Below are 85,383 nucleotides of genomic sequence, written 5' to 3' on the forward strand. Positions count from 1 at the left end.
CGGTCGCAGCACCCGGACTGGCGGCAATTCCGGTGGTCAGGATGTCCCGTTCCGCATCAGGGTGAACCTGTCGGTGCAACAGCTCGTTCAGGGAATGCGGATCCACCCGCATCACCGCCTCTTGCGGCGGGATGATCCCGTCTTCCGCAAGCCGCACGGCGATGCGCATCGCGGCCCGGGCACTGCGTTGCACCCGTACACCGTCCAAAATGTGAACGTGGCCGTTTTCGATCACGAACTCGACCTGCATTTCCTCGCGCAGCTTGACCCGCATCAGCGCTGCATGCGTCTTGAGGTCCGCAAAAGCCTCGGGCGCGACATCTTCCAAAGACACTCCGCGCGGGTCCTTTTCGAGGTACAGCGCCGCGACGCCTTCCCCTAGCGCATCCCGTCCCTGACTTTGGCTCAGATACCGACCGGTGATCTGAGGCAATCCAGTGGTCGGATCAATCAGTTGCAGCACACCCGATCCGCACTCGCCCTGCCCGACGCCGGGGATCATCTCTTGGATCACCAAACCCAGACCCGCGTCCGCCGGCGCACCCTTGGCCTGACGCAACAATCGGGCCGAGGTGCCCTCCCATGCCCGGGCCATCGAACGCAGCACGGCAATCAGCTGCTCTCCGCGATCCTGTGGAAAGGCTTCGTCCGTCTCGTCCTCGTAAGCCCGCAGAGATTCCTGCAGACCTTCACGGCCATCTGCATCGATCTCGTCAAACACATCGGGGTCCAGCCGCGCAACATGAACGGCATAGCTTTGGACAAAGCGCAGATACAGCGCTGCGGCGGCCTCGACCCCCATCGAATCCGACAGGTCGACATAGCGCGCGTCATTCATGCCGATGTTCAGGATGGCACCCGGGCCGCCCCAATCGGGATCTTCGGAACTGGGCCGGACACACAGCAGCGCAGTCTGATCAAACTGCTCAAGAACAGCAGCTAAATCCGGCACCTGTCCGTCTGATATCTGATGCACCGCATCAAACGACAACGCGACCGTTCGTGGAACCGGCAGTTCCAGACGAACCAGACGTTGCAAACATTTCGCGCGCCCGCCATGCGTGTTGGCGGCAACGGGCGCTTCGGACGTGATAAGCGTAGTATGCGGATTATTCTGCACTGCGGCACCTTTTGGTTTCACCGCAGCATAAGCCCCTGCACCAATGGCGCAAGGGCGTTCTGGATCAGCCGTCGATGCGGCTCAGATCGGCAACACTGGAACAGACCTGACGGATCTGGCTTAGCAGGTTCAGACGGTTACGGCGCAGGATGTCGTTGTCGGTATTGACCTGAACATCCTCAAAGAACGCATCCACCGGGCCGCGCAGATCGGCCATGGCCGACATGGCGGCGGGGAAATCCTCGGCCTTCAGCGCCGGGTCTATCTTGGCCTGTGCAGCTTCCAACGCGCCGAACAGAGCTTTTTCACTGTCGGTCTCTGCAAACTTGATATCCGCACCATAGGAGTACTCGACCCCGTCCTTCTCCTCGGCCTGGGTCAGAATATTGTTGGCGCGCTTGAACCCCTGCACGAGGTTCTCGCCATCCTCTGTCGCGATCACGGCATTCAGCGCGCGGGCGCGTTTGACCAGCAGGTTGAGGTCGTCATTTCCCTCCATCGCGATACATGCGTCGATGATGTCGTGGCGGATGCCCTCGTCCCGGAGGAAGGTTTTGAGGCGGTCATGGAAGAAGGAGAGGAGATCGTCGGACGCGTCCGGGACTTTCTTCTCCAACCCCAGAAATTCAGCGGTCGGCTTGTCGCCGAGATTGTCTTTGACCGCTTTGAAGGCTGCACCGAAGACGCCGTGATCCGCGATTTCTTCCAGCAGGTCCTCGACATCTGATTTCGGCAACGCGTCATTGATGGCACCCTCTGCCCGAACCAACTGGCTATCAAAGAACCGATCCAATCTTAGACGCAAATCGTTTTCGAGTATCAATCGCGTCACGCCCAACGCCGCGCGGCGTAGGGCAAACGGGTCTTTCGATCCCGTGGGCTTTTCCTCAATCGCCCAGAACCCGGTCAGCGTGTCCAACTTGTCGGCCAGCGCCACAGTTACTGACAACGGCGCGGTGGGCACATCATCCGACGGCCCCAACGGCGAGTAATGTTCCTGCGCCACGGCGGCCACGGCGGCGTCCTCGCCGGCGGCTTCGACGTAATAACGACCCATAAGCCCTTGAAGTTCCGGGAATTCATAGACCATCTCGGAGCTCAAATCGGCCTTGGCCAGACGAGCGGCTTTCTCGGCCTGATCGGCATCCGCGCCCGTCACCGGGGCCAATTCGCGGGCAAGCGCCGCGATGCGGTCGATCCGCTCGACTTGAGTTCCCAGCTTGTTGTGGAAGGTCACATTCTCCAGCGCGCGGGTCCATTGGGCGATGTCCGATTTGGCAACGCGCAGATCGTTCTCCCAAAAGAACTTGGCATCCGCCAGACGAGCCGACAGCACCTTTTGGTTCCCTGCCAGAATGGTCGTGCCATTATCAGTGGTTTCACGGTTCGCAACAGTGATGAAGCGTTCAATCCGGCCCGTCTTGGGGTTTTTCACGGAAAAGAACTTCTGATGCTCTTTCATCGAGGTCTGCAGAACCTCGGGAGGCAGTTCCAGAAACTCATCATCGATCTGCCCCATCAGGACAACTGGCCATTCGACCAGACCTGCGACCTCTGCCAGCAGGCCCTTGTCGTCAACGACCTCAAGCCCCGCCGCAAAGGCAAGGTTCTGGGCGTCGTTCCAGATGTGCTCTGCGCGTTCCGCAGGCGACAGCACCACAAACGCGCGCTTCAGTTTTGCGGCGTAATCCTCAAAGGACGAGACCGCAAAGCGACCCGGCGCCATGAAACGGTGACCTTCGGTGGTGTCGCCGGACTTGATGCCGTCGATCTCCATTGGCACAACCTGCGCGCCGGTCTCGTCGGTCAGAATGCACAGGATCGAGTGCAGCGGGCGCACCCAGCGCAGACCGCCACTGCCCCAGCGCATCGATTTCGGCCAGGGGAAATTGCGGATTGTCGCCTCAAGCACTTCGGCCACGATCTCGGCCGCAGGACGGCCGGGCTTTTCGATGGTGGCGAAATAGACCGAGCCTTTTGGAGTTTCACGCTCTTCCAACTGATCGCGTGTCAGGCCTGCGCCCCGCAGGAAACCTTCGATGGCTTTGTCCGGCGCGCCAACTTTCGGACCCTTGCGTTCTTCGCGGATCATCGGGCTTTCCGCCAGCAACCCTTCAATCGCCAGTGTCAGACGGCGCGGCGTCGTCAGAGAGGCAGCAGAGGCATAGGTCAAACCGGCCTCGACCAAACCATCGGTGATCCGCTTTTTCAGGTCATCGCCGGCACGGGTTTGCATGCGCGCGGGGATTTCCTCGGAAAACAATTCGATCAGCAGGTCGGGCATTTTCTGTCCTTAGAAATTGACGATCGTCTGAATGACGATGGCATTAGCGATATCCACAAAGAATGCGGATACAAGGGGCAGCACGATAAAGGCAATAGGCGAAGGACCATATCGCTTGGTAACGGCGGTCATATTTGCGATTGCGGTCGGGGTCGCGCCCAGGGCGAAGCCCCCGAAACCGGCGGCCAGTACAGCGGCGCGATAGTTTGAGCCCATGACGGGAAATAGAACCCAAATCACGAAGGCGATGGCAAACAGTGTCTGGGCGGACATGATGACCACGATTGCCAGACCCAGTTCCGCGATGGTCCACAACTGCAGGCTCATCAACGACATCGCCAAAAACGCACCCAGCGAGAATTCCGAGATCAGCGCCAGTGAGGGTGTACGTTCAATCGGTGGACGGTTGGGGAAAAACGTTGCACGCAGATTTGCGATAACGATGCCCATGATCAGACAGGGCACAAACAGGGGCAGCTTCAGACCAGCGGCGGTGATCACCTCTCCCAAGAAATACCCCGCGATAATCGCCAGATTGAGAAACAACAAGACCCGCATGATTGTGACATGGTCGATCTTTACCGCCGTTTCGTCGGGATCCATCGGCAGGCCAACAGTGTGGTCCTCATCCGGGCGCGCGGGGCTGAGGTTGCGACCCTCAACCAAAAGCCTTGCGATCGGTCCGCCAATCAAAGCGGCCAGAACCAGCCCGAGAGTAGCAACGGCAACCCCCAACTCGGTCGCGCCGTCCAGACCGGTGGCTTCGGCCACCTCGGGTGCCCAGGCGATTGCGGTTCCGTGGCCGCCGATCAGGGATGCCGAACCGAACAGAACACCGGCCTGCGCCGGATAGCCGAACATAGACGCCCCAATTGCCCCGATCCCGTTTTGTGCAACAATCGTCGCCAAGGTCAAGATCAGTAGTAAAAACAGAGGCTTGCCGCCTGAAACTAGGTCAGAGAGCCGCGCATTCAATCCGATGCCCGCAAAGAACACCACCAACAGAAAATCCCGTGTGGCAAGATCAAAGGACAGCTCAAGATCGAAGGCCAGATACAACAACAGCACAACCAGTGAGGCCAGCAAGCCACCCGTGACAGGTTCGGGAATGTTAAACTGCCGTAATCCGGCTACGCGCGCATTGATTTCGACCCCCAAAAGATACACCGCAAACCCCAATGTAGCGGTCAGGAAATCAGGTATCTGCAGGGTCTCGGCGGTCATCATATCCTCAATTCTGTGGCCGGTCCGGGCATTCTTCGCCAATCACGGTGCCGTCATAGGCCTTTTCGCCGCAATTGTTCAGGGCGTGCCAGACATAGCCTTTGCCGCCATTTGTAACGGCAACAATTCGGTCAACGCCAAAGTGGATGTTTTTTGCACCCAGAAAGGCCTTGGCCTCGCCTGATTTCAGAGCATCCGCAACCGCTACGGCATCAAAACAATCGAACCATCCGGGCGCGGTCAACGGCTCTGCATTCTCGACCGCGACATAGTTTTCCTCAATCTGCGCAAGCGTCATATCCGTTTCGAAACAGGCACGGTAGCGGATGGGTGAGCTGTCCGCGTCAATCGCCTGAAACGCGCTGTAGGACATAGGCGTGGGCGCCTCGGCCCCTTCCGTCATCAACATGACGTCCTTTCCGGGCTTGGATTCCACGTCATAGTAAAATCCGTAGATCTGCAGGTAATACATCCCAAAACCGGCTACTGCCGCCGAGATCAGCACTATGATCGCAAGCACTTTTCCTGTCATTGTCTTTTCCTTTTGCTCACGATGCCTCTTTCACGATCGGTAAAAATAGGACAGGTTCCAATTGATTACAGGCCGGAAAGAGACTTTTGAAATGGACAGCACCCTTGCCGTAGGATTCTTCGGAGCGCTTTTTGCGATCATGAATCCAATCACGAACCTGCCAGTATTCCTTAGCGTCACCGACGGCCTTGCCCCGGCTGAGCAACGCAAAGTGGCGACAAAGACGGCGCTCTACTGCCTGATCCTCGGCGCATCGTTTGCGGCTGTAGGAAGTCAAACGCTCAGCCTGTTCGGCATCAGCGTCGATGACCTGCGTGTCGCGGGTGGTCTGGTCGTTCTGATGATTGGCCTGAACATGCTGAACGGAAAGCCCAGCACGTCGCATCACGGAACCGAGGGTGAAAGGCAATCCTATCCTGAACCGGACACGGTTGCCTTTTATCCGCTGGCATTTCCGATCCTTGTCGGGCCGGGCACAATTACCACGTTGATCCTGTATGCGAGCCACATCCACAAACCGGTAGATGCCATTGTTTACGCTGGCGTTTTCCTGGCCGTTCTGCTGTTGCTGTTCGTGACATTCTGGAACGCCGCAGCCATTGCCAAACGTCTGTCTGACAATGCTCGTGTTATCATGAGCCGGTTCATGGGCATGATCCTGTCGGCCATCGCAATCAGCATGATCGCTGCTGGCCTTAAGGTCTTGCTGCCCGGACTGGCCTGAGCGGCGCATTAGGCCTGGAACCCGGCGGCCTCGGTCAGCAGGAATGCGTCTGCGCATTGCTTCGCCAAAGCCCGCACGCGGCCGATATAGGCCTGCCGCTCGGTTACCGAGATCACGCCCCGCGCGTCCAGCAGGTTGAACACGTGACTGGCCTTGATGCACTGATCATATGCCGGGTGCGCCATGATGATGCGCTTGCCAGTTTTTGGGTCGTCATGCTCTTGTGCCAGAATGGCGGCGCACTCAGCTTCGGCCTCCTCGAAGTGGCGCAACAACACTTCGGTGTTGGCCACGTCAAAGTTCCAGCGGGCGTATTCTTCTTCGGTCTGCTTGAAGATGTCGCCATAGGAAAGCGGGCTTGGTGACTGCGGATCGTTGAATGGCATGTCCATCACGTGGTCGATGCCCAATACATACATCGCCAGACGCTCCAGACCATAGGTCAGCTCGCCCGAGACCGGTGCGCAATCATGGCCACCGACCTGCTGGAAATACGTGAACTGGCTGACTTCCATGCCGTCGCACCAGACTTCCCAACCCAAACCCCAGGCACCCAGAGTGGGGCTTTCCCAGTCGTCTTCGACAAACCGGATGTCATGCAGGTTCATGTCGATGCCGATGGCTTCGAGGCTGCCGAGATACAGGTCCTGCAAATCCGGCGGGCTGGGTTTGATCAGCACCTGATACTGATAATAGTGCTGCAACCGGTTGGGGTTCTCGCCGTAGCGTCCGTCCGTCGGACGGCGCGAAGGCTGCACATAAGCTGCGGCCCAGGTTTTCGACCCCAACGCGCGCAAGGTGGTCGCCGGGTGGAACGTGCCTGCACCAACCTCCATGTCATAGGGCTGCAGAATAGCGCAGCCTTTCGAGGCCCAATAGGTCTGAAGCCGCAAGATAATCTCTTGAAAAGAACGTGGTGCGCTGGACTGGTCGGTCATGACATTCCCTTTGGACGCCACTGCGCCCGGTTCCGTTGGGTTTTGCCCTTCCTATGCAAGGGGCCGTTGGGCGTCAACGGGCGGCAAAGCCTATGCTGTCACTGCGCAGCCACACTGTAAATTCCCCGTATTCCGGGCATGGCTTTCGGTACGTGAGTTCGCGTAGGGTCCGGCAAAGATAAAACACTGCGGACACGGGCAGACAATGACTCGCATATTTACGGCAATTTTGTTTCTTTTTCTCATCGGCGCGCGCGCTGTTTTTGCACAGCAGGACGCAGGCGTCTGGGTGCAGGTCGAAGCGCAGCCCTCGCTGCGCGAAGCGCAGGAACGCGCGCGGGCCTATGCCAGCACCCTACCGGACGTAAACGGGTTTCGCTTGAACTCTGGTTGGTATGCCATTGTTATCGGGCCCTATTTGCGTAGCGACGCGGAACAGGTTCTAAGCGTTTACCGCGCCGAGGGGCAAATCCCTGCGGACAGCTACATCGCTTTTTCCAGCGCATTGGGACAGCAATTCTGGCCGGTTGGAGAGAACATTCTGGACCGGGGCGTCGTGACGCCACCAGTTGAATCCCAGCCTGAACAGCCTGCTGTTGGCGTAACCCCGCAGGCCTCGGACGAGACACGCTCACAAGCGCTGCAAAGCGAACGTCTTCTAAGCACTCAGGAACGCATGAATTTGCAAACCGCTTTGCAGGCCGCGGGTTTTTACAATTCAACGATCGATGGCGCATTTGGCCAAGGCACGCGCCGCTCCATGGGCGACTGGCAGCGGTTCAATGGCTTTGAGGCTACCGGCGTTCTGACGACCGCACAGCGCAAGGCGTTGATTGACGACTTTAACGCCCCCCTTCTGAGCGTTGGAATGGAGCGTTATTCCGACCCGCAGGCCGGTATCGATGTGGATCTGCCGATGGGTGTCATCGCATTCGACCGTTATGAGGTCCCGTTTGTTCACTTCAAAAGCACAACCGATCTGAACGCCAAGGCCCTGTTGATCAGTCAGAAGGGCGACAAGGCCACGCTGCGCGCCCTTTATGAAGTGCTGCAATCGCTGGAAATCGTTCCACTCGACGGCCCACGACAACTGCGCGGCGACAGCTTTACGCTGGAAGGGCGTGGTAATGGGATCGTGACCTATAGCGAAGCACGGTTGGACGATGGCCAGATCAAAGGCTTTACACTGGTTTGGCCAGAGGATGACGATGCCCGGCGCGCCAGAGTGCTGGCCGCAATGAAGACCGGCTTTACTGCAACTGGCGCAGTACTGGACGCAGCAGCAGGTGCCAATGCCGAGCAGCGGATTGATCTGGTGTCCGGGCTGCAGGTGCGCACACCGCGTCTGTCCCGTTCCGGTTTCTTCGCTGATGCAAGCGGCACGGTTCTGACCGTTTTTGAGGCCGCTGACAGCTGCACACGCATTACGTTGGATGACGATCAAGAGCTTCAGCTCGCCTCGTCTGATGCCGATCTGGGTGTGGCGGTTCTGCGCCCCAACCGCAATCTGGTTCCGGTCAACGTGGCAGAGTTCAGTGCCGATGCACCGCGCATTCAATCTGAGATCGCGGTGTCGGGTTTCTCGTATGAGGGCGCTTTGGGCGCACCGACGCTTACCTTTGGCCAAATCGCTGATGTGCGCGGCCTGAACGGAGAAGACGGCGTGAAACGCCTGGCGTTGGCAGCCCAGCCCGGCGATGCGGGCGGGCCAGTGTTTGACGGCAATGGCCAGGTTGTTGGCATGCTGCTGCCGACCCCGACCGAAGGACGCACCCTGCCCGCGTCCGTCAGCCTCGCTGCAACGGCCAACAGCCTGAGTGAGGTTCTAGCCAAGGCGGGTGTATCCGGTCAATCGGGTCAGCCGACGGCACAAATCTCGCCCAATGAACTCAGCCGCCGGGCGACCGGAATGACCGTATTGGTTCATTGCTGGGATTGATCTCTGCGCCAAATCGCACAAAGCGCCGCTCGTCCGAGCGGCGCTTTTTTGTTGGCTAAAGGATATCCGGCGTGACACGGATCAGTGTCGGGACCGGGGCCGTAAAGGCGGCTCGGACCGCCTCCTGCATCTCGGGTAAGCTGGAGGGCGCAGACGACAACGCGCCGAAGGCCTCGGCCAGTTTGCAGAAATCCGGGTTGCGCGCGACAACCGCATTCGGTGCGATCTGACCTCTGACCATGCTGTCCTCGATCTCTTTGAGTTTTCCATTGTCCCAAAGGATGATCGGCAGAGACAGGCCCAATTCGACCGCTGCCCCAAGCTCTTGCATCGTATAGTGAAAACCGTAATCGCCAGCGATCACCGCTGTAGGCTTACCTCGACGCGCCACGGCGCCGCCAATTCCGGCCGGCAGCGCATAGCCAAGTGTACCGAACCCGGTCGGATGGTGCCAGTGATAGGGATAGACCATATCCCAAACTTCTTTGGCGACATAAGCGAACTGGGTCATGTCAGAATAGATCATGGTGTCGCCGGGCATCGCCGCGCGAAGGGCATCCAGCACCGGGACGATGCCCGGTCGTTCCGCATCCACTTCGGCCCGCCAACGTCGGCGGGCGTCGGCTACTTCTTCCGCTGTCCAGCCCGTTGCAGGTTTGACATGATCAATGGCTGCCCAAAGCGCATGGGCAAAGCTTTCCCCGTCAGCTTGCAGCTTGACCGCTGCGCGATGCTGATCCGACAGCACCTTCGGGTCCAGATCTATACGCACCAGATTGGCCGTGTGGCCCAATGTGCTTCGCCACAAGTCGACCTCGCCCAATTCCGCGCCCACGACGACCACAAGATCGGCCGAGGCGATAACATCAGCGCTGCCCGGTCGTGGCAACATGGCTCCATAGTCCAAGGCATAGCCCAACCCCGCCATTCCGCGCCCGGCATACGTGGTGAAACAGGCCGCGCCCAACTGCGTCAGGATTTGCCGCCACAGATTCGACCGCGCGCCCCCACCCAGAATAAACAACGGGCGCCGTGCGATGTTCAGCATGGACATTACCGGAGCCAAATCCGGCGGCAAAACTTTTGAGCGCAAACCAGGTTGGTGGGGAAACGGTGCAGGATCAGCATCGGCCTCAAGCTGTGCAATCGGCACTTGGATGTGTTTTGGGCGTGGGCGGTTGAGTTCGAACTCCTCAAAAGCACGCTCGACCAGATTGTAGGCTGCCTGCGCCGTATTGGCCTGATGCGACCAGTCCGTCACGGTTTCAGCCGCAGCACGCTGGTCTTTCATCTGGTGCAATTGCCCGTGCACCCCTTGCGTTTCATCAAGGCACGAGGACATCACCAGCATCGGGACCGAGTCCGTATAGGCCTGCCCCATCGGTGTCATGATATTGCACAACCCCGGTCCGGTGATGACATATGCAACACCCGGCTTGCCGGTCGCACGGGCATAGCCGTCGGCCATGAACCCTGCCCCCTGCTCGTGCCGGGCCAGCACATGGGTGATTCCGGCCTCTTCGATCCCGCGATACATTTCCTGATTGTGCACGCCGGGAATACCAAAGATCACATCCACTCCGCGATCCCGCAGCATATGCGAAATCTGCGCACCAAGGGGTCTTTTCATCAATTCCTCCAGAACTGGACAGTGAAGAGTGCATAAACGGCCAAAAGCTCAAGCCGCCCTACCAGCATTCCGATTGAAAGCAGCCATTTCGCGGTGTCGCTGAGCCCTGCAAAGTTGCCAGCCGGTCCGATTTGATCCCCCAGCCCCGGCCCTACATTGGCCAGCGCTGTGGCTGCACCGGAGACGGCAGTTATGAAATCCAATCCCGTCAGTGCCAGCGCCCAGGCCAGCACGCCCAACGAGAGCACGAAAAACATAAAGAAGCTCATAACCGAGGTCAGTACGTCTGGACCAATCGACCGGCCATCATATTGCGGCTTGAAAACACCATGAGGTGAGCGGATGCGGCGGATCTGGGTTTTGATCGAAGCAAACAGCAGTTGATACCGGAAGATCTTGATAGAACAGGCGGTTGAACCCGCGCAGCCGCCAATCAGACCGATCAGAAAGAACATCATGATCGGGAAACTGCCCCAGCCCATGTAATCGACGCTGGCATACCCGGTACCCGAAATGATCGAGGTGATATTGAACAGGGATTCCCGAACAGCCTGTTCCCAATGATGCGGGAAAACGGAGGTCAGAAAGACCGCCATAATGACCACCAGCACCAGAATGGTCGCCAGAAAGGTCCGTATCTGGCTGTCGCGGAAAATGGACCTCGCATTGCCATTGGCGAATTGGACGTAGCGCACGAAAGGCAGTGCAGCGAGGATCATGAAGACAGCGGCCGCATATTCTGCCGGGCCGGAAAACGTGCCAAAGGACGCGTCATAATTTGAAAACCCGCCCGTTGAGATCGTCGTCAGGGCGTGCACCACGGCATCAAAAAAGCCCATCCCCAGACCTGCATAGACCAGCGCGCAAACAATCGTCAGAAAGACGTAGATCAGGGAAATCTGGCCCGCGATCTCTTGCGCACGCGGCAGAATTTTCCCCATGGTTTCAAATCCTTCCGAGCGGAAGATTTGCATCCCCCCGACGCGAAGCTCGGGCAAGAAAACCATGGCCACGACGATGATGCCGATGCCGCCCAACCATTGCAGAAGCCCACGCCAAAGCAGCAACCCCTGTGGCAGGTTATCGAGGCCGGAAATCACTGTCGAGCCTGTCGTCGTCAGGCCCGACATCGCCTCGAAATACGCGTCGACAAAGCGCAGTTCGGTCTCGCCCAAAAGAAACGGAATGGCGCCAAAAAATGGCAGTGCGACCCAGACCCCTGTGGTCAGTAAAAAGGTCTGACGGATCGTTAGACCTTCGCCTACTCCGTTCGAGCAACTCATCGCCAGAACGACGCCGGTCAGAATCGTGATGACGCCGCTTTCGAGAAAAACGTGCCACTCGCCTCGGCCTTCGATGAAGTCCGCAAGCATAGGCAGCAGCATGGTCGCCCCAAGAATGGCGACCAATAGGCCAATCACATATCCAACCGGGCGCATATCCGTCATGAGGCGCAGCGTTGGCGCGCCTGCACGACTGTGTCAAGCCAGTGTCGGGTTTTACCCGTCCGTTTTGCGGGCCGTTGTTGGCATCGCGGGCGGATTAGACGGGGCGCGCGGGCGACGCGCCGGAGTTGCCTGTACCCCTTCGGGCTTTGCGGCAACGGCTTTTGCAGGCGCAGGCTGCGCCGCGACCGGCTTGGCGGGTGCAGGTTTCGCCGCGACCGGCTTGGGTGCGGCTGGTTTGGCCGGGGTCTTTGGCGCAGTGGTGTTCGCTGCCACAGGTTTCGGCTTGGCAACCGCTGCCGGTTTTGGCGCAGGTGTTTTTCTAGCAACGGCAGGCTTTGGTTTGGCTGCCGCTGCGGGTTTGGCCGATGGCTGCCCTTTGGCGACCGCAGGCTTGGCGGCAGGCTTTTCTGCAACTTCGGTCGATTTGGCCGCCACCGGGGTGGGTTTGGTCACTTCAGCCACCGTTTTGGACGCGGTCGGCTTTGGTGATTCGACCTTGGGCCTTGCAGCAGCTTTCTTGCGGGCCACAGGCTTGGGTTTGGCCACCACCGCAGGTATTGCCTTGGCGACCGGTTTGGCCTTGGGCGCGGGTTTTGCCGAGGGTGCAGCCGGGGCCGGAGCAGCAGCCGACGCGTGCAAGGCACTAACCGACACAAACGGCAGCTCCATCGCCGAACGAGTCAAAATCTGCATAATTTTCATTTGGTTGCTAACCGCATAGCCGGCCATTCTGATGGCCGCAGCCTGAAATTCCAGCGGTTGGGAAATTGGATTCATACTTTAGTTCTCCTCTGAAAGCGATGCAGCCTGCAAAAGAGTGAATTGAGCTGCCCGTCCCGATTTTCGGGCGGATCAAGAAGTCACGAAGTCCTGAGCGTCGCACGTCTCAGCTTCCCTTCAGAGTGGCAGACGCACGAACAGAAATTCGCCTGCCACGGCTGCATTCCACACCAGTGTTACTTGAAGGATCGTGCAAATGCAGCACGAATTGCCGCGCTGCGGCGGAAAACCGCTCTTAGTCTAAAAATGATACTTTATTGATCCACCCTGCCCCGTCACCCGACGTGGAACAGGGTGGTGAACAGCCGCGGGTCCAGGCTGGGTGACACAAAGGTCGGACCTTCGGTCAGAACCGACACCGCATCGTGGCTGTGCAGGCTTTCCTGGTGGCTTGCGACCACGCGGAAATCGCCGATATGGTGATCGGCCAGCAATTCGGCACAGAACAAACGGGCAGCGTCTTCGACAAAGATCGGATTGGCCGCATTAAGCTCGGCAAAGGCCTGTTCATCCTCGCGTTTGACCATCACCTGCGTTTCTGTCGGAACGGCACGGCGGCACAAGGCAATCAGATCCTCGAACCACAGGCAATCCGTGTCGCAGTCGACCACAACAGATATCCGCGCCACTGAACGTTGCGAATGCGGTGTGGCCAGCTGTCCACGTGTTGCGCGTGCGTGCTCGCTGAGTTCCAGCGAACAGGGACATGTTGAGGAATAGACATAGTCCAGATGCATGATCTTCTGGCGCACTCCGCCCTGTTCAACCAGCTCAAGTGCGATGTCGTAATACTGGTACCCTTCCAAACCGGACCGCAGGCTTTGCACACGGTCGGGATAGGAAAACCGCATCTGGATACGGGCGTCAAAGCTGTCCAGATCGGTCATATAGTCATCCAGCGCGGCCTCCATGACTTCAAAGCTGAACGTACGCTCGGCGTGTTTGTAAAACGAGCGCATGATCCGGGACATGTTGATGCCCTTCTTTTCGGCATCCAGACTGACAGTCCCGGTCACCGAGGTCTCTAGCGTCAGATCATCGCCGCGCTTGCGATGAAACCGGATCGGCAGGCGGAAATTCGAGATACCAACATGCTGGATTTGCTGTTTTGCACCCCGGATCAGACTGGACGGGCCATTCTGCAGATCCGGCAAGGTCGCGCGATACGCACTGTCGACCGCGAACCCCTCGGGGTATTCGCGCGACAGGGACGGATAGTTTATGGGCACCAGACCAGGCACCAGACGCGCAATTGCCGGGTCGAGCTGGCTGATCTCGGTCTCGGTTGCTGACTCGGCCCATTTGCGCAGTGTCTTCAGAGCGGCTGCGGCTTCGTCATTGTCGGGCATATCCTCAATGTCGCGGGGGTGCACGTTCATCGATCGGGTTCCTCGGTTGGTCGCCGGACCATATTCGTGTTCGGCTTGCGTTCCAGTGTAGCTTTATACGCTGAAAAACACAGCCCGGATCGAAATTCGGCGAAAATCGCATGACTTACGTCATTTTCACCTAGTTTCGACCCGGTTGTCAGTAAACCGCAGCCGTCAGTTAACGTTGCGACACATCCAGCGCGTGTTTGATGTCTGCAAGCAGATCGCCCGCGTCCTCCAACCCGACGGAAAAGCGGATCAGGCCGGGCGTGATGCCCAATTCATCCTTCTGATCGTCGCTCAGACGCTGGTGCGTGGTCGTTGCGGGGTGTGTCGCGATTGATTTGGCATCGCCCAGATTGTTCGAAATGACAGGGATCGTCAGCGCGTTCAGGAATGCAAACGCTGCGTCCTTGCCGCCCTTGATGTCCAGTGACAGAACTGTTCCGCCTTTGCCACCCAATTGAGCTTGGACCAATGCGTTTTGCGCATGGGTTTTCAGACCCGGATAAAGCGTCCGTTCCAGCGCCGGATGCCCCTCAAGCGCTTCGGCAATGGTCTGTGCCGTCTCGGCCTGAGCGTTAACGCGCAGCGCCATCGTTTCCAGACCCTTCAGCATGACCCAGGCGTTAAACGGGCTCAGCGCTCCACCGGTGTGCTTCAGATAGGGCTCGACCGTTCCCCGGATGAAATCCTTGGTGCCAATGATGACGCCGCCCAAAGCACGCCCCTGCCCGTCGATATGTTTGGTCGCGGAATAGACCACGACATCCGCCCCCTGTTCGATTGCGCGCGAGAAGACAGGCGTGGAAAAGACGTTATCCACGATGACAAGCGCGCCAACCACATGGGCCAGTTTGGCAACCGCCTCGATATCAATGACCTCAAGCGTCGGGTTTGACATGGATTCGAAGAAAACCGCCTTGGTCTCAGGGCGGATCGCCGCTTTCCAGGCGTCCAGATCGGTGCCGTCAACAAAGGTGACGTCCACGCCATAACGGGAAAGGATGTTTTCGAGGATATACAGACAGGACCCGAACAATGCCTTGGCCGACACCACATGGTCGCCCGCCTGTAACATCGAGGTCAGCGCCGCGTTCACTGCAGCCATGCCGGATGCTGTGGCAAACGCGTCCTCGCCACCTTCCAGCGCCGCGATGCGCTGTTCGAACATCGAAACGGTCGGGTTGCCATAGCGGGCATAAATAAACTCATCCGGGCCGGATTCGATAAACCGCGCCTCGGCTTGTTCGGCTGTCTCATAGACGAAGCCCTGTGTCAGAAAAATTGCTTCACTGACTTCGTTGTATTGGCTGCGACGGATGCCGCCATGGACGGCTTGGGTGCGTTTGTTCCAGCTCTCGCTCATCTCATTCCTCTCGACCCTTGTCTGGCAAGGGCATCAAAAAAACCCCAGACGCGGTCAAGCGAAAGGGGCCTTTCATCCTGACCTTTTAGCGGTGTTGTTTAGCGTGGCCCGCAATCCGGTAACAAATCGCCACGTAGCTTCTGCGATGCAAATACGCCGCGCATTCTTGGCCGTCAAGCCCGGTTGCCCTGTGTCACGCTTTCGTAACCGCCTCTTGCTGATTGCGCAGAATACCGCATGATCGCTTCAACCTGAGGAGGCACCATGATCGATCTGTATTTCTGGCCCACGCCGAATGGCTGGAAGGCGTCCATCGCTTTGGAAGAGATGGACCTTCCCTACACCACTCACCTGATCAATATCGGCAAGGGTGATCAGTTCGACCCCGAGTTCCTTAAAATCGCGCCTAACAACCGGATGCCTGCCATCGTTGACCCGGACGGCCCGGATGGCGCACCTATCTCGGTGTTCGAAAGCGGCGCGATCCTGATGTATCTCGCCCGCAAGACCGGGCGCTTTTATGGCAAAACCGAACGTGCACGAATCGCCGTCGAGGAATGGCTGATGTGGCAAATGGGCGGCGTCGGCCCAATGGCCGGTCAGGCGCATCACTTCCTGAAATACGCGCCAAACCTCGAGCCGCCGCAGGACCTGCCCTATGCCAAGGACCGCTACCGCGCCGAGGTCGGGCGGCTGTACGGAGTATTGGACCGACAGTTGGCCGAAAACGAGTACGTTGCGGGCGATTTCTATTCCATCGCAGACATGTCGATCTGGGGCTGGGCCAGCCTATGGGAAGGCCAGCAGCAGGTGCTCGAGGACAAACCCCACTTCGCCCGCTGGCTGGAAACGGTCAGCGCCCGCCCCGGCGTTCAGGCCGGGCGCGCGCTGCATGCGGAGTTACGTGGAGACCATCGGGACAAGCAGGCACAGGGGGTGTTGTTCAAGCGGTGATGCATTCAAAAACCACATTGGACCCACAATGACCTTCCGTCGTTAATGCTTTGGTTACGGCTAGGTTCGTTAGCGAAACTGGAATTCAGGCTCCGCATGGAAAGGCGTAGGCCTGCCCTTCCAGAGTCCACTGCGCAGCGCCGCAACATTCCTGCCGTCAACGCGCATCCGGGCCGTTAGGACAAAAGTCGCTTTCCTTTGTTTTGTGCTTGCTTTCTGAACTGGGTCTACTGGTCGCTCCGCCGTATCGAAAGGCAAGCCATGCGGTTTTTTCGACCGCACGGAGCGAAAGTTTGGAACTGGATGCTGCTTTCGGCCTGTTTCTTCCACCGACCGCGACAATTCGATGCCCTTTAGTTGCTGCAATTTAGAGAGGTATTTTTTTGCGGTCCCAAAGTGCCTACGTTCTAAGGAGTAAGCGCTCAATGCCTCCTCGATCATTCTGGCAGTGTGTACATATCCCTTTGAGCGCGTGAACTCCCGGAGCTCAGCAAGTTGATAGGAGATCTGGCTCTCATCCCGCAAGGCGGCCTTTTTGAGCGATCTATGTCGTGTTACGTTGGGCATCCGGGCTGTCGCTTAGAAGACGTTGAGTAGTGCGCAATCAAGTCTAAGTTCTGTCAAAGACCGACGCGCAATGACGCTTGCCAGTACCCGCCCGGGAGCGGAGAGTCGACCAACCGGCGTCAAAGTGGCGGAAAAGCGCTTAGACTTGGGGGGGGCTTAAGAGCCATAGCGGCGCTCCTCGGAACGTGAGTTTCGCGGTCGCAAAGCAGTGGCAAGGTTTCGCGTTATCGGTAGACAGACCCACCCTCCTCCCTCACCAGCACATCCAGCATGCCCGAGATATCCTCGACCTCTTCCGCGATCACATCGGTCATCGAATGCGCCCGCTGAATGTTGATTTGAGCTCGGGCAACCGGGGCAAGCAAGCGCAGTTTGTTCAAGCGATAAGGATTTTCTGCTATACTCTGGCTTTGCACAGGAAAAGGATAATACAAAGCCCCGCCCTATCTTTACTTCGCGCAGACGTACCAAGACCGGTCATGATACAATCGGTCCGAGCTGACAAGGGAACGAGTTATTTTATGCGAGTATTGGCCCCTCTGTTTGTATTATACGCAGGTATGGCAAGTGCCACGCCGGATTGCGAAGAACCTGCGCAGGCTCAAGCGCATGAGCTTGTGGCGTATGAACCGTCCACTGAACTGGACGTTCTCTTGGAGGAAGACACCGCACCTGTTCCCCCTAAGCAAGAACTGACTGTTTCCCCCAGACCGCGGCTGCGGCCCTGCAAGTTTCGTCAGATCGAAGTCGGCCGCGAAAGGATGCGCGAACGTGGTGCAGTGTGTGGCGACTGGACTATTCTCGGCGAAAAGCGAAAACCCTTTAGAGGAAAGTACCAGGGATGCGGCATTGCTGATCCGGTGCGCATCCGCATGGTATCTGACGTCCTTCTCAGCCAATTGGCGTTGATGGATTGCGAAACCGCCGTCACACTCAAAACATGGTTGGAGAACACAGCCAAACCGGCCTTTGCGAATCTGGGCGGCGGCCTGAAAGGATTGCGTCTGGCTGGTCATTATGCGTGCAAGACGCAGAACAATCAGCCACGCGCGCGGATTTCGGAACATGCCCGTGGCCGCGCAATCGACATTTCATCCTTCATACTTTTAGATGGCACCGTGATCACTGTGCGCGACGGATGGGCAGCCGAAGATACAAGCGATGTTATGCACGAACTGCACGCAGGCGCCTGCGGTCTGTTTGGCACCGTGCTGGGTCCTGACGCCGATCGCTATCACAAAGGGCACTTCCATTTTGACACAGCGCGCCGCCGTAGTGGACCCGTTTGCCGCTGACGGACTACCCCTCCCCCCGCACCAGCACATCCAGCATGCCCGAGATATCCTCGACCTCTTCCGCGATCACATGGGTCACCGAATGCGCCCGCTGCATCCGGCCCGTGACCCGCAGCAGCCGCCCCGAGATCACCGCCCGGCGGAAACGTTCATAGATCTTGCGCCAGACCACCACGTTCACGATGCCGGTCTCATCCTCGAGCGTGACAAAGATCACCCCCTTGGCCGTCCCGGGCCGCTGCCGCAAGATCACCAGCCCCGCGACCGCCACCAGCGCGCCCTCGGGCGGGTCGTTCAACCGATTGGCGGGCAGACACGCGGGCGGCCGCGGCCAGTTCCGGTTCGTAGATATAGGGCGGGTAGGCAACACAATCATGAGAACAAAAATAGAACATACGCAAGGAAAGTCCATAGACGGCGTGACGAGTCGCAAATGAGGCTGGAAAGACCTAAATGCCTTCACTATGGAAGAATTCGACAAGCGAAAGAGGAAGACGCACGCAATGGCAAAGATTACCTATGTCGAGCACGGCGGTACCGAACATACAGTCGAAGTCGCCAGCGGCCTGACCGTCATGGAAGGGGCCCGTGACAACAATATCCCCGGCATCGAGGCCGATTGCGGCGGCGCCTGCGCCTGTTCGACCTGCCATGTCTATATCCACCCCGACTGGGTCGAGAAGGTTCCGGCCAAGGACGACATGGAAGAGGACATGCTGGATTTCGCCTTTGAACCCGACCCGGCCCGCTCGCGCTTGACCTGCCAGATCAAGGTCACTGACGAATTGGACGGGCTGGTTGTTCAAATGCCCGAAAAGCAGATCTGATGCTTTTCAAAGCGATCGCGGCTGCCGCGATCGCAATTGGAATCTTTCCGAGCCAGACAAGATCTCAGCAGCCATGGCAGTATGAGCCGCTGGGTTCGGCAGAGTACTCCGAACCCACTGCGCGATACCCGCACGGGGTACTCGGTGATCAGATTGAATACGGCGCCCTGATCCTGCAATATGCGCCGGAATGGGCGAAATACACAATCCGGCTGCCAAAAGAGCGCGTTTTCGAAGATATCCGACCGCGCCTGATTGATATTGACAACGATGGCCGTCGCGAAGCTCTGGTGGTTGAAAGCCATCGTGACAAAGGTGCACGGCTTGCAATCTACAATGGCGGCGGCCTGATCGCCGCTACGCCCTACATCGGAACCCGCTTTCGCTGGCTCGCTCCGGTCGGTGCCGCCGACCTGGATGGCGACGGCAACGTCGAGATCGCCTATGTTGATCGCCCTCACTTGGCCAAAACCCTGCGCATATGGCGATTTACAGACGGCGAATTGATCGAAATCGCATCGCTGCCCAATCTCACCAATCACCGCATTGGAGAAGATTTCATCTCCGGCGGTCTGCGCGATTGCGGCGGCACTCCGGAACTGATCCTTGCCAACGGCAACTGGACCCGCGTCATCAGCGTCACTTACGAAAACGACTGGACCACCCACGACCTCGGCGCGTTTACCCGCCACAAAAGCCTGAACAACGCACTCAAGTGCTGATCCGCCTCTTCATCTGGCTAAAAATTTCCTGTGAGTGAGGCGATAGGCCGAAGGGGCAAAGCCCCCTGACCTAGCGACTGTTCAAAGAGCCCGCCAGCCGATGTCGCGGCGGTAAAAGCCTTCGGGCCAATCCACACCCTCAACCATCGCATATGCCCGGTCCCGCGCCTCTTGCAGTGTATTCCCGCGCGAGGTCACATTCAGCACGCGCCCGCCTGCGGCTTGCACTTGCCCATCAACGGCCTTGGTGCCCGCGTGGAAGATCATGTTGCTGCTGTCTTCAGGAAGCGCATCCAACCCCTTGATCGCAGGTCCTTTTACGTAGGAACCCGGATACCCCTGTGCCGCCATCACAACAGTGATCGCATGATCGTCGGCCCAGTTTACCTGCGTCTCGCTCAAACGGCCCTCGGCCGCGGCATGAAGTAGGTCCAGAACCTGGGCACCAAGCCGCATCATCAGAACCTGGCATTCCGGGTCACCAAAGCGGACGTTGTATTCGACCAACCTCGGTTGGCCGTCCTTGATCATCAGGCCAGCATACAAAACGCCCTGAAACGGCATGCCTCGGCGCTTCATCTCGGCCATAGTCGGACGCACGATCTCTTCCATCGCCCGCGCCTCGATCTCGGCACTCAGGACCGGCGCTGGGGAATAGGCTCCCATACCGCCCGTGTTCGGGCCCGTATCACCTTCTCCCACGCGCTTGTGGTCCTGAGCCGTGCCAATGGACAGGATGTCCTCTCCATCACACAAGACGAAGAGAGACGCCTCTTCGCCCTCCATGAACTCCTCAATCACCACCTCGGCCCCTGCGCCACCAAAAGCGCCGCCGAACATGTCGTCGATGCCCTCCAGCGCGGTCTGTTCGTCCATCGCGACGATCACACCCTTGCCTGCCGCCAAACCATCGGCTTTGACCACGATCGGCGCGCCCTGTTCGCGGATATAGGCTTTGGCAGGCTCGGCCTCGGTGAACCTTGCATAAGCTGCGGTCGGAGCGTTCGCCGCGTCACAGATTTCTTTGGTAAAACTCTTCGAGGCTTCCAGCTGCGCTGCATCGGCCGACGGTCCAAAGACCAGCACACCCGCTTCACGCAGACGATCTGCGACGCCAGCGGCCAATGGGGCCTCGGGGCCAACAATCACGAAATCAATCGCGTTCTCTTCAGCAAAGCTGACAACCGCGCCGCCGTTTTCAGTATCGAGCGCTGCGCACTCAGCGATCTGCGCAATTCCGGCATTTCCCGGGGCAACGATCAGACGGTCACATTTGGGGTTTTGCATCACCGCCCAGGCGAGGCTGTGTTCGCGCCCGCCGCTGCCGAGAATAAGGATGTTCATGAAGGTCTCCGATCTGCTTGGCCTCGCCTTCCGGGCGTTCTAAGCTGGCCGGGCATTTGACACAAGGCGCTGAAATGTCCGACCTGCTTGATGACCCGATCCCGGGCCAAAACACACCAGAATATACCGTTTCGGACATCTCGGGTGAGGTGAAACGCACGCTGGAAGGCACGTTCGGGCGAATCCGTGTGCGTGGTGAGGTCGGCCGCGTGTTCACGGCGCGGTCGGGCCACCTGTACTATGACATCAAGGATGACCGGAACGTGTTGGCCTGCACAACATGGAAAGGTCAGGTTTCCGGCCTATCGGTGGTGCCGGAAGAAGGTCTTGAGGTCGTGGTCACCGGTCGCCTGACGGCTTTTGGCGCGCAGTCGAAATACAACCTGAACGTCGATGAGGTCGCGGTCGCCGGGCAAGGCGCTTTGATGGCGCTGCTGGAAAAGCGCAAGAAACAGCTTGAGGCTGAAGGTTTGTTCGCACCCGAACGTAAAATGCCTCTGCCCTACCTGCCCCAGATTATTGGCGTGGTGACATCACCATCTGGCGCTGTGATCCGGGACATCCTGCACCGCCTGCGGGATCGCTTCCCGCGCAAGGTGCTGATCTGGCCCGTCGCTGTACAGGGCTCCAACTGCGCACCAGAAGTTGCGCGGGCCATCGACGGTTTCAACAAACTGACGCCGGGCGGCTCACTGCCTCGACCCGACCTGATTATCGTCGCCCGTGGCGGCGGTTCGATTGAAGACCTTTGGGGGTTCAACGAAGAAATTGTCGCGCGTGCGACGGCCGCTTCGGACATTCCGCTGATTTCGGCCGTTGGTCACGAAACAGATACGACGCTGATCGACTTTGTATCAGACCGCCGCGCGCCAACGCCGACCGCCGCGGCCGAGCTTGCCGTGCCGGTTCGAATGGAACTACTGGCTTGGACGGGTGAGCAAGGCGCGCGTTTGTCTCGTGCCGCGACGGACGCGGTTCAAAGGCGGTCTCAACGGCTTCGCGACCTGTCCCGCGCGTTGCCGCGCCCGGAAAGCCTGTTGAACACCCCACGCCAACGACTTGATTTGATTGCAGATCGACTTGCGCCCGCACTGAATCGCGGCGTGCAAAACCGACGTCTGCAGGTTGTCGAGCTGTCCGCACATCTGCGCCCGTCGACGTTGCGCAATCTCGTTTCGTCCAGAAACGAGGCCTTGCGCAACCTGTCATCCCGGCTTTCCCTGCGCCCAATCCGGCGCGAAATCGAACAACAACAACAAAATATCAACAGGTTGGCAGAACGAATGAACACGGCGCAGGCCACGCGACTGGATCGGATGCGGCAACAGCTGGACGCCGCCGACCGCCTGCGTGAAACACTAAGCTACAAAGCTACACTGCAACGTGGTTATGCTGTGGTCCGGGCCGAGGGAGAGGTTCTTACGACCAAGAAACAGGCCTCGAAACACAGCACGTTCGAGATCGAATTCGCGGATGGCCTCCTAAATACTGGTCAGCCCACGGCTTCGCGGGCGGCACCAAAAAAACCGGCCAAGAAAGATGCACCTGATCAGGGCTCTCTGTTCTAGCGACCTTCAGACGCCAATCTCGGGGCCGAGACAGACCATCTCTTCATTGATATCTTCGGCCTCGTACAGCTCGGTGGCTTCCGAGTTGCCTTCGAACAAGGCGGTCAACCCCCTGTCGGTCTTGGAAAAGACCCAGCATTGCGGATCAATCCTGTCTTCATAGATGAAGCAGATCTGCCCTCCTTGTTCGTACCAAACGCCCTCTTTGCAATTGCCATCCAGAAACGACCAGATCACGCGTTTATTGGGCAAATAGCGTTCGACGCCGTAAACCGTTCCCTGAAACCCATAGAACATGGTTTTTCCGCGCGTATAACTGTCAAACTCAGACCCGGACAAGGCCGGCTGGGCAACGGCCGCCTGCGCAGTGAGTGTCATAAGAATCGCAAGACGCGTCAGCATGAGATCATTTTGGCAGATGCAGTTCGGCATCGCCAATAAACAATTCCCCACAAACGGCTGCCTTCACGTCACCGCTTGAGTTGTAATGGCGATCCCGGTGATGCTGCCAAAAAAAGCCAAATGGGGGACATTTGATGACAACCGCTTTTTTCTGGATCGCTGCCGCGAGCGCGCTGGCCTATTTGCCGATGTCACCGCGCCCGGCCAGCCCCCTGCGATCCCTCTTCAAGACGGCCTCTGTCGCGCTACTGGCGCTGGTTGCTGTCTTAAGTGGCGCCCCCATGCTACTGACCCTTGCGCTAGTCCTGTGCGCCTTGGGCGACGCGCTGTTATCACGCGAGACGGACTCGACCTTCATGGCAGGGATCGGTGCATTTGCAGCAGGCCACCTGGCCTATATCGCTCTGTTCCTCAGCCACCCATCCAGCGACACCGCTCTGATCTTCGACAAGCCCGGCATCTTTTGGTCGCTGATCATCCTCGGGATCGTTGCTGCAACCCTGCTCGCCCCCCGCGCCGGTGACCTCAAGGTACCGGTTCTGGGCTATATCCCGATCATCCTTGGCATGGGCATTACGGTCCTCGCCTTGCCCGAGGCGGGCGCGTTACGCTGGGCCCTGCCCGCCGCACTGGCCTTCATCGCGTCGGACCTGATACTGGCGACTGAAAAGTTTCTGCTGCCTGACGGCCATCCGGCGCTACGCATCACGCCCTTTATGATCTGGATCCTATACTGGGGCGCGCAAGCGGGGCTGTTAATTGCGTTTTTGTGACCCTTTGCAACTGCCGCAAATCCGCATTAGGTGAGAGGAACACCTGCGGAGACTAAAAATGGCGTTTTTCTCAAAGCTCAAGGACAAGCTGTTCAAATCCTCGTCCCGCCTCGAACAGGGGCTGGATGCCATCGTCGAAGACGGTGGCGAGGAAACGACCGCCCCCGATCCAGTTATCCCCGAGCCTGAGCCGCAGCCGGAACCGGTTCCCGAAGTTCCACAGCCGGTGCCAGAGACACCTGAACCCGCCCCTGTGCCACAGCCGGTCGAAACACCTGAACCCGCACCGGTCGACCCAACCCCTGCTCCGCCCCCGCCCGAGGCCGCGCCATCCAAAGGGGTGTTGGGACGCCTGTTTGGCCGGAACGAAGCCAAGGCCGTCATCCGTCGTACGTTGGACGACGATATGCTTGAGCAGCTAGAGGAACTGCTGATCGCCTCGGATATGGGCGTCGACACCGCTTTGCGGGTCACATCCAACATGGCCGAGGGGCGATTGGGCCGGAAACTCTCCACGCAAGAGATCAAGCAATTGCTCGCCCAGGAAGTCGCCCGTGTGATGGAACCGGTTGCCAAGCCTCTGCCCATCTACCCCGAGCGCCCGCAGGTCGTGCTGGTCGTTGGCGTCAACGGGTCCGGCAAAACCACGACCATCGGCAAGCTGGCCAGCCAGTTCAAAGCCGCCGGCAAGAAGGTCGTCATCGCCGCCGGGGACACCTTCCGCGCCGCCGCCGTCGAACAGCTCCAGGTCTGGGGCGACCGCGCCGGCGTGCCGGTGCTGACCGCACCCGAAGGGTCTGACCCGGCCTCATTGGCTTTCGACGCTCTGACCCGCGCGCAGCAAGACGGCGCAGACCTGCTGATGATCGACACGGCCGGTCGCCTGCAAAACCGGGCGGACCTGATGGAGGAACTGGCCAAGATCGTCCGCGTAATCCGCAAAATCGACGAGACCGCCCCGCACAACACGCTGCTGGTGCTGGATGCCACCACGGGCCAGAACGCGCTGAGCCAGGTCCGGACATTCCGCGACCTCGCTGACGTGTCAGGGCTGGTGATGACCAAACTCGACGGCACCGCCAAAGGTGGCGTATTGGTTGCACTGGCTGACAAGTTCGGCCTGCCAATCCATGCCATCGGCGTCGGAGAACAGATCGACGACCTCGCCCCCTTCGACCCCGAAGAGTTCGCCGCCGCCCTCACTGGCCTGGACCAAACCTGATCCCCCCTCTATCTGGCCCCAAATATCCTCCTGGGGTCTGGGGGTGGAAAACCCCCCGACCTCTCCTCCCAGCGAAAAGACTGACATTTGAGCGACTGGCTGATTTCTCTCGAAGGCACAGAAGCGGGCCATCAGCTGGCTCTTGGCCTCGCTCTGATGGCCGCCTTCCTGCATGCTGTATTTGGCGCGCTGCAGAAGGGCCGCCACGATCCCTGGCTGTCCCGTGGAGCAATCGACGCCTGCTATTGCCTGATGGCCGCCCCTTTTGCCTTTTTCGTGGTGCCGTGGCCTGAACCCTACATGTGGTCCATCTTCGCCGTGGTCTGGGTGATCCACATCGCCTACAAGGTCCTTCAGGCCATGGCCTATACAAAGGGTTCATACACTGTCGTCTACCCTGTCGTACGCGGCACTGGCCCCCTATTCACGGTCATCGGCGCCTATCTGCTCTTTGGCGAGACCTTTACCGGGATTCAATGGTTTGGCGTTTTGGTCCTGCTGGCCGGTATATTCGGCCTGGCCGCCTATAATTTGCGTTTTCTGGAAACCAACCGGGAAACGTTGGGCATAGCGCTGGTACTGGCCATCGCAACTGGCCTGTTCGTCGCGCTCTACACCACTTATGACGCCTATGGCATCCGGGCCACCGCCGACCCGTTCACCTTTCTGGCGTGGTTTTTTATGATCGACGGGTTTGCGATGCCGATTTACGCATTCCTCAGATGGCGCGCCATGATCAACCGCCCTGCCGTTGGCCCATTGATGTTGCGGGGCTTGGCCGGAGGCATCATCGCCCCTATGTCCTTCGGAGCAATCATGCTGGCCACCCGTCTGGACAAGGTCGGCGAAGCCGCCGTTCTGCGAGAAACCTCGACAGTCTTCGCGGCGCTTATCGGGTGGCTGGTGTTAAAAGAAACTGTGGGGCCAAGACGGGTCGCGCTGATGGCATTGATTGCATTGGGCGCCGTAATAGTTGAAATGGGTGGGTAAAAATCAGGAAACAGACATGCCAGGCAAAAAAGAAATCAATCCATTTCTGAAACAAGCGTTAGAGCTTGGGCCGCCACTGGCCTTTTTCTTCATCTACCTACGTCTGCGTGACGACAGTTTCCTGATCGGAGGCATTGAATATTCAGGCTTTATCATTGCGACGATCATCTTCGTCCCGCTGATGCTGGCCGCCATGGGCATCCTCTGGGTCCTGACCGGCAAACTGAGCCGGATGCAGATATTCACCGCCTTCATGGTCATCTTCTTTGGCGGCCTGACCGCTTGGTTCAATGATGAGCGGTTCTTCAAGATGAAAACCACGCTGGTTTACGGTTTTTTCTCGGTCATCCTTGGAATTGGCCTTCTGCAAGGGAAATCTTACCTGGCCTATGTCCTCGAAGATATGCTGCCGATGCGCCATGAGGGCTGGATGATCCTGACCCGCCGGTTGTGCGGCTGCTTTGCGGTTCTGGCCGTTGCCAATGAATTTGTCTGGCGAACAATGTCGACGGACCTGTGGGTCAAAATTGAAACTTTCGCCTTTCCGATCGCGCTGATGGCGTTTCTGATGCTTCAGTTCAGTCTGTTGCAACGCTACATGGATGACCCCGACCACCAATAGGCGAACACTTATAATCGGCGCGCAGCTTAAGCGTTTGCTTTCATATTGAGCCATCGCACAGCGCGCAATCAGACAAACCAATAAAAACCTTGGAATAATAGCCCGGCTGTGGAACATTGGGGCACCACTCAACACCAGCAGCCGGAGACCCCTCAACCACATGAAGGCACTCCCAAACAGCGGATTCCTGTCCGAGGCATCAGACCGACTCAGGGCTATGCTTTCGGCACTCGCGACCGAGATTTCCTTGGATCAAGGCCAGGTGCTGTTTGAGCAGGGGGACGAAGGCGATGCGCTCTATGTGATTTCTGAGGGCACGCTTGAGGTTTCATTCCTTGCGATGAGCGGGCGCAAGCTGTCTTTGACCCTTATGAAGCCGGGCGAAGTGTTTGGCGAAATTGCGTTGTTCGACAGCGGGCCGCGGACCGCCACGATAGCAGCGGCCGAGCCATCTAGCGTGCTGCGCGTGCGCCGCAGAGACGTGATGGACCAGATCCGCCAGCATCCTGACCTTGCCGTCGACATGATCCGTCTGGCGGGCCTGCGCATGCGCTGGATGGGGTCACAGCTGAACGAACAGGTATTCCTGCCGATGCCCATTCGTCTGGCGCGCAAATTGCTGCATCTGTCTGCCCTTCAGGACGACCCCGCCATGCGGATCACCTTGTCCCAAAGCGAATTGGCCGAGTTCGTCGGTGCCACGCGCGAGGCTGTATCCAAGACGATTTCCACCTGGAAACGCGACAATGTTGTCGAGGCATCCCGCGGCGGGTTGATGATCCAGGACTTCAACGCCCTGAAAGAACTCGCCGAATCCGACTTAATCTGACCTTGTGACCTCCTTCACATACGATGTGTGCCGAAATGGCTATCGTCGTAGCTGTTACCGTAGGGGGCCAGAGAATCATCCCCGATATCTGTCCACTGGCCTCTCCCTGTACCAGAGCCATGCGCCTCCCCGGCGTGTGGCTCACTTACTTTCAGCGCAACGTAGAACGGAAAAGGCCGAGGCATTGCCCCGGCCTTGTCATCACGTTTGATGTGGTGCGTTACTCGCCCAAGCTCAGCGCCACAAAGCGGGGGTCGCCACCGCGTCGTACAAGCAACAACAGCGATTTACGCCCGGCCTCACGCGCTTCTTCCATGCGTGCTTCCAGGTCTTCAATCGACGTCACCTTTTGCTGTCCAGCCTCGGTGATCAGATCGCCGGCGCGCAACCCTTTGGAGAACGCCTCAGAGGCTTCATCCACTTCGGTCACAACCAGCCCATCGGCGTCTTCTTCCAGACCAAGATCCGTGCGTAGCGTGTCCGTCAGCGGCGAAATAGTCAGACCAAGAATGTCAGCATTCTCTTCCGTTGGAGCCTCAGACGTTTCCTCGTCGCCCTGATCAGCCCGTTCGGCATCCTCACGACGCCCCAGAGTAACCAGGACGGTCTGTGTTCCGCCATCGCGATGCACGACAACACGCACGGCTTTGCCCACGGTTGTCTCGCCGACCTGACGCACAAGGCCGCGTGTATCTTCGACCTCGACCCCATCAAAACTGAGGATCACGTCACCAGCCAGCAGACCAGCATCTTTCGCCGGCCCATCCGGAACATCGCTGATCAGCGCACCGCCCGGCTTGGCCAACCCCATTGCCTCGGCCATGTCCTCGGTCACATCCTGAATGCGAACGCCCAGCCAACCGCGGCGGGTTTCGCCGAATTCGCGCAGTTGGTCGACCACCTTGACCACAACGTTGGACGCCATCGAAAAGCCGATCCCGATCGAGCCGCCGTTGGGCGACAAAATCGCTGTATTCACACCAATCACTTCGCCATTCATGTTGAACAGCGGACCGCCCGAGTTGCCTCGGTTGATGGCCGCGTCGGTCTGGATGTAGTCGTCATACGAGCCGCTCAGCGCCCTGTTGCGGGCCGAAACGATCCCGGCCGAAACCGAGAAGCCCTGCCCCAACGGGTTGCCCATGGCAATAACCCAATCACCGACCCGGGCGACGTCACTGTCGCCAAACTGCACGTATTGCAGCGGGCCCGGGGCCTCGACCTTCAGCAGCGCAATATCGGTTTTCTCGTCTGTGCCGATCACCTTGGCGGGTAGTTCTTCTGGCGGCTGCCCATCACCGGGGAAGAACTCCACCAGGATTTCATCGGCTTCGGCGATCACGTGATTGTTGGTGACGATGTAGCCGTCCTCGGAAATCACGAACCCCGAACCCAGCGCGTTGCTGCGGCGTGGGCGATTTTCATCATCACCGTTCCGGTCCTGAAAATCGCGGAAGAAATCCTCGAACGGCGATCCTTCGGGCACAATGCCCTGCGGGCCGGTCTGGCCTTCGATCAACGTCGAGGTGGTAATGTTGACCACGGCCGGGCTGATCTTTTCTGCCAGCGGCGCCAGGCTTTCGCTCCGCGCCTGTGCTGCGACGGATTGGGCCAAAACAAGAATCATCCCCGCAATGGCCAGCCACATCAGCCGCATGAAACCAACACCCTCGTCCTGCCGGACTGAAATACTGCGTGCTTGTGCCTGCACTTGGGAACTCCTTGTCAACAAGTCTTGAAATACTGCCCTCGGGCAAATCTTCTCAGGAACCAATGTAGTCGGTTTGTCCTTGCCCGCAACTCGGGATCTCGGGGAAATCACCTGCAAGTGAGGTCACCGCATCAAAACCCGACCTGATAAGCCCCCCAAAGCAGGATAAACCCACTGACCAAGCTCAGCAAACCGGCCAGCCGCCGCGCCTGCTCGGGCAGTGACCGCAATGCCTCTAACATGCGCTCAATAAGCGAAGGGGCCAGCGCATAGGCCAGCCCCTCTACAATCAATACCAGCCCGAAAGCCAGAAGGATCAGCCCCATTATTCGGAGGCCGCAGCAGCCGGAGCTTGCCGTCCGGTTGGCGAACCGAGGTAGTTGAAGAACTCGGAATCCGGGCTCAGAACCAACGAGCTATTGCCGCCCTGCAACGCATTCTCATACGCGGTCAGCGAACGGTAGAATTCAAAGAACTCCGGGTCCGCGCCATAGGCTTCCGCAAAGATCGCGTTACGTTCGGCGTCCGCTACACCACGGGTGATCTCGGCCTCACGACGTGCATCTGAAACTAGTTCGACCACCGTCCGGTCAGCTTGCGCACGCACACGCTGCGCCGCCTCGTTACCACGGGCACGTTCGTCTGTTGCTTCACGCTCCCGCTCGGCCTTCATGCGATCGAAGGTCGCCTCAAGGTTGGCCTGTGGCAAGTCGGTCGCCTTCAATCGCACGTCGATTACAGTCACGCCCAGCGCCTGAGCTTCGGCAATCGCGCTGTTTCGGATGCGCAGCATCAGTGCCGCACGGTCCGAGCTCAGGATGTCACGGGACGAAACCGAGCCCAGAACTTCGCGGGTTTCGGCCCGCAAAATACGATCCAGACGATCCTCGGCAACCGGGATACCACCGACACCAACGGCCTGACGGAACTGGTTCAGATCTGAAATCCGGTAACGTGCGAATGCATCGACAACCAGACGCCGATCGTCCAGAGGGGTCACCTCAAGGGGCTGTACGTCAATAGACAGGATACGGTCGTCATAGCGGACAACTTCTTGAATCACCGGGATTTTGAACGCCAAACCGGGGTCTTCCTTGACCGCGACGACACGACCAAATTGCAGGACCAGCGCGCGTTCACGTTCATCCACGATGAAGATCGAAGACAGGCCAACGACGCCAAGGATCACGACAAGAATGAGGATAATGGGTGATTTACGCATCAGTTGCTCTCCCCGGCTGGGCTACGACGCAGCTCGTTCAGCGGCAGATAGGGCACAACACCCTGCCCTTGCCCGGATGAGTTCTGGTCCAGAATGATTTTGTCAACGTCACCCAGAATCTGCTCCATACGCTCCAGATACAGACGCTTACGCGTCACATCGGGTGCTTTGGAGTATTCTTCCAGAACTGCGCTAAAGCGGCTGGCTTCACCCCGCGCACTGTTGATCTGTTGGGCACGATATCCTTCTGCCTCTTCCAGAACCTGCGCAGCTTCGCCGCGCGCTTCTGCCAACACCTTGTTCGCATAGGCATCGGCTACGTTCTGCAACCGGTCCCGTTCCTGCGCAGCAGCTTGAACGTCGCGGAAGGCGGCGATCACATCCTGAGGCGGGTCGGCTTTGTCAAAGTTCACGCGGACAATGTTGATCCCTGAATCATAGCTGTCCATTGTGGACTGGATCAGTTCCTGCAAGCGATCCGCGATAACACCACGATCCCGGTTCAGGATCGGTGCAAGCTCGCTTTGAGCGATAATCTCGCGCATCGCTGATTCCGACACCGCACGGATCGTTTGGCGCGGATCACGCAAGTTGAACAGGAACTTCGCAGGGTCGTTGATGTTCCAGACGACTTGATAGTCGATATCGACCACGTTTTCGTCGCCGGTCAGCATCAAGCCATCATCGCTGCCGCGCGCGCCGCCCATATCTTCGTTCTGTTCGCGGGTGACCGGGATGACCTCGGCGGTAACGAAAGGCCACGGCGCAAAGTTCAGACCCGGATTTCCGACGGCCGAGAATTCGCCGAGGAACAACTCAACCGACTGTTCTTCAGGCTTGACTGTGTAAAAACTGGCCGCCCCCCACAATACCGCCGCGACGACGACACCAATAAGAACCGTACCTTTTGTGAAGATAGGGCCACCGCCGCCAGAGCCCTGACCGTTGCCACCGCGGCCTGAACCACCGCGGCCGCCCATCAGGACGCGCAGCTGTTCCTGGCCTTTCTTCATCAATTCATCAATCTCGGGGATCTGCGGACCATCGCCTTCGGGGGGCTTGCGCCCATCACCGTTATCACCCCGATTTCCTCCGCCGCCCGAAGAGCCTCCGCCCCCCCAGGGGCCGCCGCTATTGCCCGCCATATGTATCTATTCCCTTGTGTTGGACCGTGTGATCACGGGTTCCCTTGTAACTTGTGTGCGCGCGGTTGCAAATCAAGCAGTGCGCACAGGTTGCCGCATTGTTACCAATTCCTCTGCCATCACCGGATGAACGGCAACCGTGCGGTCGAAATCTTCCTTGGTTGCGCCCATTTTAACGGCGATGCCAGCCAGCTGGATCATCTCACCCGCGCCCGGCGCGACGATGTGGCAACCCAGAACCTTACGGGTCGCCTGGCTGACAATCAGCTTCATCAACACGCGCTGCGTTCCACCGGCAAAGGCCTTTTGCATCGGCTTGAACGATGTCGCGTAAACCTCAATCGGTTCCTGTGCCGCGCCTTCTTCTTCGCTTAAGCCCACAGTGCCGAATTCCGGTTGGGTGAAGATCGCGGTCGGGATCAGTTCATGATCCACCGGAGTCGGGTTGCCTTTGAAAACGGTCTCTACAAACGCCATGCCTTCACGGATCGCAACCGGCGTCAGATTTACGCGGTCGGTAACATCGCCAATGGCATAGATCGAGGGCACGCCTGTCTGGCTGTACTCATCGACTACAATCTCACCTTTGCGGCCACGTTCCACGCCCAGCGCCTCAAGGCCCAGGTTGTCTGCATTCGGCGCACGCCCTGTGGCGTACATGACCACGTCGAACTGATCCTCGGTGCCATCGGTGGCCTTAACGCGGATCTTGTCGCCTTCCTTGGTCATTTCCAGCACGTTGGTGCCCAGACGAACATCAATGCCGTTCTGGCGCATCTCTTCGCAGATCAGGCCACGTGCTTCTTCGTCGAAGCCACGCAGGATTTGCGCACCGCGATAGAACTGAGTGGTCTGGACTCCCAACCCGTTCATGATTCCGGCAAACTCGCTGGCAATGTAGCCGCCACCGACGATCAGAATGCTTTGGGGCAGTTTTTCAAGGTGAAAGATCTCGTTCGACGTAATCGCCAAGTCCGATCCCGGGAACTCGGGCACGACCGGACGACCACCTGTGGCGATCAGGATGTGCTTGGCTGTCTTGCGTGTCCCATCCGCCAATTCGACCGTATGTGGATCGACTACGGTTGCACGTTGATCAAAGCTTTCGACGCCGTTGTTTTTCAGGATATTGCGGTAGATGCCTTCAAGCCGGTCCAGTTCGGTCACCAGCTTGCCGTGAAAGGTATCCCAATTCAAAGCACCGGTCTGAATGTCCCAGCCATAGGCCTGCGCATCACCGACCATGCCCGAGAATTCACTGGCGAAGACCATCAGCTTCTTGGGCACACAGCCCCGGATGACACAGGTTCCGCCATAGCGATCCTCTTCGGCCAGCGCCACTTTGGCACCGTTTTCGCCAGCTGCCACACGCGCCGCACGGACCCCGCCTGAGCCTCCGCCGATAACGAACAGATCATAGTCAAAGCTCATTTGTCCTGCCTCTTTCAAATTTCCGCAAGCGCCCGCAGGCCTTGCATGAGGTGTACTCTATCTCGCGCTGCTGTCCAGAGTGATCGCCGGGACTCCAGCCTCTCCGAGTTCTCGAACTTGCGCAGGGAACCGCTGCAGCGTTGTGATCAAACGCCCAGATATGGTTGCATTTGTTTTATTCAACGGCAGCCTCTGCATCTTGGAGTAGTCACGCCAAGTGTCCAATAAAACGTGTCCCAAATCGTTCGTGGTTACGACTTCACTTAAGTCAATGCATCGCCCACAAATAACGAGTGACCTAGAGCGATCTGTGTCTGTTCCGCTTAATCCGCCAGATCCGAAAACAGGTTTTCACCACCATCGACCAAATGATCCAAGTCGATCACTCCATCGTTGATATCGCGCAGCTCGACCCGACCATCGCCGTGGCCGATCACAACTTTGTCACAGATGTCGATGAATAAACCATTTTCGACCACACCCGGCACCTGATTCAGCACCAGCGCCAGTTGCCTGGCATTTCCGATGCGCTGAAGGTGAAGGTCCAGAATGTGATTGCCCTCGTCCGTGACAAACGGTGCTTCGCCGTTCATACGCAACACCGCCGAAGTGCCAAGAACGTCCATCGTATCGAGCGCTTCTTGAATCAGAGTTCGCGTGGTCTGCCAGCCAAAAGGGATCACCTCAACCGGCAACGGGAATGCGCCCAGCGTTTCGACCTCTTTCCCGGCATCTGCAATAACGATCATCTGATCGCTGGCCGTGGCTACAATCTTTTCCTGCAGATGCGCGCCGCCTCCACCTTTGATCAGGTTCAGATCGCCGTCGAATTCATCCGCGCCGTCGATGGTCAGGTCCAGCCAACCCGCCTGATCCAGCGAGACAACCTCGATCCCCAACTCACGGGCCAGTTGCGCGGTACGGGTTGAGGTCGGAACAGCCTTGATCCGCAAACCTTCCTGTTGCACCCGCTCTCCCAGACGGCGGACCATCCAGGCGGCCGTTGATCCGGTGCCCAGCCCAACACGCATCCCGTCCTGAACTATATCGGCGGCCCGTCGCGCCGCGACAAATTTGGCTTTGTCTATGGGTGACAAATCTCCGGTCATTGTTGCATTCCCCCTTGGTATTGCGGAATTTATACGGAATGTCCGACGCAACTGCGAGCGCCAATTCGCCGATCCAACAGGCCAACTTGTCGCGAAACTACGCGTTTCCTATTGGAAACGTCGCAATCGAGACGTTCGACATCCCTGCTGGTGTATAGATACAGCCCATGAACGCGCCCTATAGATTGCACTTTGCCCCCGACAATGCCTCTCTGGTGATCAGACTGGTGCTGGAAGAGATGGGCCTGCCTTATGAGACGGCTTTGGTGGATCGTCGGCAAAACGCACAGGATGGCGCGGCTTACAGAGGGTTGAATCCGAACGGCCTGATCCCGGTTCTTGAAACGCCACAAGGTCCGATCTTTGAAACAGCCGCCATCCTTTTGTGGCTGGCAGATACGCATGCGCAACTGGCTCCCGCCCCTGACAACCCGGATCGGGCTGCGTTCCTGAAATGGCTCTTTTTCGCATCGAACACTTTACATGCCGATCTGCGCATCCTGTTCTATGCCGAAAAATACATCGACACGGCACAGGCCGAAACCTTGCGCAACGGTATCCGCCCGCGCCTGCGCCAACATCTTCGGGTTCTGGATGACGTGGCAAAAACTGCGCCCAACTGGTTGAACGCGGATCAGCCCTCGGTTCTTACATACTACCTTGCCTGCCAGATGCGGTGGATGGCCCTTTACCCGGAGCGCGCTGATCGCAGTTGGTATCAACTGGCGGATACGCCTTACCTGCAATCCATTCTGATGCGCCTGGAAAGCCGTCCCGCAACCCGGGCTGCCATCGCGGCCGAGGGGTTGGGGGTTACCCCCTTCACCAGTCCATCTTATGCTCACCCTCCAGAAGGCTCTGCTACCTGATATGTTCTTGTCTGTTTTTGATATGTTCAAAGTGGGCATCGGCCCGTCCTCGTCACACACAATGGGGCCGATGGTTGCCGCCGCTCGGTTTCTGGACCTGATGCGCGCCTCACCGTTTGAATTCGCCGGTCTTCGCGGATCGCTGCACGGATCGCTGGCCTTTACCGGTGTGGGCCACGCGACCGACCGGGCTACGATCCTTGGGCTGGCCGGGTTTGTTCCCGACACCTATGACAACGACAAGGCCGAGGCCGCGCTGGCTGCTATTGCTGAAACGCACTCAGTCACGCCCGCGGGGTTGCCGACCCTGCGATTCGATCCAAAGGCCGATCTGATCTTTGACTACGACCACAACCTGCCCGGCCATGCTAATGGGATGATCCTGATGGCCACCGATGCGCAAGGCGACGTGATCCTGCGGCAGGTCTATTATTCCGTAGGCGGCGGTTTTGTCCTGACCGAGGAAGAACTGGCCGAAGGCAAAGCCACCAATGACGGCCCTGCCGTGCCTTTCCCGTTCCACTCGGCGGCCGAAATGCTGGAGATGGCAAACGCCAGCGGCAAAAGCATCGCCCAGATGAAGCGCGAAAACGAAATCGCGCGTGGCTGTGCGGACAGTTTCGCCAAAGGCACCGCCCGGCTTTGGGAAGTCATGAACAACTGTATCGAACGTGGACTGAAGACGGATGGCATTCTGCCCGGCGGCCTGAAAGTGCGCCGCCGCGCCAAGGGCATCCACGACGCGTTGTTGGCTGAACGGGGTATGAACTTGAACGCGCCGCACACCATCAACGACTGGATGAGCGTCTATGCGATGGCGATAAACGAGGAAAACGCGGCTGGCGGGCAAGTTGTCACTGCGCCCACAAACGGGGCAGCTGGTACGATGCCTGCCGTACTGCGCTATTACCTCGATCACGTTCCGGGTGCCTCGGAAAGCCATATCGAGGACTTCCTCCTTACGGCAGCGGCCATTGGCGGGTTGGTCAAATACAACGCCTCGATCTCGGGTGCAGAAGCCGGTTGTCAGGCCGAAGTTGGCAGCGCCTCGGCAATGGCTGCAGCGGGCCTCTGCGCCGTGATGGGTGGTACGCCCGAGCAGGTCGAAAACGCCGCCGAAATTGCATTGGAGCATCATCTGGGCATGACCTGCGACCCGGTCGCTGGTCTGGTGCAAGTTCCTTGCATCGAACGCAACGGGTTGGCGGCCATCAAAGCCGTCTCGGCTGCTTCACTTGCGCTACGTGGCGATGGGAAACACTTCGTGCCGCTGGATTCGGTGATCGAAACCATGCGTCAGACCGGGCATGATATGCATGAGAAGTACAAGGAAACGTCTCTGGGCGGTTTGGCTGTGAACGTGCCAAACTGCTGACAGTGACAGCAATGGAGGTCAACGATGCAAGGACATTGCCTGTGCGGCACCGTTCGGTACGAGATTGATCCTCCGGTCCTGTCTTGCGTGAGCTGCCATTGCGATAGTTGCCGCAGGCAATGCGCCGCGCCAATGACGACCTATTTTGGCGTGCGCGACGGGCAATGGCGCTGGACTGGTGAGCCGCCGAAAACCTTTAATTCTTCGCCCGGTGTCGAGCGCAGCTTTTGTCCCAATTGCGGCACGCCGATCTCGTTTCGATCGCAAGCCATGTCGGACGTGCTGCATTTGTATGTCGCCACGTTAGAGGATCCCAACCAATTGCAGCCCACACTGCACGTGGCCCATGAAGAACGGTTGGATTGGCTGAAACTGGACGACGACCTGCCCGTCTGCATCGGACCGGACTACACAAAGGTCCAGCCGATTTCATAGACGCTTTCACCCGGGCACCAAAACCCGTAGCGTCGCCGCATGACCCAGGATCGTCCCGTCTTTGGCATCTTCTTGATGCTGTGTTTTTGCGTGATTGCACCGATGGGCGATTCCATCGCCAAGCTGTTGGGTGGGACGACACCGGTCGGCGTTTTGGTGTTCATCCGCTTTGCCGTTCAGTCGTTGATCCTGATACCCTTGGTGGCCCTGACCGGTCGGCACTGGCGCATGCGCGGACATCTTGTCTGGCTGGCGCTTATCCGAACAGTTCTGCACATCATTGCTATCGCGGCAATGTTCAGCGCACTGCAGTACCTGCCGCTGGCGGACGCGGTCGCCATCGCCTTTGTCATGCCCTTCATCATGCTGTTGCTGGGCAAGTGCGTGCTGGGTGAAGAGGTTGGTATGCGCCGCCTGATCGCCTGCGGTGTCGGGTTCGCGGGCACTCTGCTGGTCATCCAGCCCAGCTTTGTTCAGGTTGGCGCCGCAGCTCTGTTGCCCTTGGTCGTTGCGGTGGCCTTTGCCCTTTTCATGCTGGTGACACGACAGATTGCCAAGGACACCGATCCGATTGCCTTGCAGGCTGTATCTGGAGTGATGGCGACGGTTCTGCTGCTGCCGGTACTGGCGCTGGGAACACTCGGCAATATTTGGGAGCTGTCCTTCATTGTTCCCGAGCGCGAAAGCCACCTGCTGCTGATCGGGGTCGGTGTCTTGGGCACAGTCGCGCATCTGTTCATGACTTGGTCGTTGCGCTACGCGCCGTCCGCCACGCTGGCCCCCATGCAATATCTTGAGATCCCAGTGGCCACGTTCTTTGGCTGGTTGATCTTCCATGACCTTCCGGACAGCATGGCCGCCGTCGGCATCGGCATCACCGTCGCCGCGGGCCTGTATGTCATTCTGCGCGAGCGGGCCAGCGCCCGGTCTGCCCCGACACAAACGCCTGCATAACCTGATCCAGCGCGTATCTTGGCACCATCACCAGCAATCCCGGCGCATCCACCGTCAGTTCAACATCCGCCAGCGCGCGGTTGGATGTGCCTACCTGCCCGCCTGGTTCCATCACCAGATCGTCGATTGCCCATTCAAGGCCTTTGCTGGCACCGGTTACCCGTTGGAACGGAAACAGTGAAACGACATCGCCGGGTGTGATACTAAGGGAAACCCGCGGCGGCGCGTGAAAGACGACTTCAGTCTCACCCAATAAGACGCAGGGGCGATCCTGCCTCTGGACCAATGTGTTAAGAACAGCAAGCTGATGATCCAGCCGCCCGCCCAGGAACCCGGCCCCCAACACGACAGGCGCTTCGATGCTGCGCAGAGCCTTGTCAAAATCCGTGCTGTTTTGTTCCCGTATAGGATACAACCGGTCCACCGGAATTTGGTCTTTGTGCCGGCTGTCCAGCGAATCGAAATCGCCAATCACGGCATCCGGAATGCGACCTGATTCTACCAAAGGGGCGGCCCCACCATCGGCCGCCACAACCGTCTTGGCGCGAATCAGCATCACATTTAGGTCGTCAGGGCCGATTTCCCCGCCTCCGACCAGTGCGATTGGCTCAAATGACCGCACAATTGGGCGATTTTTACTTAGATTGATCATTTTTCCCGGATTTGGACACATTGAGACCACAAAATGATAGGTTCATGCAGAGAGTTCAGAGCCAATGGGTGTGCCTGCATAAGGTGGTTGGCTCTCGTAGTTTGTAGAGGACGTGCGTCTGATGGTACAGAACAACAAGGTATTGACCGTTTCTTATGGAACCTTCTCCTGCACTTTGGAAGGATTCGACGATTCATTCGAAACGATGAAGGCAATCGCTGAATACTTCCGCGATCTTTCTGCCGATGATCGGTATTTTGGTTCTGAACCCCCGCAACCTGACGCAGAAATGCTGACCCGGATCGCACGGCGCGACGCCGCAAAACATGTAGAAGCCAGCCAGAGCGATTCCGGCCTGTTGCTGCGTGCAACCCAGCAGGCTGCAAAGCCAGCCCCTGCTGCGGTTCCAACCGCTGCGCAAGCAGACCCCCATGTGATGAGCCACAGTGCCCCCCCCCCTGCACAACGGGCCGACTCGTTTTTCGCTGACGCCGTGCCGGTCGAAAGCGCGCCTGCCCCGGCTGCGGACAGCATTGCCGCCAAACTGCAGCGCATCCGCGCCGTCGTTACGCATTCCGAAGAAAACTCGGTGATTTATACAGAAGACGAGGACGCAAGCCTGGGTAGTCAGCCAGCTGCACCGATGGATGCGATCGCCGCCGCGTTTGAGGCAGGCTCGCTCGACGCATCGGACCTTTCGGAAACGGACAAGCCCGACGCAGCTGTTGAACCGATGGCGCCGGCTTTTGAAGCAGAAGAAATCGCGGATACCCCCGCCGTGGCAGCGCCAGCGGCAGAGGCCGAAGCAACGGAAGAACCGGTAGAATCCGTGCAGCCATTCTCGATGCAGCAGGACGCAGATTATGAAGACGAGGAAGAGGCGCCTGCACCCTCGGCGCTGTTCACCGATCTTGAGGAAACGACCGAAACTGATGAGCCCGTCAATATCCTGAGCGAAGAGACCGAAGAGGATCTGATAGATGAAGTCGCAGAGACCCAAGAGGGTTATCTGACCGCCGAGGATGAGGCCAATGTTCTAAGCGAGATCTCGAAGGTTGAGGCCGCAATGGGTGGTCAATCACCGAACGAAACGGCCCTGGATCAGGATTTGTCCCGCCTGATGGACAAGGCGGACAGCCAGATGGATGACCCGGCGACCAGCACGCAGCGCGAAACATATTCACATCTGCGCACGGCAGTCGCTGCGACCGAAGCTGAGCGCGGGAACCAGCCGCGGGACGAAGACTCCGAAGAAAGCGGATATCGTGGCGATCTGACGTCGGTCGTAAGCCCGCGCCGCCCCGAGATTCAAGTCACCAGCATGCGCCCGCAATCCGACACTTCATCCCCCTTGAAGCTGGTTGCAGAACAGCGGGTTGACACAAATGAACAGGACGCCGGCCCCGTGACCCCCCGCCGCGTCACGTCCAAATCAGAAGACGAAGCCGACGATTCCAACGAAGAAGGTGGTTTTGCCCTTTTTGCACAGGAACAAGGTGCACAATCTCTGCCTGACCTGTTAGAGGCTGCCGCCGCTTACCTGTCGTTCATCGAAGGTCAGGAACAATTCTCGCGCCCGCAGCTGATGAATAAGATCCGCTCACTCAAGCAGGACGACTTCAACCGCGAAGAAAGCCTGCGCTCGTTCGGTCAATTGCTTCGGGACGGCAAGATCGAAAAAGCCGGTGGTGGTCGTTTTGCCGCCTCAACACAGATCGGGTTCCGCCCCGATGACGAGCGCGCTGCAGGCTGAACTTAAGAAAATCAAAAGAAACGGGGCCGATGCAATCATCGGCCCTTTTTTGTACGGGAAATGAATCGCCCTCTCAGTCTTGCGACTGATCCGGGTCTGCTTGCCCAACGCCTTTGAACACGAATTTGAAAGGCAAGGCCCACACGATGCCCAGACCGATATAGACTAGCAGCTCAAGCCAGAGCGGCGGGCGGTCTAGCCAATTCACAACCGTCACGACCGCCACAATATAAAGAGGCAACCCAACCAGCAGCAGCACTAGTGACCAGCGACGGCGCGCTTTATAGCTGAGGCCTCGTTTCTGTTCCTCTGCCATCAGTCTGCAAACGGGTCAGTCACCAAAATGGTGTCATCCCGCTCCGGGCTGGTGGACAAAAGGGCGACAGGGCAATCGATCAGCTCTTCGACCCGGCGCACGTATTTGATGGCATTGGCCGGCAGATCCGCCCAGCTGCGCGCCCCTTCGGTGGATTCGCTCCAACCCGGCATCTCTTCGTAAATCGGTTTGCAGCGCGCCTGTTGATCCGCGGCCGTCGGAAGGTAGTCCAGACGTTCGCCGTCCAGCTCATACCCAACGCAGATTTTCAGGGTCTCGAAACCGTCCAGAACATCCAGCTTGGTCAGCGAGATGCCGTTCACACCGCTGGTCGCACAGGTCTGGCGCACAAGGCAGGCGTCAAACCACCCACAACGGCGCTTACGGCCCGTGGTGGTCCCGAACTCGTGCCCGCGCTCACCAAGCCGCTGACCATCGTCGTCGTCCAACTCGGTTGGGAACGGGCCCTCACCCACGCGGGTTGTATAGGCTTTGACAATGCCCAGAACGAAGTCAATCGAACCGGGACCGATGCCGACGCCTGTTGATGCCTGACCGGCAATGACGTTGGACGAGGTTACAAACGGATATGTACCGAAGTCGATATCCAGCAGCGCCCCCTGTGCGCCCTCGAACAGGATGCGTTTGCCAGCCTTGCGCTTTTCGTTCAGCACTTTCCAAACCGGCGCGGCAAAGGGTAGGATTTTTGGCGCGATCTCTTTCAGCTGGGCAATCAGTGCATTTCGGTCAATTGGCTCCAGTCCAAGCCCGTTTCGCAGCGCATTGTGGTGAACCAGAGCGCGATCAACTCGCAATGCCAGCGTTGCATCGTCAGCCAGATCAGCCACACGGATCACGCGGCGACCAACCTTGTCTTCGTAACAAGGACCAATTCCGCGACCGGTCGTCCCGATTTTCGCAACCGAGTTTTGACTTTCACGTGCCCGATCCAGTTCCCCGTGGAAGGGCAGGATCAACGGTGTGTTTTCCGCAATCATCAGGTTTTCAGGGGTGATTTCAACGCCCTGCGCCTGGATGGTTCCGATCTCTTTGATTAGGTGCCATGGGTCCAGAACGACACCGTTGCCGATGACACTCAACTTGCCGCCACGCACAACACCCGACGGCAGCGCGTGCAGCTTGTATACTTCTCCGTCGATGACCAGCGTGTGCCCGGCGTTATGTCCGCCCTGAAAGCGTGCAATCACGTCTGCACGCTCGCTGAGCCAGTCGACGATCTTGCCTTTTCCTTCGTCACCCCACTGGGCGCCGACAACAACCACATTGGCCATATCCGGTCCTTTTGCGCTGAGTTATCAAACTCGGCTCGTATAACGGGGGGAAAGCGACAGGGAAACCGGTAATTCGACGCATGCAGAGATCGTGCTGCGCACGATGCCTCCGGCGGGGATATTTTTGGCCAGGTGAAGAAACGGATCCCCCGCTTCATCTGGCTGAAGATACCCCCGGGGGAAGTGCCCGGCACGGGCAACGAGTGCAGAGCCCCCTACCCCTTGGCCAACCGCACCGGCTGTCCATGAGAGGTGGTCAAATAAGCCTCTTCCCACTTGTCGCGAAATTGGACCACTTCATCTGGAGCTGCGACACCTTGCTCGGCCAAAAACGCCTCGAGCGTTTCCAGCCAGGCAAAAAAGTAGTCATCCCCACCATTCAGTTCACGATCCAAACCGTTCCGCTTCAAGGTGGCCGAAAAGCGCGCCGCCCAATCCGGCCAGTCGAACCGTCCGGCCTCGTTTAGAGCAACCGTCACAGCAAAGACCTGAGCGTGCCAGGGCTCTGCGAAGGCTGGCTCGGGGGCAGTATGAGTTATGCAGTCGCTCATGCGGGATCCAGATAGCTTTGCCAAAGATCCAAAACAACTTCATCCTGCGAGTGTTCGGGATTGGCCCAAAGCTCGGATGCCGGAAAGACCACGGCGTAAAGCGGCTCGGGTGCATCCCCCAACCTATGAGCACTAGAGTCCGGCAGCACATGCGTTCCGTGCATCATAAGGATGCGCCCTTTTGCCCCGGTGGCGTACATGGGCAAACGCGTATGCCCGCCGTCGACAAGGCGGTTCGCGGCTTGACGGGCGGTCACAACTTTTTGCCCCGGTTCAAATTTCACCCGCACATTTGAAGGGCGATCCGCAGGCCCGCCGCTGGCCAACACTTTCGCAACCGCGTCAGACTTCAGCACGCGGCTTGCCAGGGGGTGATTGTCGCCGTCTGTCTCGCCGCGCAGATCCTCATCTGTCAGCACGCCTGTTTCGACGAGAAGGTCCGCAAGCCCCGAAATCCATTTCTCATAATAAGAATAACGGGCGTAGTCCTTAGGCGACAATCTCTCGCGCGCATGCCGGGATACGTCGATGTTCCACTGCCCAAGCGATCCCGCTGCCAGTGTTACGGCCAATGCCCTTGCATGCCAGTCTTCGGCAAAGACCGGGGCATCTTCGGGTTCAGGGAGCACAGGCCCATCGCCAAAGCGCCCGCCCATATCGTGAACTCGGGTCATGATGGCACCTTTGGCAAACCGGTTCCGATCATGCTGTCGCGTGTGACAAGCGCCGCCAACTCGTCTTCTGTTAAGCCATCCGTGTCTTCTGGCCGCATCGGAAGCACAAGGTACCGCACCTCGGCCGTCGAATCCCAAACGCGAACTGAGGAAGTTTCGGGCAGGGTCACACCAAATTCCGCCAGAACCTTGCGCGGCTCACGCACAGCCCGCGCCCGATACGCATCGGATTTGTACCAACCCGGCGGAATACCAAGCAGCGGCCACGGGTAACAGCTGCACAGGGTGCATACGACCATGTTGTGCTGTTCATGGGTATTTGCGACGACAACCATGTGTTCGCCCTGACGCCCGTAATAACCCAGATCGGCGACAACCGATGTGGCATCTTTCAGTAATGCGGCTTTGAAGTCCGGGTCGGTCCAGGCTTTTGCAACGACCCGCGCGCCATTCTGCGGACCTATCTTGTTCTGATAGGTATCAATAATTTCATCCAGCGCCGCCGGATCGATCAGACCTTTACGAGTCAGAATCGTTTCCAGCGCCTTTACCCGCAGCGCAGGATCAGGTGGCAAAAGGGTGTGCGGGTGGTCGTGATCATCATGTGGCATGGCCGCAGCCTGCGCGAGGTGCGGCCATGCTGTCCAGTCCCTTTGCCGTGATCCGGAACATCACCGATCTTGATGCCAACTCCTCACTTGCCCCCGCTGGCAAACTTGCATAAGTACCACGCGATACACGCCACGCTGTACAGGAACACCATGGAAAACGTCGTTCTCATCATCCACCTCCTCCTGGCCCTTGGCCTGATTGCCGTTGTTCTGATGCAGCGGTCCGAAGGCGGTGGCCTTGGCATGGGCGGCGGGGGCGGCGGCGCCATGACCGGACGCGCCGCAGCGACTGCTTTGGGCAAGGTGACGTGGATCCTGGCCGCTTGTTTCATCGTGACTTCAATCACGCTGACCATTCTGGCCGCTCAGAAATCCTCGGGCAGTTCGGTGATCGACCGTTTGGGCGTTCCGGCACCAGCACCGACCGAGGAAAGCACACCTGCGGTTCCGTCGGCTGACGATCTGCTGCCTCCGGCAGATGGCGACAACGCGCCGCTGATCCCACAAGCCAACTGATCCACAAAACCTAGAAACTTGAAAGAGAACTGCAACAGCATCTTGCGGTTCTCTTGCGCTATCGGCGCGAATCCTTTATATGTGAAGTCCCGTGGTGCAGCGGTTTTTCGGAACCGTCGGGCAGCTGATTTTGACGTCTCACGGGAGCAGCCGAAAACATGGCGCGTTTTATTTTCATCACTGGTGGTGTGGTTTCGTCTTTGGGTAAAGGACTGGCTTCGGCGGCTTTGGGCGCGCTGTTGCAGGCCCGAGGGTATTCGGTACGTCTGCGCAAGCTGGACCCCTATCTCAACGTTGACCCCGGCACGATGTCACCGTTCGAGCATGGCGAAGTGTTCGTGACCGATGACGGAGCCGAAACCGACCTGGATCTTGGTCACTACGAACGTTTCACCGGTGTGGCAGCGCGCAAAACCGACTCGGTCAGTTCGGGTCGGATTTATTCCAACGTACTCGAGAAAGAGCGCCGCGGCGACTATCTGGGCAAGACCATTCAGGTGATTCCGCACGTCACCAACGAGATCAAAGACTTTATCTCGATCGGTGAGGATGAGGTCGATTTCATGCTGTGCGAGATTGGCGGCACAGTCGGCGATATCGAAGGCCTACCCTTCTTCGAAGCCATCCGTCAGTTCAGCCAGGATAAGCCACGCGGCCAATGCCTGTTCATGCACTTGACCTTGCTACCTTACATCAAGGCCTCGGGCGAATTGAAAACCAAGCCGACGCAGCACTCGGTGAAAGAGCTGCGCTCGATCGGTCTGGCCCCTGACATTCTGGTCTGTCGCTCCGAGGGTCCCATCCCGGTCAAAGAACGCGAAAAGTTGGCGTTGTTCTGTAACGTGCGCCCCGACAGCGTGATCGCGGCACAGGATCTGTCGACCATTTATGACGCCCCACTGGCCTATCACCGCGAAGGACTGGATCAGGCGGTTCTGGATGCGTTCCAGATCAGCCCTGCCCCCAAGCCCGATCTGACAAAATGGGAAGATGTCAGCGACCGCATCCACAATGCTGAAGGCGAAGTCAAAGTCGCCATCGTCGGCAAATACACGCAGCTTGAAGATGCCTATAAGTCGATTGCCGAGGCCCTGACCCATGGCGGTATGGCCAACCGGGTTCGCGTAAAGGTCGAGTGGGTCGATGCCGAGGTATTTGATACCGAAGACGCAGCCCCGCATCTGGAAGGCTTCCACGCGATCCTCGTTCCCGGTGGATTTGGCGAACGCGGCACTGAAGGCAAGATCAAAGCCGCGCAATACGCGCGCGAACACAAAGTGCCCTACCTGGGAATCTGCCTTGGTATGCAGATGGCTGTAATCGAAGCAGCCCGCAACGCCGCTGGCATCACAGAGGCGGGCTCAGAAGAGTTCGACCACGAAGCGGGCAAAAAACGTTTTGAGCCTGTTGTTTATCACCTGAAAGAATGGGTGCAGGGCAATCACAAGGTCGAACGCAAGGTCGGTGACGATAAAGGCGGTACCATGCGTTTGGGCGCCTATGACGCGGTACTGGCCGATGGCTCGAAAGTGGCAGAGGTATACGGCGGCACCAATATCGAAGAACGCCACCGGCACCGTTATGAGGTGGACATCAAGTACCGCGACAAGCTGGAAAAAGCTGGCTTGAACTTCTCGGGGATGTCGCCCGATGGCCGTCTGCCGGAAATCGTAGAATGGTCAGACCATCCGTGGTTCATCGGCGTACAGTACCATCCGGAACTGAAGTCCAAGCCATTTGATCCACACCCCCTGTTCCGCGACTTTGTGCGCGCAGCGAAAGACACCTCGCGCCTCGTTTAAGTGGTGTCTGTGTCGGACTGTCACCCCGCATTGTTTTGTGGGGTGTAACCTCCTAACTATTTGAACAAGCAGGTCCACCTGCCGTGCACCATGGATGCAGTTCAAAGATTTAGGAGTTTTCAGATGAGCAATGCGACAACGATAACAAACCTCCAACAAGCGCTTCACATGGAAATGACCGCAGCGCATCAATACCAGCTGCATTCGCATGTACTGAACGATTGGGGTTTGGACATCCTGGCCGAGAAGATGCGAGGCGAGATGCAGGAAGAGTTGGGGCATTCTGATGCCTATATCGAACGCATTCTTTTCCTTGGCGCAAAGCCAGAGCTTGAGCTTCAGAAAAACCCAAAGGCGGCGGACGACCTGGAAGAGATGTTTACCGCGGACCTGAAGGATGAAATGGAAGCCATCGACTTCTACACCCAAGCTGCGGCACAGGCGGCTGAGGCCGGTGACGTGGGAACCCGAACCCTGTTTGAGCGAATTCTGCTGGAAGAAGAAGGTCACAAGGCGTGGCTGGAGACCGAATTGTCGCTGCTCAAACGATTGGGTGAGCCGGCGTTCAGCGCTCGATACGTGTCGAGCACAGCCGGCGAAGACTGACTCCTCAGCAACTGATCTCACCATGTCGAAGGATTCGGGCCAACAAATGTTGGCCCATTTTCGTTCGTCACCGCAAAGTGACGGTGTGCGGCCAAAAAACACTACTCGGGCACGGTTCCAAGTGGTTACTGTTAAGTAAATGATGACAGGAGAGGCCCAAATGACCGATCAAATCCAAAACGCAGAAACCTTTGCGGCCCTGCACAAAAAGGGCGATCCGGTCATCCTTTTTAACATCTGGGACGCTGGCAGCGCCGGTGCCGTGCGGGATGCAGGCGCCATGGCATTGGCGACCGGCAGCGCACCCGTTGCAATGGCGCAGGGGTTTGGCGACGGCCAGAACATCCCGCTGGATGTCGCTTTGGACAACGCCGGCCGAATCGTCAGCGCCGTAGACCTTCCTGTTTCTTTGGATTTCGAGGGGGCCTATGCCGAGGACGCGGTGGGAATCATCGCCAATGTCCAAAGTGCACTTGAAACAGGTGTCGTCGGCTTCAACTTCGAAGACCAGATTGTCGGCACCAAGGACCTATACGACATCGAAACCCAAGCCGCCCGCGTTGGTGCGATGCGCGAAGGGTGTGACGTCGCTGGCGTCCCTGCTTTTATCAACGCCAGAACGGACATCTTCCTGAAGGCTGCGCCGGAAACGCATGACGAGGCGATGCTCGACGATGCGATGGCCCGCGCCAAAGCCTATGCCGACGCGGGTGCCAACGGATTCTTTGCACCCGGCCTCAAGGATGAGGACATGATCGCCCGGCTTTGCGAATCGACTGATCTACCTGTGAATATCATTGCCCTGCCCGGGACGCCGGATACCGCGACGCTTGCGTCGCTGGGCGTCGCCCGGATCAGTTATGGGCCTGTGCCGTATCGGAAGATGCTCGGCTGGCTGCAGGAACAAGCGAAACAGGCGCTGCAGTCAGGCGCCTAGCCAGAGGGTAGATACCGATACAAGCGGATACCGGCAAAGTTGTGACCATTCAGGGCTATGACGGGTAGTCAGCGCTTGGCGGGCCACAAAATATGGAATAACCTCGCGGCATGTTGAAAAAATTCCTTCAGGCGTTTCGCCCGCCACAGCACGACCATTTGCCCGATCCTGACGCCGAACTGGCTTTGGGTGCTTTGATGGTGCGCGTGGCGCAGGCGGATCGGGATTACAAACTGGAAGAAATCAGCCTGATCGACCGCATTCTTGCGCGGCTCTATCAGCACAACGCGATCGAGGCCGCCAAGGTCCGCGCCACCTGCGAAAAATTGCACGCCGCCGCGCCAGACACCGATACATTCGGCAAGTTGATCCGCGAAACAACCGACCTGCAGGAACGTCTGGCCGCGCTGGACGCTTTGTGGGAGGTCGTTCTGGCCGATGGCAATTCGGACGAAGGCGAAATGAAGATCGTCGAAGAAGCCCGCATCGCCATGGGCCTGAGCTTTAAAGACAGCCAAGAAGCGCATGAACGGGTACAAACGCGCTTGGAACAGAAGTAGTCCGCTTCTATAACCAATTCATGTTCAGCGATTTTCTGTCCCGGCTCACGCAGCCGCAGCCCGACCCACTTGCCGATAACGACGCCCGTTTGGCCCTTACGGCCCTTCTGGTTCGCATCGCCAGATCCGACAACGACTATGCCGACACGGAAATGGCCCGAATCGACCGGATTTCGACGGAACGCTATGGCCTGTCCCCTTTTGAGGCCGCAGCCCTTCGCGCTAGCGCCGAGGATCTAGAAGCCGAAGCCCCCGATACCGTCCGCTTTACCCGCGCGATCAAAGAGGCTGTCGCTTACGATGACCGATTGGCCGTGGTTCAGGCGATGTGGTCGGTCGCACTGGCCGATGGGCATCGGACCGGCGAAGAAGATTCGCTACTGCGTCTGGTTGTCAGCCTGCTGGGTGTCAGCGACGTCGATTCCGCCGTGGCCCGGCAAAAGGCAGCCAAATCGTGATTGCAATGCTGGGCATGTATGACATGCCCGCGCTGCAACCAGTCAATGATCGTTTCTGGTCGTTGATTCGGGCGCATCTTGGTTTTGGCCCCACGCACCTGACACGTGGCGCCGACGTTTGGGATATCTGGCATAGCCCCGACCTTGTTTTCTCCCAAACCTGCGGCATGCCTTACCGCACCCTATTGCACGGTAAAGTTCAGCTTGTTGGTACGCCGGACTACGGTTTGGCAGGCTGTCCGCCAGGGTACTACCGGTCTGTAATCGTGGCCCGAAAAGACGATACCCGCGATCTGGACCAGCTTGCCAACGGCACCTTTGCATACAATGAGGCGCTGTCTCAGTCCGGTTGGGCTGCGCCCATGGTTCATCTGTCACATCACAGCCGCCTTCCAAGTTCTGTGTTGGAAACTGGCGGTCATGCCCTTTCGGCAGCCGCTGTTGCAGAAGACCGCGCGGATTATGCCGCGCTGGATGCGCTGACGTGGGAATTGCTCAAGGAACACACGAATTTGGGCCCTGAGCTTCGCGAAGTCGCAGCAACGGAACCTTCGCCTGCCCTGCCCTACATCACGGCCAACGGTCAGGATGCGCCCCAGATTGCAAAGGCGGTTCGTGCAGCCATCAACGATCTTTCCCCCGCCGACCAAAAGATGCTGCACTTGCGTGGTCTGATCGACATTCCAGCCGAGCATTACCTTGCCGTTCCCGACCCGTCCCCTGAGGCTGCCAAAATGATCGATCCGTGACCACTTTGGTCAGAACGTCTGATCAATTTGACAGTTTGTGGCCCGTTCCGTGTCATTTGCGCATTGCATTGCTCTGAAATTTCAGCCCTAGTACCGCACCAACACCAATAGTAGCTGGACCACCCGTGACAGATTCCACTCCGGTCATCGAGATCAAGAACCTACACAAGAGCTTTGGCAATCTTGAGGTATTAAAAGGGGTGGATATCACCGCCAGACGCGGTGATGTCGTCTCACTCATCGGTTCGTCCGGTTCTGGCAAATCGACGCTTCTGCGCTGCTGCAACCTGTTGGAAGACAGCCAAGAGGGCGAGATTCTGTTCAAGGGCGAACCTGTCCGCTGGACTGGCAACGCACATAACCGCCGTCCGGCCGATCCCAAACAGGTCCTGCGTATTCGCACAAACCTGTCGATGGTGTTTCAGCAGTTCAATCTGTGGGCCCATATGACCATCCTGCAAAACGTGATGGAGGCCCCCGTGACCGTCATGGGCCGCGACAAGGCCGAGGTTGAGGACAGCGCCCGTAAGTATCTGGAAAAGGTCGGCATCGGCGACAAATGCGACGCGTACCCTGCGCAACTTTCAGGCGGTCAGCAGCAACGCGCCGCGATTGCGCGCGGCCTGTGCATGGAGCCTCAGGCCCTGCTGTTCGACGAGCCCACATCGGCGCTGGACCCCGAACTGGAACAGGAAGTGATCAAAGTGATCAAGGATCTGGCCGCCGAAGGCCGCACCATGATCATCGTGACACACGATATGAAAATGGCTGCCGATATCTCGAGCCATGTGGTGTTCCTGCATCAAGGCCTCATCGAAGAAGAAGGCCTGCCGGAAGACATCTTTACGACCCCTGAATCCACGCGACTTCAGGGTTTTCTCTCCGCCACCATGGCGGCATAAATTCAGGACAGAACCAAAAAGGGGAGTAACAATGAAAAACCTGATTCTGACCACAGCAGCACTGGCGCTGAGCGCCGGTATGGCCATGGCCGATACGGTCCGCATGGGCACCGAGGGTGCCTACCCTCCGTGGAACTTCATCAATGACGCTGGCGAGATCGACGGTTTTGAGCGTGAGCTGGGTGACGAGCTGTGCAAGCGCGCAAATCTGGAATGCGAATGGGTCAAGAACGACTGGGATTCGATCATTCCGAACCTGGTGTCGGGCAACTATGATGTCATCATCGCGGGCATGTCGATCACTGACGAGCGCGACGAAGTGATTGATTTCACTCAGAACTACACACCACCTGATCCGTCGGCTTATGTCGCGACCTCTGACGACGTTGACGTCGCGAACGGCGTGATTGCGGCGCAGACCGGTACCATTCAGGCCGGTTATATTGCCGAATCCGGTGCAACTCTGGTCGAGTTCGCCAGCCCCGAGGAAACCATCGCAGCCGTGCGCAATGGTGAAGCTGACGCCGTTCTGGCCGACAAGTCTTTCCTTGCACCGATTGCAGATGAAGACGCGGACCTGCGCTTTGTCGCCGAAGATGTCCCGCTGGGCGGTGGTGTCGGCATCGGTGTGCGCGAGTCGGACGGTGATCTGAAAGAAAAGCTCAACACTGCCATCCAGTCCATGAAGGATGACGGCAGCCTGAACGAGCTGATCACCAAATGGGAAGTGTCCTCGACCTTCTGATCTGAATCAGGTTGCGCGCCCCAATACCGGGGCGGGCTGCCCCTGCGCCTTAGCACCTCAAGAGGCCCGCCATTTTCTCGTTTTGCACTGATCCCGATACGCTGGGCACGTTCCGCTGGTTTTCCTGCTATCTGACCAACGGCGTACACTGGTCGTTCTACCTGTCGTTCCTGAAGGTCCTGCTGTTGCTGGCCGTCACAGCGCCCGTAGCGTTGAGTTTCGGGTTCGTTGGTGCCATGGCCGCCCGCTCGCATATCCCCCCCGTCAGCTGGCTGGGCAAGGGCTATATCGCGATTGTACGGGGTGTGCCGGACATCGCCTTCTTCATGTTCTTCGTGATCGCCTTGGATCAGGCTTTTGAATGGACGCGCCATAAGATCCTTTGCCCCGATTGGCCGGACCCGATCCGCCAGGGCAACGACTTCATCGTTTGCCAGTCGGCAAAACTACCGCTCAGCACCGCGCCGGAATTTGTGCATGAGACCTATGGGTTCTTCCTCGCAGTCATCACATTCTCGATCGTTTTCGGTGCTTTTGCGGCCAACGTGCTGTTTGGCGGCATGCGGGCGGTTCCCCATGCGCAGCTGGAAACAGCAGCCGCTTATGGCCTGTCCCCAAGCCAGACATTCTGGCGCATCCTCGTGCCGCAAATGTGGGTTTACGCCCTGCCCGGCCTGTCGAACCTGTGGATGGTGCTGATCAAAGCCACTCCATTGCTGTTCCTGCTTGGTATCGAAGACATCGTCTATTGGGCCCGCGAATTGGGCGGCACGAAAACCACAAAATTCACGCAATACCCCCACGGCGATTGGCGCATGTGGTACTTCCTGGCTCTGCTGATCTTCTACCTCGGCATGACCCGCGTCTCGGAAATCGGGCTTGAAAAGCTGATGCGCCGCCTGTCCCACGGCCAGGCCACGTCGGGCGGAGAGCTTCTGCGCAAGGAGACCACCGCATGAGCTGCATCCAGACCATTCAGGACTACGGCCTGCGTTCCCTGGGCCTTGGTGAGCGGCTACTGCCGCGCAACGATTTTACCCTGTGTGAGCAATTCACCCTGATCGGTTCAGGTATGATCTGGAATATCTATTTCGGCATCATGGCACTGGTCACCGGGTTCTTTCTGGCAACCGCCGTGGCAATGGGTAAAGCATCTACCAACAAGTGGCTGCGCAAACCCTCCGAGTGGTTCATCTTTATCTTCCGCGGCTCACCGCTGTTCATCCAGTTCTTCTTTGCCTATTTCTTCTTCCTGTCGCTGAAGAAATCTTACCCGATGTTCGACGCCCTGACATCGGCATGGCTGGGGGCGTTGATCGTTCTGTTCCTGAACACCGCCGCCTATACCGGTGAGATCTTCTATGGCGCGCTGCGCTCGATCCCCAAGGGCGATATCGAGGCCGCTGATGCCTATGGTATGTCGGGTTGGTCGCGGTTCCGCCGGATCGTTTGGCCCACCATGCTACGTCTGGCGTGGCCTGCGTACACGAACGAAGCAATCTTCTTGTTTCACGCCACAACGCTGGTCTTCTTCTCGGCCTTCCCCGCCTGGCAGCAACGTGGCGACGCGCTTTACTACGCCAGCTATTTCGCCGACAAGACGTTCAACCCGTTCATCCCCTACCCGATCCTGGCCTTCTACTTCATCCTGCTGACGCTAGTGGTGGTCGGAGTGTTCGGGCTGATCAACAAACGACTGAATCGCCACCTGCCGGCCGCCAGAAAGGCCAAGATGAGGTTTCGTTTGAATCTGGCGCGCTAATTCAAACAATCCAACACTGTAACAACCGGGCTTGTTTTAAGCCCGGTTTTTTCTCGTCAAAACTTCCTAGGAACGTTCTGCGGAGGCTTGCGTATCAGGGGAAGATGGTACCGCCTCCCTGGCTTGAACAGGGGACCTCTGGATCCACAATCCAGCGCTCTAACCAACTGAGCTAAGGCGGCACTCGTGAGGGGCGATGTACCGAACGCGCACACGGATTGCAAGAGGATTAAAGACGAAATTCCCAGCTTTGTTCGACAAGATCGCGGCCAAAGGAATGAACCTTTTTGCTGCCGGTCAATTGCCACCCCGACGCCTTGTAAAGGGCGCAGGCCGCCCGATGGCTTTCATGGGTCCATAAGGCCATATCACGATAACCAGCGCTGCGCGCGAACCCCATGCATGTGTTGAGCATACGTTTGCCCAAGCCCTTCCCACGAGCCTCTGGCAGCAGCAAAAACAATCGCAATTTTGCGGTGTGGTCGTCTAGTGCGACGCAAAAGATACTGCCCATGCGCGCGCCACCCAGCTCCGCGATCCAACCCCTCTCGCGCGCTGGATCGTGTGACGTGACGAAGTCGGCCAGAATGCTTTCGACAAGGGGCGCGAACGTGTCATCAAACCCGTTGTCCCGCTGATAGAGGCGGCCGTGCTGTTCGACCAACCAGGGCGCATCATCTGGGCGGAAAGCTCTGATCAGAATATCTTCCATGCTTTACCTGACCTCAAAGGCGGCTTGATTCTCAACCCTTTGCGCGCTAGCAGGAACGCTCAGTCCCGGAGGCGCAAATGGGCATTAACACCGAACGTGACATTCAGGCGAACCTTCAGATCGGCCCGACCGACCATGGCATGGTGCGCCTGTTCATCGAGGCCGACGGCGTCGAAATTCCAATGGACTTCGAACCTGAAGAAGCGGAAGAAATCGCTGACGAAATCCTCGCCGCTGTGCAAGCTGCCCGGATCGTAAAAGACTGACAGTTCAAATTCTTGGATCACGCAATGCCTGCAATCTGCGGGCTGTGTCTGTTGCAAACTTCTGAATCATCTTCTTGCGCCGCGCTGGCGCCAGCTTATCTTCCGGTGCCATTCGGATGATTTCGGCGTCATAGGCATCTGCGATGATCAGACCGGTCTCTACTGGCAACAAGTCTGTCGGGAAATCGGTGTCCACCGCCCAGAAAAAGCGATCACACCAATCCAGATACCCCTGCCATTTAGAATCCGTCAGATAATCTGCGCGGCTGGATTTGCACTCGATCACCCACAGTTCCCCCTTGGGACCCAATCCCATGACGTCGACTCGCAGACCGCGGGTGGGGACAAATTCCTCAACAGATACAAAGCCATGAGCCAATAAATGGCGCGAAACCCCACGGGCCAGTTTTTGTCCGGGCTGTAAATCCAGTGTCATTCCCGAAATGTGAACAATTCGTGAACAAAAATCAAGCGCCTGAAAGACTCTTGACGTGATACCATTTGGTATCCCATAAACTACAATACCAAATGGTATCACTATTGAGGTGACGAATGCAGACGCAAATTCAAAACGCGTTCCGCGCCCTTGCGGACCCGACCCGACGGGAGATCGTCCAGATCCTTGCCTCTGGCGACATGACGATCGCGCAGCTGACCGATCAGTTCGATATGACCCGTGCAGCGGTCAAAAAGCACCTGACTGTTCTTTCCGATGGCGGCCTCATCACCGTCGAGGCACGTGGACGTGAGCGCATTAACCGGCTGGAGCCGAATGGAATGGCCCCCATCCTCGACTGGTTCAGCTATTTTGACCAGTTCTGGGATGATCGCCTGAATAATCTGAAGGAAGCTATTGAAAGGAATAAAAAATGACGAATGCAGTTCTGCAAAAACAGATTTTCCTGAGGGCCACGCCGGAAACCGTATGGGCCTATTTGACCGAACCCGCCCGCTTGGCAGAGTGGTTTCACAAACCAGAGCGTCCGTTGGCCACCGGTCAGAAACTTGAGATGTTCGGGACTAGCAGTGGCGATCTTCTGATCTGGGGTGAGGTACGCGCTGCCCGTCCGCCCGAGTATCTGGAGTATACATTCACCATCAAACCCATGGGAGACGCTGTTAGTGTCGTAAAATGGACGCTGGACCCTGTACCGGGCGGTACCCGGCTGGGCTTGGTTCACGAAGGGCTGCCGCAAGGCGCAGAGGCATTTGGCCTGATCCTTGCACTCGATGACGGTTGGGACGAACATTTGGGCAAGATGCGCAATGCGCTGCACGAAACTGTTGACGCCTGACCCCTTGTGCAAACCCGCCGCAACCCCTACTTAGGCCCGTGGCGGGTTCTGCCCTTCTTGTGATTGGTAGCATTCTGGTGGCCTTAAGCAATTCCGAGGGGGCTGGCTCTGTTCAGGTCCTGGCCTGATTACCTGGCGCCCACCTGTACATACAGGTCCTCGGGAATCACACCGCACGGTTGACTGGCGGTCCCGCCACATAAACTTATCTCTCGCCCGGTCTGGGAGAGTCTTCATTTTCCGAAATAGGTTGGCTCAGCCCTTGTCCACCGCAACGCGGGCGGGTTCGAACTTGGCCGCAACGGGTGTACCGCGCCTGGGGCCTGTTGGCTTTTCCGCCAAGCTCATGATCGCGTAGGCGAACTGAACACCGGCGAACACGATGCCGTTCATGAACCAGATCATTGCCAGAGCGATCAACCCGATCTCGGATCCGAAAATCAGGCCGCGCAAGTTGGCCACGTTCAGGGCCAGCAGCACCCCGACAAACAGGGCCGAGATGACAAATCCCCATGCAACTTGCGTGATGTAAAGGCGGATCAGTTTGGGCACGACAAAGCTCCTTGTCTGATACCGTGATGATAGCGCATGGTCGTGCTGAGTAAACCGCGGCCTCAACGGGTGCGACACTATATTCGGAGTCTCTATGAATGCCCTCAGCCTGTTCACGCTTGATCTTCTCGAAGAGCTGTCATTGCGCCATGATGATCAGGAACGGTGGGAGTTCACGTTAGACCGTCTGAATGAGATCGGGTTTAACGCCCTGAACATGCTTTGCTTCACACCCGAGACTGGCGCCATTCATTGGGTTCGAAGTTCAATGTCCAAAGGTTGGCTAAACCGCTATGACAGCCAAGGTTATGCCGAAGCGGATCCGATGCTGGCGCAGGTTCAAAATGGCAAGGAAAGCCTCTACGTGCAGGCCGCAAGCCTCCGGTCCGCGGACGGCCATTCCTCCAAGGCGTTGGGTCTGAACCACGATCTGGAAAAGGCCGGATATATTCACCTTTACTCCCTGGTGGCTCCCTGCCCCGACAACGAGGCCAAGCTTGTGGTTCTGTCATCGGACAGACCGGACGCTCAGGTTCAGATGACTGAACGGCAGCGCGAAATGCGTGTCCTGGCAACCGTGCTGGCCACCAATCTGGGATCGGATATCCCCAGCAATCACGGTCGTGTGTACGACATCACAAGCATTGCTCCAACCACTCCGGACCTGACGCCACGAGAGCTGCAGGTCCTGAACCTTTTGGCTCTTGGGCACCGAAACGATAGAATCGCCGAACTATTGAACCTTTCGGAAATAACGGTACGAACCCATTTGAAGAATGCGCGCGAAAAATTGAGAGCCCCGACCCGAGAATCCGCACTGGTCCGTGCGATGCAACTTGGCCTGATCAATCCGCCGGGCTATCGGAATCGATAGGTGGCACGCCGGCTACGTTCCGGTAAAATGTTGGTGTCTTTGGAAAAAACTGTGAGTGGTGGAGGCCGAAGACTTGTTTGAACAAGCGTATTATTAGATTTCAGGCGCAGCGCTTTGTGTGGCTGCGCCTTATTCATCTGGACTAAGGCTTAACTCAAAACGCCTCTGGCTGTGCTTCGCGGGCCATGTGATCCAAAACTGCGTTGACGAATTTCGGTTCTTTACCTTCCGGGAAGAACGCGCGCGCCACATCAACGAACTCGGTGATGACGACCTTTGGTGGCGTATCGCCTTGGGTCAGTTCGGCCCCGGCTGCACGGAAGGTGGCGCGCAGGGTCGGGTCAATGCGCGCGATGGGCCATTTGGCGACCAAAGCGCGGTCGGTCATCTGGTCAATCGGTGCCTGAAAATTCACTGCGTCTTCAACCAACTTGCGGAACACGCGGATATCGCCGTCCAGCATTTCCTCGCCCTCATAGACAGCGCCAAACCGATGATCCAAAAACTCGTTCACGACCGCTTCCGTCGTTTGGCCCGACTGCTCCATCTGGAACAGCGCCTGCACGGCATAAAGCCGGGCGGCGGATTTCATCAGGCGTTTCTGGTTGGCCGGTTTCGGCGCGTCTGTCTGGGTCATGCTGTTGTGGGTCCGTTGTTGTCGCCCGCCACAAGGATGGACTCGGACGGCGGCTTGAACCCGACGCCCTTTTTGGAAGAGCCCCACTTACGGCTGAGTGCAATCAGATGCAAGGCCGCAGCGGCAGCGCCGCCACCTTTATTCATCTTTCCCGGATTTGCGCGGACTTCGGCCTGATCGTCATTTTCGACCGTAAGGATGCCGTTGCCGATGCACAGGCCTTGCAGGCCCATCAACTGGATCGCTCGGCTGGAATCGTTGCACACCGTTTCATAATGCGTGGTTTCACCCCGGATGACACAGCCTAGCGCCACGTAGCCATCATAGTTGCACTGGCGATCCGCCATGGCGATGGCGGTCGGGATTTCCAGCGCGCCCGGAACCTCAACAACTTCGCAGGTACCGCCAGCGGCTTCGATCTCGGCCTTTGCACCAGAAACCAGATTGTCGGCAATGGCGCGATAGAACGGCGCCACCACAATCAAAAGTTTCACAGGCTTGTCGAATGTCGGCGTTGGCAGTACGCCGTGTTTGTCTTGTTCAGCCACGATCAATCATCCTTGAGAATGGAACGGGTTCCGACGATGGAGATTCCAAACGCGTCGAGACCCAGATATTTCGTTTCCGGTGTATCGGTCAGCAGCACCAGTTCCTGGATGCCCAGTTTGGACAAGATCTGCGCCCCAAGACCTGTTTGTTTGATGGTGCGCGGGCCTTCGTCATCAGTTGCGTAAAGCGCATTGCGCGGTTCACGAAACAGGCAAACTACGCCACGTCCTTCGGCGGCGATCTTTTCCATAGCACGCGGCAGTTCCTGTGGCGATTTCGGCCCCAGGCCCAGAACATCAGGCGCTTCATGCAGTGCATGGGTTCGGGTCAAAACCGGCTCGGGCGTGGTGATGTCACCCTTGATCATGACGACGTGTTCGATGCCATGTGTCTGATCCGTGAACAGGCGCATTTCCCATTCGCCGCCATATTCTGACGCCACCGTCCTGCGCGAGGTTTCGACAACCAGATTGTCGTTGCGCGAGCGATATGTGATCAGGTCGCTGATCGTGCCGATCTTCATGTCATGTTCTTTAGCGAACGTGACCAGATCAGGCAGGCGCGCCATGGTGCCGTCGGGCTTCATGATCTCGCAGATCACCCCTGAGGGGTTCAACCCGGCCAGCCGAGAGATATCGACCGCCGCCTCTGTATGACCGGCGCGCACCAGCACCCCGCCCCGCTTGGCGCGCAGCGGAAAGATATGGCCCGGTGTCGCGATGTGCGCCATCGTATTTTGCTCGTTGATCGCCGTTTCAACGGTCAGAGCGCGATCTGCTGCCGAGATGCCGGTCGACACGCCTTCGCGCGCCTCGATGGACACGGTGAATGCGGTTTCGTGACGGGATGAGTTGTTCACGGCCATCATCGGCAGGCCAAGGGCTTCGACGCGCTCTGCTGTCATCGGCAGGCAGATCAGCCCGCGCCCGTGGGTGGCCATAAAGTTGATCGCCTCGGCATCCGCAAACTCGGCCGCAATGACCAGATCACCCTCGTTCTCGCGATCTTCATGATCGACCAGAATATACATCCGGCCCTTGCGCGCCTCTTCGATGATATCTTCAATCGGGCTGATCGCGTCGCGCAGCTGGGCCTCGACGGGACCGGGGGTTTCAAAGCTCATGGGGCAGCCTTTCACAAGAGCGTGTCTGGACGGCTGGATAGACCACCAAGCGCTCAAATACCAGAGCGCTTGCTGCTACACTCCGCCGAAACGCGACGTCTCAAACTGTGGTTCAGGACATCTCAGCCAAGCGGGCGACGTAGCGGGCCAGCGTGTCGATCTCAAGGTTTACCTGATCTCCGACCGAGACATCGCCCCAGGTCGTCACTTCTTTGGTGTGGGGGATGAAATTGATCCCGAAATCGCAACCGTCGACATCATTTACCGTCAGCGAGGTTCCGTTCAGCGCAACTGATCCTTTAGGCGCGACAAAGCGGGCCAATTCCTTGGGCGCGCGCAACGTTACACGGGTGCTGTCGCCTTCGTCCTGCAGGGCAACAACCTCGGCCACGCCGTCGATATGACCGGAAACGATGTGCCCACCCAGTTCGTCCCCAACCTTGAGGGCGCGTTCAAGGTTCACGCGCTTGCCAACTTGCCATGTGTTCAGATTGGTTTTCGACACCGTCTCGGCGCTGATCTGCACATCGTACCAATCATCCCCAATGGCGATCACGGTCAGACAGACGCCGTCACTGGCGATGGATGCGCCAATATCAATACCCACAGTGTCATAGCCCGTTTTGATCCGGGCACGCAGATCCCCTTGCTGGTCCAACTCGGTAACAATTCCGATATCGGTGACGATCCCTGTGAACATTGCTTTCACCCTTAGCTTATAACCTGTGCGTATGTGTAACCGCCGAGGTAAGCCCAAGAAACGCTGCGGGCAAGCCCTGCCTTGCCCGGATTGATGTATACAGGCATAATTTTGGTACCAAACGATAAAGAGCAGTCCCGGATGCATCCACTCACCTCGCGCTCGCATCGCCGTGTATTCCTGTTTTTGCAGGGACCGCATGGCCCTTTCTTTAGCGCACTGGCACGCGCTTTGCGCGCCGCCGGGGCTGATGTTTTGCGCGTGGGGTTTAATGCGGGCGATCAGGCGTTCTGGTTTGACCGCAGCACCTACATCCCGTTTTTGGACAATTCCGAGCAATGGCCCGAAACCCTTAGGGAACTGATCCGGTCACAGTCGGTCACAGATATCGTCCTATACGGCGACACCCGTCCGGTTCATGCCAATGCTGTGGATATTGCGCGCGAAATGGGAGTGACTGTCCATGTTTTCGAAGAGGGGTATCTGCGCCCGTGGTGGGTCACTTACGAACGGAACGGATCAAATGGACACTCACGACTGATGTCTTTGGACGTCGCGCAGATGCAGGATGCGCTTGACCAGTCCGAGGCGCTGGTTCCACCGCCACCATCCCATTGGGGCGATATGCGGCAACACATATTCTACGGCGCGCTTTATCACTGGTTTGTCCTGTTCCTTAACCGGAGGTACTCCAACTTCAAGACGCACCGGGAATTGCCTGTTTCAAAAGAGTTTCGCCTGTACTTCAAACGACTTGCACTGATGCCTTTCCACAGGATTAGGCGTCGCTGGGCCACCATGCGCGTTCGGCAAAACGGTGCACCCTATCACTTGGCCCTGTTGCAACTGGGTCATGACAGTTCGGTGCAGGCCCATTCAAACTATACCTGCATGTCGGATTTTCTGAAGCATGTCATATCAGGTTTCGCCAAAGGCGCTCCGGCCCATCACCTTCTGGTTCTGAAGGAACATCCGCTCGAAAACCACCGCGAGCCGCTGCGCCGCAAGGCGCGCGAAATAGCCCGCGCGCACCAAGTGGCGGATCGCGTGCACTACGTTCCCGGCGGCAAACTGGCCGGATTGCTGGATGACGCGAACACAGCAGTGACGATCAATTCCACAGCCGGTCAACAAGTTTTGTGGCGCGGAATCCCGTTGCGCAGTTTTGGAAAGTCCGTCTACGACAAACCCGAGTTTGTCTCGCAACAACCCATTGCCCAGTTCTTTGCCGACCCGGACGTACCAGACCACGAATCCTACCAAGCTTACCGGAAATTTCTATTGAAAACCAGCCAGTTACCCGGCGGCTTTTATTCGCTGCGTGGGCGACGGCAACTGCTGCGCCGCGCCACCGACATGCTGCTGCAGGCGCATGACCCCTATCAGTCCGTTCTGTCCGACAACGAGGCGTCGACGCCACAGTTGAAACTCGTCGATTAAGCCGGGTTGGTTGGCGCTGGATGTTGGACCCCGAACAAGTTAACTTGACGCAAACAAAAGACGACTGAGGATAATCGGCAGTGCAGTGCTTTCCAATTCGCTGGGTGCGAGGGGCCGCCCTTGTGGCTGTATGTGGCGTACTGGCCGCGTGCCAGCTCCCTAAATCTGGCCCCAACAAATCCGAGATTCTGGCCGGTTCAGTGGAAAATGGTGGCAATGCCTTCGTCGTTGAGGTGGATGACAGAATCGCGCGAGCGACATCAAAAATCCCCCAATTCGGTTTTTCGTCCTCCTTCACCAGCGCGCAGAGCCTGACGGCGGATACCGTTCGCCCTGGCGACGTGTTGGGATTGACGATCTGGGAAAATGTCGATGATGGTCTGCTGTCAGGTGACGTCAGCTCTGCCACATCACTCAATGAGGTTCAGGTTGACGCCGATGGCTTCATCTTTGTGCCCTATGCAGGGCGTGTGCGCGCCTCTGGAAACACGCCCGAGCAACTGCGTCAAATAATTACTGAAAAATTGCAGGATCAGACGCCTGACCCTCAAGTTGAAGTCCGCCGGGCTGCGGGAGATGGTGCGACCGTTTCACTAACAGGAAGCATTGGGTCGGCGGGGATCTATCCAATTGAACTTCCTACCCGTACCCTCTCAGGCATGCTGTCACGTGCGGGTGGCGTATCCGTTGGTTCCGACATAGCGCTTGTGACGCTGCTCAGGGGCAACCAAAAAGGGACAGTCTGGTACGACGATCTGTTCAGCAACCCCAAGCTGGATGTCGCACTGCGTGGCGGGGATCGCATTCTGGTTGAAGCCGACAGCCGGTCGTACATTGCACTTGGCGCAACCGGTGGTCAGTCTCGGGTTGCATTTGACACTCAGGACCTTTCGGCGCTCGAAGCCTTGGCGCAGGTTGGCGGATTGCTGCCCCTGTCCTCGGATCCGACCGGCATTTTCGTGTTGCGAAAGGAACGTCAGGACATTGCTCGTTCAGTGATGGGGCGTTCGGACCTGCAGGGCGATCAGCGCATGATTTACCTGCTGAACCTGACGGCCCCCAACGGGCTTTTCATTGCACGGGATTTCGTGATCCGTGACGATGACACAATCTATGTGACCGAAGCACCATATGCGCAGTGGACAAAGTCTATTTCCCTGATCTCCGGCGGCCTTACTCCGCTGGCCAATGTCGCCACGCTGACAGGCAACTGATGTCGCCTGAAACAACAGCCGGGTCTGAACGTACCCGGCTGCTTGTCTACAATGGTGGTTTCCTGACATCCCGCCGAATTCGCCGAATATTGTCCCTGTCCGGTTACGACATCCGGATTGGCCTGCCAAAAGGCGGTGATGCCGTCGGGGTTTGGGGCAATAGCCCGACGGCCCATCGCGGCCTTGCTGTCGCGGATCGGCACAATGCCCCGGTGCTGCGCGTTGAAGACGCCTTTCTTCGGTCTTTGCATCCAGGTCGCAGCGGAGAGCCGCCTCTTGGCCTGTTGCTTGATCGGTCCGGACTGCATTTCGACGCGGCCCAGACGTCCGATCTGGAAACATTATTGGCCACTCATCCGTTGGATGACACCGCCCTGCTAAACCGCGCACGAGGCGGGATCGAACGGATGCGCGAGCTGCATCTTAGCAAATACTCGGCCTTTGATCTGACCGCTCCGCCCCCTGACCCTGGCTATGTACTGGTGGTTGATCAGGTCCGCGACGACGCGGCTGTGACGGCCAGCGCCGGGGATGAGGCCCGGTTTCGCGAAATGCTGGTCATGGCGCAGGAAGAGAATCCCGGCGCCAAAGTTCTGATCAAGACACATCCCGACACCATCGCCGGGCATCGTTCAGGTTATTTCTCCACCGCTGACCAATCCGATCGCGTCTCGGTCATCAGCACACCGGTCAGCCCGTGGTCTTTGTTGGAAGGTGCGGTTGGCGTTTACACCCTATCCTCACAGATGGGGTTCGAGGCAATTTTGGCCGGGCATAAACCGCGTGTTTTCGGCCAGCCCTTCTATGCAGGCTGGGGGCTGACGCAGGATGAAGCACACCTGCCACGCCGCCAACGCAACCTGACGCGCGCGCAATTGTTTGCTGCAGCGATGATCCTCTATCCAACCTGGTACGATCCATACCGGGACCAGCTGTGCGAGTTGGAAACCATTCTGGACACGCTTGAGGCGAGAACCCGCGCCTGGCGGCAGGATCACAAGGGATGGACCGCCTCGGGTATGCGCCTGTGGAAACGCAAACACCTGCAACGGATGTTTGGGCGCGAGAAAACGGTCCTCTTCACTGACGATCGACCAGCGCAATCAGATCGCCCTCACATGGTCTGGGCAAATAAAGCCACGGGCACGGAAAGTGCCGTCCGGGTCGAAGATGGATTTCTGCGCTCGCGCGGGCTGGGCGCAGATCTTGTTCCGCCCCTGTCATTGGCAACGGACAATCAGGGGATTTACTACGACCCGACGCATCCCAGCCAACTGGAAGGGTTTATTGCCGCCCGGGAAACTCTGCGGCTAGATCAGGAATTGCGTGTCGAAAGGTTGATCGCGCAAATCGTCTCCGCCCAAATCACCAAGTACAACACAGGGGTCGGCACCCCGGATTTGCCAGTTGGGCATCGCATACTGGTGCCCGGTCAGGTCGAAGACGATGCTTCAATCCAGTTGGGCACCAGCACTGTTCGCACAAATGCCGATCTGTTGCGCGCCGTGCGCGAGGCAAACCCAAACGCCATTCTGGTCTACAAACCGCACCCCGATGTCGAAGCAGGCTTGCGCGATGGGGCAATCGAGGCCGCAGACCTCGCCGATGTCATCGCCACCCATTGCGACCCGGCAGCTCTGCTGCCGCAGGTCCAAGAAGTCTGGACCATGACCTCATTGCTGGGGTTTGAGGCTTTGATGCGCGGTGTCAGTGTTACCACCCTGGGCGCGCCTTTCTATGCGGGTTGGGGGCTGACAAACGATTTGGGAACCGTCCCAGTCCGCAGGGGCGCTCGACCACCGGTTTTAGGTTTGGTCCACGCGGCGCTGATCGACTATCCCCGGTATTTGGACCCTGCGACAGGTGAGCCCTGCCCCGTAGAAGTTGCGGTTGAACGGCTGTCACAAGGTTCTGCACCCGCAGGCGGTCCACTGCTTCGAGTTCTGTCAAAACTACAAGGCGCATTCGCGACCCATGCACATATCTGGCGTCGTTAACGCAGCACCCGCGCCCAACGGTGCATGATGTCCGGCCCGATGACCTGGGTCTCGATCAACTCAAAACGCGGGGCATTGTCCAACTTGTCCAGCCCCAGCGTACCGATGGCTGACAACCCTTCGGCACCGATTGCAAGCCCGGCGGTGAACCCGACCAATTCATCGACCATATCCGCGGCAAGTAACGACGCGGCCAAAGCCGCTCCGCCCTCGCAGAACACGCGGGTCAGACCTGCTTTACCCAACCGCTGCAACAAGTCCGCTGCATCGATCTGGTGGTCGTCCAGCGCGCAGGGCAGCAAGCGCGCGCCCAGCCCTTCCCACGCGCGGGCACGCTCGGCATCCGGGGATGGGCCATGACATAGCCAAACGGGAACCTCTGCTGCCGTGCGTGCCAGCTGCCCCAATAAGGGAATGTCCAAATGGCGCGAGACCACAATTCGCACAGGCTGAGCGTCGACCCCAATATCCCGAACGGTCAGGGATGGGTCATCGGCGCGCGCGGTTCCCGCCCCGACCATCACCGCATCATGACGCGCACGCATGGCATGCACCGCACGCCGCGCCTTTGGGCCGGTGATCCATTGGCTATGCCCCGTCGCGGTGGCAATGCGCCCGTCAAAACTGCTGGCCAGTTTCAGGGTGACGAAAGGGCGCCCCTGTTCGGTTTTCAGGAAGAACCCCGCAAGATCCTGGGCTGCTTGGTCGGCCAGAACACCGGTGACAACTTCGATCCCCGCCTCGCGCAGCATGGCAAAGCCCTGCCCCGCAACACGCGGATCGCTGTCTTCGATGGCCGCGACAACACGGGCCACACCGGCAGCAATCAGGCCCTCGGCGCATGGGGGTGTTTTGCCGTGGTGGGCGCAGGGTTCAAGCGTGACATAGGCCGTTGCACCCCGCGCCGCGTCTCCGGCCTGTGCCAGCGCTTGGGGTTCGGCGTGTGGGCGGCCACCCGGCTGGGTCCAGCCGCGCCCCATAATGCGCTCATCACGCACGATCACGCAACCGACGGCTGGGTTTGGCCAGCACGTTCCTTGACCGCGCCGCCCCAAAGACAGGGCAAGCGCCATATATCGCTTATCTGTTTCGCTCACTCGTCCGTCGAAGGCTGCGGCGGGCGCAGTTCGTGGACAAACTCCTCGAAGTCATCGGCCGCCTGGAAATTCTTGTATACGCTCGCAAAGCGAACATAGGCGACGGTGTCGATCCGCGCCAGAGCTTCCATGACGATCTCGCCAATTTTGCTGGACGGGATGTCGGTCTCACCCATGCTTTCCAGACGACGCACAATTCCAGAAATCATCTGGTCAATACGTTCCGGATCAATCGGGCGTTTCTGCATCGAAATGCGGATCGAACGCTCCAACTTGTCCCGATCGAAGTCTTCGCGTTTGCCGTTGGTTTTGATGACCACCAAGTCACGCAGTTGGACACGTTCGTAGGTCGTAAAACGTCCGCCGCAAGCAGGGCAGAACCGGCGTCTGCGGATCGCAACGTGATCCTCTGCCGGGCGTGAATCTTTGACTTGAGTATCGATATTTCCGCAAAACGGGCAGCGCATCCACCGTCTCCTCGTCCCTGGTTCCGCCTCTTTTTGTAAGCACTACGACTTACTTATCCACAACTATAGGGTAGCCGCTAGGATTTGGGTAGTCGGAAATTTCCACCGCAACATAAAGGGGTCAGGCGAAGTGCGCAGCGACCTTTCGCACATGCGCTGCGGTGCGGTGTTCAAACAGGTAAATGCCCTGCCATGTTCCCAGCACCGGTTGCCCCGCGGACACGGGAACAGAAAGCGAAACAGGCAAGAGAGCCGCCTTGATATGGGCGGGCATGTCGTCTGGGCCTTCGTAGGTATGGCGCAGATAGGCCATAGCGGGGTTGTCGGACGGCGGCACCAAACGTTCAAAAAATGCGTGCAGATCTGTTTGCACCTCAGGATCAGCATTTTCCTGAATGGTCAGCGAACAGGACGTATGTCGTACGAAAAGCGTAAGTAATCCATCGCCTGAGACCGAGTTAAGCCAGTTGCGCACGTCCCGGGTAAATTCGTACAACCCTGGTCCGTTCGTCGAAATAATAAACTCGTTCTGCATATGGCGATCAGTCCTCGATCAGTCGCGGAACGGGCGGATGTTGCAACGTCCGTTTGCCCCCTGAACCGACATGCTTTCGCCAGCCTTAAAGCCGACCGAGATCGAGCTGCTTTGCTGGGCAACGTTTGTAGGTTGCTGCAGCGAGAATTGAACGGCTGTGCGGCGACCCGTCGCTTCGCTGGGGCCATAGCCGCGCCAGACGTAAATTCGCTGCTGCCAACCGGCACCCAAAGTTCGACGCGCATAGTCCGCAGCCGCGCACCAATACCCATCCACATCCTGTCGTGCCCGCGGGATCACTTCGAACACAATGTTGTTGACTGAAACCGTCTGATACCCGTTTCGTGCGGCCGAAGCCGACGACACTGGCACGGTCAGCAAGATCGCGGCGGAAACCGCCAAAGTCATAACCTTTTTCATAATCATACTCTCATTCGCTTCGAGGTAATTTTTCAAATAGTATACATTCTTACCGGGCAAAGCTGGTTCACAATCATTTCAGTTCAAGCTGGCCAGCGCGTGATCGTACGTAAGCCAGCCCTTGTACCGGATCAAGTCCCCGACAAAGGGCATTCGGGCCGCAACATCAAACCGGAATCGTCCGTCATCATCCTGCCATTCCACGGTCTTTGATTGCGGCAGAAGCACCTTTGCGAAAGGTACTCGCAGCATGCTGAGGCGCAGGATCTGGATCTCTAACCGCTCGTTCGCAACAACCGGTTTCAGCCAAACGCAAACCTGTCCAAACTGCTCGCGGACGCATCCCATGTCCTGGTCCAAAGTCAGCTGCGATCGGGTGATGTGACCATCGAAATCGCGCGTCCAGATCCAGGCGCTCCCTTCTTTCTCGACGCCGAGCCGCACCGGGATATCGTCGCCCCCAAACGGCATACCGGCAAAGCGCAACGCGAGTTTGGCCAGCCATCCCCTGCCCGGCGTGACCGAACATCGCCCGGAATAAAACCCGCCCGTACTATGCAATGCCTGCAACGCTTTGGGCAGGCTTGTTCCCATCGGCAACGTTTGCAAAAAAGGATCAGGCTGCACTCAGAACCCCTCGGGCAGGAAACGAGCCCGCAGAGCTTTGTCCGGGACCATGCAGGTCGGTGAACGTCCAAAGATGGCATACCGGTTTCTGGCGATCGCGTAGTACAGTGGGTCTTTGATGATACTTGGAAAGTATTTGCAGATCGAAAGAGCACGCCAGAACCCTGGCAGCTTGTGCATCGCGGCAGCGAAAGCATCCAACCGTTGATGCACCACGCCATCGGTCACAACGAGATTGGTTTCAAAATCCCGGGTCGGCAGTCCAAGTTCTTTGTATAGCCTTTGTCCCAAAGGCGATTGCGCGGTGGCAAATTTGAACCGCTGCGCCTTGTCCCGGGCAACCATGAAACGAAAAAACCCCGAGCACAGAGCGCATTCGCCGTCAAAGACGATGAAATCCTGACCATCCGCCGCATCTGTTGCCAGTTTGGTCATGCCAGTTACGCTCGCTATCCCGTTTTGACGCACATTCGCATCACTGCGCATTTCGGGCAATGCGACACTGGGCCATCTTTGCGAATTGATATGTGTCGGGGAGCCGCGGGTCATCTGCGCGACAAGTTTCCTGGGCTCTGACCTCATCCCCACAAGGCTTAACCCGACAGCACGCGGAAAATACGTATGACACCCACTGTAGGCTTGCGAAATTCTGCCATTGTTATTTGAATAGATGACAGCGGCCGGAACAAAGGCCGCGAAATGAAATACGCTGCTAACTCGGGTTTGAACATGGACGTCGATATTGCCCGCATTCAAGTGTTGTCCAAAACACTAGATCAAAGGGCAGAAGATCCTTCGATTGGTGATCGCGTGCTGGCCAAATCCGGTCTGAGCCGCAGCGACATTGCGCCACCTGCAACAGCCTATAGCGCGCACAAAGAGGCGTTGTTTGTCCGCTACGCCTGCGACGCGCTGAATGACATCACCTTTTCGGCCAGTGCTGGGCTTGGCTTCAGGTCGTCCTCCAGCCTGACGGCGTATATCAGTAAATACTCGCGTGATCTGAAGCAGGTGATCGAAAACTCGTCGCGATTTCACGGGATGATAGACCCGGCGTTATACTTCAGTCTGCGCGTTTCTGGAAATTTTGCTTCAATCGAAGCCGACTGGAAGGATGCCAGTTTTGCCCGATATCACCGTCGTACCGAATTTTTGATTTTCGCGGCCCTCGCCCGCATTCGCTCGTTAACGCAGACAAGTTTCTTTCCCATAGAAATCCGCTTTCAGCACGAGGTCGGCGAAGCCGGAAAAGAGTTTCAGAAACTAGCGGGCTTTCCTGTGTCCTTTGGTGCAGAGCGGTTGGAAATAATACTGACGCTGTCCTCATTGGATCTGCCGGTGCCGACATATGACCCCTCTCTGCGCGAGCATCTTCTGTCATATGGCGATAGGGTTCAGGCCGAAAGTGACCAGCCCGCGCAAAAACTCAGGGCGCAAGTCGAGGGGTTGATCACCCGGTCTATGCCCGGCGCGATTATTCAAGCGGACGACGCAGCCTCGAACCTTGGGATGAGCCCGCGCACCTTTGCCAGGCGGTTGAATGATGAAGGCACAAGCTATCGTGAGATTGTCGAAGACTTGAGGTGCGATCTGGCGCAGACTTTTATCACCAACGGGATGCCCTTGTCGGAAATCGCCTATTCGCTGGGTTATGCGGATCAACCTGCGTTTTCTACGGCCTTCAAACGCTGGACCGGTCAGGCACCCAGCACGTTCCGCACACGGTTGGGACCGTAACACGGAAAGGGTGGCCGGGGGTCGTCAGCGGCACAGCCTCGCCCCGGCCTGTCCCATGAGTGGACAAGGCAGAAATAGGGGCCACATCGCCGCATGACTTGTGAGTTCTCGCCAATTTGAGGTTTGAACCGGTCACCGTGATCAACGCGTGAACGGATAAGAAAAAGGCGCCTCGGTTGAGGCGCCTTTTCGATTACTGATCCAGGAAGGACCGCAGTTTGCGCGATCGGCTTGGATGTTTCAGTTTCCGCAGTGCTTTCGCCTCGATCTGACGAATACGTTCGCGGGTCACGCTGAATTGCTGGCCAACTTCTTCCAGAGTGTGGTCCGTGTTCATACCGATGCCAAAGCGCATCCGCAGAACACGTTCCTCACGCGGTGTAAGCGACGCCAGAACCCGGGTGGTCGTTTCCTTGAGGTTTTCCTGAATGGCGCTGTCTAAAGGCAGCACGGCATTCTTATCCTCGATGAAATCGCCCAGTTGGCTGTCTTCCTCGTCGCCAATCGGCGTTTCAAGGCTGATCGGTTCCTTGGCGATCTTCATCACCTTGCGAACCTTCTCCAGCGGCATCTGCAGCTTTTCGGCCAGTTCTTCCGGCGTCGGCTCACGTCCGATTTCGTGCAGCATCTGACGACCGGTCCGGACCAGCTTGTTGATCGTTTCGATCATGTGCACCGGAATACGGATCGTACGGGCCTGATCCGCGATGGAACGCGTGATCGCCTGACGGATCCACCAGGTCGCATAGGTCGAGAACTTGTACCCGCGGCGGTATTCGAACTTGTCCACCGCCTTCATCAGGCCAATGTTACCTTCCTGAATAAGATCAAGGAATTGCAGGCCACGGTTCGTGTACTTTTTGGCAATCGAGATCACCAAGCGCAGGTTGGCTTCGACCATTTCTTTCTTGGCCTGACGCGCCTCTTTCTCACCCTTTTGAACCTGCTGCACGATGCGGCGGAATTCAGGGATGTCCAAGCCGACATACTGACCGACCTGAGCCATATCGTTGCGCAGTTCCTCGACCTTGGCGGTCGAACGTTCGATGAACATCTGCCAACCCCGGCCCGGCTTTTCTGCCATCTCGGTCAGCCAGTTCGGGTCCAGTTCGCGCCCACGATAGGCGTCGATAAACTCACGACGGTTGATGCGCGCCTGATCCGCCAGTTTCACCATCGAGCTGTCCAGAGACATGATGCGACGGTTAATGCCGTACAGCTGGTCAATCAGCGCTTCAATACGGTTGTTGTGCAGATGCAGACCGTTCACCAGTTCTACGATCTCAGACCGCAGCTGTTGATAGGTCGCCTCTTGTTTTTCCGAGAACGTGTCGTCTTCGTTCAGGGTCGCCGAGATCCGGCTATCCTGCATTTCCGACAGCATCGAGAAGTCAGTCGAGATCCGTTCCAGCGTAGTCAGAACCTGATCTTTCAGCGCGGCTTCCATCGCGGCCAACGACATGTTGGCCTGCTCATCATCGTCATCGTCGTCGTCATTGTTCAGCGGGTTGCCGTCAGCATCCAGCTCGGGGCCGGTATCCTTGGCGGGTTTTGCCGCCTGAACCGCAGACGTGTCGACAACCGGCTCTTCGACATCCCCGTCTTCATCCAACTGGTTGCCAAACGTGGCCTCCAGATCGATGACATCGCGCAACAGAATGTCTTCGGACAACAATTCGTCGTGCCAGATGGTGATCGCCTGGAAGGTCAGCGGGCTTTCGCACAGACCGGCAATCATGGTGTTGCGACCGGCTTCGATCCGCTTGGCGATGGCAATCTCGCCTTCGCGGCTCAGCAGTTCGACGCTGCCCATCTCGCGCAAATACATGCGGACCGGGTCATCTGTGCGATCCAGCTTTTCAGCACCAGCACCCGCCAGCGCAACCTCTCGGTTGCTTTCTGCAGCAACCAGTTCGGTCGAGCCTTTGTTCTCTTCTTCCTCGGCCTCTTCATCTTCGATGATGTTGATGCCCATCTCGGACAGCATCGACATAACGTCTTCGATCTGTTCCGAGCTGACCTGATCAGGCGGCAGAACCTGATTGAGCTGGTCGTAGGTGATGTAACCTTTCTCGCGGGCCTCGGCGATCATTTTCTTGACGTTGGCCTGGCTCATGTCCAGCGAGATTTCCTGTTCCTGCTCGTCGGATTTGCGGTCTTCGTTTGTATCCTTGGCGGCCATTCAATGCTCCTGCAGGGATGGGTGATTCGTTTGTACCGAATCATTAGCGCGTAGAAGTGATTCGGCCACCCGTTTACCCGTTTTTCTTTTCCAGTGCCTTACGAAAACACCACTTTAGCGACGTTTCCGTTCAAAATTGATGCCAGACATGATCGCCTGAAACGCGTCTTTCTCGTCGCGGTTGATTCGTGCGCCGTTATCGGCGATGTCAAAAACCGACCTATCCTCGTTCTGACTGCGGCTTGTGCGGTTACGCTCTTCGGCGGCCTGGGCCAGCCGGTATGTCAGCGCTTCATCAGCCAGATCAGACAGTTCCTCTGCAGCTTCGGCAATCTCGGCATCCAATCCCCGGAGCGCTTTGATTTTCGCGAGTTCCTCGGCCAGAGTCATCTCGGCCTTTTCGACGTCGCCTGGTTTGAACACACAAGGGATTACTGCGACATGGCGAAGGGCCAGCAGGTTTTCAAGGATTTCGCCGCCCAAAGTTTCAAAAATGTGGTCTTTCAGATGCTCTGGGTCGTCGATCGCATGTCGAAGGATGGCGGCGCGCAAGGCGGCATGATCGGGATCGTGGCACTCCATCTCTTCAAGTTGATGTTCGAATTGGACCACAACAGTGGGGTTCAGGATGGCGATTGCCAGAATCGCAGCCTCGCGCATCTGGATATCCGCAGTTTCTGAAGACGCCAGAAAAGATGAGCGCGCACCGGGGGTTGCTGGCTGTTTCGGAGGTTGCCACTTGCCGCGTGGCTGCCATTGGCGATTTTGCGGCTGACGTTGCGGGCGGAACAATTGCCAGCGCAGGTCTTTGATCTCTTGCCCGTAATGCGCCCGGATCGAGGGGTCGCGGATCAGTTTGATCTTGTCCCTCAGCGACTTATCCAACGCAGCTTTGCGTTCCGGGCTGTCGAACACCTTGCCCTCTGTCTCACGCTGCCACAGCAGCCTGACCATCGGAATCGCGCCTTCAAGCACTGTTTTCACGGCTGCCGGTCCCTCGGCTCGTAGTAAATCATCGGGATCCTTGCCCTCGGGCATCAGGGCAAAGCGCAGAGATTTCCCGGCCTCTAACAGTGGCAACGCCAGATCAACGGCCCGCATCGCGGCACGCAGGCCGGCCGTGTCGCCATCCAACGCGATGATCGGCTCATCCGAGATGCGCCACAGGAGTTGCAACTGATGTTCGGTGATCGCCGTGCCCAATGGGGCGACCGACGCCCCAAATCCAGCTTCGGCCAGGGCGATCACATCCATGTACCCTTCGGCCACGATCAGAGGTTGCCCTTTGCCTGCGGCCTGACGCGCAGGGCCGTGGTTATAAAGACTGCGCCCCTTGTCGAACAATTCCGTTTCGGGCGAGTTCAGGTATTTCGCATTGTCATTGGGGTCCATTGCCCGACCGCCAAACGCGATGCACCGCCCGCGCGGATCGCGGATAGGGTACATGATCCGATTGCGGAACGTATCATAAGGCTTTTTGCCCTTGTTCGAAGGTTTGGCCAGCCCGGCCCCAAGGATCAGGTCCTCGGCCACGTTCTTTCCGCGCAGGTGATCCCACAACCCTTGCCAGCCATCCGGCGCAAACCCGATCTCCCACCGGTCCAACGCCTGCGCATCCAATCCTCGACGCGTCAGGTAGTCTCGCGCCACGCCCCCTGCCCCGGTCTTGAGTTGCAAGCGGAAGAATTGCGCGGCCTGCTCCATGACGTCGGCCAGTTGCGACCGGCGATCCTGCTTTTCCTGCGCTTTCGGGTCGCGCGCGGGCATGGGCATGCCTGCCTCGCGCGCCAAAATCTCAACAGCTTCGATGAATGAGACATTCTCGGTCTCTTTCACAAAGCTGATCGCATCGCCTTTGGCGTGACAACCAAAGCAGTAATAAAACCCCTTTTGGTCATCTACGTGGAAGGACGCGGTCTTTTCGTGGTGAAACGGGCATGGCGCCCACATGTCCCCCTTGCCCTGATTGGACTTGCGCTGATCCCACATGACTTTGCGCCCGACGACCTGAGACAGGCTTAGGCGGGTGCGCAGTTCATCCAGAAATCCGGGGGGCAGTGACATGGGTCAAACCTGACAGAAACAAGAACGCGCGCCAAGGGTATGACGCGCGTTTGTCCACAGGGAAATGATGGGGCTGTGGATTATTGCTGCAAACACAGCTCAAGCCAGGCGGCGCCCAGATCCTTTTTGCGCACGTCGCGCATCTTTTGTTCGTAGACCCAAGGCGCGATCAACGGGATGGCAGCATTGTAATTTTCGGGCCAAGTCGGGCTGGTTTCGGCAACTGCCTGGGGCACGTTGCGCTCTTTTACACGGTCCAACCGTGCCTTCTGGATCGCCGCAACAACGTCTGCCTGATATTGGCAGCTTTGCTCTTTGGTCTCTTCCGCAGCTAATGGGGTAGCCAGCAAAGCGGCTGCAATGGCGATACGCAACATAGAAAACTCCGGTAATCGATTCTGTCGCTGCAGCTTACCTGTCGCAGGCACGGCCCGCCATTACCGTTTTCGGCGTATCTGCCGGGGTTGAGGCCGCCAGCCCTTATCGTAGGGGCAGCCTGACAAAGCCAGGCTGCCCCTGATTTCAAACCATCATAGCCCTTTGGCGCGATAGCTTTTGGACACACGGTCGATGGCCACAATATAGGCCGCCGTCCGCAGATCCTCGACATCATCACGGCTGTGCCAGACTTCGCGCATGGATTGATAGGCAATGCGCATCGTGTCATCGAGGCCCGAGCGCACCAGTTCCAACTCGTCCGCACCGCGAAGGTACTTGGCCTTAAAGTCCGGCGACATCGACCAGGCATCGCCTAGGTAACGGTCCAGCCGCTCCAACTCGCTGACGATCAGCTCATGCCGCGCCTCTTCTTGACGGCGCTGCATACGGCCAAAGCGAATATGGCTGAGGTTCTTGACCCATTCGAAATAGGAAACCGTCACACCACCCGCGTTTGCGTACATGTCCGGAATGATCACCGTACCCTTCTTGCGCAGAATCTCATCCGCACCGGCAGTCACCGGGCCATTCGCAGCCTCAATGATCAAAGGCGCTTTGATCCGGTCTGCATTAGACAGGTTGATAACCGCTTCCAGAGCAGCCGGGATGAGGATATCGCATTCTTCTTCAAGAACTGCACCACCCTCGGCCGAGTGCGTCGCATCTGGATAGTCACTGACGCCGCCATGCTTGACGATCCACTGGCGTACGGATTCCACGTCGATCCCGTCGGGATTATACAGCGCACCATCCCATTCGATGATGCCGACAATTCTGGATCCGTCCTCCTCGCTCAGGAACTTTGCGGCGTGATAGCCCACATTGCCCAGTCCCTGAACAATGATACGTTTCCCATCCAGCTTGCCGGACAACCCTGCCTTTTGCATGTCTTCCGGGTGGCGGAAGAACTCTCGCAGAGCGTATTGGATGCCACGGCCCGTTGCTTCGACCCGGCCGGCGATTCCGCCTGCATTCAGTGGTTTACCGGTCACACAGGCGCGCGCATTGATGTCCGTCGTGTTCATCCGGGCGTATTGGTCCGCCATCCACGCCATCTCACGCTCACCCGTTCCCATGTCGGGAGCGGGTACGTTTTGCGAGGGGTTGATCAGATCGCGCTTGGCCAGCTCATAGGCAAAGCGGCGGGTGATCTGCTCCAACTCGTGCTCTTCGTATTTACGGGGATCGATGCACAATCCCCCTTTTGATCCGCCAAAGGGCGTTTCGACCAGAGCACATTTGTAAGTCATCAGAGCGGCAAGCGCCTCGACCTCGTCCTGGTTCACAGCAAGGGCGTAACGAATACCGCCCTTTACAGGCTCCATATGCTCGGAATGAACCGAGCGGTAGCCGGTGAAAGTATGAATATCGCCGCGCAGGCGGACGCCGAACCGAACGGTGTAGGTGGCGTTGCAGACACGGATCTTTTCCTCAAGCCCCGGCGGCAGGTCCATAAGGGACGCTGCCCTGTTAAACATCAAATCTACACTTTCGCGAAAGCTGGGTTCATTAATGGCCGTCATGTAATCCTCCGTGCCGACGAACGACGAGCGTTCTGACGTTTTGTCGCACCCATTGGCTAAACGATCAATAATTAAGCAACAATAAAACCCGAAATCGTCATTAAGGCGCTCAGACCGGGCTGAGTCGCGCGTTGGGCTCAACACCTGAATAATTGTCGCCCGACCGAAAACAGAGGCGAAAAAGTCGTTCAATTATCTACGGTTCCAGCCCAAAGTTGCCATAACTCTGGCGCTTCCGCCCAATTCACGCCACGATTCGCCGTTAGTTTTCATACGTTAACTTTTCCTTAGCAGCGTCGGATATCTGCTCAGCGAGGACGGCTAGATGAAAATGCGCGTATTTAAGTGCAACGCCAAGAATTATAAGAACGCAGCCGCTGCTGCTCGTCGTTTTTCACGCGACGAGGACGGTGGCGTGTTCACGATCTTTGTGGTTGTTGGGTTTTTGCTCATATTTGCGACAGCAGGTATCGGCGTTGACATTATGAATTTTGAGCGTGACCGAGCGAGCCTTCAAGGAACTCTGGACCGTGCGGTTCTTGCAGCGGCCAACGTCAAACAAAAACTCGCCCCAAAAGATGTAGTCATTTCTTACATTGAGAAATCCGACGTCCGCGGCGATCTTACCGAAGAACCTATCGTTTTTGATGATCCGACCATCGGATCAAGAAAAGTTACCGCAAACGCTAAAGTCGACGTCCCTACACACTTCATGTGGTTTTTTGGGTATCCCACACTGACAGCTTCGGTAACAAGCGTTGCTGAAGAGGCCATTGGGTCGCTCGAAATCGCGTTGGTTCTGGATATTTCCGGCTCAATGGGCGATCCATCCGCAACAGAGGGTAAAACAAAGATACAGGCGCTTCGAGAGGCCGCCGTACAATTCGTGGATACGATCTATCTTGGCGAAGACCCGGACAAGATTTCTATCTCGATCATACCCTACAACAACCAGGTGAACGCTGGCGCGAACCTTTTGGACAACATGCCGGGTGTTACGACAGAACACAGTTATTCCAATTGCGTGGATTTCAAGGACACCGAAATCGAAGACCAATTCAAAGAATCTTGGATTGATCCGAACAAAACACTCAATCGCACAGCGCATTTCGACCGCTCTAACAAAAGTGACCGATACGATCGAGAATCCCACTCCTATTCAGTTTGCACTACCCGAGCCGGCAGTTCCATCACGCCGGTAACCAATATCAAAACTGACCTGCACAAGCAGATAAACGCCATGACTGCGGGCGGAAACACGTCGATTGATATCGGAGTCAAATGGGGTGCCGCACTGCTGGATCCCCAATTCCAGCCGGTCATCAGCAGACTATCAACGCAGAACGCCGACCCGAACGTCGTAGTTGATCCGGAAACGGGAAAAGACGCGGATGGAAACATTCCCCCCAAAGTCGTTCCACCGACCTTTAGCAACCGCCCTCTGGCATATGAGTCCAATGTCAAAAAGATCATGATTGTCATGACAGACGGGCAGAACACCAGCAATTGGATTTTGGACGAGGACTTGCGCGACGGATTATCGGATGTTTGGTACAATCCCAGCACAAGTATTGAAAAGGACTATAGGAACTGTCGCGAGTATTATGACTGGGACGTCGGAGTATGGGTTAAATACGACTGCTGGAGAACATTGACTCGCTCTGGTGAGTACAGTGTTCAAATCTCAGAAAACCCGCCCGAGTTTTTCTATACCCGGAGGGGAACAAGAGGGCACACGGAACCCTTCAACGAAGAAGGTGAATCCGTCCGCCTGACCTACCCGGAACTGTGGAATCGTGTGAACTTGGACTGGAACGCCGAGTATAACTATGCATTCGAATACCAGCGCACTCGAGACTGGTACAACAATGCCTTCACAACGATTGGTAGCGGAACCAAAAACACTAGGGTGAGTGATATTTGCGGTGCGATCAAGGCTAAGAACGTTGATGTCTATGGCATTGCATTCGAAGCACCGGAAGCAGGTGCCACGGTCATCGATAACTGTTCTAGCGGCGACGGCTTCTTTTTCAAAGTCAACGACGGCGGCGGCCTGGGCGACGATAACCTCTCGCTTTCACAAGTTTTTGACTCCATTGCCGTTTCAATCAAACAACTGAGACTGACGCAATGATCCGCAAAGCTCTGGGAAAAGTGATCAGGTTCAAACGAACTGAGGACGGTTCGTTGACCGTCGAGTTCGCCATACTGTTCCCTTTGTACATATTCTTCATTCTAGGCGTCATCGAATACTCGTTGGTCACGATTCAGAAAGCGATGCTGGATCGCTCTATGGATCTGGTCGTGCGCGACATTCGACTTGGGATCAATTTGCCGGATACTGAGCACGATACAATCAAGAATGCCATCTGCGACCATATGGTTGTTATGCACGCATGCTCTGACAACCTGCTTTTGGAGATGATTGTTCAGAATCCGCGTGGCGTTTTGGATTTTCCGGTCGAGCCCACCTGCGTTGACAGAGCGGAAGAGGTTCAACCTGTTACCGTGTTCCAAAACGGCGGATCCAACGCACTGATGATCATGCGCGCCTGTGCAAAGGTCGATCCAGTATTTCCCACGACGGCAATGGGGCGAGCTCTGTCAGGCGAAGATGGTCTGGTCACTCTTACGTCGACGACGACCTTTGTTCAGGAGCCTTAAAATGACGCGTATTGCTTCACGTATCCGTCACTCGCTTGGCACTTTTGCGAGCAACGAAAACGGCAACCTGTCCGTGGAGACGGCTATTATTTTACCTCTCCTCGTATGGACTGTTACACTTACATATACGTACTTTGATGGTTTTCGCGAAAACACCGCCAACCTAAAAGCTGCGTACACAGTAAGTGACTTGATTTCACGTGAAGGTGAGGATGCAATTACCGATAACTATGCGGAATCTATGTATTTGGTATACAACCGTATGGTGACCGACAATTCACCGCTAAAAATGCGTTTGTCGGTAATCCAGTACATCGCTGCAGATGTAGATGCGGGTACAGAAGAGCGCTATAGAATTGAGTGGTCGACAACTTGCGGGTTCGAGGGCAATTGGACCAATGACAACCTCGACCCTTTGGTTGAATTGCTTCCGGAAATGGCGGATTTGGACACTATGATCATTGTCGAAACGTCGAAAGACTACGTTCCATTGCTGAACACCACTTGGCTGGACAGAGATCACACATTCAATAACTTTGTTTTCACGCGTCCGCGTTTTGTTCCAATCGTCAAGGGGAACGTTTCTGATCACTTCTGTCAGCAGGATGTAGAGCCAGTGGGTGTAGCACCTGTATCATGAATTTTGTTTCGGCGGCCGTGGTCAGGCCGCCGATGCCAACACGGCGCCCCAATCGCCACCACAGTCCCGGTGCCCAGCTGTTTCCTGCGCTTTCCTTTGTCCTCAACAAAAATCCATTTGACGGTTTGAACGCAAACACCCCCTGATCGATGGTCTCGATATCTTCGACACGCGTAATCACCTGCCCCGATCCGGTCCGCAATTCAGTCTCTGTCAGCTCGATCCAGTCGCTGGTGGCTTGCCACATGCGATAGGCTAGCCAGAACGCCGCCACACCAACGACAAGCAAAAAAACAAGCCAGGCCGGTTCCGGTGGCGTGGTCAAAGCGACATAGATGACCAACACACCCACGGTCGACAGCATCCCGACCCCTATCCAGCGCCTGGATGATGAAGGTCGGACCGTGGCCAGAATTTCTTGTTGCATTGACATCCCCTGCTCTGCTCGGTCTGGGTTTATCCGCTTTGTGTGCCGAAAAACAGAGGGAAGCCGACTATGGAATTGCGCACAGCACCCGTGTTTGCACGCAAATTGACGCATATCGCCAACGGCATACATGATGCCCACAAATTCAGGAGGCCATCATGTCCCTTAGACCAACATTGGAAACCCGCCAGGCCGTGCCAACCATGGAAGGCGCAGGCGTCAAATTGCACCGGGCCTTCGGATTTCAGGACCCCTCCGAGCTTGACCCGTTCCTGTTGTTCGACGACTTCCGCAATGACCGCCCCGAGGATTACCAAGCAGGCTTTCCCTGGCATCCGCATCGCGGCATCGAAACCATCACCTATGTCCTGTCCGGCTCGGTCGAGCATTCGGATTCGCTGGGCAACACCGGCACTTTGGGCGCAGGCGACGTTCAATGGATGACCGCCGGGTCCGGAATCCTGCATCAGGAAATGCCCAAGGGAAACGGTGCGGGGCAAATGCACGGGTTCCAGTTGTGGGGCAATCTACCGTCGGATCAAAAGATGACAACGCCCCGCTATCAGGATGTCCAAAGCAAGGAGATCCCCGCGGTCACTGATGACGACGGCACCACTGTACGTGTCATTGTTGGTGAGTTCTGGGGAAAGACAGGTCCCGTAGATGGCATTGCCGCCGATCCGCAGTATCTGGACGTTCAAATTCCGGCCGGGGTGAAAAAGACCTTTCGCATCGACACCTACCGCCGGGCGTTTGCCTATATCTTCCAAGGTCAGGCGGCCTTTGCCGATGCATCACAACCCACCGGCGTGCTTTTGGAAAAAGAAGTCGCGGGACAAGAGGTCAACATTCGCGATCTGTCCGGTGACCGCACTCTGGTTCGGTTCGGAACCGGTGATGAGGTCACAGTCCAGGCCGGTCCAGAAGGGGTTCGGTTTCTGTTAATCTCGGGCGCGCCGATTGATGAGCCTGTTGCTTGGCACGGACCGATTGTCATGAACACGCGGGCCGAACTGGAACAAGCGTTCAAAGAATTGCGCAACGGCACATTCATTCGCGCAGCGCACTGAAAAAGAAATGCTGGTCAGGCAGTTACGGCGCGCCTGACCATATCCCAGTAGACCTGCTCGACCTCATCCAGCGACAATCGACCGCCAGCGCGATACCATGTCATAACACCGTTCAGCATGGCGATCACGGCCAGGGTCGCGATCTTGGTATCGGCAACCGAGAACAGTCCAGCCTGCTGACCGTCCCGCAAGATAGCTTCAAGCGAATCCTCATAGGCCCTGCGCAGACCCTCGATCTCAGAGAAGTTTTCTGGCGACAGGTTTCGCAGTTCCATATATGCGATGAAGACCTCGTCCGGTCTCTCCATATGAAACCGAATGTGAAAGCCCACAAAGCGGCGCAGCGCAGCCTCTGCATCGGCAGGTTTTTCAAGCTCATCGTATGCGGCCAACAGATCCTGCATATGGTCATGCATCAGGCGATAAAGCAGGCTTTGCTTGTCTGGCGTATAGTTATACAGAGCACCTGCTTGTACGCCCACCTCCTTTGCGATCTGGCGCATGGACACGGCTGCATAGCCATGTCGGGCAAACAGCCCCAGCGCTGCTTTTCGAATGCGCGGGCCGGTGATATCGGAATGTGAACCTTGAGTACGTGCCATACCGCCATCGTATATGAACAAGCGTTCATATAGAACCCCGCTTGAACGACCCCAGCAAAAGGTGCATCACAGTCTAAGTCGTAATTGAAAGGGTTCGTTATGAAGCCTCTGCCATTGTTGGTCCTGCTTCTGACTTGCGCTGCCTGCACGGACTTTCCGGAATTGGAAGGACGCGAGCAGCCGAATGTGCGCTCGGCCGCGTATCCGAAGCTGGTCCCACTTCAGGATATTCTTGGCCCGCCCATAGATCCCGTGAACGAAGCGGCCGAGGTTGAAGAAGACCTGACCGCGCGCCGCGAAGCGCTGGCCAAAAGGGCCGAAGCGCTGCAGAACGCACAAACCAACTGACCTTTAGCGTTTCAACCGACTGTTACCGCTGTCTCGGATTGCGCCTCGGCGCCGAACCCGTTAAGGCACCTTTGAACGGGCAAACAGCCCGAAACCAAGGACATTCGAGCGGAAAGGAACCCACGGGATGACACAGGCGCTGCGGCTGGGAATTGCGGGCTTGGGAACGGTTGGCGTGGGTGTCGTACGGATCGTGCGCCGCCATTCGGACCTGCTGCAGGCGCGTACAGGTCGTGCGATCGAAATCACCGCTGTTTCTGCACGCGACGCAAACAAAGACCGTGGCGTGAACCTGTCAGAGTATGCATGGGAGCCTGATCCCGTTGCTTTGGCGCAGCGCGACGATGTCGATATTTTTGTCGAACTTATGGGCGGCGAAAACGGCCTCGCCAAAGCGTCGGTCGAGGCCGCGTTGGCCGCTGGCAAGGATGTGGTGACCGCAAACAAGGCTTTGTTGGCCATTCACGGTCAGGAGCTGGCTGAAAAAGCCGAGGCCGCAGGCCGTGTAATCCGTTTCGAAGCGGCCGTTGCTGGTGGTATCCCTGTGATCAAATCCCTGACCGAGGGGCTGGCCGGGAACGAGATCACCCGCGTCATGGGCGTGATGAACGGCACCTGCAACTATATCCTGACGCGGATGCAATCGCAGGAGCTGGGGTATAACGCGCTGTTCGAAGAATGTGCCGAGCTGGGCTACCTCGAGGCTGACCCGAACCTGGACGTGGGCGGCATCGACGCGGCGCACAAGCTGGCGCTGTTGTCCTCGATCGCGTTTGGCACCAAACCGAATTTCGACGGCATCCAGATCGAAGGCATCCAGCATATCAGTCTGGATGACATTCATCAGGCAGCCGACATGGGCTATCGTATCAAGTTGCTGGGTGTCGCTCAGCGCTCGGCACGCGGTCTGGAACAGCGGATGCAGCCATGCCTTGTACCCAGCGGCTCGCCCTTGGGTCAGCTGGAAGGCGGCACGAATATGGTCGTCATCGAAGGCGACGCAGTCGATCAGGTCGTCCTGCGCGGCCCCGGTGCGGGCGAGGGTCCAACGGCAAGCGCCGTGATGGGTGACGTCTGCGATCTGGCGCGGGGGTTGCAAATCCCGACCTTTGGCCGCCCAGCAACAACATTGGAAGACGCAAAACCCGCTATTACCGGCCTGCCCGCCCCCTACTATCTGCGCCTCGCGCTGTTCGACAAACCCGGTGCACTGGCCAAAGTGGCCGCCATTCTGGGTGACGCGGGCGTCTCGATCGACCGGATGCGCCAATACGGGCACACCGAAGCCACCGCGCCGGTTCTGATTGTGACCCACAAAACCACGCGGGCCACTTTGGATGTCGCTTTGGAAGGGCTTCGCGCGACCGATGTCGTGTCGGGTGAGCCCGTCGCACTGCGGATTGAAGAGGTTTGACCCTTGCGGCTTGCACAAAACGCAGGCTATGCCCGATGAAACGCCTTTATTGACCTGAGGATACGAAAAATGAGCGCTGCCAAAATCGATTTCAACGACCGTCTGTTGTCTCTGGGCCTTGCACGGGTCGCAGAGCAGGCCGCACTGGCCTCGGCCTCGCTGGTCGGACGTGGTGACGAAAAGGCTGCGGATCAGGCGGCTGTAAACGCGATGCGCGAACAGCTGAACCTGCTGGACATTGCCGGCGTGGTTGTCATCGGCGAAGGCGAGCGTGACGAAGCACCGATGCTGTATATTGGCGAAGAGGTCGGCACCGGAAACGGCCCCGGTGTGGATATCGCACTGGATCCGCTTGAGGGCACGACTCTGACCGCCAAGGACATGCCGAACGCGCTGACCGTGATCGCCATGGGGCCGCGCGGATCAATGCTGCACGCACCCGATGTTTATATGGACAAGCTGGCCATTGGTCCGGGCTTTCCGGAAGGCGTCGTGAACCTCGACATGAGCCCACGCGAGCGTGTTGAAGCGTTGGCCAATGCCAAAGGCTGCAAGCCTGCCGACATCACCGTCTGCATTCTGGAGCGTCCCCGCCACGAAGCGATGATCGCTGAAGTGCGCGAAACCGGCGCCTCGATCCGCCTGATCACCGATGGTGACGTGGCCGGCGTCATGCACTGTGCCGAAAGCGAAGAGACCGGCATCGATATGTACATGGGGCAAGGCGGAGCGCCCGAGGGCGTTCTGGCCGCTGCCGCGCTGAAATGCATGGGTGGTCAGATCTTTGGCCGCCTGCTGTTCCGCAACGACGACGAGCGTGGCCGCGCCGCCAAGGCGGGTATCACCGATCTGGACCGCGTTTATTCTCGCGATGAGATGGTAACCGCAGACGTGATCTTTGCCGCAACTGGCGTGACCGGTGGCTCCTTGCTGCCGCGGATCAAACGCCAGCCGGGCTGGGTTGAAACCACCACCCTGCTGATGCGTTCCAAAACCGGTTCGGTGCGCCGCATGTCCTACCGCACGCCAACCTGGCCGCACGACAACGCGTGATGGCTTGCACCTTTGCCTTTGACAGAGGTTTCGATAGATACAATGAGGCCGGATCCGAGAGGGTCCGGCCTTAGCATATGAGAGGCAGGCATGAGCTTTTTAGGGGTTGAGCAGTCACTGACCGGGCGGCGTTGGATCGGACCGGAGGCCGAGGTCGAACGGGCCACGGAAATGCTGGTGCAACAGTCCGGGCTGCCACGTGCGGTTTGTCAGGTTCTGGCGCGGCGCGGCGTGCCCCCCGTGGAAGCCGAAAGCTTTCTTGAACCAAAGCTGAAGGAATTGCTGCCTGATCCCCGGTCCATGAAAGATATGGAGACCGCCGCAACGCGGTTTTTGGAAGCTGTCCGAAACAAGCAGCGGATCGCGGTTTTTGCCGATTACGACGTCGATGGGGGCAGTTCGGCGGCTTTGTTGCTTGTCTGGATGCGTCAGATGGGGCTGCAAGCCACGCTGTATGTGCCAGACCGAATTGATGAGGGTTATGGGCCGAACGTGCCTGCAATGCAGGAACTGGCGGCCGCGCATGACCTGATTATCTGCGTGGACTGCGGAACGCTCAGCCACGAACCTATCGCGGCGGCAAAAGGCGCGGATGTCATTGTGTTGGACCACCACCTTGGTGGTGAAACGCTGCCGGATTGCGTGGCCGTAGTGAACCCGAACCGGCAGGATGAAAGCGGCGACCTGGGTTATTTCTGTGCTGCTGCGGTGGTGTTTCTGATGCTGGTTGAGGCCGGACGGCAACTGCGTGAGGCTCAGGTTAAGGGTCCCGACCTGATCGGGTTGCTGGATCTTGTGGCATTGGCAACCGTTGCAGACGTGGCCCCGCTGATTGACGCGAACCGGGCGCTGGTGCGGCAAGGCCTTAAGGTCATGGCACAGAGGCAACGACCAGGATTAGTGGCGCTGTCGGATGTGGCGCGTATGGATTCAGCGCCTACCAGCTATCACCTGGGTTTTCTTCTGGGTCCGCGCGTCAATGCGGGCGGGCGGATCGGTCAAGCGGATCTGGGCGCGCGACTGCTCAGCTCGGACTCGATGACCGAAGCCGAAGCGCTTTCTCAAAGATTGGATGAGTTGAACACCGAGCGTCGTGATATCGAAAACGCAGTCCGTGCAGCGGCGCTGGAACAGGCCGAGGAACGTGGGCTGGATGCCCCCTTAGTCTGGGCGGCGGGCGAAGGGTGGCATCCCGGCGTTGTCGGCATCGTGGCATCCCGCCTCAAGGAAAACGCCAACAGACCCGCTATTGTCATCGGCTTTGACGGTGATGAAGGCAAGGGTTCAGGGCGGTCGGTTTCTGGCGTTGACCTAGGGGCATCCATCCAACGATTGGCGGCCGAGGGACTTTTGGTCAAAGGCGGCGGGCACAAGATGGCCGCAGGGCTGACCGTTATGCGGGATCAGTTGGAACCGGCCATGGAACGGCTCAGCGCGTTGTTGGCCAAACAAGGCGCGGGCAAAGGCGGACCTGCAGACATGAAGCTAGACGGAGCGCTTATGCCGGGCGCAGCTTCGGTCGATCTGATCGAACAGATAGAAAAAGCCGGTCCTTTCGGGGCCAGCGCCCCTGCCCCGCGCTATGCGTTGCCGGACTTGCAGGTGCGATTTGCCAAGCGCGTGGGGGAATCGCATCTGAAACTGTCGCTGTCCGACGGGGTTGGTGGCGGCCTTGATGCCATTGCCTTTGGAGCCTTTGACGGACCAATGGGTGAAAAGCTGTCCAACCATGGCGGCGCGCGCTTTCATTTCGCCGGACGGCTTGAGGTGAACACATGGGGTGGACGGCAAAGCGTTCAGCTGAGACTGGAGGATGCGGCAGAGGCAAACTGAGCCCATTTCCGGCCCTGCCAAAAAAGTTTCGCATCCCTGCATTTTTCGGCTTGCGGGGGTCAGAGGTAAACCGTAAAAGGCCCTCCACAAGCCAGCGTGGCCCGTTCGTCTATCGGTTAGGACGCCAGGTTTTCAACCTGGAAAGAGGGGTTCGATTCCCCTACGGGCTACCACTTGTGCTTGTGCCATTGGCAGATGGCCCGTTCGTCTATCGGTTAGGACGCCAGGTTTTCAACCTGGAAAGAGGGGTTCGATTCCCCTACGGGCTACCAC

The 85,383-nt window shown here is 57.7% G+C and carries 89 protein-coding genes, 3 tRNA genes and 1 riboswitch (1 of these 93 cut by a window edge); of the genes, 47 read left to right on the top strand and 45 right to left on the bottom strand.

Annotation, left to right across the window (positions count from 1 at the left end; all coding sequences use genetic code 11):
* The 4 genes in view from AC2FFH_RS06535 to AC2FFH_RS06550 are tightly spaced (at most 43 nt apart) and all read right to left on the bottom strand, a layout consistent with a single transcriptional unit that may run on beyond the window.
* Positions 1–1,141, bottom strand: partial view of a putative PEP-binding protein gene (locus tag AC2FFH_RS06535; protein ID WP_496844006.1) — the start only. 1,421 nt of this gene lie to the left of the window's left edge; only the first 1,141 of its 2,562 coding nucleotides appear in the window; the start codon lies at positions 1,139–1,141; its stop codon lies off the left edge, out of view.
* Positions 1,142–1,184: 43 nt separating this feature from the next.
* On the bottom strand, positions 1,185–3,404 hold the full coding sequence (gene glyS / locus AC2FFH_RS06540; protein WP_496844007.1) for a glycine--tRNA ligase subunit beta: 2,220 nt from the start codon (positions 3,402–3,404) through the stop codon (positions 1,185–1,187).
* 9 nt (positions 3,405–3,413) lie between these two features.
* The gene (gltS, locus tag AC2FFH_RS06545) at positions 3,414–4,628 is read right to left on the bottom strand and encodes a sodium/glutamate symporter (RefSeq protein WP_496844050.1); all 1,215 of its coding nucleotides are present in this window, start codon (positions 4,626–4,628) and stop codon (positions 3,414–3,416) included.
* 7 nt (positions 4,629–4,635) lie between these two features.
* Positions 4,636–5,160 carry a DUF6446 family protein gene (locus AC2FFH_RS06550; protein WP_496844008.1) on the bottom strand — a complete coding sequence of 175 codons (525 nt, stop codon included), beginning with the start codon at positions 5,158–5,160 and terminating at the stop codon, positions 4,636–4,638.
* A 91-nt stretch (positions 5,161–5,251) separates the two neighbouring features.
* On the opposite strand from AC2FFH_RS06550, the gene AC2FFH_RS06555 reads away from it, so the two are divergent.
* Positions 5,252–5,884, top strand: a complete 633-nt coding sequence (locus AC2FFH_RS06555; RefSeq protein WP_058277621.1) for a MarC family protein — start codon at positions 5,252–5,254, stop codon at positions 5,882–5,884.
* A gap of 8 nt (positions 5,885–5,892) precedes the next feature.
* Here the strand turns inward: AC2FFH_RS06555 and AC2FFH_RS06560 are convergent, their stop codons facing one another.
* Positions 5,893–6,822 (bottom strand): glycine--tRNA ligase subunit alpha, encoded by a 930-nt coding sequence (locus AC2FFH_RS06560; protein ID WP_058274256.1) that lies wholly within the window; start codon positions 6,820–6,822, stop codon positions 5,893–5,895.
* 205 nt (positions 6,823–7,027) lie between these two features.
* Here AC2FFH_RS06560 and AC2FFH_RS06565 point away from each other — a divergent pair, with 205 nt between their 5' ends.
* A complete protein-coding gene (locus tag AC2FFH_RS06565; RefSeq protein ID WP_496844009.1) occupies positions 7,028–8,761 on the top strand; it encodes a serine protease in 1,734 nt (577 codons plus the stop codon).
* A 55-nt stretch (positions 8,762–8,816) separates the two neighbouring features.
* Here the strand turns inward: AC2FFH_RS06565 and AC2FFH_RS06570 are convergent, their stop codons facing one another.
* Together AC2FFH_RS06570 and AC2FFH_RS06575 are read right to left on the bottom strand one after the other, a co-directional pair.
* Complete coding sequence (locus AC2FFH_RS06570) at positions 8,817–10,391, bottom strand: thiamine pyrophosphate-binding protein (protein WP_496844010.1); 1,575 nt, start codon at positions 10,389–10,391, stop codon at positions 8,817–8,819.
* The gene (locus AC2FFH_RS06575) at positions 10,391–11,839 is read right to left on the bottom strand and encodes a TrkH family potassium uptake protein (protein WP_496844011.1); all 1,449 of its coding nucleotides are present in this window, start codon (positions 11,837–11,839) and stop codon (positions 10,391–10,393) included. Before AC2FFH_RS06575 ends, AC2FFH_RS06570 begins: the two co-directional genes overlap by 1 nt.
* Here AC2FFH_RS06575 and AC2FFH_RS06580 point away from each other — a divergent pair.
* A complete protein-coding gene (locus AC2FFH_RS06580; protein WP_496844012.1) occupies positions 11,838–12,560 on the top strand; it encodes a hypothetical protein in 723 nt (240 codons plus the stop codon). The genes AC2FFH_RS06575 and AC2FFH_RS06580 overlap by 2 nt on opposite strands.
* Positions 12,561–12,894: 334 nt before the next feature.
* Here the strand turns inward: AC2FFH_RS06580 and folE2 are convergent, their stop codons facing one another.
* Both folE2 and metZ read right to left on the bottom strand, forming a co-directional pair.
* On the bottom strand, positions 12,895–13,998 hold the full coding sequence (folE2, locus tag AC2FFH_RS06585) for a GTP cyclohydrolase FolE2 (RefSeq protein ID WP_496844013.1): 1,104 nt from the start codon (positions 13,996–13,998) through the stop codon (positions 12,895–12,897).
* Between the two features lie 169 nt (positions 13,999–14,167).
* Complete coding sequence (gene metZ / locus AC2FFH_RS06590; RefSeq protein WP_496844014.1) at positions 14,168–15,358, bottom strand: O-succinylhomoserine sulfhydrylase; 1,191 nt, start codon at positions 15,356–15,358, stop codon at positions 14,168–14,170.
* A 65-nt stretch (positions 15,359–15,423) separates the two neighbouring features.
* A riboswitch (SAM riboswitch) is annotated at positions 15,424–15,501 on the bottom strand.
* Between the two features lie 121 nt (positions 15,502–15,622).
* Here metZ and AC2FFH_RS06595 point away from each other — a divergent pair.
* Positions 15,623–16,312 (top strand): glutathione S-transferase N-terminal domain-containing protein, encoded by a 690-nt coding sequence (locus AC2FFH_RS06595; protein ID WP_496844015.1) that lies wholly within the window; start codon positions 15,623–15,625, stop codon positions 16,310–16,312.
* 791 nt (positions 16,313–17,103) lie between these two features.
* On the opposite strand, the gene AC2FFH_RS06600 is transcribed toward AC2FFH_RS06595, so the two are convergent.
* Positions 17,104–17,259: a hypothetical protein gene (locus AC2FFH_RS06600; protein ID WP_496844016.1), complete on the bottom strand. Its 156-nt coding sequence runs from the start codon at positions 17,257–17,259 to the stop codon at positions 17,104–17,106.
* A 180-nt stretch (positions 17,260–17,439) separates the two neighbouring features.
* Here AC2FFH_RS06600 and AC2FFH_RS06605 point away from each other — a divergent pair, with 180 nt between their 5' ends.
* Positions 17,440–18,174, top strand: a complete 735-nt coding sequence (locus AC2FFH_RS06605; RefSeq protein ID WP_496844017.1) for an extensin-like domain-containing protein — start codon at positions 17,440–17,442, stop codon at positions 18,172–18,174.
* A gap of 4 nt (positions 18,175–18,178) precedes the next feature.
* Here the strand turns inward: AC2FFH_RS06605 and AC2FFH_RS06610 are convergent, their stop codons facing one another.
* The gene (locus tag AC2FFH_RS06610; RefSeq protein WP_496722965.1) at positions 18,179–18,550 is read right to left on the bottom strand and encodes an OB-fold nucleic acid binding domain-containing protein; all 372 of its coding nucleotides are present in this window, start codon (positions 18,548–18,550) and stop codon (positions 18,179–18,181) included.
* A gap of 127 nt (positions 18,551–18,677) precedes the next feature.
* Between AC2FFH_RS06610 and AC2FFH_RS06615 the strand changes: the two genes are divergently transcribed.
* Positions 18,678–19,001 (top strand): 2Fe-2S iron-sulfur cluster-binding protein, encoded by a 324-nt coding sequence (locus AC2FFH_RS06615; RefSeq protein ID WP_058273927.1) that lies wholly within the window; start codon positions 18,678–18,680, stop codon positions 18,999–19,001.
* A complete protein-coding gene (locus tag AC2FFH_RS06620) occupies positions 19,001–19,723 on the top strand; it encodes an FG-GAP repeat domain-containing protein (RefSeq protein ID WP_496738787.1) in 723 nt (240 codons plus the stop codon). Before AC2FFH_RS06615 ends, AC2FFH_RS06620 begins: the two co-directional genes overlap by 1 nt.
* A gap of 81 nt (positions 19,724–19,804) precedes the next feature.
* Here the strand turns inward: AC2FFH_RS06620 and purD are convergent, their stop codons facing one another.
* Entirely contained in the window at positions 19,805–21,067 is a 1,263-nt protein-coding gene (gene purD / locus AC2FFH_RS06625; protein ID WP_496844018.1) for a phosphoribosylamine--glycine ligase, read from the bottom strand.
* A 74-nt stretch (positions 21,068–21,141) separates the two neighbouring features.
* Here purD and xseA point away from each other — a divergent pair, with 74 nt between their 5' ends.
* A complete protein-coding gene (gene xseA / locus AC2FFH_RS06630; protein ID WP_496781425.1) occupies positions 21,142–22,635 on the top strand; it encodes an exodeoxyribonuclease VII large subunit in 1,494 nt (497 codons plus the stop codon).
* A 6-nt stretch (positions 22,636–22,641) separates the two neighbouring features.
* On the opposite strand, the gene AC2FFH_RS06635 is transcribed toward xseA, so the two are convergent.
* Positions 22,642–23,037 carry a hypothetical protein gene (locus AC2FFH_RS06635; protein WP_496766821.1) on the bottom strand — a complete coding sequence of 132 codons (396 nt, stop codon included), beginning with the start codon at positions 23,035–23,037 and terminating at the stop codon, positions 22,642–22,644.
* Between the two features lie 134 nt (positions 23,038–23,171).
* Between AC2FFH_RS06635 and AC2FFH_RS06640 the strand changes: the two genes are divergently transcribed.
* The 5 genes from AC2FFH_RS06640 to AC2FFH_RS06660 all read left to right on the top strand — a co-directional run bounded on the left by AC2FFH_RS06640 (position 23,172) and on the right by AC2FFH_RS06660 (position 27,473).
* Positions 23,172–23,810 carry a lysoplasmalogenase family protein gene (locus AC2FFH_RS06640; RefSeq protein WP_496766822.1) on the top strand — a complete coding sequence of 213 codons (639 nt, stop codon included), beginning with the start codon at positions 23,172–23,174 and terminating at the stop codon, positions 23,808–23,810.
* Positions 23,811–23,868: 58 nt separating this feature from the next.
* On the top strand, positions 23,869–25,032 hold the full coding sequence (gene ftsY / locus AC2FFH_RS06645) for a signal recognition particle-docking protein FtsY (RefSeq protein ID WP_496766823.1): 1,164 nt from the start codon (positions 23,869–23,871) through the stop codon (positions 25,030–25,032).
* A gap of 87 nt (positions 25,033–25,119) precedes the next feature.
* The gene (locus tag AC2FFH_RS06650; protein ID WP_282118758.1) at positions 25,120–26,022 is read left to right on the top strand and encodes a DMT family transporter; all 903 of its coding nucleotides are present in this window, start codon (positions 25,120–25,122) and stop codon (positions 26,020–26,022) included.
* Between the two features lie 16 nt (positions 26,023–26,038).
* Positions 26,039–26,644, top strand: a complete 606-nt coding sequence (locus AC2FFH_RS06655; protein WP_058274883.1) for an inner membrane-spanning protein YciB — start codon at positions 26,039–26,041, stop codon at positions 26,642–26,644.
* A 160-nt stretch (positions 26,645–26,804) separates the two neighbouring features.
* Entirely contained in the window at positions 26,805–27,473 is a 669-nt protein-coding gene (locus AC2FFH_RS06660) for a Crp/Fnr family transcriptional regulator (RefSeq protein ID WP_108858944.1), read from the top strand.
* Between the two features lie 220 nt (positions 27,474–27,693).
* Here AC2FFH_RS06660 and AC2FFH_RS06665 read toward each other — a convergent pair whose 3' ends face one another.
* The 6 genes from AC2FFH_RS06665 to rpiA all read right to left on the bottom strand — a co-directional run bounded on the left by AC2FFH_RS06665 (position 27,694) and on the right by rpiA (position 34,091).
* The gene (locus AC2FFH_RS06665) at positions 27,694–29,130 is read right to left on the bottom strand and encodes a Do family serine endopeptidase (RefSeq protein ID WP_261307915.1); all 1,437 of its coding nucleotides are present in this window, start codon (positions 29,128–29,130) and stop codon (positions 27,694–27,696) included.
* 185 nt (positions 29,131–29,315) lie between these two features.
* Positions 29,316–29,510, bottom strand: a complete 195-nt coding sequence (locus tag AC2FFH_RS06670; RefSeq protein WP_496766825.1) for a DUF2065 domain-containing protein — start codon at positions 29,508–29,510, stop codon at positions 29,316–29,318.
* Positions 29,510–30,406 carry a protease modulator HflC gene (gene hflC, locus AC2FFH_RS06675; RefSeq protein ID WP_282118761.1) on the bottom strand — a complete coding sequence of 299 codons (897 nt, stop codon included), beginning with the start codon at positions 30,404–30,406 and terminating at the stop codon, positions 29,510–29,512. Before hflC ends, AC2FFH_RS06670 begins: the two co-directional genes overlap by 1 nt.
* On the bottom strand, positions 30,406–31,551 hold the full coding sequence (hflK, locus tag AC2FFH_RS06680) for an FtsH protease activity modulator HflK (protein WP_108858948.1): 1,146 nt from the start codon (positions 31,549–31,551) through the stop codon (positions 30,406–30,408). The genes hflC and hflK overlap by 1 nt, the downstream gene beginning before the upstream one ends.
* A gap of 72 nt (positions 31,552–31,623) precedes the next feature.
* Positions 31,624–32,982 carry a glutathione-disulfide reductase gene (gene gor / locus AC2FFH_RS06685; RefSeq protein ID WP_496722148.1) on the bottom strand — a complete coding sequence of 453 codons (1,359 nt, stop codon included), beginning with the start codon at positions 32,980–32,982 and terminating at the stop codon, positions 31,624–31,626.
* 323 nt (positions 32,983–33,305) lie between these two features.
* On the bottom strand, positions 33,306–34,091 hold the full coding sequence (gene rpiA / locus AC2FFH_RS06690; RefSeq protein WP_496766826.1) for a ribose-5-phosphate isomerase RpiA: 786 nt from the start codon (positions 34,089–34,091) through the stop codon (positions 33,306–33,308).
* A 167-nt stretch (positions 34,092–34,258) separates the two neighbouring features.
* Between rpiA and AC2FFH_RS06695 the strand changes: the two genes are divergently transcribed.
* The 4 genes from AC2FFH_RS06695 to AC2FFH_RS06710 are packed head-to-tail and all read left to right on the top strand — an operon-like array spanning position 34,259 to position 37,724.
* The gene (locus tag AC2FFH_RS06695; protein WP_496766827.1) at positions 34,259–34,960 is read left to right on the top strand and encodes a glutathione S-transferase family protein; all 702 of its coding nucleotides are present in this window, start codon (positions 34,259–34,261) and stop codon (positions 34,958–34,960) included.
* Between the two features lies 1 nt (position 34,961).
* Positions 34,962–36,335: an L-serine ammonia-lyase gene (locus AC2FFH_RS06700; RefSeq protein ID WP_496844051.1), complete on the top strand. Its 1,374-nt coding sequence runs from the start codon at positions 34,962–34,964 to the stop codon at positions 36,333–36,335.
* A 24-nt stretch (positions 36,336–36,359) separates the two neighbouring features.
* A complete protein-coding gene (locus AC2FFH_RS06705; protein ID WP_496844020.1) occupies positions 36,360–36,770 on the top strand; it encodes a GFA family protein in 411 nt (136 codons plus the stop codon).
* A gap of 39 nt (positions 36,771–36,809) precedes the next feature.
* The gene (locus AC2FFH_RS06710) at positions 36,810–37,724 is read left to right on the top strand and encodes a DMT family transporter (RefSeq protein ID WP_496722141.1); all 915 of its coding nucleotides are present in this window, start codon (positions 36,810–36,812) and stop codon (positions 37,722–37,724) included.
* Here the strand turns inward: AC2FFH_RS06710 and AC2FFH_RS06715 are convergent.
* Positions 37,669–38,376: a thiamine diphosphokinase gene (locus AC2FFH_RS06715; protein ID WP_496766830.1), complete on the bottom strand. Its 708-nt coding sequence runs from the start codon at positions 38,374–38,376 to the stop codon at positions 37,669–37,671. The genes AC2FFH_RS06710 and AC2FFH_RS06715 overlap by 56 nt on opposite strands.
* 121 nt (positions 38,377–38,497) lie before the next feature.
* Here AC2FFH_RS06715 and AC2FFH_RS06720 point away from each other — a divergent pair, with 121 nt between their 5' ends.
* Positions 38,498–40,129 carry a hypothetical protein gene (locus AC2FFH_RS06720; RefSeq protein WP_496844022.1) on the top strand — a complete coding sequence of 544 codons (1,632 nt, stop codon included), beginning with the start codon at positions 38,498–38,500 and terminating at the stop codon, positions 40,127–40,129.
* Positions 40,130–40,202: 73 nt separating this feature from the next.
* Here AC2FFH_RS06720 and AC2FFH_RS06725 read toward each other — a convergent pair whose 3' ends face one another.
* The 5 genes from AC2FFH_RS06725 to nthA all read right to left on the bottom strand — a co-directional run bounded on the left by AC2FFH_RS06725 (position 40,203) and on the right by nthA (position 43,573).
* On the bottom strand, positions 40,203–40,445 hold the full coding sequence (locus AC2FFH_RS06725) for a DUF2842 domain-containing protein (protein WP_496722135.1): 243 nt from the start codon (positions 40,443–40,445) through the stop codon (positions 40,203–40,205).
* Positions 40,445–41,737 carry an adenylosuccinate synthase gene (locus AC2FFH_RS06730; RefSeq protein ID WP_496722134.1) on the bottom strand — a complete coding sequence of 431 codons (1,293 nt, stop codon included), beginning with the start codon at positions 41,735–41,737 and terminating at the stop codon, positions 40,445–40,447. The genes AC2FFH_RS06725 and AC2FFH_RS06730 overlap by 1 nt, the downstream gene beginning before the upstream one ends.
* A 215-nt stretch (positions 41,738–41,952) precedes the next feature.
* Positions 41,953–42,288, bottom strand: coding sequence for a nitrile hydratase accessory protein (locus AC2FFH_RS06735; protein WP_496844023.1), 336 nt, complete (start codon positions 42,286–42,288; stop codon positions 41,953–41,955).
* Positions 42,285–42,962 (bottom strand): nitrile hydratase subunit beta, encoded by a 678-nt coding sequence (nthB, locus tag AC2FFH_RS06740; protein WP_496844024.1) that lies wholly within the window; start codon positions 42,960–42,962, stop codon positions 42,285–42,287. Before nthB ends, AC2FFH_RS06735 begins: the two co-directional genes overlap by 4 nt.
* Complete coding sequence (gene nthA, locus AC2FFH_RS06745; protein ID WP_496766835.1) at positions 42,959–43,573, bottom strand: nitrile hydratase subunit alpha; 615 nt, start codon at positions 43,571–43,573, stop codon at positions 42,959–42,961. Before nthA ends, nthB begins: the two co-directional genes overlap by 4 nt.
* 150 nt (positions 43,574–43,723) lie before the next feature.
* Between nthA and secG the strand changes: the two genes are divergently transcribed.
* The 11 genes from secG (at position 43,724) to AC2FFH_RS06800 (ending at position 52,610) form a co-directional block, all read left to right on the top strand.
* Complete coding sequence (gene secG, locus AC2FFH_RS06750; protein WP_058276104.1) at positions 43,724–44,089, top strand: preprotein translocase subunit SecG; 366 nt, start codon at positions 43,724–43,726, stop codon at positions 44,087–44,089.
* Positions 44,090–44,247: 158 nt separating this feature from the next.
* Positions 44,248–45,891: a CTP synthase gene (pyrG, locus tag AC2FFH_RS06755; RefSeq protein ID WP_496844025.1), complete on the top strand. Its 1,644-nt coding sequence runs from the start codon at positions 44,248–44,250 to the stop codon at positions 45,889–45,891.
* Between the two features lie 123 nt (positions 45,892–46,014).
* Positions 46,015–46,497, top strand: coding sequence for a bacterioferritin (locus tag AC2FFH_RS06760; RefSeq protein WP_496722126.1), 483 nt, complete (start codon positions 46,015–46,017; stop codon positions 46,495–46,497).
* Between the two features lie 160 nt (positions 46,498–46,657).
* Positions 46,658–47,434, top strand: a complete 777-nt coding sequence (locus AC2FFH_RS06765; RefSeq protein WP_058276116.1) for an isocitrate lyase/PEP mutase family protein — start codon at positions 46,658–46,660, stop codon at positions 47,432–47,434.
* Between the two features lie 110 nt (positions 47,435–47,544).
* On the top strand, positions 47,545–47,994 hold the full coding sequence (locus AC2FFH_RS06770; RefSeq protein ID WP_058276107.1) for a tellurite resistance TerB family protein: 450 nt from the start codon (positions 47,545–47,547) through the stop codon (positions 47,992–47,994).
* A gap of 20 nt (positions 47,995–48,014) precedes the next feature.
* Complete coding sequence (locus AC2FFH_RS06775) at positions 48,015–48,452, top strand: tellurite resistance TerB family protein (protein ID WP_496844026.1); 438 nt, start codon at positions 48,015–48,017, stop codon at positions 48,450–48,452.
* Positions 48,449–49,201: a phosphate/phosphite/phosphonate ABC transporter substrate-binding protein gene (locus AC2FFH_RS06780; protein ID WP_496844027.1), complete on the top strand. Its 753-nt coding sequence runs from the start codon at positions 48,449–48,451 to the stop codon at positions 49,199–49,201. The genes AC2FFH_RS06775 and AC2FFH_RS06780 overlap by 4 nt, the downstream gene beginning before the upstream one ends.
* Before the next feature lie 125 nt (positions 49,202–49,326).
* Complete coding sequence (locus AC2FFH_RS06785) at positions 49,327–50,103, top strand: ABC transporter ATP-binding protein (protein ID WP_496844028.1); 777 nt, start codon at positions 49,327–49,329, stop codon at positions 50,101–50,103.
* Between the two features lie 31 nt (positions 50,104–50,134).
* A complete protein-coding gene (locus AC2FFH_RS06790) occupies positions 50,135–50,848 on the top strand; it encodes a transporter substrate-binding domain-containing protein (protein WP_496722119.1) in 714 nt (237 codons plus the stop codon).
* 71 nt (positions 50,849–50,919) lie between these two features.
* A complete protein-coding gene (locus tag AC2FFH_RS06795; protein WP_108858966.1) occupies positions 50,920–51,807 on the top strand; it encodes an ABC transporter permease in 888 nt (295 codons plus the stop codon).
* Positions 51,804–52,610 carry an ABC transporter permease gene (locus AC2FFH_RS06800; protein WP_496738807.1) on the top strand — a complete coding sequence of 269 codons (807 nt, stop codon included), beginning with the start codon at positions 51,804–51,806 and terminating at the stop codon, positions 52,608–52,610. Before AC2FFH_RS06795 ends, AC2FFH_RS06800 begins: the two co-directional genes overlap by 4 nt.
* 105 nt (positions 52,611–52,715) lie before the next feature.
* On the opposite strand, the gene AC2FFH_RS06805 is transcribed toward AC2FFH_RS06800, so the two are convergent.
* Both AC2FFH_RS06805 and AC2FFH_RS06810 read right to left on the bottom strand, forming a co-directional pair.
* Positions 52,716–52,792: transfer RNA gene (locus AC2FFH_RS06805), tRNA-His, on the bottom strand.
* 47 nt (positions 52,793–52,839) lie between these two features.
* Positions 52,840–53,322: a GNAT family N-acetyltransferase gene (locus tag AC2FFH_RS06810; RefSeq protein ID WP_496766839.1), complete on the bottom strand. Its 483-nt coding sequence runs from the start codon at positions 53,320–53,322 to the stop codon at positions 52,840–52,842.
* A gap of 77 nt (positions 53,323–53,399) precedes the next feature.
* Between AC2FFH_RS06810 and AC2FFH_RS06815 the strand changes: the two genes are divergently transcribed.
* Positions 53,400–53,588, top strand: a complete 189-nt coding sequence (locus AC2FFH_RS06815) for a DUF6324 family protein (protein ID WP_058274816.1) — start codon at positions 53,400–53,402, stop codon at positions 53,586–53,588.
* Positions 53,589–53,592: 4 nt separating this feature from the next.
* Here AC2FFH_RS06815 and AC2FFH_RS06820 read toward each other — a convergent pair whose 3' ends face one another.
* Entirely contained in the window at positions 53,593–54,024 is a 432-nt protein-coding gene (locus AC2FFH_RS06820; protein WP_496722113.1) for an MmcB family DNA repair protein, read from the bottom strand.
* 116 nt (positions 54,025–54,140) lie between these two features.
* Here AC2FFH_RS06820 and AC2FFH_RS06825 point away from each other — a divergent pair, with 116 nt between their 5' ends.
* Positions 54,141–54,461, top strand: coding sequence for an ArsR/SmtB family transcription factor (locus AC2FFH_RS06825; RefSeq protein WP_108858970.1), 321 nt, complete (start codon positions 54,141–54,143; stop codon positions 54,459–54,461).
* Positions 54,458–54,883 (top strand): SRPBCC family protein, encoded by a 426-nt coding sequence (locus AC2FFH_RS06830; protein WP_496844029.1) that lies wholly within the window; start codon positions 54,458–54,460, stop codon positions 54,881–54,883. Before AC2FFH_RS06825 ends, AC2FFH_RS06830 begins: the two co-directional genes overlap by 4 nt.
* 255 nt (positions 54,884–55,138) lie before the next feature.
* Here AC2FFH_RS06830 and AC2FFH_RS06835 read toward each other — a convergent pair whose 3' ends face one another.
* Positions 55,139–55,435 (bottom strand): hypothetical protein, encoded by a 297-nt coding sequence (locus tag AC2FFH_RS06835; RefSeq protein ID WP_496722108.1) that lies wholly within the window; start codon positions 55,433–55,435, stop codon positions 55,139–55,141.
* A 94-nt stretch (positions 55,436–55,529) separates the two neighbouring features.
* Here AC2FFH_RS06835 and AC2FFH_RS06840 point away from each other — a divergent pair, with 94 nt between their 5' ends.
* Positions 55,530–56,309, top strand: a complete 780-nt coding sequence (locus tag AC2FFH_RS06840) for a response regulator transcription factor (RefSeq protein WP_496844030.1) — start codon at positions 55,530–55,532, stop codon at positions 56,307–56,309.
* Positions 56,310–56,463: 154 nt separating this feature from the next.
* On the opposite strand, the gene nusB is transcribed toward AC2FFH_RS06840, so the two are convergent.
* The 4 genes from nusB to AC2FFH_RS06860 form a co-directional block, all read right to left on the bottom strand.
* The gene (gene nusB, locus AC2FFH_RS06845; RefSeq protein ID WP_480793121.1) at positions 56,464–56,946 is read right to left on the bottom strand and encodes a transcription antitermination factor NusB; all 483 of its coding nucleotides are present in this window, start codon (positions 56,944–56,946) and stop codon (positions 56,464–56,466) included.
* Positions 56,943–57,494 carry a 6,7-dimethyl-8-ribityllumazine synthase gene (locus tag AC2FFH_RS06850; RefSeq protein ID WP_496738811.1) on the bottom strand — a complete coding sequence of 184 codons (552 nt, stop codon included), beginning with the start codon at positions 57,492–57,494 and terminating at the stop codon, positions 56,943–56,945. Before AC2FFH_RS06850 ends, nusB begins: the two co-directional genes overlap by 4 nt.
* 2 nt (positions 57,495–57,496) lie before the next feature.
* The gene (gene ribB / locus AC2FFH_RS06855; RefSeq protein WP_496844031.1) at positions 57,497–58,618 is read right to left on the bottom strand and encodes a 3,4-dihydroxy-2-butanone-4-phosphate synthase; all 1,122 of its coding nucleotides are present in this window, start codon (positions 58,616–58,618) and stop codon (positions 57,497–57,499) included.
* Positions 58,619–58,730: 112 nt separating this feature from the next.
* A complete protein-coding gene (locus AC2FFH_RS06860; RefSeq protein ID WP_496781066.1) occupies positions 58,731–59,318 on the bottom strand; it encodes a riboflavin synthase in 588 nt (195 codons plus the stop codon).
* A 141-nt stretch (positions 59,319–59,459) separates the two neighbouring features.
* Between AC2FFH_RS06860 and AC2FFH_RS06865 the strand changes: the two genes are divergently transcribed.
* The 3 genes from AC2FFH_RS06865 to AC2FFH_RS06875 all read left to right on the top strand — a co-directional run bounded on the left by AC2FFH_RS06865 (position 59,460) and on the right by AC2FFH_RS06875 (position 63,969).
* Complete coding sequence (locus tag AC2FFH_RS06865; RefSeq protein ID WP_496766844.1) at positions 59,460–60,758, top strand: capsule polysaccharide biogenesis protein; 1,299 nt, start codon at positions 59,460–59,462, stop codon at positions 60,756–60,758.
* 80 nt (positions 60,759–60,838) lie between these two features.
* Positions 60,839–61,972, top strand: coding sequence for a polysaccharide biosynthesis/export family protein (locus AC2FFH_RS06870; RefSeq protein ID WP_496766845.1), 1,134 nt, complete (start codon positions 60,839–60,841; stop codon positions 61,970–61,972).
* The gene (locus AC2FFH_RS06875) at positions 61,972–63,969 is read left to right on the top strand and encodes a capsule polysaccharide biogenesis protein (protein WP_496844032.1); all 1,998 of its coding nucleotides are present in this window, start codon (positions 61,972–61,974) and stop codon (positions 63,967–63,969) included. Before AC2FFH_RS06870 ends, AC2FFH_RS06875 begins: the two co-directional genes overlap by 1 nt.
* On the opposite strand, the gene ribD is transcribed toward AC2FFH_RS06875, so the two are convergent.
* The 6 genes from ribD to AC2FFH_RS06905 all read right to left on the bottom strand — a co-directional run bounded on the left by ribD (position 63,966) and on the right by AC2FFH_RS06905 (position 67,664).
* Positions 63,966–65,066: a bifunctional diaminohydroxyphosphoribosylaminopyrimidine deaminase/5-amino-6-(5-phosphoribosylamino)uracil reductase RibD gene (gene ribD / locus AC2FFH_RS06880; protein ID WP_496766847.1), complete on the bottom strand. Its 1,101-nt coding sequence runs from the start codon at positions 65,064–65,066 to the stop codon at positions 63,966–63,968. The genes AC2FFH_RS06875 and ribD overlap by 4 nt on opposite strands.
* On the bottom strand, positions 65,063–65,533 hold the full coding sequence (gene nrdR, locus AC2FFH_RS06885; RefSeq protein ID WP_037307671.1) for a transcriptional regulator NrdR: 471 nt from the start codon (positions 65,531–65,533) through the stop codon (positions 65,063–65,065). Before nrdR ends, ribD begins: the two co-directional genes overlap by 4 nt.
* A 121-nt stretch (positions 65,534–65,654) precedes the next feature.
* Positions 65,655–66,068, bottom strand: coding sequence for a secondary thiamine-phosphate synthase enzyme YjbQ (locus AC2FFH_RS06890; RefSeq protein WP_496766848.1), 414 nt, complete (start codon positions 66,066–66,068; stop codon positions 65,655–65,657).
* A gap of 18 nt (positions 66,069–66,086) precedes the next feature.
* A complete protein-coding gene (locus tag AC2FFH_RS06895; protein WP_496766849.1) occupies positions 66,087–66,488 on the bottom strand; it encodes a hypothetical protein in 402 nt (133 codons plus the stop codon).
* A gap of 78 nt (positions 66,489–66,566) precedes the next feature.
* Positions 66,567–67,082 carry a DUF4166 domain-containing protein gene (locus tag AC2FFH_RS06900; protein WP_496844033.1) on the bottom strand — a complete coding sequence of 172 codons (516 nt, stop codon included), beginning with the start codon at positions 67,080–67,082 and terminating at the stop codon, positions 66,567–66,569.
* A gap of 33 nt (positions 67,083–67,115) precedes the next feature.
* A complete protein-coding gene (locus AC2FFH_RS06905; RefSeq protein WP_496766851.1) occupies positions 67,116–67,664 on the bottom strand; it encodes a thiol-disulfide oxidoreductase DCC family protein in 549 nt (182 codons plus the stop codon).
* Between the two features lie 150 nt (positions 67,665–67,814).
* Between AC2FFH_RS06905 and AC2FFH_RS06910 the strand changes: the two genes are divergently transcribed.
* On the top strand, positions 67,815–68,852 hold the full coding sequence (locus tag AC2FFH_RS06910; protein ID WP_496766852.1) for a helix-turn-helix domain-containing protein: 1,038 nt from the start codon (positions 67,815–67,817) through the stop codon (positions 68,850–68,852).
* Between the two features lie 193 nt (positions 68,853–69,045).
* Here the strand turns inward: AC2FFH_RS06910 and rpoD are convergent, their stop codons facing one another.
* The 4 genes from rpoD to AC2FFH_RS06930 form a co-directional block, all read right to left on the bottom strand.
* Positions 69,046–71,034: an RNA polymerase sigma factor RpoD gene (gene rpoD, locus AC2FFH_RS06915; protein WP_058277324.1), complete on the bottom strand. Its 1,989-nt coding sequence runs from the start codon at positions 71,032–71,034 to the stop codon at positions 69,046–69,048.
* Between the two features lie 114 nt (positions 71,035–71,148).
* Positions 71,149–73,098 carry a DNA primase gene (gene dnaG, locus AC2FFH_RS06920; protein WP_496844034.1) on the bottom strand — a complete coding sequence of 650 codons (1,950 nt, stop codon included), beginning with the start codon at positions 73,096–73,098 and terminating at the stop codon, positions 71,149–71,151.
* A gap of 80 nt (positions 73,099–73,178) precedes the next feature.
* Positions 73,179–73,475 (bottom strand): hypothetical protein, encoded by a 297-nt coding sequence (locus AC2FFH_RS06925; protein ID WP_496738824.1) that lies wholly within the window; start codon positions 73,473–73,475, stop codon positions 73,179–73,181.
* Positions 73,476–73,628: 153 nt separating this feature from the next.
* The gene (locus AC2FFH_RS06930; RefSeq protein WP_496704433.1) at positions 73,629–75,059 is read right to left on the bottom strand and encodes a Glu/Leu/Phe/Val family dehydrogenase; all 1,431 of its coding nucleotides are present in this window, start codon (positions 75,057–75,059) and stop codon (positions 73,629–73,631) included.
* A 325-nt stretch (positions 75,060–75,384) separates the two neighbouring features.
* Here AC2FFH_RS06930 and AC2FFH_RS06935 point away from each other — a divergent pair, with 325 nt between their 5' ends.
* Genes AC2FFH_RS06935 through AC2FFH_RS06945 form a run of 3 tightly spaced genes read left to right on the top strand, consistent with a single transcriptional unit; the run spans position 75,385 to position 78,363 of the window.
* On the top strand, positions 75,385–77,193 hold the full coding sequence (locus tag AC2FFH_RS06935; RefSeq protein ID WP_496766854.1) for a TadE/TadG family type IV pilus assembly protein: 1,809 nt from the start codon (positions 75,385–75,387) through the stop codon (positions 77,191–77,193).
* Complete coding sequence (locus AC2FFH_RS06940; protein WP_496722072.1) at positions 77,190–77,723, top strand: TadE/TadG family type IV pilus assembly protein; 534 nt, start codon at positions 77,190–77,192, stop codon at positions 77,721–77,723. Before AC2FFH_RS06935 ends, AC2FFH_RS06940 begins: the two co-directional genes overlap by 4 nt.
* Position 77,724: 1 nt before the next feature.
* Positions 77,725–78,363 (top strand): TadE/TadG family type IV pilus assembly protein, encoded by a 639-nt coding sequence (locus tag AC2FFH_RS06945; RefSeq protein ID WP_496722070.1) that lies wholly within the window; start codon positions 77,725–77,727, stop codon positions 78,361–78,363.
* Here the strand turns inward: AC2FFH_RS06945 and AC2FFH_RS06950 are convergent.
* Positions 78,293–78,790: a hypothetical protein gene (locus AC2FFH_RS06950; protein ID WP_496844035.1), complete on the bottom strand. Its 498-nt coding sequence runs from the start codon at positions 78,788–78,790 to the stop codon at positions 78,293–78,295. The genes AC2FFH_RS06945 and AC2FFH_RS06950 overlap by 71 nt on opposite strands.
* 158 nt (positions 78,791–78,948) lie before the next feature.
* On the opposite strand from AC2FFH_RS06950, the gene AC2FFH_RS06955 reads away from it, so the two are divergent.
* Positions 78,949–79,860: a pirin family protein gene (locus AC2FFH_RS06955; RefSeq protein ID WP_496844036.1), complete on the top strand. Its 912-nt coding sequence runs from the start codon at positions 78,949–78,951 to the stop codon at positions 79,858–79,860.
* A gap of 14 nt (positions 79,861–79,874) precedes the next feature.
* Here the strand turns inward: AC2FFH_RS06955 and AC2FFH_RS06960 are convergent, their stop codons facing one another.
* Entirely contained in the window at positions 79,875–80,462 is a 588-nt protein-coding gene (locus tag AC2FFH_RS06960) for a TetR/AcrR family transcriptional regulator (RefSeq protein ID WP_496844037.1), read from the bottom strand.
* Positions 80,463–80,561: 99 nt separating this feature from the next.
* On the opposite strand from AC2FFH_RS06960, the gene AC2FFH_RS06965 reads away from it, so the two are divergent.
* From AC2FFH_RS06965 to AC2FFH_RS06990, 6 genes are all read left to right on the top strand, one after another.
* Positions 80,562–80,810 carry a hypothetical protein gene (locus AC2FFH_RS06965; RefSeq protein ID WP_058274791.1) on the top strand — a complete coding sequence of 83 codons (249 nt, stop codon included), beginning with the start codon at positions 80,562–80,564 and terminating at the stop codon, positions 80,808–80,810.
* Between the two features lie 127 nt (positions 80,811–80,937).
* Positions 80,938–82,224: a homoserine dehydrogenase gene (locus AC2FFH_RS06970; RefSeq protein ID WP_496844038.1), complete on the top strand. Its 1,287-nt coding sequence runs from the start codon at positions 80,938–80,940 to the stop codon at positions 82,222–82,224.
* A gap of 69 nt (positions 82,225–82,293) precedes the next feature.
* Positions 82,294–83,277, top strand: a complete 984-nt coding sequence (glpX, locus tag AC2FFH_RS06975; protein ID WP_058274789.1) for a class II fructose-bisphosphatase — start codon at positions 82,294–82,296, stop codon at positions 83,275–83,277.
* A gap of 90 nt (positions 83,278–83,367) precedes the next feature.
* The gene (gene recJ / locus AC2FFH_RS06980) at positions 83,368–85,110 is read left to right on the top strand and encodes a single-stranded-DNA-specific exonuclease RecJ (RefSeq protein WP_496844039.1); all 1,743 of its coding nucleotides are present in this window, start codon (positions 83,368–83,370) and stop codon (positions 85,108–85,110) included.
* A 98-nt stretch (positions 85,111–85,208) separates the two neighbouring features.
* Positions 85,209–85,283: transfer RNA gene (locus AC2FFH_RS06985), tRNA-Glu, on the top strand.
* A 24-nt stretch (positions 85,284–85,307) separates the two neighbouring features.
* Positions 85,308–85,382, top strand: a tRNA-Glu gene (locus AC2FFH_RS06990).
* Position 85,383: the final 1 nt, after the last annotated feature.

The organism is Ruegeria sp. YTSC003, assembly GCF_059609785.1.

What these genes read in the sequence shown, in the direction of transcription:
- glyS (WP_496844007.1), bottom strand. Translation starts at nt 3,404, where the DNA reads ATGCCCGACCTGCTGATCGAATTGTTTTCCGAGGAAATCCCCGCGCGC.
- gltS (WP_496844050.1), bottom strand. Translation starts at nt 4,628, where the DNA reads ATGACCGCCGAGACCCTGCAGATACCTGATTTCCTGACCGCTACATTG.
- AC2FFH_RS06550 (WP_496844008.1), bottom strand. Translation starts at nt 5,160, where the DNA reads ATGACAGGAAAAGTGCTTGCGATCATAGTGCTGATCTCGGCGGCAGTA.
- AC2FFH_RS06555 (WP_058277621.1), top strand. Translation starts at nt 5,252, where the DNA reads ATGGACAGCACCCTTGCCGTAGGATTCTTCGGAGCGCTTTTTGCGATC.
- AC2FFH_RS06560 (WP_058274256.1), bottom strand. Translation starts at nt 6,822, where the DNA reads ATGACCGACCAGTCCAGCGCACCACGTTCTTTTCAAGAGATTATCTTG.
- AC2FFH_RS06565 (WP_496844009.1), top strand. Translation starts at nt 7,028, where the DNA reads ATGACTCGCATATTTACGGCAATTTTGTTTCTTTTTCTCATCGGCGCG.
- AC2FFH_RS06570 (WP_496844010.1), bottom strand. Translation starts at nt 10,391, where the DNA reads ATGAAAAGACCCCTTGGTGCGCAGATTTCGCATATGCTGCGGGATCGC.
- AC2FFH_RS06580 (WP_496844012.1), top strand. Translation starts at nt 11,838, where the DNA reads ATGAGGCGCAGCGTTGGCGCGCCTGCACGACTGTGTCAAGCCAGTGTC.
- AC2FFH_RS06575 (WP_496844011.1), bottom strand. Translation starts at nt 11,839, where the DNA reads ATGACGGATATGCGCCCGGTTGGATATGTGATTGGCCTATTGGTCGCC.
- folE2 (WP_496844013.1), bottom strand. Translation starts at nt 13,998, where the DNA reads ATGAACGTGCACCCCCGCGACATTGAGGATATGCCCGACAATGACGAA.
- metZ (WP_496844014.1), bottom strand. Translation starts at nt 15,358, where the DNA reads ATGAGCGAGAGCTGGAACAAACGCACCCAAGCCGTCCATGGCGGCATC.
- AC2FFH_RS06595 (WP_496844015.1), top strand. Translation starts at nt 15,623, where the DNA reads ATGATCGATCTGTATTTCTGGCCCACGCCGAATGGCTGGAAGGCGTCC.
- AC2FFH_RS06605 (WP_496844017.1), top strand. Translation starts at nt 17,440, where the DNA reads ATGGCAAGTGCCACGCCGGATTGCGAAGAACCTGCGCAGGCTCAAGCG.
- AC2FFH_RS06610 (WP_496722965.1), bottom strand. Translation starts at nt 18,550, where the DNA reads ATGATTGTGTTGCCTACCCGCCCTATATCTACGAACCGGAACTGGCCG.
- AC2FFH_RS06615 (WP_058273927.1), top strand. Translation starts at nt 18,678, where the DNA reads ATGGCAAAGATTACCTATGTCGAGCACGGCGGTACCGAACATACAGTC.
- AC2FFH_RS06620 (WP_496738787.1), top strand. Translation starts at nt 19,001, where the DNA reads ATGCTTTTCAAAGCGATCGCGGCTGCCGCGATCGCAATTGGAATCTTT.
- purD (WP_496844018.1), bottom strand. Translation starts at nt 21,067, where the DNA reads ATGAACATCCTTATTCTCGGCAGCGGCGGGCGCGAACACAGCCTCGCC.
- xseA (WP_496781425.1), top strand. Translation starts at nt 21,142, where the DNA reads ATGTCCGACCTGCTTGATGACCCGATCCCGGGCCAAAACACACCAGAA.
- AC2FFH_RS06635 (WP_496766821.1), bottom strand. Translation starts at nt 23,037, where the DNA reads ATGCTGACGCGTCTTGCGATTCTTATGACACTCACTGCGCAGGCGGCC.
- AC2FFH_RS06640 (WP_496766822.1), top strand. Translation starts at nt 23,172, where the DNA reads ATGACAACCGCTTTTTTCTGGATCGCTGCCGCGAGCGCGCTGGCCTAT.
- ftsY (WP_496766823.1), top strand. Translation starts at nt 23,869, where the DNA reads ATGGCGTTTTTCTCAAAGCTCAAGGACAAGCTGTTCAAATCCTCGTCC.
- AC2FFH_RS06655 (WP_058274883.1), top strand. Translation starts at nt 26,039, where the DNA reads ATGCCAGGCAAAAAAGAAATCAATCCATTTCTGAAACAAGCGTTAGAG.
- AC2FFH_RS06660 (WP_108858944.1), top strand. Translation starts at nt 26,805, where the DNA reads ATGAAGGCACTCCCAAACAGCGGATTCCTGTCCGAGGCATCAGACCGA.
- AC2FFH_RS06665 (WP_261307915.1), bottom strand. Translation starts at nt 29,130, where the DNA reads ATGCGGCTGATGTGGCTGGCCATTGCGGGGATGATTCTTGTTTTGGCC.
- AC2FFH_RS06670 (WP_496766825.1), bottom strand. Translation starts at nt 29,510, where the DNA reads ATGGGGCTGATCCTTCTGGCTTTCGGGCTGGTATTGATTGTAGAGGGG.
- hflC (WP_282118761.1), bottom strand. Translation starts at nt 30,406, where the DNA reads ATGCGTAAATCACCCATTATCCTCATTCTTGTCGTGATCCTTGGCGTC.
- hflK (WP_108858948.1), bottom strand. Translation starts at nt 31,551, where the DNA reads ATGGCGGGCAATAGCGGCGGCCCCTGGGGGGGCGGAGGCTCTTCGGGC.
- gor (WP_496722148.1), bottom strand. Translation starts at nt 32,982, where the DNA reads ATGAGCTTTGACTATGATCTGTTCGTTATCGGCGGAGGCTCAGGCGGG.
- rpiA (WP_496766826.1), bottom strand. Translation starts at nt 34,091, where the DNA reads ATGACCGGAGATTTGTCACCCATAGACAAAGCCAAATTTGTCGCGGCG.
- AC2FFH_RS06695 (WP_496766827.1), top strand. Translation starts at nt 34,259, where the DNA reads ATGAACGCGCCCTATAGATTGCACTTTGCCCCCGACAATGCCTCTCTG.
- AC2FFH_RS06700 (WP_496844051.1), top strand. Translation starts at nt 34,962, where the DNA reads ATGTTCTTGTCTGTTTTTGATATGTTCAAAGTGGGCATCGGCCCGTCC.
- AC2FFH_RS06705 (WP_496844020.1), top strand. Translation starts at nt 36,360, where the DNA reads ATGCAAGGACATTGCCTGTGCGGCACCGTTCGGTACGAGATTGATCCT.
- AC2FFH_RS06710 (WP_496722141.1), top strand. Translation starts at nt 36,810, where the DNA reads ATGACCCAGGATCGTCCCGTCTTTGGCATCTTCTTGATGCTGTGTTTT.
- AC2FFH_RS06715 (WP_496766830.1), bottom strand. Translation starts at nt 38,376, where the DNA reads ATGATCAATCTAAGTAAAAATCGCCCAATTGTGCGGTCATTTGAGCCA.
- AC2FFH_RS06720 (WP_496844022.1), top strand. Translation starts at nt 38,498, where the DNA reads ATGGTACAGAACAACAAGGTATTGACCGTTTCTTATGGAACCTTCTCC.
- AC2FFH_RS06725 (WP_496722135.1), bottom strand. Translation starts at nt 40,445, where the DNA reads ATGGCAGAGGAACAGAAACGAGGCCTCAGCTATAAAGCGCGCCGTCGC.
- AC2FFH_RS06730 (WP_496722134.1), bottom strand. Translation starts at nt 41,737, where the DNA reads ATGGCCAATGTGGTTGTTGTCGGCGCCCAGTGGGGTGACGAAGGAAAA.
- AC2FFH_RS06735 (WP_496844023.1), bottom strand. Translation starts at nt 42,288, where the DNA reads ATGAGCGACTGCATAACTCATACTGCCCCCGAGCCAGCCTTCGCAGAG.
- nthB (WP_496844024.1), bottom strand. Translation starts at nt 42,962, where the DNA reads ATGACCCGAGTTCACGATATGGGCGGGCGCTTTGGCGATGGGCCTGTG.
- nthA (WP_496766835.1), bottom strand. Translation starts at nt 43,573, where the DNA reads ATGCCACATGATGATCACGACCACCCGCACACCCTTTTGCCACCTGAT.
- secG (WP_058276104.1), top strand. Translation starts at nt 43,724, where the DNA reads ATGGAAAACGTCGTTCTCATCATCCACCTCCTCCTGGCCCTTGGCCTG.
- pyrG (WP_496844025.1), top strand. Translation starts at nt 44,248, where the DNA reads ATGGCGCGTTTTATTTTCATCACTGGTGGTGTGGTTTCGTCTTTGGGT.
- AC2FFH_RS06760 (WP_496722126.1), top strand. Translation starts at nt 46,015, where the DNA reads ATGAGCAATGCGACAACGATAACAAACCTCCAACAAGCGCTTCACATG.
- AC2FFH_RS06765 (WP_058276116.1), top strand. Translation starts at nt 46,658, where the DNA reads ATGACCGATCAAATCCAAAACGCAGAAACCTTTGCGGCCCTGCACAAA.
- AC2FFH_RS06770 (WP_058276107.1), top strand. Translation starts at nt 47,545, where the DNA reads ATGTTGAAAAAATTCCTTCAGGCGTTTCGCCCGCCACAGCACGACCAT.
- AC2FFH_RS06775 (WP_496844026.1), top strand. Translation starts at nt 48,015, where the DNA reads ATGTTCAGCGATTTTCTGTCCCGGCTCACGCAGCCGCAGCCCGACCCA.
- AC2FFH_RS06790 (WP_496722119.1), top strand. Translation starts at nt 50,135, where the DNA reads ATGAAAAACCTGATTCTGACCACAGCAGCACTGGCGCTGAGCGCCGGT.
- AC2FFH_RS06800 (WP_496738807.1), top strand. Translation starts at nt 51,804, where the DNA reads ATGAGCTGCATCCAGACCATTCAGGACTACGGCCTGCGTTCCCTGGGC.
- AC2FFH_RS06810 (WP_496766839.1), bottom strand. Translation starts at nt 53,322, where the DNA reads ATGGAAGATATTCTGATCAGAGCTTTCCGCCCAGATGATGCGCCCTGG.
- AC2FFH_RS06815 (WP_058274816.1), top strand. Translation starts at nt 53,400, where the DNA reads ATGGGCATTAACACCGAACGTGACATTCAGGCGAACCTTCAGATCGGC.
- AC2FFH_RS06820 (WP_496722113.1), bottom strand. Translation starts at nt 54,024, where the DNA reads ATGACACTGGATTTACAGCCCGGACAAAAACTGGCCCGTGGGGTTTCG.
- AC2FFH_RS06825 (WP_108858970.1), top strand. Translation starts at nt 54,141, where the DNA reads ATGCAGACGCAAATTCAAAACGCGTTCCGCGCCCTTGCGGACCCGACC.
- AC2FFH_RS06830 (WP_496844029.1), top strand. Translation starts at nt 54,458, where the DNA reads ATGACGAATGCAGTTCTGCAAAAACAGATTTTCCTGAGGGCCACGCCG.
- AC2FFH_RS06840 (WP_496844030.1), top strand. Translation starts at nt 55,530, where the DNA reads ATGAATGCCCTCAGCCTGTTCACGCTTGATCTTCTCGAAGAGCTGTCA.
- nusB (WP_480793121.1), bottom strand. Translation starts at nt 56,946, where the DNA reads ATGACCCAGACAGACGCGCCGAAACCGGCCAACCAGAAACGCCTGATG.
- ribB (WP_496844031.1), bottom strand. Translation starts at nt 58,618, where the DNA reads ATGAGCTTTGAAACCCCCGGTCCCGTCGAGGCCCAGCTGCGCGACGCG.
- AC2FFH_RS06860 (WP_496781066.1), bottom strand. Translation starts at nt 59,318, where the DNA reads ATGTTCACAGGGATCGTCACCGATATCGGAATTGTTACCGAGTTGGAC.
- AC2FFH_RS06865 (WP_496766844.1), top strand. Translation starts at nt 59,460, where the DNA reads ATGCATCCACTCACCTCGCGCTCGCATCGCCGTGTATTCCTGTTTTTG.
- AC2FFH_RS06875 (WP_496844032.1), top strand. Translation starts at nt 61,972, where the DNA reads ATGTCGCCTGAAACAACAGCCGGGTCTGAACGTACCCGGCTGCTTGTC.
- nrdR (WP_037307671.1), bottom strand. Translation starts at nt 65,533, where the DNA reads ATGCGCTGCCCGTTTTGCGGAAATATCGATACTCAAGTCAAAGATTCA.
- AC2FFH_RS06890 (WP_496766848.1), bottom strand. Translation starts at nt 66,068, where the DNA reads ATGCAGAACGAGTTTATTATTTCGACGAACGGACCAGGGTTGTACGAA.
- AC2FFH_RS06895 (WP_496766849.1), bottom strand. Translation starts at nt 66,488, where the DNA reads ATGAAAAAGGTTATGACTTTGGCGGTTTCCGCCGCGATCTTGCTGACC.
- AC2FFH_RS06900 (WP_496844033.1), bottom strand. Translation starts at nt 67,082, where the DNA reads ATGGGAACAAGCCTGCCCAAAGCGTTGCAGGCATTGCATAGTACGGGC.
- AC2FFH_RS06905 (WP_496766851.1), bottom strand. Translation starts at nt 67,664, where the DNA reads ATGACCCGCGGCTCCCCGACACATATCAATTCGCAAAGATGGCCCAGT.
- AC2FFH_RS06910 (WP_496766852.1), top strand. Translation starts at nt 67,815, where the DNA reads ATGAAATACGCTGCTAACTCGGGTTTGAACATGGACGTCGATATTGCC.
- rpoD (WP_058277324.1), bottom strand. Translation starts at nt 71,034, where the DNA reads ATGGCCGCCAAGGATACAAACGAAGACCGCAAATCCGACGAGCAGGAA.
- dnaG (WP_496844034.1), bottom strand. Translation starts at nt 73,098, where the DNA reads ATGTCACTGCCCCCCGGATTTCTGGATGAACTGCGCACCCGCCTAAGC.
- AC2FFH_RS06925 (WP_496738824.1), bottom strand. Translation starts at nt 73,475, where the DNA reads ATGTTGCGTATCGCCATTGCAGCCGCTTTGCTGGCTACCCCATTAGCT.
- AC2FFH_RS06930 (WP_496704433.1), bottom strand. Translation starts at nt 75,059, where the DNA reads ATGACGGCCATTAATGAACCCAGCTTTCGCGAAAGTGTAGATTTGATG.
- AC2FFH_RS06935 (WP_496766854.1), top strand. Translation starts at nt 75,385, where the DNA reads ATGAAAATGCGCGTATTTAAGTGCAACGCCAAGAATTATAAGAACGCA.
- AC2FFH_RS06940 (WP_496722072.1), top strand. Translation starts at nt 77,190, where the DNA reads ATGATCCGCAAAGCTCTGGGAAAAGTGATCAGGTTCAAACGAACTGAG.
- AC2FFH_RS06945 (WP_496722070.1), top strand. Translation starts at nt 77,725, where the DNA reads ATGACGCGTATTGCTTCACGTATCCGTCACTCGCTTGGCACTTTTGCG.
- AC2FFH_RS06950 (WP_496844035.1), bottom strand. Translation starts at nt 78,790, where the DNA reads ATGCAACAAGAAATTCTGGCCACGGTCCGACCTTCATCATCCAGGCGC.
- AC2FFH_RS06955 (WP_496844036.1), top strand. Translation starts at nt 78,949, where the DNA reads ATGTCCCTTAGACCAACATTGGAAACCCGCCAGGCCGTGCCAACCATG.
- AC2FFH_RS06960 (WP_496844037.1), bottom strand. Translation starts at nt 80,462, where the DNA reads ATGGCACGTACTCAAGGTTCACATTCCGATATCACCGGCCCGCGCATT.
- AC2FFH_RS06965 (WP_058274791.1), top strand. Translation starts at nt 80,562, where the DNA reads ATGAAGCCTCTGCCATTGTTGGTCCTGCTTCTGACTTGCGCTGCCTGC.
- AC2FFH_RS06970 (WP_496844038.1), top strand. Translation starts at nt 80,938, where the DNA reads ATGACACAGGCGCTGCGGCTGGGAATTGCGGGCTTGGGAACGGTTGGC.
- glpX (WP_058274789.1), top strand. Translation starts at nt 82,294, where the DNA reads ATGAGCGCTGCCAAAATCGATTTCAACGACCGTCTGTTGTCTCTGGGC.
- recJ (WP_496844039.1), top strand. Translation starts at nt 83,368, where the DNA reads ATGAGCTTTTTAGGGGTTGAGCAGTCACTGACCGGGCGGCGTTGGATC.